We start from the raw sequence: 115343 nt of genomic DNA, 5'->3' as shown, positions 1-115343 counted from the left end.
GTCGAGGTCGCGTGATGGACTGCTGCTACCGAAGGTCAGGCCTGGCACTCGATCACACACTCTGCGGACATGCCCCACCCCCACACGAGCGCGTGCGCGGAAGGCTCCCCGAACCGCACCACCACCGAGGGGAATGTCTGTGAAAGTACGGCTGGGCATCGACGTGGCCTGTCGGGCCGCGCATCAGGCCGCGTGCGCGAACGAGGCCGGGGAGTTCGTCTTCTCTGGCCGTCGTTTCCGCACCACTGTGGAGGATCTGGAACGGCTGTGGGCGAGCCTGCCCGGCGATGCAGAGGAGGTGCTGGTGGTGATGGAGCCCACGCGCAACGCGTGGGTCCCGCTGGCCGCCTGGTTCGCCGCCAAAGGCGCCAAGATCGCCATGGTCACCCCGGAGCAGTCGTCCGACTTGCGCAAGTACTACCACAAGCACACCAAGAACGACCGGTTGGATGCCCGGATCCTGGCCCGGATCCCGCTGCTGCACCCCGAAGGGCTACGACTGCAAGGCGAGGCCGAGCTCGGCCCGGCTGACCCGCTGCGTCGCGCCACTCGCCGCCGTCGCAAACGCCGCACCGCGACCAGCCAGCGTATCGACGCGCTGCTGGAGATCTACGGCCCGCAGTGGGCCCGCGTGCTGGGTGAGGGCGACTACGCCAAGGCCGCTCTGACCGTGCTGGAGCGCACCGGCGCCGACCCCCGCGCCTTGAAGCGGCTCGGGCACAAGCGACTCACCGCGCTGCTGATCCGGGCCAGCCGTGGCGCCTGGCGCGACGAGCGCGCCGCCACCATCCTCCAGGCCGCCGAGGTCACGCAGGCCTTGTGGGCCGCGGGCGGGCTGGACTTCGCCGAGCTGGCCGAGGACCTGTCCGGGGAGGCCCGGCTGGCGCTGCAGCTGAACGAGGAGATCAAGGCCCTCGACTCCCGCATCGGCGTGCTCTATGACGAAGCCGACCCGGCGCAGATCATCGCCTCCGGGCCCGGTATGGCCGCCATCTCCGCCGCCGTCGTGCTCGGCGCGCTGGGCAATCCCGACCGTTTCGACAACCTGGCGGGGGTGCGTGCCTTCACCGGCCTGACCCCCAGCCTGGACGAATCGGGCACCAGCTCCCGGCACGGCCCGCCCACCAAGGCCGGCGACCCCGCGCTGCGCGAGGCCCTGTTCGGCGCCGCCGATCGCGCTCGCAAGATCGACCCGACGCTGGCCGCCCGCTATCAGCGCCTCGTCGTGACCGAGGGCAAGCACCACAACTCGGCCGTCTGCACCCTGGCCGCCATCTTGGTCACCCGGCTGGCCGCCTGCTGGCGCACCCGCACGCCTTACCAACTGCGTGACACCGACGGCACCGCGATCACCGTTGAGCACGGCCGGGCCATCAGCATCGAGCGCTACACCGTCACCGACGCCGACCGCGCCAAGAACCGGCCCAAGCGGGCCAGCAAGCGCCTCAAGGAAGGAAAGGGGACGAGCCGACGCGGTCAGGAGTCGTCTGACGACGCTCCGGCAGCCGGCCCGTCCTCCAACAAGGCTACCCGGCGCAAGGTGGCCTGACCGAACCCCGCTCACCCACGACCCAGCAACCAACGGCGGGACCGCCGAGTTCCGACGGCAGTTGCGCATGCCCTGATCCATCAGCCCTTGATCGGCTTGACTTCGGTTAGGAACTCAAATTGATGCCTCTTTCCGCTGGAATCAGCATTCCAGGATCAGACAGACACGCCGCGCCCCTTACGTTGTAGATCTCGCCCAGCCATTCGGGCCTCTTCGTTTGAACATGCCGGTTGACGACGGCCCGTGCACGGGTGGAGCCCACGGCAGCCTGCGGTAATGATGGGTATCGGACTGCCAGCAACTGACGGATCATCCGAGCAACGAATGAGCAACGAGAAGCAGAAAAGCCGTGATCACTCTCTTGTGATCACGGCCTCTGACCTGCTAAAACTCTGTCGGGACGGCGGGATTTGAACCCACGACCCCTTGACCCCCAGTCAAGTGCGCTGCCAAACTGCGCTACGTCCCGTCGCCCGGGCTGGCCGGGCTTCCATAACCTTAGCGCAGTTTCCGGCCGGGTGCGTACATCACGATCGTTCCTCCGACCTAAACTTCGATCATGGGAAGGAAACCGCGGATCGATCACGAGGAGCTCGCCCGGCTGGCCGCCGAAGGCTGGTCGAACGCGCGTCTGGCCGCGCATTTCGGTGTCACGGAGTCCGGCGTTCTCCAGGCGAAGCGGGCGGCGGGTCTGTCCAAGCCGATGACCGACCACAGCAGGGCCCTGCCTTGGAAGCTCCGCCGTGAGCACAGCCAGACCGGTCCGGCCACCAACCTGCGCAACCTGTCCGCGGCGGCCCAGGGCCGTACGGTCCCCAAGGACAAGCTCAACACGGCTCTCCGCTGGGCGAACCGGCTCGTCGACGGTGGTCTCGACATCGCCTACGACCCCGAACACGGCTTCCAGGAGGTGCCTGCGGAGGGCTCCTCCCACATCGGACGGGTGCTGGCGGAGGTCCAGGCCACCATCGGCGAGCCTCCGGGGGAAAGGCCATCGGGCGGGAACGCCCCGGAACAGAGCTGAGGCCTCCGCGGCCGGCCGATCAGTCGTCGTCCCGGCGGAGCGGTGTGGTGTCCTCCCGGATGTGCACGTGACGCCGCCCCGGGTGCGCGGTGGCGTGCGGTTCGTTTTCGTGCACATGAACGTGCTGCTCGGCCGGCGGGTCGACCGTGTACACCTCCGGCTCGACGATGTCGACCGTCTCCTCAGTCTTCGGGCGGCGGGTGTAGAAGCTGGTCAGCAGTGCGCCGACGACACCCACCCCCATCAGGATCCAGCCGATCATGTGTAAGTCGATCCCGGGTACGTCCCACTTCACGGCGAAGGCGAGAACGGCGCCGATCGCGATGAAGGCGAGGCTGGCTCCGAATCCCATGACTACCTCCTCTGCTGGTAAAGCACCCTCTACCCGTCAATCGACCGGTTACGCGACGCGTAAAGACGCGTAAATAGGGCCTCCGAGGGCAGTTGCGAAAGACCAGCGCACCACTCGCAACGTTTGGAGGCAGACATGAGCCCCGGAGCCTGGGCGGCAGTCGTCATCGTCGTGGTGCTGGCCCTGGTCGCGGTCGGCTACGCCCTGACGATCTGGAATCGCCGCCGGCATCTGCGGGACCGTTTCGGGCCCGAATACGACCGGACGGTACGGCACAGCGACAGCCGCAGGGCGGCCGAGAAGGAGTTGCTCTCCCGTGAGGAGCGTCACGCCGACCTGCACATCCGCCCGCTCGACCCGGAGACCAGGCATTCGTACGCGACGAAGTGGGCGGGGGTCCAGGAGCGGTTCGTCGACGCACCCGGTTTCGCCGTCACCGAGGCCGACGCTCTCGTCACCGCCGTGATGACCGAGCGCGGATATCCCACGGAGGGGTTCGAGCAGCGCCTGAGCGACCTGTCCGTCGCCCACGCCGCCACACTCGGCCACTACCGCAAGGCGCACGACATCAGCGGACGCGCCGCCAGGCAGGACGCCACGACTGAGGAACTGCGCCAGGCGATGGTCCATTATCGCGCGCTCTTCCATGAACTTCTCGGCGCCGGCGAGGACCACGCTAACGGCAGGCAGCCCGCCCGGGACGGCAGGGAGGCGAGCCGATGAGGCGCAACGACACGACGAGGACCGATCAGTCCCCGAGGAAGGAGCGGCAGATGATCGACGCCACGGACGAGACGAGAAACACCCGGGACATGACCAGCGCGCCGCCGGCACCCCACTCACAGGACACATCGGACACATTCGATGCTGCAGACACGAAGCATGCTCAAAATGTTGAACGCGCACAAAACGTACAGAGCGCGCAGGACATGCATCGCGACGAGCCGGACAGGAGCCACACTGGAGACGCGATTCTCGCGCAGAACGGGCTCGACGGCGGGCTCGAAACGCGCTGGCGGGAGATCAAGGCCGGCTTCGTGGACCATCCCCGGCAGTCGGTCGAGCAGGCCGACGAGCTGGTGGACGAGGCGCTGAGACAGATCACGACCCGTCACCGGAACCTGCTCGACCAGTGGAAGAGCGGCGACGAGAGCGACACGGAAACGCTGCGCCTCGCCCTGCGCGACTATCACGACCTGCTGCTCCAGTTAACCGGAAAGTGAGGTGACCGCCATGCTCGCCATCGCGGCGGCGGTCGTATTCGGGATCGCCTTTCTCCTCGACCTTCTCAACGCGAGCATCGGCATCGGCATGACAGCGCTGATCGCCCTCGGCCTGTGCCTGCTCGCACTGCACCAGGCCGGCGTCGGCACCGCCGGAGTGAGCTCCTGGCGCGGCGGCTGGCGCGGACGGGCCCGTCGCTGATCCGCGGTACGGCACCGGCCGGCGCTAAGCCCCCGATGCCGTACGACCCTGATCCTCCTGCGGCGGCGCGGCATGACGGTGGTACGACCGGGCCGCCGCACCGAACACCCCGGTCGGGAGAACCGGCCTCCTGCGCCGCCTCGCCCCGGCCGCGGCCCCCGAGCGCCGAACCCATGTGAGGCCATACGCGTGCCACGCCGTACGGCGTGACGCCGGACAACCGGAAAAGGCCGTCCGTGCCGGTCCCGGGAACCGATGAATCACCACCCGAAGCCGCTTGACAGTAAAGTTCGACTCTCTTTAACTGGGAGTGGTGTGCCGCAGGCATTTCAAAAGAAATGCCCGAGCACCGCGCCAATTACAGATGCGTCATGACACGGCTACGGTGAGAAATTGACGAGTGCGGCTGATGGTTGTGCGCGGACCATTATCGACCGGCTGCGCTTTTCTTCCACCACCGTTGACCTGCGGTCGGCTTCCGGCGCCGTCTCGTGGCTGCCGCCGGTCGGCGAAGACTCCGTGATCGCGGCACCGCGCGTGGTGCTCGCCGAGCGCGCCGGGTGCCGTGAGTTCGCCCTCCTGCAGGTCATGCTGCATCGGCTCGGGGTGCCGAGCGTACGGATCGACACCGAGAGCATGCCGACGCTGCGGATCCGCGCAACCATGGCCGACGGCTCACCGTCAGCGGGCGGTGTGGCGGTGGACGGTCGCCGCATCGAACCGACCGTCGTCTGGACGCGGCATCTCTCGCCGAGAGCGCTGCGGGGCGGTGACGATCCGGCGGCGGCGCTGGTCCGTGCCGACTCGTGGTGCGCGTTCCTCCACCAGATGTCCGCGCTCTCACCGGCCGGCCTGCCGGGCCGAGGCCCCGGCCGCCTCGAGCAGATCGTGGGTGCGGCCGGGGCCGGGGTACGCGTCCCGCGAACGGTCGTGACGACCGACCCCCGATCCGCCCGCGCCGAGATCTCGAGTGGCATGGTCGTGATCAAGGTGGTCGACGAGCATTTCGTCGAGCCGGCGCCGGGGCTCCTCGTCGGCGTGTTCCCCCAGATCGTGAGCCGCGACGACCTCGGCCGGCGGCCACCGCTGGACTTCCCCGTCATCGTGCAGGAACACGTCGAGCACGAAGCGGAGCTGCGTGTCTATCACCTGGCCGGCGCCGTACACGCGTTCGCCGTGGACAAGGCCGCGCCGGACGCCCTCTGGCGGGACGGCTCAGCCGTGTCGATCAGATCGGTGGCGCCGCCGCGGGCGGCGGTCGAGACCGTACGAAGGCTGGCGGACCTCTGGGAGCTGACCTATGGGGCCTTCGATCTCCTGATCGCCGGCGGAGACGTCGTGTTCCTGGAGGTCAACGTGGACGGCGACTGGCTCTGGTTCGAATCGAAGGCCGGCACGAGCGTGGTGTCGGCCGCCGCGGCCGGCATGGTCAGGGCCCTCCACCGTACGGCCCTCCACGGCACGGCCACGCCGGTGACGGACCCCCCGATCGACCTGCTCGATTTCCTCCTCCTCGGCTCCCGTACCGACCTCGACTCCCCCACCGATCTCGACTCCCGTACCGACCTCGACTCCCACACCGATCGCGGCTCGGTGCCGGCCTCCTGGGCTCCGATGCCGACCTCCCGGGCCGGTGAGCGTCGGCGGCCCGCACAGTGCGAAGACGAACACAAAGAAGACGACCACAAAGAAGACGACCACGACGAAGACGACCACGACGAGAACATCCAGAGCGAAAACATGCGGTGAAGAACATGGGGTGCGAAAACAGGGTGAGTGCATGGGTCACGCGGATTCGTCTCGCCTGAGCTGCTCGATTCTCGGTCCGCTCCAGGTCCGGGTGGACAATCGCGAAGCGATTATCGGCGCGCCGAAACAGCGATTGCTCCTGGCCATATTGTTGTGCCGCGTGAACACGGTCACCTCGTCCGCACAGTTACTGGACGCATTGTGGGGAGAAAAGCCGCCGCGGACGGCGCGCAAGAATCTCCAGGTGTACGTGTCCACCCTGCGCAAGATCGTCGGCGACCGGATCGACTTTCAGGGGTGGGGCTACCGGTTCCATGCGGAACGGGACGAGCTGGACCTCCTGAGGTTCCAGGAACTGGCCAGGATCGGACGTAGCGCGATCCGCAGCGGAGCCCTCTCCGTCGCCGCCGAGTCGCTGGGCACGGCCGTCGGCATGTGGCGTGACCAGCCGCTGGCCGAGTTCGCGCACGTGCCGGCGGTGGCCCGGGAGGTGGAGCGGTTCACCGAGCTCTTCCTGTCGGTCTATGAGGATTGGGTGGAGCTCGAGATCGAGCTGGGCCGCCACGTCGAGGCCCTGGCCGGTCTGGACGCCCTCGCCGTACGCTTTCCCACCCGGGAGCGGATCACCGCGGCGAGGATGACCGCACTTGCGCGGTGCGGCCGCGTCTACGAGGCGCTTTCCCACTTCGAGACCCTGCGCCAGCATCTGGCCGTCGAACTGGGCATCGACCCCAGTCCCGTGCTCAAAGAGCTCTACCAGCGGATCCTGAAGGGCTCGGACACCCGGCAGCGGAACGGCACGCGAGGACGGGGATGGGGCATCGGAACGGACCGGACGGCGTCTCCGCCGACCCTCGCCAAGGGTCTCGGCCCGGACATGAGCCCGGACATGAGCCCGGACATCGACGCGGACATCGACGCGGACATCGGTCTGGCACTCGGCGGAAGAAGCGGAAGAAGAGGCACCGACACGGCGGCGCAGGCTCCGGCCAACCAGCTCCCGCGTGACCTGGCCGATTTCGTCGGCCGTGAGGCGGAGGTGCGCCGCATCGTCGACGACCCCGCCCCCGTCACCCTCATCACCGGTGAGCTGGGCATCGGGAAGACCGCTCTCGCCGTACACGTCGCGCACATGCTCGCGCCCGATTTCACGGACGGCGCGCTGATGGTCACGCTCGGCCGGCGCGGCGGGCCCAGACAGATCGAGGACGTCCTGCGGGAACTCATGGAGGCCGCGGGGCTGAACGTCGCGGGGGTGCGCGACCGGGACGTGCTGGCCTCACTGTGGCGCTCGTGGCTGGCCAACCGGCGGGTCCTGCTCATCCTGGACGACGCTCCCGATGAGGCGAGCGCGCGGGCGCTGCTTCCCGGCACGACGGCGAGCAAGGTCCTGGCGACCAGCAGGAGCAGGCTGAGCGGCCTGGAGTCGGTGGTCCGGATCACGCTCGGGCAGCTGTCGGCGGACGAGGGCGTCGCCTTCCTGGGCAGGCTGATCGGCGACGAGAGGGTGCACGGCGATCTGCCGGCCGTGTCGGAGATCTTCGCCGGGTACGGCCTGTCCCCCCTGGTCCTGCGTCTGCTCGGGGCGAGGATCGCCGGGCTGTCGCATGTGCCCCTGCGGCGTCTCGCCGACCGTCTCGCCCGGGCGGAGAGCGTCCTCGACGAATTCGCGGCGGGCGACGTGCTGCTGCGGGAGCGGTTCGAGGGGTGTTACAACCGTCCGTCCTGGGCGCTTCGCCCCGCCTTCCTCACCCTGGGCGGCCTCGCCGGGCCGCCGTTCGGCCATGACGAGCTGGTCGAGGCCCTGCACGGCATCGGGCAGCCGGCCGAACGCGTCATCGAGTCGCTGATCGAGGCGAACGTGCTGACGGTTCCCGATGGGGAGGTGACCGCGCACTCCATGTGCTATGCCATGTCACCGCTCGCCCACCGCTTCGCGGCCGAGCTCCACGGCGCCGGACGCACCTGAACCCTCGTCGCTCGATCCAGAACCGGCGCCGCTCGATCCAGAACCGGCGACGGCCGACCCCGAACCACCGCCACCCGGCCCGGAATCCGTACCGCCCGGCCCAGGGTCCGTACCGCCCGGCCCAGAGTCCCTACCATCGGCGACGGCGCCGGTCAGGGCGTGCAACGCGGGACTTCCGGCGGCCAGCGCGCAGCACGCGGCCAGTCCGCCGCCGAGCAGGAGCAGCGCACCTGTGCTGCCGACGTACTCCGCGAGTACGCCGCCCAGCAGTGGTCCGAGCGGCGCCAGTCCCATGCTCGCCACCGTGATCAGTGAGGTCATCCGGCCCATCATCGCCTCGGGGACGAGCGTGGCGACCAGCACGCGCAGCACCACGTTGGCCGCCGGCGTCGCGACCATCGCCGAGAAGAGCGGGACGACCGGCCAGTACGGCCCCAGCGGGAGGGCGATGGCGCAGACGGCGAGCGCGAACAGCCCGACCACGGCGAGGATCAGCCGTCCCGGCGGCAGGAGCGCCCCGATCCTGGCGGACACGGCCGCGCCGAGCAGCCCGCCGAGGCCCATCCCGGCCAGCACGACGCCGGTGATCGCCGGGTCGCCGCCGCGGTCTCCGACCAGCACGATCACGGGCAGCAGCAGCGCGTTCGCCACCAGGTTCGCGATCAACGACAGGGCCAGGGCGGCGCGCAGCCCGCTCCGCCGCCACAGCCACCGGCCCGCCTCGGCGATGTCCGCCCCCATGCCGGACTTCCGCGACCGCGTGGAGTCCTCCGACCGGCGCGGCACCCTGGCCAGGGCGACGGCCACCAGCGAGATCAGGTAGGTGATCGCGTCGACGACGAACGGGAACACCCGGCCCAGGCCGAACAGCAGCCCGCCCAGCGGCGGACCGGCGAGTGAGGCGGCATGCCCGCGTGCCTCCTCCTGGGCGTACGCCAGCGACAGCTGCTCGGCGGGGACGACCGTGCGGATGGCCGTGTCGCGGGCCGGCCGGAAGAACGCGTCCGCCGTGCCGTTCGCCACCGCCACCGCCACGATGTGCCACAGCTCCACCCGGTCGGCGAAGACGACGACGGCGAGCGCGGCCATGCTCAGGCAGCGGACCGCCTCGCTGACCAGCATGATCCTGCGCCGGTCCCAGCGGTCGGCCCACACCCCGGCGGGCAGGGAGATCAGGAGGTTGGTCGCGATGCGGCAGGCGCCGACGAGCCCGGCGAGCGCGGCGGACCCGGTGACGGCGAGGATCAGCAACGGGAGTGCCAGCCAGGTCAGCGTCGATCCCAGTTCGGACGTCGCCGCACCGATCCACAGCATCTGGAAGCGGAAGTTGCGGCGCAGCGGCGGTGGCTCGCTCATGAGGCTTCTCCGTCGGTGTGTTTCGAAGATCCGTCCCGGATGGTTCAGGTCGCTTCCGTGTCCCCGGGTGCCGGTGTCTCCTCGTACGGCCCGGGCCGTACGAGGAGCTCCGCCAGGCCCCGGTTGAGGTGGTTGCCCTGCCAGCTCAGCCGGTCGAGCGGGGTCACCGGCGTCATGCGGGGGAAACGGCGGGCGATGCCGGTGAGCGCCACCGTCAGCTCCAGCCGGGCGAGCGGCGCGCCCAGGCAGTAGTGCGGGCCCATCCCGAACGTCAGGTGGCCCGCGGCCGTGTTCCGGTCGACGTCGAGCAGGTCGGGGCGGTCGTGCCGGGCGGGGTCGCGGTTCGCCGCCGAGATGGACAGCAGGACGCGGCTTCCCGCCGGAATGACCGTGCCGCCGACGCGCACGTCCTCGGTGGTCGTCCGTACGGTGCCGAAGGGCCCGGGTGTGTGGTAGCGGAGCAGTTCCTCCACGGCGCGCGGGGCCAGCGCGGGATCGGCGCGCAGCGCGGCCAGGATCTCGCGGTGCCGCAGCAGCTCGGCGACGGACATGCCGATCATCTGGGCGGTGCTCTCGTAGCCGGCCATCAGCAGCATCGCGCACAGCGAGACGACCTCGTCCCTGGCGACCTCCCCGCCGGGATCCCACGCGGCGACGATCGAGGACAGGACGTCGTCGCCCGGCTCGCCCGGCCCTCGCCCGACCACGTCCTGGAAATAGGCGTCGATGCGGTCGAGGGCGGTCGCTCTCGCCTCGCCGCGAGTGCGGTCGAACACCGTGGCGATCCAGTCGTACAGCTCGGGGCGGTCGGCGGCGGGCACCGCGAGAACCTCGCATATCACCTGGAAAGAGAACGGATAGGCGAAAGCCGACAGCAGCTCGACCTCGCCACGGCCGCCCAGCCGATCGAGCAGCTCCGCCGCGATCGCCCGGATGGCCGGTCGGTACGCCTCCAGGCGGCGGGGCGTCAACAACGGCGCGGCGAGCCGGCGGATCCGGGTGTGGTGCGGCGGGTCGTGATCGACCAGGGTGACGTTCAGCGCGCGCCGCTGCGGCCGCCTGGGGGTGGCCGTCCCCAGGGCGAGGCGGGGGTCGGTGAAGGCGGCCCGGACGTCCGCGTCCCTCGTGATCATCCACATCGGCCGGCCGGCCGGAGTCACCACGTGAGCGACCGGGCATTCCTCGCGATACCGGGCGAGGCTGGGGTGCGGGTCCGCGAGGAACGCCCGGTCGAACGGCGTGCGCGGCCGCACGTCTTCCTCTGTCATCGTCAGCCCTCCCTTGCGCCGACTGGATTCCGGGAGACCACCGAGGTCACGAAGTCGGCCGCGGCTCCGGCGCCACCCGACCGGTTCAGGCGCTCGCCGAGCCGCCGCGCCCGCTGCTTCAGCGGTTCGTCGTCGCACACCGCCTTGAGCAGGCCGGCGCCGTCACCCGCTCCGCCGCCGGCCACGCCGCCCATGCCGCCCTCACCGCCGGGGCCGGGGAACCGGACCGCCACGCCGGACCGCACGCACGCCTCGGCCAGCAGCGGCTGCTCGGAGCCGGCGGGGGCGACGGCCAGCGGCCTGCCCTGCCCGAGCGCGGCCAGCACCGGGGAGGAGGTGCCGTTGGTCAGCACCACCTCCGCCAACGCGATCAGCGGGCCCATCCAGGGCCGTTCGACGACGATCAGGTCGGCTCCGGCGGCGGCTCTCGGCTCGCCCGAGCGCGCCCGCTCCACCACGGCCTGGAACGGACCTCCGGTGAACGTCGCGTTCAGCCGGGGCCACAGGCTCTCCCCGCCGAACGTCCGCCCCAGATGCACGTAGACGACCGGTTTGCCGATCCGGGCCAGCCGCTCGGTCAACCGGCGCAGCTCGGCGGGGTCGGCCCCGGGCTCCCACGCGCACGGCCCGACGTGGTGGATCCCCTCGGGCAGGACCGCCCCCGGATACTCCAGCGCCGGGTCGCCGCGCAGGAGCAGCCCGGCCCCGATCAACGGCAGGTCCGGCCGCCGGTCGCGGCGGGCCCGCAGGCCCACCCGCTCCCGCGTGGCGTGATAGTGGCGCAGCAGCTCGCGCAGCCGCCACTCCCGCAGCACGACGTGCTCGGGCTCGCCCTCGCCGCCGTGCCGGTACGGCCACAGGTGCGCGGCGAACCCCAGCACCACGGCCGGCAGGTCGAGCGCCTCCGCCGCGAGCAGGGCGCCGTGGCAGAGCGCCGAGGTGACCAGCACGTCGGCGCCGATCTCACGAGCCGCGGCCGCCACCGCCCGATATTGCGCGGCGCCGGTCTCGCCCCAGCAGCCCACCGAGAACGCCCGGCCGCCGTGATATTCGCGCGCGTCCAGCATGGGCAGGCCCGCCTCGCCGATCACGACGGCGGCGCGGGGCCGGGCGAGGACGAGGACCCGGTGGCCGCGGCGGCGCAGCTCGATGCCGACGGCGAGGGCCGGATAGAGATAGCCGGGATCGCTGAACGGGCACAGCAGGACGTTCATACGGGACCGGCCGGATCGAGCCCGAGATGCCGGGCGAAGAAGGCGAGGACGTCGGCGAGCAGCCCGATCTTCTTCGACGCCGCCCGGAGCCCGTGGCCGGTGTCCCGTTCCAGCCGGAACAGGATCGGGCCCGCGCCGGCGGACGCGTGCTGCAGCAGGGCGCACATCTTCCGGGAGTGGGCCGGGTCGACCCGGGTGTCCGCGCCCGCGACGGCGAACAGCACCGGCGGGTACGGCACGCCTTCCCCGACCCGGTGATAGGGCGAGTAGGCCAGCAGGGTGCGGAACTCCTCGGGGTCGCGCACGCTGCCGTACTCCGCCCGCCAGCTGGGCCCCATGCCCAGGCGCTCGTAGGCGAGCATGTCCAGCAGCGGCGCGACGCAGACCGCGGCCGCGTACTTCTCCGGATGCCGGGTGAGCGCCGCGCCGACCAGCAGTCCGCCGTTGGACTCCCCCATCACGCCGAGCCGGTCGGGGCCGGTCCAGCCGTGCTCGACCAGGTGGTCGGTGGCGGCGTCGAAGTCGTCGAAGACGTTCTGCTTGCGTACGCCCATCCCGTCGCGGTGCCATCGCTCGCCCTCCTCGCCGCCGCCGCGCAGGCAGGCGATCGCGTAGATCCCACCCGCCCGGACCCAGGCCAGGGCCTGCGGCATGTAGCCGGGGGTCATCGACGCGCCGAATCCGCCGTATCCGGTCAGGATCGCCGGGCGTGGCCGGTCCGGCGCCCCGCTCGGGGAGAGGACGAACATCCGCACCCGGGTGCCGTCCTTGGACTCGAAGGTCACCTGCGAGGTCGCCACCGCGCCGTCCACCGGGCCGTCCACCGCGCCACCCGCCGGGCCGTTCGCCGTGCCGTACGGCCCGGGGCGCGACCACGGCCGGACCGTGCCGGAGCGCGCGTCGTACCGCAGGACCCGGGGCGGCGTCGTGTGGTCCCAGTAGCCGAACCAGGCCTCGTCACCCCCCTCGGGTGGCACGGCGAACCGCCCGACCGAGCCGATCTCCCCCGCCCGGCCCGTCCCCGAGCCGGACAGCGGCACCCGCGCCAGCTCGCGGCCGTCGGCCAGGTCGTGCAGGGTCATCTCGGACACGGCGTGCCGGCTCCACGACACCAGGGCGAGCGGGCGCGGAAGACCGGCGCCGGTCAGCGGCACGAAGTCGTCGAGCACGGCGTCGGGCCGTTCCGCGATCAGCGTCCGCCAGGTCCGCGGGGTCGGGTCCGCGGCGGTCGTCACGACGATCCGGCCGCGGGGCGCGTCCAGGTCGGTGCGCAGCCACAGCGGGTCGCGCGGGGTGGTGCCCGGGGCGATCGTGATGCGGCTGCGGGCCGGGACGTTCTCCTGCACCGGGCGCAGGCACGGCCGCTCCGCCGTACCCTCGTGCAGATCGGCGAGCCACAGGTCGGTGGCCGGGGCGGTGCCGACGGTCGAGGAGACGGTGAGCCAGCGGCCGTCCGGCGTGACGGCCACGGTGTAGAAGCAGGTCCTGTCCCGGCCGTCCCCGAAGATCAGGACGTCCTCGTCGGGGTCGGTTCCGACGCGATGGAGGTGGACCCGCCGGTGATACCGCTCCTCCCCCGGGTTGAGCTCGGGGGCGAGCCTTCGTACGTAGTAGAAGGCCCGGCCGCCCGGCAGCCAGGCGACCGGGGTTTTGCGCACCCGGTCGATCGGGCCGTCGACCACGGCCCCGGTCGCGACGTCGAGCACGCGCAGCAGGGAATCCTCGGTGCCTCCGGCGGAGAGCTGGACGGCGACCAGATCACCCTCGATCGACGGGTGCCACGCCTCCAGCACCGTGCGTCCGCTCGGGTCAAGCGCGAGCGGGTCCACCAGCGTCCGCTCCGCGCCGTACGCCGAGCCGTGCCCGGCGTCGCGCTCCGACACCACCAGCCGCGGATGGTCGGCGTCCGGCTCCCGGTGGGTGAAGAAGACGCGGTCCCCGCGCGGCCTGGGCAGCGAGGTCAGCGGCACCCGGGCGAGCCGGGACAGCGTGGCATGCCACCACGCCGTGTCCGGCCAGGTGGCCCGTTCCTCGGCGAACAGCGCCTCCTGGGCCGCCGTCCAGGCGATGGTCCGTTCGTCGCCGGGATCTTCGAGCCACCGGTAGAAGTCGGCGACGACCACGCCGTGGAACTCCTGCGCGGACTCCGTCCGGGGCGCGTGCGGATAGCGCGTGACACCGCCCCGTCTCATCGTCCGAGCCGCCCGGTCGAGCTGAGGTAGTCGAGGTGCGCCGCGTCCACGGCGTCGTGGAACCTGGTCAGCGCCGCGTGATCGTCGGCGTACCGGTACGACTCATCGCACGAGATCCACCGGTCCCTGGTCTGCTCGGCCGTCAGGTAGCCGTCGCGTACCGTGCCGACCTGCCAGCCGGCCTTGCCCGCCGTCTCCCAGCAGCTGTAGAGGGTGCCGTCGGCGTTCACGACCGCGCCGTACCGGCCGTCGCGGTGCGAGCACGCCTGGCAGGGCGTCTCCACCCCGGGCCGGGGCACGGCGAAGCCGAGGTCGACGGCCCGGCGCTGCCAGCGGATGAAGCGGGCCGCCGTGTCGTCGCCGAAGGACAGGTCGTTGCCGTAGCCGATGCCGACGTCGCCGACCCGGGCGAAGTAGATCGAGCATCGGGAGGGGTCGAGCGCGGCTGCCAGCCGCTCGACCAGCTCGTCGATCCCCCGATGGTTGTGGTGGGACACGTTGACCCGGATGACGCACCGGATCGAGGTGACCTCCTGGACCCGGGCCATGTTGCCGACGATGGCGTCGAAGGTGCCGCCTCCGCCGCGCCGTACCCGGATGGTGTCGTGCTCGGGCCGGTCGCCGTCGAAGGTCACCTGGACGTCGCGCAGGCCGAGATCGGCCAGTCGCCGGGCGAGCGACGGCGTCAGCAGCGTGCCGTTGGAGGTCATGCTCGCGCGGTGCAGCCCGTAGGGGGCGGCGCGTTCCAGCAGTTCCAGGCAGCCCCGGGGGTTCAGCAGCGGCTCTCCGCCGAAGAGCATGAGCACCAGGCGGTCCAGGCCGGCCTCGGCCTGCCGCCGTCCGGTGAACTCGAGGATCGAGGTGATGGTGTCGGAGGTGAGCCTGGAGTAGGCGATCCGGGGCGGCCGGTTGCCGCCGGTGTCGTCCTGGTCGATGTTCTGGAAGCAGTAGCCGCAGCCCAGATTGCAGCGGGTGCTCGTCAGCACGGTCAGGGAGTAGCTGCGATAGGGACGGGTCTTGAATAGGCCCTGCTCACGGAGCTTCCGTTCCGTGGCCGGGCGTAACTCGTGAGCCGGGGTGAGATGGCCGCCGTTGAGACGCGCGATCCCGCCGGGCCCAAGAAACCACCAGCCGTGCTCGCCCCGGAGCAGCCGCGGCCGCGACGTGGCCTCCCGGTGCCGGCCTCTGTTCATCGGTTCCTCCATGCCGCGTGACGACAGGTCCCGGTCTCCGTGGGGAGACCGGGAACCACGGGAGTCTCAGTTGACCTTCTCCTGGTGACCGACGCACCAGGGGGTCTCCTCGCCTTCGTCGTCGGAGTGCGCGACGACCTCGGGGGCCTCTTCTTCGGTGATCTCGGGCTCGGGGTTCAGGTCGTTCTGCTCGCTCATGAACTGCTCCTCACCTTCCGGCCGATGCCGTTCATCGGCGTGAGCCACACGGTAGGAACGACCAGTTTCGGAGCAGTATGGCGGCGGCATGGCGTCGCCATACTGGCGCGAAACCCGTCGTCACTAGCGTGTGGATCACCCGACGCGGCAGGCGCGACCAGGAGGTAGCCGATGACCAGCCCCGAGCCCGAAGCCCGGCCGTTCGACGCGTTGACCACCCTGCGCGCGGCGGGCCACCACGTCGACCTGCTCAGCGAGCGGCAGCGGCAGGTGTTCGCCGAGCTGAGCGAGCCCGAGGTGGAGCTGCTCATCTCCATCAAGACCCGCCTTGACGCGGTGACCGGTGAGGTCGAGGGTCACGACCTCAAGCTGGTATGAACTCCAGGGCCTCGCGCCCGGCGCGCCGCCACGTCGTCGTCGTCTTCATCGACCTCGTCGGCTCGACGGAGCTCGCGGAACGTCTCGATCCCGAGCTGCTGCGGCATGTGCTGGACCGGTACTACCAGGCGTGCACGTCGGGCATCGTCGAGCACGGCGGGGTGGTGGAGAAGTACATCGGCGACGCGATCATGGCGACCTTCGGCATCCCGATCAGCAAGGGCGACGACGCCATCCGGGCGGTCCGCGCCGCCCACGACGCCCTCGCCCGGGTCCGGGACCTGAGCGACGCGCTCGGGCACACGCACGGGATCCGGCTGGACGCGCACTGCGGCATCTCCGCCGGGGAGGCGGTCGTCATCGACCTGCCCGGGGCGGACCTGCGCGTCATCGGCGACACCGTCAACACCGCGAGCCGGCTGCAGTCGGCCGCGAGCGGCGGGGAGATCCTCGTCGGGGAGGACGTCGCCCGCATGGTCCGGTCGCAGGCCAGGGTGGAGCCGGTGCCGCCGCTCCGGTTGAAGGGCAAGAGCAGCCCGGTGCGGGCGTGGCGGCTGCTGTCGCCGGAGCCGGACGCCCGGCCGCGGGAGGATCCGACCCCGCTGATCGGCCGCGCCGCCGAGCTGGAACGGCTGCACGAGGCCCACCGCCGGGTGGTGCGGGAGCGCCGGTGCCATGTCGTGACCCTGCTCGGCGCGCCCGGCATCGGCAAGTCCCGGTTGGTCCGCGAGTTCCTGGGCGGCCTGCCCGAGGAGACGACCGTGCTCACGGGCCGGTGCCCTTCGTACGGCGTCGGCGTCACCTACCGTCCCATCACGGAGATGATCGGATCACTCAACGGGCGCTGGCCGTCGGCGGCCGCGCCGATGGAGGCGGCGAGCGTGTCGGCCCTGCGCGGTCTCACCGCCGGCGCCGGGCCGGGGCGTAGCGGGGACGGCGCGGGGGTGGAGGAGATCTCGCGAGCGGTCCGCGCCCTGTTCGAGTCGCTCGCGCGGCGGGGGCCGGTGGTGGCGGTCTGGGAGGACCTGCAGTGGGCGGAGACGACGCTCCTCGATCTCATCGAGGACCTCGCGGCCTGGCTTCCCGACGTGCCCGTCCTCCTCGTCTGCGCGGCCCGGCCCGAGCTCGCCGACATCCGGCCCGCGTGGTGCGGCGACCGGGAATGCGCGGTCCACCTGGAGCTCGGGCCGCTGGACAGGCCCGGGATGGAACGCCTGGTCGCCGCGCTGTACACCGGCCGGGCGGCGTCCGCCGAGGTGGTCGCCCATCGGGTCGACGACCTGTGCCCGCGCGTCGTCGACGGCTCCGACGGCAACCCGCTGTTCGCCGAACTGATGCTGGAGATGCTGCTGGAGGAGGGGGAGGACGCGCCGCTGCCCCCGACGATCCAGGCGCTTCTCGGCGCCCGCCTCGACCGGCTGGGCGACGGTGAGCGCGACGTGCTGGAGCGTGCCGCGACGATCGGCCACGTCTTCACGGCGGATCGGCTGAGGGTCGTGTTCCACGACGGCGAGGAACGCCGGCCGGGCCTGGACGAGCCGCTGGCACGGCTCGGGCGGCATCGCCTGATCCAGCATGGGCCGGCGCCGGGCTCGTACCAGTTCACGCAGACCCTGACCCGGGACACCGTCTACGCGATGACCCGCAAGGAGCTGCGGGCCGCCTGGCATCTGGCGCTCGCCGACCACCTGTCCGGGCAGGCCGAGCAGGACGATCTCGCCCACCACCTGGAGGCCGCCTGCCGCTTCACCCGGGAGGTCCGGCCGGACGATCCCGGGCTGCCGGCGCTCACCGAGCGGGCCGCCCGCGCCCTCATCGGGGAGGGCACGCACGCGCTGCACCGCAAGGACCTGCCGGCCGCCATCGCGCTGCTGGAACGGGGGCGCGAGCTGCTGCCGCCCGGCGACGCCGGGCACCGGCCGCTGGCCGTGCGCATCTGCGACGCGGGGCTGGCGCGCGGCGACCGCGACCGGGCGTTCGCCGCGCTGGACGCGGCGGAGCGGCTGCTGCCGGGCGACCGGCGCAACGCGACGACCTGCGCGGTCCAGCGCGAGATCCTGGCCGCCCGGTTCGGGACCCGCCCGCCGGAGCCAGGACCACTGCGCGAACTGCTCGCCGCCGACCCCGGCGACGACCTGAGCTGGTGCCGCCTGCACCAGCTGGAGGCGCTGGTCGACCTGGACGAGGGACGTTTCGGCGCCGCGGAGACGGCGCTGCGGGACGGCCTGGCCCGCGCCGCGTCCCTGGGCGACGGCTATGAGGAGAACCGCCTGCTCAGCGGGCTGTGCGAGCTGGCCCAATGGTCGCCGACGCCGATCGGGGAGAGCCTCGCGCTGTGCGCCGATCTGGCGGCCAGATTCGGTGGGGACCGGGCGCTGCTGGTGCCGGTTCTGATCACGCGGGGGCGGCTGCTCGCCCTTTCCGGCGACATCACGGCGGCCCGTGCCGTACTGGCCACGGCGGACCGGCACGTGCGCGATCTCCATCTCGATCTGGCGGCGGCCGCGGTCGTCCAGGTGCAGGGGCTGGTGGAATCCCTCGCCGGCCGCCACGCGACCGCCGAAGAGCTGTTCCGGCGGGGTGCGGCGGCGCTTCGCGCGGCGGGCCAGGTCGGCCCGGCGCTGACCCTGGAGGCCTACGAGGCGCGCGAGCTGCTGCGGCAGGGCCGCCTCCCGGAGGCGGGACGGGCGCTGGCCCGCCTTACGGCCGAGCCCGGCGGCCGCCACGCGCGCACCGAGCTGCTCCTCATCGCCCTGCGCGCCGGGGTCGAGGCCCGGCGAGGCGAGCACCGGGCGGCCGCCGCGCTCGCCGCGCTGGCGCTGGAGCGGCTCGGCCTGATCGACGATCCGTGCCTGCGCGGCGACGTGCTCGCCGAGATCGCCGACGTCCACCGCGCGGCCGGCCGTACGGCCGAATCGGCCGACGCCGCCGGACGGGCCCTGCGGGCGTACGCGGCCAAGGGCGCCGCGCTGCCGGCGGAACGGGTCCGGGTCCGGCTCGCTGCCGGGCCCGGCGGCGAGGAGGTGGAGCGGTGACCCCGCCACCGTGGCGCCGGGAGCGGCGTGAGCACTTCCCGGGCATGCCCGCCTGGGGACTGGCGACGTCCCGGCTCGAGCTGGAGGCGTTCCAGGTGAGCCGGCAGGAGGAGGTCACCAGGGACTGGGCGTGGGGCGGCGCCGACGGATCGGGCGTGCGCGTCTGCGTGGTCGACACCGGCGTCGAAGGCGGCCACCCGCTGGTCGGCGCCCTGGCGCGGTCCCTGGTGGTCGTCTCAGGGGACGGCGGGAGGCCGGTGCTGGCCGACTGCGACCCGGTCGACCCGGCGGGCCACGGCACGGCGTGCGCGAGCGTGATCCGATCGGTCGCCCCGGGGGTCTCGCTGACCTCCGTCCGGGTGCTGACCGACGGCAAGACCGGCACCGGCTCCGCCCTTCTGGCGGGCCTCCGCTGGGCCGTCGAGGCGGACTTCGACCTCGTCAACCTCAGCCTGTCGACCACGCGGAACGAGTTCCGGGCGGCACTGCACGAGCTGGCCGACCTCGCCTACTTCCGGCGCTGCCTCATCGTGGCCTCGGCGCACAACATGCCCGTGGTGAGCTTCCCCTGGGCGTTCTCCTCGGTCATCTCGGTGGCCAGCCACGACGAGCCCGACCCGTTGACCTACTACTACAACCCGGCGCCGCCGGCCGAGTTCTACGCGCGCGGTGTCAAGGTCCCGGTCGCCTGGCCGGGCGGCAGGCGGATCCACAGCACCGGAAACAGCTTCGCCGCGCCGCACATCACCGGCGTCTGCGCGCTCATCCTGAGCAAGCACGCGTGGATGACGCCGTTCCAGCTCAAGTCGGCGCTCTATCTGACCGCTCGCAACGTCGCCACAGACCACGGAGGCACGAATGTCCCTGTTTGACCCGCTGCCTTCCGGGAGCGCCGAGATCACCGAGCGGCGGCTCCTGCAGTCCATCGTGGAGGTTGCCCGGCACGTGTTCCGGTCCGCCGCCGCCTCGATCTTCCTGGTGGACGAGACCACCGGCGAGCTGGTCTTCGAGGCGGTCTCCGGCGAGGGCGAAAAGCACCTGCTGGGCACGCGGTTCCCGCCTGGTACGGGCATCGCCGGGTCGGTCGCGGCCAGCGGCCAGCCCATGATCGTCGACGACGTGGCGGAGACGGCGCAGTTCGCCCATGACGCGGCCGAGTCCACCGGCTACGTCCCGCGCAGCATCATGGCCGCGCCTCTCATCCGGTACGAGGAGTGCATCGGCGTGCTGGAGGTGCTGGACCGCACGCCCGGGCCGCCGGGCCAGAACGGCACAGGCGGCATGGCCGGCGCATTCGGCGCAGAGGGCGCTCAGGGCGCAAGAGGCTCATGGGGCGAACGGGACTCGTGGGGCGCACGGGACTCGCGGGGCGAGCTCGACGACGTCAGCCTGCTGGCGCTGCTCGCGACCCAGGCCGCCTGCGGGCTGGAGCTCCTGCTCCGGCTGCGGCACGCGACCTCCGCCGCCCGTCCCGGCGACACGGGCCGCCCCGGCGACATCCACCTGCTGCTGGAGGGGATGGCCGCGCGGATCCCCAGGGGAACCGCGACGACCAATCCCGCGGCCCTGAAGCTCCTCCTGGTCGCCGACGAGTTGCTCGGCTGAGCCGGGGATCTCGCGCTCACATGCGCGCGGCCAGGGTGAACTCCTCGCGGGGGTTCTGCACGGCCCCCAGCGAGACGATCTCCCTGGGGAAGAACAGGCCGAGCGTCCAGTCCGCCAGGATGCGGGACTTCTTGTTCAGCGTGGGCATCCGCATCAGGTGATAGGTCCGGTGCATGAACCACGCGGGATACCCGCGCAGCTCCCGGCCGTAGACCTGCGCCACGCCCTTGTAGAGCCCGAGGCTGGCCACCGATCCGGCCGACTTGTGCCGGTACGGCCGCAGGCCGCCACCGCGTAGCGCCGCCAGCAGGTTGTCGGCGAGCCGGCGGGCCTGCCGTACGGCATGCTGGGCGTTGGGCGGGCACATCTGCCCTGGACGGGTGAGGTCCGGCACGGCGGCGGCGTCCCCGGCCGTGAACGCGAAATCGGTGCCCTCGACCCGCAGGAAGGGGGTGGCCCTCACCCTGCCCTTCTCGTCCAGCGGCAGGTCGCCGGCGCGTACGAGCGGGTTCGGCTTCACCCCCGCGGTCCAGACGAGCGTGTCGGTGTCGAACGCATCGCCGTCGTCGAGGACGATGTGGCAGTTCTCCGCCGACTTCAGCAGCGTGCGCATCCTGACCTCGACGCCCCGCTCGCTCAGCTGGCGGGCGGTCCAGCGGCCCATGTCCGGCCCGACCTCGGGCAGGATGCGGTCGGTGGCCTCGACGAGGACCCAGCGCATGTCCGTCCTGCGGATCCCTTTGAAGAACCTGCAGGCGTAGGTGGCCATGTCCTCCAGCTCGGCGAGCGCCTCGACGCCGGCGAAGCCGCCACCGACGAACACGAAGGTCAGCGCCCGCCGGCGCACCTCCTCGTCGGTCGTCGAGGCGGCCACGTCCATCCGGCCGAGCACGTGGTTGCGCAGGTGGATGGCCTCCTCGACGGTCTTGAAGCCGATGCCGCTCTCGGCCAGACCGGGGATCGGGAGAAGCCGGGAGACCGAACCCGGCGCGAGGACGACGTAGTCGTAGTCGAGGGTCAGTTCCGGCCCCTCGTGTGGTTTGACCTCCGCCTTCCGGTCGGCCAGCCGGACCGAGGTGGCTCGTCCGCTGAAGATCCGGCACGACGAGAGGACCTGCCGGAGCGGGACCACGACATGCCGCGCCTCGATGCTCCCCGCCGCCGCCTCGGGCAGGAAGGGCTGGTACGTCATGTAGGAATCGTCGTCCACGACGGTGACCTGTGCCTCACCTCGGTGTAGCTTGCGCTGCAGGCGAAGCGCCGTGTACATGCCGACGTAACCGCCGCCGACGATCAGAATCCGTGGGACTGCCATGGGGGCCCCCTACCCGGTACGGACCGGGAAACGCATCGTTACGATCGTCCCGTCCGCCCCTGTTTCAACCTTCATGTCCTTGCTGAGCCGGCGCGCCACCCACAGGCCCATGCCGCTGGTCGCGTTCTCGGGCGGCGGGGTCTCCCCCGGAACGCCCTCCGGACGCCAGCCCCCGCCCTCGTCGCGCACGCCGACGACCAGGTCGGCGCCGTCCCGCCAGACGCTCAGCCGGGCCTTCGTGGAGCCGTGCGTCACCGCGTTGGTCGCGACCTCGTTCAGCGCGAGCAGGAAGTCGCCGACGGCGTCGTCCGGCATCCCGCGACGGCGTGCCTCCGCGGCGGCGAACTCCCGCACGTCCGGCAGGTCGGCCAGGGAGAAACCACGTTCCCCGGCCGACCGCGAGACGTGCGCGGAAGCGCCGTCATCCCTCACCCGGCATGCGCCTTTCGCGGGGCGTCGCGTGACGGTACGACATGGTGGACCTCATCGGTGATTCATTGACGATTCATGCGCGGCTCACGTCGCCCATGCGCTGCTCGTCCATGAGCTCCTTCATGGGCTCATCCCGCGACGAGCTCCGCACGGAGCAGGTCGAGCGTCTTGCGGAGGATCCTCGAAACGTGCATCTGGGAGATGTCGAACTCAGCGGCGATCTCGGCCTGGGTCAGGTTTCCGTAGAAACGCAGCAGGAGGATGTTCTTCTCCCGCTCGGGGAGCAGGTCGATGAGCGGCTTGACGGCCTCCCGGTCCACCAGGATGTCCAGGGCGTCGTCCTCGTCGGGAATCACGTCTCCCAGTGCCGCCGCGTCGTCGTCGGCGCCGATCGGCGCGTCCAGGGAGAGCGTGCTGTACGCCGCGGAGGCGTCCATCGTGAGCAGCATGTCCTCCTCTGAAATGTTCATCCTCTTGGCGAGCTCGGCGACCGTGGGGAACCGGCCGAGCTCCTGGGTCATCTCCGCGACCAGGCGGTTGAGCTCGGCCCGCCGCTCCTGATACAGGCGCGGCACCCGGACGGCCCAGGTGCGGTCGCGGAAGTGCCGCTTGACCTCTCCGGTCATGGTCACCATCGCGTAGCCGCGAAACCCGTGCCCGAGAGTCGGGTCGAACCCGTTGACGGCCTTCATCAGGCCGACGTAGGCCGCCTGGAGAAGGTCTTCCATCGGCTCGCCCCGGTGCAGGTAACGCCGGGCGATGTCCCTGGCCATCGGAAGGTGCATCTCCACGACCATCTCGCGGATCCGGTCCCGCCGCTCGGCGGGGAGATCCTCCCGGGCCAGCTCGGTCAGCAGTTCCTCGGCGGTCGGAGTGTCGTGGCTCGTCGTACGGCCCTCGGCAGACATCTGCGCAGGTCCCCTCGTAATCTTCGCGCGAGGGCGGCGCCTGTCCGGGATGGACCGCCTGGCAGATCCACACAGATCGTTCCATGCAGAAGGCGCGCCTCGCTACAGTGTCGAGACGAGGCCCTCTGCTGGACCTCTGAGGAACTATATTGCCAAAAATCCCGAAGTATCACCACCTGGTATCACCGCCCCTGTGGCACCAGTAATCTTCTCCGCAGAGGAGGCGCGAGGTGTCTAACAACGGGCTGCTGTCCCTGAGCTCCACCATGGCGGGCGGCATTGTGGTGATCCGCGTCAGCGGCGTCCTCGACGCCACGACGCGCGAACACTTCTCGGACTTCCTGGACGCGGCGGCGGACGACCACGGCCCGGACATGATCCTCGACCTGGGCGGAGTCACCTTCATGGACTCCCGGGCGCTGGGACTGATCGTCCATCACTGGCAGCGGGCGACCGGCGACGGCGGCAACTTCGCCCTGATCTCGGTGCAGTATCCCAACTCCAAGGTGATGTGGGTGACCGGGCTCTCGGAGCGTCTGCCGCTCTTCGACACCCTCGACGAGGCGCTCGCCGCATTCGCCGCCTCCTGACGACCCCCGGGACGTACGTCTCGGATCACTCGGGACGTACGTCTCGGACCACGCGTTCGCGTACCCGCCGTCAGGGCTCGCCGTTCCTCCGCCCGCCGGTCCTGGAAACGCCGCTCCCGGGGCCGCCGTCCTTGAGACCGCCGCTCCTGGCGCCGATGTGCCCCCGGCCCCGCTCCGACACCAGCATCCGGGCCAGGTCGGCGACCTTGACCTGGTGGTGCTGGGAGACCTGCCTGAGCTCCTCGAACGCCTCCTCGGCCGAGCAGCCGCTCGTCGACATCAAAATCCCCTTGGCCTGGTCGATGATCGAGCGTCCCTCCATGGCCTCCTGCATCTGGGCCGCGTCGGTCAGGACGTCGTCGAACTGCCGCACGTTGGCCAGCGCCACCGTCACCTGCTCCCTGAGCAGGGCCGGGAGCGAGCCGTCTCCGGTGAAGGCCGCCTGACCGAAGACGCCGGCGCGCACGCCGTACAGACCGATGATCACTACGCCGTCGTCCACCTCGATGGGCAGCGCGAACACCGAACGCACACCGTGCCGTACGGCCGTCGCGCAGTAGGCGGGCCAGCGGGGCTCGCACATCACGTCCGCCACCAGCACCGGCCTGCCGGTGGCCAGCGCCTCGCGGGAGGGCCCCTCGCGCAGCTCGCGCTCACCGTCGATCAGCGCGGTGAGCTCGCTGTGGGAGGCGGCGAGCAGCACCCGCCCGTCGGCCCACAGCTCGGCGGTGCCGCCGGCGCATCCCGGCACGCCACGCGCGGTGGCCTCCGCGATGCCACGCAGGACGCTCTCACAGGAGGCCCCCTCGGTCACCCTGCCGAGAGCGGCCAGGTCACGTACGAGGATGGACGTCGTCTCCATGATAGAAAGACCATTCCCATCGGTTCCGGATTAATCCAGGCTGGAACGATTAGACCCGGTCCTGGGCGTAGCGTCTACTCAGGTGAGGAAAGGAGGCCGCTTGCCCGCCAACTCCGAGCTTGAGCGTGCCCTTGGCGGTCTCGCCGACCGCATCGCGATCCTACGGGACGATTTCCGGCCGGAAGCGGCCCTGAGAGAGCTGGAGACCGCCGAGGACCTGCTCCGCGACGCCCTCACCGAGCTGGCCCGCGGCCACCGGCGCAGGGACGGCGGCAACCTGCGCGAGCACAAGCTGCTGCGCCAGGTCTTCCGCTCGCTTCCGGTCCCCGTGATCATCATGGACACCGGCGGCACGGTGCGGCGCATCAACAACGAGACCACCCGCCTGCTCGGCAGCCCGGCCGGCTACCTCATCGGCCGCGCCTTCCCGCTGCTCGTCGACGTGGCCGGCCGGGCCGCCTTCCGGTCGCATCTCACCGCCGTCCTGCGGGGCGAGGAGGTCTCCTCGCTGCGGACCCGGCTGGCCCATCAGGGCCGCGCCCATGTCGTACGGCTCGTGCTCAGCAGGCTGCGCATGCCCGGCGAGCCCCAGGAGATGATCGCGGCGGTCGTGCTGCCGACCGAGGTGCCGCCGACCCCGCCCCGGCTGCCCGAGATCTCCGGCCCGGCCTCGAAGCAGACCGTCACGGCCCGGGCGTCCGGAGCGGACGCCGGCCGGGCCCCGACCGGCGGGGAAGAGGCCGAAGCCGTGTCGGGGCGCCGCCCCCGGACGGACCCGGCCGTCCCCTCGCCGGATCTGATGGCCGCGGTCCGGCGGCACGAACTGCTCTCCCGGTTCGCCCGGCTGCTGCTCGACGAGGAGAGCCTGCGCGAGCCGGTGGCCCTGCTGCGCGCCGCACGCCTGCTGGCGGCCGAGACGGCCGACTGGGTCATCGCCGACGTGTTCCGGGACGGTGATCCGCGCGGCGCCGACGTTCACCGGGCCGACGTCCACCGCGCGACCGTCGTCGGCCCGGGCGACCAGCCGTCCGGCCGCCTTCAGCGGGTGATCGAGGAGACGTCCCCGGCCGAGGCGCCCATCGTCGAGCAGGTTCTGGTCACGCAGAGCGGGATCGTGCACGAGATGCTCGCCGACGACTCGCTCCTCGGCGGGACCGTGCTGAGCGACATGCGGGCCGGGTCGCTGCTGAGCGTGCCGATCCGCACCGACGACGAGGTGCACGGCGTGCTCACGCTGGTACGGCAGCGCGACCGGCGACCGTTCGGCCTGGCCGACCTCGGCCTGCTCGAGGAGATCGGCACGCACCTCGGCCTGGCCATGCGGGCCCAGCGCGGCTTCCAGCGCCGCGCCCAGGCGGCCGACACCCTCCAGACCGGCGTGCTCCCCCGCACGCTGCCGGAGATCCCCGGCTTCGAGAGCGCCGCGTTCTATCACCCGGGTTCCGGGCTGCGCGCGATCGGCGGCGAGTTCTACGACGTGTTCCGGGTGAAGAACGGCTGGGGGTTCGTCATCGGCAGCGCGGCGGGCCGGGGCGAGGAGGCGGCCGCGGTGACCGCCATGGTGCGCAACGGGCTGCGGGTGCTGAGCGTCTGGGAGGACGACCCGGGACAGGCCATGCGCAAGGTCAACGACGCGCTCGTGGTGCAGCGTACCGGCCTGTTCGTGATGGCCGCCGCCGGTTTCGTGCGCGGGCGCAAGGTGCGCCTCGCCTCGGCCGGGCACCATCCGGCCGCGCTGCTCCACCCCGGCGGCGGGGTCCGCTTCACCGAGGGCGGCGGCGTCCCGCTGGGATTCGAGGAGGGGTCGATCCCCGCCACCGAGGAGCTGGTGATCCCGGCGGGCGAGACGCTGCTGCTCTACTCCGACGGGCTGGTCGGCGCGCAGAGCACGGCCGGGGAGAACTACGGCGAGGCACGCCTGACCGAGTTGCTCGCCCGGTGTGTGGGCCAGCCGCCGGGCGCGGTGGTGAAGGCGGTCGAGGAGGACCACCGGGCCTTCTGCGGCAGCCACGCCACCGACGAGGTCACCGTGCTCGCACTGCGCAGATCCAGGTGAGGACGCACCCGGTCTCCCGATTTCCGGTCCGATCTGCGAATATGGTGTAATCCGCGCCGCCGGCGATGAGGAGAAGGCCGAGGGGAGCATCCGGGGACAGGCCCAGGAGGAGCCCGGGAAGCGCCGAAGGAGAACCGGGAAGCGGGGCGCCCGTCGGCGGCCGAGCGAAGATTTTTCTCGATTAGGCGTTTAGCGAGGATCAGAGTACGGTAATCAGGCACTTATCGTGCCTAAGACGCAGGCACACCTTCTAGACGCCTTCCTTGCCGTTGAGGTGTGCCATGGATATCGCCATCGTCTCTGCTCACGAACTCACACCGGACACTCCCGCGATCGCCCGCGAGCTCGCGCGCGGCCACCGGGTGACCATGTACACGCGATGCAACGCCCAGGGCGCCGCGATCGAGCACGTCCCGGCCGGGCCGGACGTGGAACTGTCGGAAAGCGACCTGCTCCCCTACATCCCGGACTTCAGCGCCGGGCTGCGGCAGCGGTGGCGGAAGAGCCGCCCCGACATCATCCACGCCTACTCCTGGACCAGCGGTCTGGCCGCCATCGCCGGGTCGGAGGGCCTGGGCGTGCCGGTCACCCAGACCTTCCACACCCATCACGACGACAGCAGGCCCGCGCCGGTACGCCGGCTGGAGTGCGCGATCGGCCGCCGCGCCAGGGCCGTGATCGCCGCCTGCGCCGACGAGGAGTCCGAGCTGATCCGGATGGGGGTCCCCCGCCGCAACATCTCGGTCGTGCCGCAGGGCATCGACGTGGAGCGCTTCCACCGCCAGGGCCCCGCCTGCCCGCGCGGCGACCGGCCGCGGCTCCTGCACGTGGGTCACGTGGGCGCGGCCAGCGCCGTGTCCGCGCTGATGTCGGTGCCCGACGCCGAGCTGGTCATCGCGGGCGGCGACGGACCCGCGGTGGAACGACTGCGCACGCTCGCCGCCGACCGCGGCCTGGCCGACCGGGTGGAGGCGCTCGGCACGGTCCCGCATGATTCGATGCCCCAGCTGATGCGCAGCGCGGACCTGGTGCTGTCGCTGTCCCCGTCCGTGCCGAACGGAACGGCGGCGCTGGAGGCGATGGCCTGCGGCGTCCCGGTGATCGCGTCGGCGGCCGGCGCCCACCTGGACGCGGTCGTGGACGGCGTGACCGGCTTCCTGGCCCGGCCCGACCGGCCCCTGGAGGTGGCCCAGCGGATCCGCAGGCTGCTGGGCGACGCCACGCTGCGCACGGCCATCGGATACGCCGCGGCCGACCGCGCCCGGTCCCGCTACTCGCTCGAGCGCATCAGCATGGAACTGCTGCGGGTCTACGAGAAGACCTGCGCCTGACCGTGCATCCCGTTCATGCCGACCCGCTCATCCCGCCGACCCGCTCATCCCGCCGACCCGCTCATGCCGCCGACCCGTTCATCCCGCCGGCCCGTTCATCCGCCTGACCGCCCGTCCCGGCCGGCCTGTGCCCGGTCGGGAGGCGGCCGGCGGATCAGCGCGGCGGCCTTGAGCGCCAGGTGGAGGAGCAGCCGGCTCTCCCCGTCTGCGAGGTCGAGCCCGGTGAGGCGCTCGGCCTTGCCCAGCCGGTAATAGAGCGTCTGACGGTGAACGCCCAGCGCGGCCGCGGTCTCCTGCACGTGCCCGGCATGGTCCAGGTACGTCTCAACCGTGTGGGCCAGGTCCCGCGACGCCGGCGCCGACAGCGCGGCGCACTCCGCGGCCAGATCCGCGAGCTCCCGGTGCGACAGCCGGACCAGCAGGCGGTAGACGCCCAGCCCCGGCCAGCTCGCCACCGGGCCGTGCCCGGCGACGTGCTCGGCCACCCGAAGCGCGAGAAGCGCCTCCTGCCAGCTCTCCCACGCCTCGTCGGGGTCCTCCCGGGAACCCCCGACACCGGCCGCCGATCCGTACGCGTCCCGCAGCCGGTCCGCGACCTCCCGCGCCTGCGCGGCGGGGGCCAGCACGGCCAGCAGCCCCTCGCCCGCGTCCTCGCCCGGCGGCCCGCCCGATCCGCCGTCCGGGTCGGCCAGCACGCCGCGCGGCAGCGGCGGCGGTTCGCCGCCCCCCTCCGGCGGGGTCCGTACGGCGAGGGCCGCCACCGGGCCCTCGACCTCGACGTCGGCGGCCGCCCGGACGGCGGGATCGGCGGAGAAGAAGTCACGCAGCCGGACCCGCCGTCCGCGGGCCTCCCGGGCCAGCCGCGCCGCGGCCCGGGCCACCAGCGGCGCCACGGCGGCCAGCCGCTCGTCGGTCAGCGCACCCTCTGATCCCCCGGAGAGAACCGGTCCCCCCGATGGCGCCGGTTCACCCGCGGGAGGGGCGTCCAGCAGCCAGAGGTAGCCGTAGTTCACTCCGCGATGCCGCAGCGGGACGCAGACCCGGCCGAGCAGTCCGGGCAGGCCGGGGATGCGCACCGGGCCGGTCGCCGTGGCGATGCCGTACGCCTCGAAATGGGCGCGCACCTCGGCGGAGGCCCGCCGGCGCAGGATCGACTCCTGCCGGACCCGGTCGATGTCCCCGCTCTGCTCGCCGTACGCGAGCAGCTTGAACGACCGGTCCTCGATCGTCACCGACGCGTCGAGCAGCCGCGCGATCTCATCGGCGATGTCCTGCATGGACTCCATTGTTGTGCATCTGTAGGAAAATCCTGTGGCGGATGTCCGTGGACCCCGTGACCTGGGACTTTTACCCTTTGGCCATGCTCGGATCTCTGCTTCTCGCGGCCTCGCGCAGCCCGCTGGCACGCCGGGCCGTGTCGAATCTGCGGGCCACCCGCGGCGTCGTCGACCGCTTCGTGGCCGGGGAGTCGACCGCCGACGCCGTCACGACGACCCGCCGCCTGACCGGCGCCGGGCTCGCGGTCACGATCGACCACCTCGGCGAGGAGGTCCGCGACAAGGAGACCGCGGTCGAGGCCGCCGATGCGTACGTCACGCTGCTGGGCGCGCTGCGTCCGCTCGGGCTCGGCGACCGGGCCGAGGTGTCGGTGAAGCTGTCGGCTGTCGGGCAGGCGCTCGACGGCGGCAAACCCGACGGCATCGCGCTGGAGAACGCCAGGCGGATCTGCTCGGCGGCACGCGACTGCGGCGCGGCCGTCACCCTGGACATGGAGGACCACACCACGGTCGACTCCACGCTGGAGATCCTGCGCGCGCTGCGCGCGGACTTCCCGGAGACCGGCGTGGCGATCCAGGCGTACCTGCTGCGCAGCGAGGCCGACTGCCGCGACCTCGCCGGCTCGCGGGTCCGCCTGGTCAAGGGCGCCTACCGCGAGCCCGCCTCCGTCGCCTACCAGGGCAGGGGCGAGGTGGACCGGGCCTACGTCCGGTGCCTGCGAGTGCTCATGGCGGGCGAGGGGTATCCCATGGTGGCCACGCACGACGACCGGCTGATCGCCGTCGCCGAGATGCTCGCCGGCCGGCATGGCCGCGACCGGGACGGTTACGAGTACCAGATGTTGTACGGCATCCGGACCGACAGGCAGCGCGACCTCGCCGCCGCCGGGCACCGGGTGCGCGTCTACGTTCCGTTCGGCGACGACTGGTACGGCTACTTCATGCGCCGTCTCGCCGAGCGCCCGGCCAACGTCGCCTTCTTCCTGCGCGCTCTGAAAGGCAAGTGAGCAATGGATGCGATCACCAACGTCCCCCTCCCGGTCAACGAGCCGGTGTACGGCTACGCCCCCGGCAGCGCCGAGCGCGCGGCCCTGGAGGCCAGGGTCAAGGAGCTCGGCGAGACGCGGCTCGATCTCACGATGACGATCGGCGGTGAGCGGCGGATGGCGGGCGGCGCCCCGATCGACGTCGTCCAGCCGCACAACCACGCCGCCGTGCTGGGCACCACGGCCGACGCGACCGCCGCCGACGTCCGCGCGGCGATCGACACGGCGCTGGCCGCCGCCCCCGCCTGGCGGGCCCTGCCGTTCGAGGAGCGGGCCGCGGTCTTCCTTAAGGCCGCCGATCTGCTGGCCGGCCCGTGGCGGGCCACGATCAACGCCTCGACGATGCTCGGCCAGTCCAAGTCGGTGCAGCAGGCCGAGATCGACGCGGCCTGCGAGCTGATCGACTTCTTCCGGTTCAACGTCTCCTTCGCCCGGCAGCTCCTGGCCGAGCAGCCGGCGTCGTCGCCGGGCGCGTGGAACCGCATGGAGTATCGCCCGCTGGAGGGCTTCGTCCTGGCGATCACGCCGTTCAACTTCACCTCGATCGCGGCGAACCTGCCGACCGCCCCCGCGCTGATGGGGAACGTCGTCGTCTGGAAGCCGTCGCCGACCCAGCAGTTCGCCGCGCACTTCACGATGCGGCTGCTGGAGGCCGCCGGGCTGCCGCCCGGTGTGATCAACATGGTGACCGGCAACGGCGCAGCCGTCTCGGAGGTGGCGCTGCCGCACCCCGAGCTGGCCGGGATCCACTTCACCGGGTCGACCGCGACCTTCCAGCACCTGTGGCGTACGGTCGGGGAGAACATCGCCGGCTACCGGGGTTATCCGAGGCTGGTCGGCGAGACCGGCGGCAAGGACTTCGTGATCGCCCACCCCTCCGCCTCGGCCGAGGTGCTGTCGACCGCGCTGATCCGCGGCGCCTTCGAGTACCAGGGGCAGAAGTGCTCGGCCGCCTCCCGGGCGTACGTGCCGCGGTCGCTGTGGTCGCGGATGCGGGACGACTTCGTGGCCACGGCCGAGTCGCTCACGGTCGGCGACGTGGCGAGCGACCTGTCGGCGTTCATGGGGGCCGTCATCGACGGCCGGGCGTTCGCCAAGCACCGGGCGGCCATCGACCGGGCCCGGGCGACGGACTCGATCGACGTGCTGACCGGGTCGTACGACGACTCGACCGGCTATTTCGTGAAGCCGACCGTGCTGGAGTGCGCCGACCCGGCGGACGAGGTGTTCGTCAAGGAGTACTTCGGCCCGATCCTCGCGGTGCACGTGTACGACGACGCGTCGTACGACGCGGTGCTGGACCAGATGGAGAGCGTCGCGCCGTACGCGCTGACCGGCGCGGTGATCGCGCAGGACCGGTACGCGATCGCGGCGGCCACCGAGCGGCTGCGCTTCGCCGCCGGCAACTTCTACGTCAACGACAAGCCCACCGGGGCGGTCGTCGGCCAGCAGCCGTTCGGCGGCGCGCGGGCATCGGGCACCAACGACAAGGCGGGGTCGATCTTCAACCTGATCCGCTGGGTGAACGCACGGACGGTCAAGGAGGCGTTCGTCCCCCCGTCCGACCACCGCTACCCCCACATGGGCTGACCCGCCCACGAAGTCCCGGGGCCGCGGAGATCGACCGGCCCCCGGACGCCCCTGCTCCTCGTCATCGGCCCACGCCCGTCCGGCCTGCTCCAGGACGTCGTCAGGCTCGGCGACGGGCGAAACGATCGGTCGCCGAGATCACCGCGGCGTTCGTCGCGCCATGCGCACCGTGCCCGGCCTCGTCGATCAGGATCAGCTCCGCGTCGGGCCAGGCCTGGGCGAGGCTCCAGGCGATGTCAGGTGGGCCGCTGATGTCCAGCCGGCCGTGGACGAGGACGCCGGGGATGCCCGCGAGTTCCCCCGCCTCGCGGAGCAGGATTCCGTCGTCGAGCCAGGCCGCGTGCCGCCAGTAGTGGGTGACCAGCCTGGCGAAGGTCATGCGGAACGCCGGGTCGTCGTAACGGGGGTCGGGCCGGTGGCCCGGATGGGTGGCGACGTGGGTGTCCTCCCATGTGCACCAGTCCCTGGCGGCCCGCTCCCGCACCGCGGGATCGGGATCATCGAGCAGCCGGGCGTACGCGTCCACCAGGCTGCCGCCCCGGTCGGCCTCCGGCACCCCATCACGGAAGCGCGCCCACTGCGCCGGGAAGAACCGCGCCATGTCCCGCGTGACCCACTCGACCTCGCGCCGGCTGGTGTTGGTGATGCTGAACAGCACCATTTCGGAGACCCGCTCGGGGAAGCGCTCGGCGTAGGCCAGGCCGAGGGTGGTGCCCCAGGATGCGCCGAGCACCAGCCAGCTCTCGATCCCCAGATGCCGCCGGAGGCGCTCGATGTCGCCGATGAGGTGATGGGTGGTGTTGGCGTGGAGGGTCCGCGCCGCGTTCGGGGTGCTCCGGCCGCAGCCGCGCTGGTCGAACAGCACGATGCGGTACGCCTCTGGATCGAGGTAACGACGCCATCCCGGTGTGCATCCCGATCCCGGCCCGCCGTGCAGCACCACCGCCGGTTTCCCGTACGGATCGCCGCACGTCTCCCAGTGGACGAGGTGGCCGTCGCCGACGTCGAGCATCCCGCTGTCGTACGGCTCGATCGGGGGATAGAGGTCCGGCACGACGCGCTCCCAGACGAGAGAACCATGGTCCTGATAACCGTGGAAATCTCAGCCAGCGTACCGAAACCGCCGGGCATGATCGATCGCGATCGTGAGTGGTCGACGCCGGTCGGGAGACGCTCTGACCCGGCATCTCGGCTGCGTCACCCGGCCGAGGCCGGTGACGACGCCGATGAGCCGGGGGTCAAACTGGAAGCATTCGGCTACCCCTACTACCGGGACGGATGACATGATCTTCATTACCGCGAAGTTCCGCGTACGGCCCGAGCACGCCGACCGGTGGCCCGAGATCGTCGCCGATTTCACCCGGGCGACCCGGGCCGAGCCCGGCTGCCTGTGGTTCGACTGGTCGCGCAGCCTGGCCGACCCGGCCGAGTACGTCCTGGTCGAGGCGTTCCGCGACGACGAGGCCGGCGCGGCCCACGTCCAGGCCGAGCATTTCAAGGAGGCGCAGCGGACACTGCCGCGGCACCTCGCCGAGACGCCGCGGATCGTCAACGTTAAGGTCCCGCAGGACGACTGGTCTCAACTCGGCGAGATGGCCGTCCCCGACCAGGGCTGACGCGCCGAGACGGTGTCCTCGGTCAACCGGCGACCGCGCGGGATATGCGAGATCACGACACGCGCCTGCGTGCGGCGGCGTCGAGGGCGGCGGCCTCCTCCGGGGTGGGGGCGGTGCCGCCGAGATGGGCGGGCTGCCACCACGCCCCGGGCGTGATCTCGGGGTAGGTGCGCTGCGCCTCGTCGAGCAGCTCCGACATCCGCCGCCGCAGTTCGGCGGTGAGCTTCACGATGTCGTCGTCGGGTCCGGGGTGCATGAGCTCGCCGACCAGGATCGTGATCGGGACGTGCCGCTGGAGGAGCCTGCGCGGCCGGCCCTTGGTCCACAGCCGCTGCCCGCCCCACAGCGCGACCGGGATGATCGGGACCCCGGCCCCGACGGCCATCCGGATCGGGCCGCTCTTGATGTCCTTGACGGTGAACGACCTGCTGATCGTCGCCTCGGCGAAGTTGCCGACGATCTCCCCGGCCCGCAGGGCCCGTACGGCCGCGTGGAACGCTCCGGCCCCGGCCGTACGGTCGACCGGGATGTGGTGCATGCCGCGCATCAGCGGACCCGACACCGGGTGGCTGAACACCTCCTGCTTGGCCATGAACCGGACGAGCCGCCGCGAGGGCCGGGCGGCCAGACCGGCGAAGACGAAGTCGAGGTAGCTGACATGGTTGCTGACCAGGACCGCGCCGCCGGATCGCGGCACGCGCTCGGCGCCCTCGACCCGGATCCGCAGGTCCAGCAGTTTGAAGGCGGTCAGCGCGGCGCGGATCACCGGGGGATACACGAGCTCGGTCATGTACGGAAAGGTAACCTACGCTTCAGTAGGTTCGGCACTCAGGGGACGGCCGCGTCGCGGGGCTGCGTCAATGGCCGCGGAATGCCTCCTCCAGCCACCAGGCCGGCAGCCCGGGGGTGACCTTCGCGTGGACGAGGAGCGGCCGGTCGCGCGGGCCCTTCAGCCATTCGGCGACCCCCGCCAGGTCCTCCTCGCGGCGTACGGAGACCGCCGCGCAGCCGAAGCCCCGGGCGATCTCGGCGAGGTCGGCCGGCGGGAACGTGACGTTGTCCAGCGGGAAGCCGTCGGGGCCGAAGTGGTGCACCTCCGCGCCGTAGGCGTCGTCGTCGTAGACCACGACGACCATCGGCAGCCCGAGCCGTACGACCGTTTCGAGCTCGGCGATGCCCATGAGCGCTCCGCCGTCGCCCAGCGCGGCGACGGGCAGGCGGTCGGGCCGGGCGATGGCGGCGCCGATGGCGGTGGCCAGGCCCAGGCCGATCGACTGGAACGCCTGGGTGAAGCAGAAAGCGCCGCCGTCCGGCACGGACAGGAACATCGACGGATAGCCCATGAAGTTCCCGGAGTCGACGGCCACGACCCGATCCGCGGGAAGCAGGTCGTCGAGTCCGATCGTCAGCGTCCTGGGGTCGATCCGGCCGTCGCCGCCCGTGTCGGCGTACGGCACGTCGCGCCAGCGCACCTCGCGGGCGATCCGGTCGGCGACCTGCTCGCTCCGGTAGCCTTCGCGGCCGTCACCGGGTCCGTCGCCCCTGACGCCCAGGAGGCCGGTCACCGCCCGCGCCGTCGCGCGTACGTCGCCGATCACGCCGAGGTCCACGGGACGGTTGACGCCGATGGCGTCGGCGTCGATGTCGACCTGGACGACGGTCGCGTCCGGGCCGATCAGCCTGCCGTGCCGGGTGGTCCACATGGTGAGCGAGCAGCCCCAGGCGACGACGAGATCGGCGCCGCCGACGAGCTCGGCCGCCAGCGGCGAGGCGAATCCGCCCATCACGTCCAGATCCCACGGACTGCCGTGGAAGTGGCCCTTCGCGACGGCCGAGGTGGCGAACAGCGCGCCCACCCGCTCGCCGAGCGTCTCGAGCTCCCGGCGCGCGCCCCGCGCCCCGCGACCGGCCACGAAGACCGGGCGCCGCGCCGTCTCCAGCAGCCCGGCGAGCCGCGCGATCGCGTCCGGCGTGTCCTCGTCCGGGGCCGCCGCCCCGGCCGCGTCCGCTGACTCGGCGCCGTCGTCGGCGACCGGCTCGCTGGGGAACGTGAGCCCCCACGGGGCCGGGACCCGGCTCGCGGCGGCCTGCCGCACCCCGCCGCCACCGGCCTGCAGCTCCTGTACGGCGCGTGCCGCCTCGTCCGGCAGCTCCTCGTCCTGCACGTCCAGCGGCAGGCGGAGCAGCACGGTGCGGCGGCCCAGCAGTGCGGCGAGGAAGGCCATGACGGTGTCGTCGACCACGGTCTCGGCCGAGGCCACCCTGGCGACGTGGGCGCCGACGGCGGAGGCGAGGGCGGCCTGGTCGATCCGGAAGTTGGAGCGCGGCGAGCTCACCTCGGGGGCGAGCACGAGCAGCGGCGTACGGCTCTTGGCCGCCTCCGTGACGCCGGTCAGCGCGTTGGTCAGGCCGGGCCCCTGGTGGACGGTGAGGACGGCGACCGTTCCGCTCATCCGGGCGTAGGCGTCCGCCATCGTGGCCGCGCCGCCCTCGTGGCGTGCCGCGACGTACCGCACGCCATGCCGTACGAGCGAGTTGGTGACGTGGAAGTTCCCGCTGCCGACGACGCCGAAGGCCGTGCGCACGCCGAGGGAGGCGAGGACGGCGCCGACGGCTTCCGCGACGTTCATCGCCGGACGCCTCATCTCTCCGCTCATCGCTCCACGTTTCTCTCCACCAGGGCCAGCACGCGCAGCGGGCTGCCGGACCCGCCCACGATCGGCAGCGGCCCGGCGATCACCACGGCGCCGGTGGGGGGCAGCCGGTCGAGGTTGCGCAGCTGCGTCAGGCCGTACTTGCCGGCCCCGAGCAGGAAGGAGTGGCATGGGAAGGCCGGATCGAACGAGTGCGCCGCCCCGGCGTCCGTACCGACGGTCTCGACGCCGAGACCGATGATCGGCGTCCGCTCCGCCAGGAAACGGGCGCACTCGACGGAGATGCCGGGCGTGTGCGACCCGGTCTCGTCCGCGTTGAGGAACCGGTCCGCGTCGTGTGCCCGGGCGTCCCATCCGGTGCGGTAGAGGAGCCAGCCGCCGTCGGGGAGCGGGCCGTGCCGCTTCTCCCACGCCTCGACGTGGTCGATCTCGAGGAGGAAGTCGGGGTCGGCGGCCGACTCGGCGGCGAAGTCCAGCACCACGGCGGGCGCGATCAGCTTGCCGACGGGCACCGCCGAGACGTCCTCGCCGTCGCGGGCGGTCACCCAGTGGTTGGGGGCGTCGAAGTGGGTGCCGGTGTGCTCCCCGGTGGTGAAGTTGTTCCAGTACCAGGCCGGGCCGCGGTCGTCGTACCGGCTGATCTCCTGGAGGCTGAACGTCGCCGTCTGGCCGAACTGCTCGGGCAGTCCCAGGATCGGGGTCTTCTCGGTCAGCGGCGCGGTCAGGTCGAGCACCTCGATCCCGCCGCCCCGGATGCCCTCCAGCAGATCCCGCAACACCGACATCACGCCTCCCCTAACTCACACGCGGGCAAATCCTCCTACACTCTCGCCCCTTCGCGCCAGCCACGGGCGGGCACCGGTCATCGGACGCGGGCGACCCGGCTACCACCGGAAGTAGACGAACAGTCGGCCGTGGTTCTTGGCGTCCTTGTCTATGCGGTGGTAGAGCGCCTTGATCTCCTTCTGCTCCAGGAAGCGGAGCACCTTCTTCTTGAGCTGGCCCGACCCCTTGCCGGGAATGATCTCCACCTGGGTGGCCTTCTTCCGGACCGCCTCCTCGATGACGCCGCGCAGCGCCCGGTCGATCTCGCTGCCCTTGTTGTAGATGTCGTGGAGATCGAGCTTGAGCTTCACACGGGTGATTGTAGAGGCCGGGCGGACGATCGGTCAGCCGTGGAGATAGCCGACCAACGCGTCCTTCTCCGTCTCCAGCTCCTCGATGGCGCTCTTGACGACGTCGCCGATGCTGACGATGCCCACCAGCCGTCCGTCCCGCACGACGGGGACGTGCCGCACGCGGTGGTCGGTCATGGTGCGGCGGAGCTCCTCCACGTTGGCGTCGGGCGTGCAGGTCCTGACCTCCGAGGTCATTATCGTGGAGACCGGCCGATCGAGGATGCCGGCGCCCCGCTCGTACAGGCGTCGTACGACGTCCCGTTCGGACACGATGCCCACGATGGTCTCGCCGTCCTCCGACACCACCACCGCGCCGATGTTGAACTCGGCCAGTCTGGCCAGGAGCTCTGCCACCGTCGCCCGCGGCGGGACGGTCACCACACGCGTCCCCTTACCCTGCAAGATCGTTCCAATGCGCATCGACGCCGCCTTTCCGGCCCGAGGGCCCGCCCACCTCCCGCACCTGCCGAGAGCGGGGGTCTCTGGACTGTTTCCCCAGGCAACAGCGGCGACGACATCGCGTCAAGAGCCGTGACTCCACCCTCTGGTAAATCTCCCCTTCCCTGCAGGGTTACCCGTGCCTGGCGATCATCGTGATCTTATGCTTGAAGTCATGGAAGACCCCCGCTGGCTCAGTCCGCAGGAGCAACGCGCCTGGCGTGCGCACCTCGCCGCGCACCGGCTGCTGTTCCACCAGCTCGATCGCGAGTTACAGGAGAAGGGCCTGTCGCTCAACGACTACGAGATCCTGGTGAACCTGTCGGAGAGCCCCGACCACCGCATGCGGATGAGCGAGCTGGCCGACGCCACCATCCAGTCCCGCAGCAGGCTCTCGCACCAGATCTCCCGGATGGAGGCCGCCGGGCTGGTGGTGCGGGCGAGCTGCGACGACGACAGGCGAGGCACCTTCGCCGTGCTCACCGACCTCGGCTGGGAGACCATCCAGCGGGCGGCCCCCGACCACGTCGCGGGCGTCCGCCGCCATCTGATCGATCTGCTGACGCCCGAGCAGGTGTCCGCGATCGAGGAGATATACGCCCCGATCGCCGACCGCCTCCAGTCGATCCGCACGGCCCGCTGACGCCAGCTACGATCCGCGTTGTGACGAGAATCCTCGGGCTGGTCGTGGCCGCCCTGCTGCTGGTGACCGCCTGCGAAGCGAACAGCGTGGCCGCGCTCCCCGACGGACCCGGCCTGCTGAAGAAGTCGGCCGCGGCGATGAAGACGGTGCGGACCGTCGTCTTCTCCATCGAGACCAGGGACCGGCCCGCCGTGCCGGTCAGGCACGCCGAGGGCACGCTGACCAGTGAAGGCGACGCCAAGGGCACCCTGCAGGTCGAGCTCGTCGGCCTGCAGGAGTTCGAGTTCGTGATCGCGGGCGACACCGTGCACTTCAAGGGCCCGACCGGCGGCTTCCAGACGATGACCCGGCAGCAGCTCGCCGCGATCTACGACCCGTCGGTGGTCCTGACCGGCGTGCCGGAGCTGCTGTCGTCGGCGCAGGACGCCAGGACCGAGGCCGCCGAGAAGGTCGGCGGCGCCGACGCCTACCGGATCGCGGCCACCCTGCCCCAGCGGTCCCTCGCCAAGCTGATCCCCGGCATCGCCCAGGGCGTGAAGGGGACCGTGTGGGTCGACAAGGCCACCGACCGGCTGCTCAAGATCGATCTTCCGCTCGGCGACGGCGGCGCGACCGTGACCCTCGGAGAGTACGACGCCCCCGTGACGATCACACCGCCCGCGTCGTGATCTCCCCCGCCCCGATCATGGCCCCCTCCCCGGCACGCGGCCGCCGTCTCGCGCTCGGCGTGGGCGGCGTGGCCGTGCTGCTCGCCGCGCTCGACGCCTACGTCGTCGTCACCGTCTTCGCGGACATCGCCCAGGAGGTCGGCGTCCCGCTGAACCGCCTGGAACGGGCGACGCCCATCGTGACCGGGTTCCTGCTCGGTTACGTCGCGGGGATGCCGCTGCTCGGCCGGCTGTCCGACCGGTACGGCAGGCGTCCGCTGGTCCACGCCTGCCTGGCCGGGTTCGCGGTGGGCTCGCTCGTCTGCGCGCTCGCCCAGGACGTCGCCACGCTCACGGCGGGCCGTACGCTCCAGGGCCTGGCCGGCGGCGCGCTGCTGCCGATCACGATGGCCCTCATCGGCGATCTGTGGGACGAGCGCGGCCGGCCGGTCGCGCTGGGCGCGGTGGGCGCGGCCCAGGAGCTCGGCAGCGTGCTCGGCCCCCTCTACGGCGCCGGGCTCGCCGCCCTCGTCGGCTGGCGCGGCATCTTCTGGGTCAACATCCCGCTGGCCCTGCTCGCCGCCCTGGCCGTACATCGCGGCCTGCCGCGGGAGCCGCGCCGCAGGACCTCCGGCGGGGTCGACGCGGCCGGCGGCGCACTGCTGGCGCTGGCGCTGGGCCTGCTGGTGGCCGGGCTCTACAACCCCTCGCCCGGCGAGGCGGTCCTGCCGCCGTGGGGCCTGCCGTGCCTGGCGGCCGGCGTGGTCGCGGCGGCGGCGTTCGTCGCCTGGGAGATCCGTTCACCGGTGCGGCTGCTGGATCTGAGCGGTGTGCCGAGACGACCGCTGTTCGCCACCCTGGCGGTGAGCCTGCTCTCGGGCGCCGCACTGCTGGTGACGCTGGTGGACGTCCAGCTCGCCGCGCAGACGCTGCTGGGCGAGGACGCCGTGGGCGGTGCGCTGGTGCTGACCCGTTTCCTCGCCGCGCTCGCGGTCGCGGCGTTCCTGGGCGGGATGCTGACCCGCCGTTTCGGGGAGCGGTGGGTGGCCGTCGCCGGTATGGCGGTCGCCACCGTCGGCTACCTGATGATGTCGCGCTGGCCCGCCGACCTCGCCTCGGCCGGCGTCCGGCTGGACGTCGATCTGGCCGTCGCCGGGTTCGGCCTCGGTGTGGTCGTCGCCCCGGTCTCCTCCGCGGTGCTGCGCGCCGTGCCGGCCGTGCAGCACGGCGTGGCCTCGGCGGCGGTCGTGGTGGCCCGCATGATGGGGATGCTGCTCGGCGTGGCGGCGCTGTCGGCGTGGGGGTTCCACCGGTTCCAGTCGCTGACCGCGCACCTCGACACGCCGCTCCCGATCGGCGGCGCCGGCGCGGACTACCTCGCCGAGCTGGCGGAGTACCAGACCAAGGTGAAGGCCGCGCTGCATGTGGAGTACACGGAGATCTTCCTGATCACCGCGGGACTGTGCCTGCTGGGCACAGCGGCCGCGCTGGCCCTGCCCGCCGCCGCCGGAGGCCGGGGTCAGGAGCGCAGGTAGGCCAGCACGGCGAGGACGCGGCGGTGCTGGTCGCCGTCGTCGGCGTGCAGGCCCAGCTTCATGAAGATGCTCCGGATGTGCTTTTCGACCGCGCCGTCGGTGACGACGAGACGGCGGCCGATGGCGGGGTTGGACCTGCCCTCGGCCATCAGCGCGAGCACCTCCCGCTCGCGCGGCGTCAGCGAGGCGAGCGGGTCGCCGCGCCGCCGCCGCACCATGAGCTGGGCGACGACCTGCGGGTCGAAGACGGTCCCGCCGCCCGCGACCCGGCGCAGCCCGTCCATGAACTCCTCGACGTCGACCACGCGGTCCTTCAGCAGGTAACCGACCCCGCCCCGGGCATCGGCCAGCAGATCGTCCGCGTAGGACACCTCGACGTACTGGGAGAGGATCAGCATCGGCGCGGCCGGAACCCTCTCCCGGGCCTCGACCGCCGCCTTCAGCCCCTCGTCGGTGAACGTGGGCGGCATCCGCACGTCCACCACCGAGACGTCGGGCCGGTGCGCCACGACGGCCTCGACCAGTTCCTCCCCCGTGCCGACCGCCGCCACGACCTCGCAGCCGAACTCCTCGAGCAGGCGCACGAGGCCCTCCCTGATGAGAACGGCGTCGTCGGCCACCACTACCCGCACGGCACCTCCGCCATGATCGTCGTCGGCCCGCCGACCGGCGACCGTACGGACAGCTCGCCCTCGACCGCCCGCAGCCGGTCGGCCAGCCCGGCCAGGCCGTGCCCCTTGGCGACGTGCGCGCCGCCGACCCCATCGTCTCCAATCGTCAGCAGCAGCGTGTCGCCGATCCTCGCCAGCGTGACCGAGCAGGAGGTCGCCCTGCTGTGCTTGGCCACGTTGGTCAGCGCCTCCGCCGTCACGAAGTACACGGTGTTCTCGATCAGCGCCGGGAACCGCTCGGTGACCTGCACGTCGAGCTCCACGGGGACCGTGCAGCGCCCGGCGAGCGCGGCCAGCGCCGGGGCCAGGCCGCGGTCGGCCAGGATGGGCGGCGCGATGCCGCGGGACAGCGCGCGCAGCTCGTCGAGCGTCTCCCGGGTCGCGGTGATCGCCTTTCCGATCGTGGCCTCGGCCGCCATGGCGTCCTTCTTCAGCTCGCGCTGCGCCCGCGACAGCTCCATCGCCAGATGGACCAGCCGCTGCTGCGGCCCGTCGTGGATGTCCCGCTCCAGCCTGCGCAGCGCGTTCGCCTCGGCGTGCGCGGCGGCCTGACGCCCCTCGGTCAGGTCCTCGATGCGCTCGCGCAGCTCGGCGACGCCGGTCAGCAGCACCTTGCCCAGCGAGGCCTGCAGTACGGCACAGCCGCGTACGACCGGGTAGAGCGTGGCGGCGGCGACCACGCCCACCGCGAGGTAGAAGACGCTGTCGACGACGTAACCCGTGCCGAGGCCGAGCAGTTCGGGAAGCTGGTGGTTGTCGGGGATGTTGGAGGTGATCCACCCGTAGAGCGGATAGGTCAGCGCGAAGAGGGTCACCCCCCACCAGGTGATCACCACGCCGAACGTCACGGTGGCCACGGGGAACACCGCCAGCGCGTGCAGCACGTCGAGCCACGGCTGCCCGCCCGACAGCGGCGTCCACAGCCGGCGGAGCAGGCCGGCCTCGGCCGGGGGCCGCGGATAGCGGGGGCGGGCCAGCTCGGTGCCGAGCACCCTGCTGATCCGCAGCCGCTCCACGTCGCCCATCCCCCGGGCGACGAGCATGGTCAGGGCGAGGATCGGCAACCCGATCCATACGATCCACAGGCCGACCCCCGCCACGACGCCGGTCAGGACCAGGCAGAGCGATATCGTCGCGAGGGGAAACCCGATCAGCACATATACGGAGTCACCGGTCAGCCGGGAAAGAAATCGTCTCATGGCCTTCACGGTATGACCGGGAACCGTCGATGATCGATCCCGCGGTCCGCAGTTCCGATGGTAGGGAGAACCCTACCTTCGGCGGTCGGGCGGGAGTCGGCGGTACGGCGGTCACCCGTGATTCTTCTGCCGCTTCTCCCTGATCTTCATCGTGATCTCGATCGGGGAGCCGGCGAAGCCGAACTCCTCACGGATGCGGCGCTCGATGAACCGGCGGTAGGTCTCCTCCAGGAACGCCGAGGTGAACAGCACGAACCTCGGCGGCTCGGTCGTCGCCTGCGTGGCGAACAGGATCTTGGCCTGCCTGCCCCCGCGCGCCGGCGGCGGTGTGGCCTGCACCAGCTCGGTGACGAACTGGTTGAGCCGGGCCGTCGGCACCCGCGTCCCCCACGACTCCAGGGCCTGTTCGATCGCCGGGGCGAGCCGCTGAACGTGCCGGCCGGTCTTGGCGGAGATGTTGACCCGCAGCGCCCAGGGCACCCGGACGAGCTGTCGGTCGATCTCCTTCTCCAGGTAGTAGCGCCGGTCCTCGTCGACCAGGTCCCACTTGTTGAACGCGACCACCATGGCCCGGCCCGACTCGATGACCATGCCGATGATCCGCAGATCCTGCTCGGTCAGCACCTGGGACGCGTCGATCAGCACGACCGCGACCTCCGACCGCTCCAGCGCGGCCCGGGTCCGCATCGCCGCGTAGAAGTCGGCGCCCTTCAGCTCCCGGTCGCGGCGGCGGATGCCGGCGGTGTCCACGAAGCGGTAGGTCTCGCCGTTCAGCTCGATCAGCTCGTCCACCGGATCGCGGGTGGTGCCCGCCACGGGGTCGACCAGCACCCGTTCCTCGCCGGCCAGCCGGTTCAGCAGCGACGACTTGCCCACGTTGGGCTTGCCCAGCAGCGCGATCCGGCGCGGGCCGCGTCGCTCGCCGAACGTCTGCGGCGGCGCCTCCGGCAGCACGTCGAGCACGATGTCGAGCAGGTCGCCGCTGGCCCGGCCGTGCAGCGCGGAGACCGGATGCGGCTCGCCGAGGCCCAGCGACCACAGCCCGGCCGCCTCGAGCTCCAGCTGCTGGTTGTCGACCTTGTTGGCGGCCAGCACGACGGGCTTGCCCGAGCGGCGCAGCACCCCGCCGACGGCCTCGTCGGAGTCGGTCACGCCGACGCTCGCGTCCACCACGAACAAGATCACATCGGCCAGCTCGGCCGCGATCTGGGCCTGCTCGGCGATCCGCAGCGCCATGCCGGTGGCGTCGGGGTCCCAGCCGCCGGTGTCGACCAGCGTGAACCGGCGGCCGCGCCAGGTCGCCTCGTACGTCACCCGGTCCCGGGTCACGCCGGGCACGTCCTCCACGACCGCCTCACGCCGGCCGATGATGCGGTTGACCAGCGTCGACTTGCCCACGTTGGGGCGGCCGACCACGGCGACGACCGGCAGGGGGCCGGTGTCGGCCTCCCGCGGGTCCTCGCCCACGGAGGCGGCGAGTCCGGCCTCGGTCCAGCCGTCCTCGTCGTAGTCGTACTCCCCCGTCACGTCCATTTCCTGCCTCATCGGCCGCTTCCTCCCCGATCCACCGGGATCAGGCTCAATGTGCCCCCTGCGCTGATGGGGCTCAGGTGGTCCGCTCCTTGACGAGCCGCAGTACCTCTGCGATCACCTCGTCGAGGTCGAGCGGGGTGGTGTCCAGTTCCACCGCATCGGCCGCCATCGCCAGGGGGTCGGCCTTGCGGGTGGAGTCGAGCGCGTCCCGCCGGGCCATCTCGGCCCGCTGCTCCTCGGTGGAGGTCCCGGTCAGCTCCGCCGTACGGCGGCGTGCGCGGGCGTCGGCGCTCGCGGTGAGATAGATCTTGAGCGGGGCGTCCGGGGCCACGACCGTGCCGATGTCGCGGCCCTCGACCACGATGTCGCCGGTCCCGATGATCTGCCGCTGCAGGTCCACCAGCCGCCTGCGCACCTCGGGCACCGCGCTCACGGCCGAGACGGCCCGGGTGACCTCCTGGGTCCTGATCGGCCCGCTGACGTCGGTCCCGTCCACGCCGATGCCGGGGGCGTCCGGGTCCGTGCCGATCTCCAGCACGGGTTCGTGGCACCGGGCCGCGACGGCGGCCGGATCCGCGAGATCCACCCCGTGTTCGAGCATCCACCAGGTGACCGCCCGATACATGGCCCCCGTGTCCAGGTAGCGCAGCCCGAGGGCGCGGGCGACCCCACGCGACGCGCTCGACTTCCCCGAGCCGGACGGCCCGTCCATCGCGACGACCAGACCCGACACGCTCGCTCCTCTTCTCCAGCCCTGCCCGGCACCTCGTGCCCGGCGATCCACGGCCCGAAACTCACGGCCCGACGGGCTTGCCGGCAGGCCGTGCCGCGGCTTTACCCGACCCCCGAGCGTACCGGGACTCCCGGCGCCATCGCGCCATCGACGCCATCCGCGCGACCCGCCGGGGCGGGCTCCCCCCGCCCCGTCAGGGCACGTGCCAGCCGCGCTCGCGCAGCCCCTCGGCGAGCGCCTCGGCCGCCTCCGGCTGGACGTACAGGTCCGCCGCGCCGAGCGGCAGCCCGGGCGCGTGCTCCAGCCGGACGTCCTCGATGTTGATCCCCGTCTCCCCCGCCGCGCGGAAGAGCCGGGCCAGCTCGCCGGGGCGGTCCCCGACCAGCACCTGGACGACCGCGTACGCGCGCGCCGGGGCACCGTGCTTGCCGGGGATCCGGCCGGTCCCGCGCACTCCGCGCTCCAGCAGTTCCGTGACGTCGGCGACGGCCGCGCCGTCGACGGCCAGCGTGCGCAACGACCGCGCCGCGGCCACCAGGTCGGCGGCGACGGCCTCCAGCACCTCCGCGACCGGTACGGCGTTGCCGGACAGTATGCCGGTCCACAGCGCGGGATCGCCGGCGGCGATCCGGGTGACGTCGCGCACGCCCTGCCCGGACAGGCCGAGCGCGGTGTCGGACGCCTCGGCGAGCCGCGCCGCCACCGCGGCGGCCGTGACGTGCGGCGCGTGCGAGACCACCGCCACCGCCCGGTCGTGCTCGGCGGCGTCGACCCGTACGGCGTTGCCCCCGCACAGGTCGATCAGTTCCAGGACAGCGGCGACGGCGGGACCGGTCGCCTCGGGCGTCGGGCACAGCGCCCAGGGGCGGCCGAGGAACAGGTCGGCCCTGGCCGCCGCCGGTCCGGAACGCTCCCGGCCGGCCAGCGGATGCCCCGCGACGAACGTGGACAGGTCGCAGCCGAGCTGCGCCGCCTGCGCGATCGGCAGCGCCTTGACGCTGGCCACGTCGGTGTAGGCCCGGGCGGCCTCGTTCTTCTGCAGGTCCAGCAGCCACTGCGCGACGAACGGCGGCGGCACCGCGATGACCGCCAGATCGACGGTCCGGTCGGCCCGCCAGTCCTCTCCCCCGCCGAGCTCCCGCGCCAGCCGTACGGCTCCCGCGTCGCGATCGGCGAGGAAGACCCGGACGCCGCGCTGACGCAGCGCGAGCGCGATCGAGGTGCCGATCAGTCCCGTGCCGACGACGACGACGCTGCCGATCGAGGCAGCGCCCTTCTCCGCCACGGTCCCCTCGACGGGGGTGCCCTCCATGGGATCCATCCTGCTCGTCCTGTGCCCGGTCCCGCCGGGCGGCTATTGTGCGATGTCCACGCGGAGCGCGACCGCGCCCCGCAGGTATACGTGCTGGATCTCCTGACGCGGCCGGTCCGTGTCGATGTGGGCCATCAGGCGGACCACGCGCGGCAGCGCCCCCGGCACGTCGATCTCGGTGGAGCACAGCAGCGGGACCTCGTGGAATCCCAGCTTGCGTGCGGCCAGCGCGGGGAACTCCGCGGTGAGATCGGGTGTCGCCGTGAAGATCACGCTGATGACGTCGTCGGTGGTGAGGTTGTTCCGCGTCATGACCTCGGTCACCAACTCGGTCGTGCCTGCGATGATCGACTCCCGGTCGTCGGCGTCGACCTGGATGGCTCCACGAACCGCCCGCACCATCGTCGTTCCCCTCTCGCGCTCACCGCCGTGGGCCCAAGCCGCCACCCAGTCCACGGGGCTTTATCCAATATTGTCCCGTCTTGCGAACCGGGGCCCGGCAAGGCTACATGCCAACGGCGGCGTAAAGCTCGCCAACCTCCTGCACGGTCAGCGAACGGAGGGTGCCGGGCTTGAGCCGGCCCAGTTTGACCGGTCCGAACTCGATGCGCGCGAGGTCGATCACCCGGTGGCCCACGGCCTCCAGCATCCGCCTGACGATGTGCTTGCGCCCCTCGTGCAGGACGATCTCGACCAGCGCCTGCTGTCCGTGCTCCTGCACGATGCGGAACTCGTCGGCCCTGGCCGTACCGTCCTCCAGCGCCACGCCCTCGCGCAGCACCCGGTGCAGGTTACGCGGCACCGGACCGGGCACCTTGGCCCAGTACTTCTTGGCCACGCCATAGCTGGGATGGGTCAGCCGATGCGCCAGCTCACCGTCGTTGGTGAACAGCAGCAGCCCCTCGGTCTCGGTGTCGAGCCGCCCGACGTGGAACAGCCGCGGAGCCAGGTCCTGCACGTAGTCGTGCAGGCACGGCCTGCCCTCCGGGTCGTCCATCGTGCTCACGACGCCGATCGGCTTGTTGAGCGCGTAGTAGACCAGGTCGGTCGAGGTCGGCACCCGCCTGCCGTCGACGTGGATGACCTGCTTGGCGGGGTCGACGCGGGCGCCGAAGCGGCGCACCACCTGGCCGTCGACCGTCACACGGCCGTCGCCGATCATCTCCTCGCAGGCGCGGCGGCTGGCCACCCCGGCCTGGGCGAGGACCTTCTGCAGCCGCTCGCCGTCCGGCACCTCCGTCGTGTCGCGCTCGTCGGCGTAGTCGTCGTCGTAGAAGTCCGGGTCGCGCAGTGGCTGCCGGGAGGTCTTGAACGGGTTCTCCGCACCGCCCTCCCGGCGCATCCCGCCGCCGGCCTCCCGCGTCCGGTCTTCGCCCGATCGGTTCTCCCTCGACCGGTCTTCTCGCGACCGGTCCTCTCGCGACCGGTCTTCTCGCGACCGGGGCCGGGACTCCGCGCCGCGCTCGGACCTGTCGCGGCCGTAGCGCGCCCGCAGTCCCCCGTTCTCGCCGCCGATGGTCTGCACACCGTCGCGGGACCGGGCGCCGCCCCTGGCGGCGCGGAAGCCCGCACGCTCGCCCTGGCCGTACTCACGCCGCCGATCCTCGCGCTGCCCGTACTCACGCGGGCGGTCCTCACGCCGGCCGTACTCGCGCGACCCGTCACGGTTCGCACGCTCGCCGCGCCCCTCCTTGAAGGTACGGCCGTCACGGCCTGCGCGGCCCTCCCGGTTGGCGCGGTCGCCCTGGAAGGAACGGTCGCCCCGATAGGCCCGATCCTCCCGGGAGGGTCGCCCGTCCCGGCGGGAGCGGTCATCCCCGCGAGCACGGTCTTCACCGCGAGCACGGCCTTCGCCGTAGGTGCGACGCTCACCGTAGGTGCGGCCTTCGCCGTAGGTGCGACGCTCACCGTAGGTGCGGCCTTCGCCGTAGCCGCGACGCTCGCCATAGGTACGGCCTTCGCCGTAGGCGCGGCCCTCCCCGCGGTCGCGCTGGTCCCGGTGACCGCGTTCCGGACGCCTGCCGCCGGAGCCCCGGCTACCGCCGGGCGCCCGGTCGTCGCGATATCTGCCTCCGGGGGCCCGGTCGTCGCGGTAGGCGGACGAGCGGTCGCGGTTTCCCGGCCGCTCCCGGTCCCGGTCCGTGTAACGGCCCCCCTCACCGGACGGCCTGCCGTACCCGCCGCGCGAGCCGCCCCGGTCGTCCCGGTAGCCGTTGTCTCGCACGCCTCGGTTGTCCCGTCCCGTCCGGTCGTCCCGGCCGTCTCGGCCGGTGCGGTCTCGATCCGTACGGCCGCCGCTGAAGGGCCTGCCCCGCTGACCGGTGCTCCGGCTCCGACCGCGTCCCTCACCGGACGGGGTACCACGCCTGCTGTTCACTGCTTCTCCTCAAGGATTTCCACGTCGTCTGGGAGGAATGGGGCGAGCTCGGGAAGCTCGTCGAGGCTACGCAACCCCAGCCTCTCCAGGAAGTAACTCGTCGTCCGGTAGAGCACGGCCTGGCTCTCCGGGTCCGTTCCGGCCTCCTCGACCAGGCCTCGTGCGGTGAGCGTCCGGATGACGCCATCGCTGTTCACACCGCGGATCGCCGCCACCCGGGCCCGGCTGACCGGCTGCCGGTAGGCGACCACGGCGAGGGTCTCCAACGCGGCCTGTGTCAGCCGCGCCGTCTGGCCGTCCCTGACGAAACGCTCCACGAGCGGTGCGCACTCCGCCCGGGTGTAGAAACGCCAGCCTCCGGCCACCTCCCGAAGGTCGAAACCCCGTCCGGCCGCGGTGTATTCCGCGGACAGCTCGCGCAGGGCGACGCCGACCTCCCCCGTCGGCCGCTCCAGGACCTGGGCGAGGGTCACCTCGGCGACCGGCTCGTCCACGACCATCAAGATCGCCTCAAGCGCCGGTTTGAGGTCCGGAGGGGCCTGCGAGATCCCGGCCTCGGCCGCGTCACTGCCTTCCATGGTCCTCTCCCTAGCCGGCGTCGGGGTCGCCGTCGCTTCGCGACGTGTCGTAGTCGTCACCGACCAGCACGTCGCCGTCCGCCGCGCCCGTCCATGTGACGTACAGCTCGCCGAGCGGCTCGACCTGATCGAAGGAGACGGCGGCCTCCCTGAACAGCTCCAGGACGGCCAGGAACCGGGCGACGATCTCGAAGGTGCCCGCGCAGTCGGCGGTCAGCGCCCGGAAGGTGGCCCGTCCGGCCCGCCGCAGCCGCTCGACAAGGATAGCGGCTTGTTCACGGACGCTGGCGAGCGGTTGATAGATGTGGGAGACCGAGACGGTCGGCGGCGCCTTCGGCGTGAACGCCCTCGCGGCGATCTTGGCCAGTTGTTCCGGGCCGATGCCGAGGACGAGCTCCGGCAGCAGGTCGGCGAACCGCTTCTCCATCGGCACCGAGCGGGGGAAGCGCAGCGCCTCCTCGGCGAGGCGGCCGTTGAAGATCTTCGCGACCTCCTTGTACGCGCGATATTGCAGGAGCCGCGCGAACAGCAGGTCGCGGGCCTCCAGCAGGGCGAGGTCCTCCTCGTCCTCGACCTCGCCGGTGGGCAGCAGACGGGCCGCCTTCAGGTCCAGCAGGGTGGCGGCGACCAGCAGGAAGTGGCTCGTCTGGTCGAGGTCCCACTCGGGTCCGCGGGAGCGGATGTACGCGATGAACTCGTCGGTGACCTTGTGCAGGGAGACCTCGGTGATGTCCAGCTTGTGCTTGGAGATCAACCCGAGGAGCAGATCGAACGGCCCCTCGAAGACGTCCAGGTGCACCCGGAACCCGGACGGGGTCTCCTCCCCGCTCTCCGGATCCGCCACCTGCTCGGTCATGCCTCCCATTGTCCGCCACTCCCCGGGATCAGGGGATCACGCATGGGCGCCCGGGATCACGCGCGGGCTTGGGCGGGCCAGCGGGCGAGCAACTCGCGGGCGAGATCGCGGTAGGCGGCCGCCCCCATCGATCCGGGGTCGAACTGCGTGATCGGCTCGCCGGCCAGCGTGGCGTCGGGGAAGCGGACGGTCCGGTTGATCACCGTGTGGAAGACCTTGTCGCCGAAACCCTGCATGATCGTCTGAAGGACCTCGCGTGCGTGCAGCGTCCGGGGGTCGTACATCGTGGCGAGCAGGCCGTCTATCTCCAGACTCCGGTTGAGCCGCTCCTGGACCTTGCCGATCGACTCCATGAGCAGCGCGACGCCGCGCAGCGCGAAGAACTCGCACTCCAGCGGGATCATCACACTGTGCGCGCAGGTGAGCGCGTTGACCGTGAGCAGGCCGAGCGACGGCTGGCAGTCGATCAGGCAGATGTCGTAGTGCGGCAGCAGGGGCTCCAGCGCCCGCTGCAGGGCGTACTCCCTGGCCACCTCGTTGACGAGCCTGATCTCCGCGCCGGACAGGAAGATGTTGCTGGGCAGCAGTTCCATGCCGTCGACGCTGGTGTCGAGCAGGACGTCCTCGACGGTGACGTCCGGCTCCTCCATGATGAGATCGTAGATCGTCGCCTCGAGCGGCCTTGGGTCGATGCCGAGCCCGACCGACAGCGCCCCCTGGGGATCGAAGTCCACCAGCAGGACCCGCTGACCCACCTCGGCCAGCGCGGCGCCGAGGTTGATCGTGGTGGTCGTCTTGCCGACGCCGCCCTTCTGATTCACCATCGCGACGATCCGCGCCGGTCCGTGCGTCTCCGGCGGTGTCGGCTCGGGGAACACCGGGCGCGGACGGCCGGTAGGCCCGATCGCACCGCCGGGGATCCCCGCGTTCCACGTCGCCTCAGTGGTCGCAGTCACCTGTTGGTCCTCCCTGACGGCCTCGAACCTGATCGAATCTAAAGGGTTCGCATCAATGCGGCAAGGCGGCGCGCCCAACGAGTGCCAAGCGTCCTTCAGGTATCGGCCAGGTCTCGGCGTGCTCGAGGTCTGGCGTTCTTCAGTTCAGGGCGCGGGGGTGGGCCGCCGCATAGACCTCCCGGAGCCTGTCGACCGTCACCAGTGTGTACACCTGCGTGGTGGTCACCGAGGCGTGCCCGAGCAGTTCTTGCACAACTCTAACGTCGGCGCCGCCGTCGAGGAGGTGGGTTGCGAAGGAATGTCGCAACATGTGCGGAGAAACACCGGAAAGTCCTGCTCGCTCCGCCGCGGCCTGCAGCACCTCCCAGGCGCCCTGCCGGGTCAGCCGGCCGCCCCGCGCGTTGAGGAACAGCGCGGGCGTCCCCCGGCCATGCGCCGCGATCGCCGGCCTCGCCCTGACCAGGTAGGCGTCGAGCGCCCTGCGGGCGTACCTGCCCAGCGGCACGAGCCTCATCCGCCCGCCCTTGCCGCGCAGCCGCACCTGGTCCTGCCCGGGGTCGTGGGACACGTCGTCGACGGCCAGCCCGACCGCCTCGGAGATGCGGGCGCCCGTGCCGTACAGAACCTCCAGGAGCGCGCGGTTGCGCAGGGCCAGCGGAGACTCCTCGGGCCCGCACGCGGCCAGGAGGCGCTCCACCTCGGCGACGCTGATCGCCTTGGGCAGGCGCCGCAGCTGACGCGGCGGGCGTACGTCGTGCGCGGGATCGTGACCGGAGACGCCCTCGCGCAGCGCGAACCGATGCAGGCCGCGCACCGCGGACACGGCGCGCGCCGCCGAGCTGGCCACCAGCGCCGGATGTTGGTCGTCCCCCTCCCGCAGCGCGGACAGGAACGCGACCACGTCCGCCTCCTTGACGTCCGCCAGCGTGGCGAGGCCGCGTGCCCTCAGATGGTCCAGGTAGCGGCGCAGGTCCCGCCGGTACGACGCGAGCGTGTTGGCAGACAGCCCCCGCTCCACCGCCAGATGGGCGAGATAGCTGGACAGCACCGCCTCGGGCTCGCTCAGGACGTCCCCCTACGGACTCATGCCTCCGGCGCGTCGGCGGGACGAAGTCCCTTGAAGCCGTCGGCGGAAGCTGCGTATGCGGCGAGGATACCGGCGACGGCCGGAGAATTGTGGATCATTCCGGTCAGCGCCGTGTCGACCGCCTCGGCCAGCGGAATCCACACCGCCGGCATGTCGGTCTCCTCGTGCCGGCGGACGAAGGTGTTCTCCTCCTCGGGGATCGGCTCCACGTCGCGGGCCAGGAACACCCGGATGCGCTCGTCGGTCATTCCCGGCGAGGTGTAGAGGTCGACCAGCGTGTGCCAGATGCGCGCGCGATATCCGGCCTCCTCGGCCAGTTCACGTGCGGCGCAGTCCACGAGAGGCTCGCCGGGGACGTCGCGAAGCCCCGCCGGAAGCTCCCACAGCAGGCGCCGCACCGGATGGCGGTACTGGCGGATCAGCAGCACGCGGTCGGCGTCGTCCAGGGCGAGCACCGCGACCGAGCCGGGGTGGACGGCGTAGTCCCGGTCGGCCGTCACCCCGCCGGGCATCGCCACGGTGTCGGTCCGCACCGAGATGACATGCCCGGCGAACCGGTCGACGGAGGCGGACACCTCCCACGACTCCGCGACGTCCCGCACCTCGGGGTGCGCGTCCGGCCCGCCCGCGTTCCGCGGGTCCACCCGCGACGCCGGCCCGTTCTGCTCGGGCATGTTCCGCTCGGGCATGTTCCGCTCGGGCCCGTTCTGCTCGGGCACGCTCACTTGGTACGGCCCGCCTTCACCGCGGCCTGGTTCAGTGCCTGGTCGACGGTCTGGTGCACCGTCTGACTCCCCGCCTGGTTCGAGGTCTGGTTGGAGGTCTGGCTCGCACCGGTCCGGCGGGTCTCCGCGTACTCGAGGGCGGCCTCCACCAGCCCCTTGAACAGCGGATGCGGCCTCGTCGGCCGGGAGCGGAACTCCGGGTGCGCCTGGGTGCCGACGAAGAACGGATGCCGGTCGGGGGCGAGCTCGGCGTACTCCACGAGCCTGCCGTCCGGAGACAGACCGGAGAACACCATGCCGATCTTCTCCAGCGGCTCCCGGAACGAGTTGTTCACCTCGTAGCGGTGCCGGTGCCGCTCCTCCGCCCGGGCCTTGCCGTACAGGCGGCGGACGAGCGACCCCTCGGTGAGCTTCGCGGGGTAGAGGCCGAGCCGCATGGTGCCGCCCATGTCGCGTTCTCCCGCGACGACGTCCTCCTGGTCGGCCATGGTCGAGATGACCGGGCTCGGCGTCTTCTGGTCGAACTCGGTGCTGTCGGCCTCGGCGATCCCGGCGAGGTTGCGCGCCGCCTCGATGACCATGCACTGCATGCCGAGGCAGATGCCGAGCAGGGGGATCTTCCGCTCGCGGGCATGCCGTACCGCGCCGACCTTCCCCTCGATGCCGCGCACGCCGAACCCGCCGGGGATCAGCACGCCGTCGACGCCGTCGAGCTCACGGGCCGCGCCCTCGGTGGTCTCGCACTCATCGCTCTTGACCCAGCGGATGTTGACCCTGATGTCGGCGGCGAACCCGCCGGCGCGCAGCGCCTCGGTGACGGACAGGTAGGCGTCGGGCAGGTCGATGTACTTGCCGACCAGGCCGATCGTCACCTCCTTGGCGGGCCGGTGCACGCGGCGCAGGAGCTGGTCCCACTCGGTCCAGTCCACATCGCGGAACGGCAGGCCGAGCCGCCGCACGACGTACGCGTCCAGCCCCTCGGAGTGCAGGACCTTCGGGATGTCGTAGATCGAGGCGGCGTCGACGGCGGAGACGACCGCGTCCTCGTCCACGTCGCACATCAGGCTGATCTTGCGCTTGAGCGAGGTGGTGATCGGCCGATCGGACCGGCACACGATGGCGTCCGGCTGGATGCCGATGCTGCGCAGGGCGGCGACCGAGTGCTGGGTCGGCTTCGTCTTCAGCTCCCCGCTCGGTCCTATGTACGGCAGCAGCGAGACGTGCAGGAAGAACACGTTGTCACGGCCGACCTCATGGCGGACCTGCCGTACGGCCTCGAGGAACGGCAGCGACTCGATGTCGCCCACCGTCCCGCCGACCTCGGTGATCACCACGTCGACGTCGGGGCCGGCCATCCCGCGGATGCGGTCCTTGATCTCGTTGGTGATGTGCGGGATGACCTGCACGGTGTCGCCCAGGTACTCCCCGCGGCGCTCCTTGGCGATCACGTTGGAGTAGACCTGGCCGGTGGTCACGTTGGCCGAGCCGTGCAGCTCGGTGTCGAGGAAGCGCTCGTAGTGGCCGACGTCGAGGTCGGTCTCCGCTCCGTCGTCGGTCACGAACACCTCGCCGTGCTGGAACGGGTTCATCGTCCCGGGGTCGACGTTGAGGTAGGGATCGAGCTTCTGCATCGTGACCCGCAGGCCGCGCAACTTGAGGAGGCGCCCCAGGCTCGAGGCGGTGAGCCCCTTGCCGAGACTGGAGGCGACGCCACCGGTGACGAAGAGATGCTTGGTCAGGGTTTGCTTGGCCCGTGCTGGCCTCGGGCTGGACAGTGTTTCCCCGGTCTGGGCGGCGCTGCGCAAGAATGGCTCCCGTGGTCGTCGTCTATCCCGACCGCCCGCTCGGCGGCCGCGATGCCCACGGGCTCTCAGATTATCAAACGCTTCCCGTTATCGGCCCACCTACGTGCGCGAACCCGATATGGCCGATAAGCCGACCAGCGGGTAACTTGTCCGGTTATGTCGATCGTGAAGCGCGCCGTGGGCCGACTCGTCCACCGCGGATGGGCCTACTTGCGCGAGGCGGCCGCGCTCAGCCCCGGTTCCACCGGCGGTTACCGGTTCCGCCGCCTCGGCGACGGGGCGTTCATCGCCTTCCCCGTCGGCGCGATCTTCGGGGAGGAATGGATAGAGATCGGCGACCACACGCTCATCGGCGAGCGCGTCTCCCTCTCCGCCGGCATGGGCCCGGGGGTCGACCTCGGCCCCGGCTCGATCGTGCGGATCGGCCGCGGCTGCTCCATCGGCAGGGGCAGCCATATCGTCGGCCACCAGTCCATCGACATCGGCGAGGACGTCTTCACCGGCCCCTACGTCTACATCACCGACCAGAACCACGTGTACGACGACCCGGAGACGCCCATCGGGCGGCAGTGGCCGCGCAACAAGCCCGTCGTCATCGGGTCGGGCTCCTGGCTGGGCACGGGGGCGATCATCCTGCCGGGGACCCGGATCGGCCGGCAGTCGGTCGTCGCCGGCGGCGCGGTCGTACGGGGCGAGTTCCCCGACCACTCGGTGATCGCCGGAGTGCCCGCCAGGATCGTCCGACGGTACGTCCCCGGCGAGGGCTGGAGCACAGGTTCCCCGGTCTCATCGACAGAGCCGGGCGGCGGCCGCGGCGTGCCCCGCCCGGTCGGTCGATGCCCTGATCAGGTCTCCTTGGGGAACACCAGCGGTACGGTGTCCAGGCCGACCACGCCCGACGGCCAGGTGATCCGCGGGGTGTAGCCGGGGGCGAGCCGGTACGACGGTAGGCGGCGGTGCCACTCTTCCAGAACCACGGCGAACTCCATCCGCGCCAGATGGATGCCGACGCACCGATGAGGCCCGCCGCCGAAGGTCAGATGGTTGTAGGCGCGCTCGACATCGAAGATGTCCGGATCGTCGAGCTCGGCGGGGTCGCGGTTGGCGGCGCCCAGGGCGACACCCACGTTCGAGCCGGCCGGGATGTGCTGGCCGTACAGTTCCACGTCACGCGTGGCCACGCGCGGCAGGACACAGTTCGCGGGATCGATCCGAAGCATCTCCTCGGTCACGGCCGGGATGATCGATGGATCTTTGGCGACCCGGGACTGGAGACCGGGGTCCGCGGCCAGCTTGGCGAACATCAGGCTGAGCGCCGAGGTGACGCTGCCGATGCCCGCGATGATGAACAGGAAGCACAGCCCCAGCGCTTCGGTGTCGCTGAGCGGGTCGTCCTCGGTGTCGGCGAACACCTCGGCGAGCAACCCGCTTCCGTCGCCACTCCGGCAGGCGGCGACGTGGGCCGCGACGTACTCGAAGAGCTGCTGTGCCGACTCCATCACCTGCGGAGGGGGCTCGGCGGAGCCGGACAGATCGGCGAAATCGACGATCGCGTCCTTCCAGGCCAGGAGACGCTCCCGATCCTCCAGCGGCAGGCCGAAGAGCATCAGGAACACATCGGCGGGAAAGGGCCTGGCAAGCTCGGCGACCACCTCGCACGAGTCCCTGCCGGCAATGCGATCGATGAGCGAGTTGACCTGCTCACGGGACGATCGCTCCAGGCGGGCGGCCGTCCGCGGTGTGAAGAACGGCTGCAGAATCCGCCGATAGCGGGTGTGAGCGGGTGGATCGGAAGCGATCGGCAGCAACGGAACAGGGCTGCCCAATGTGGCGAATGCCTGCTCGGAGGAGAAGATCTCGGGATTGCGTAGTACGTGATCCGCGCCCTCCCGAGTGGTGACGACGAATCCACCGTTCTTGAGACGTACGACGGGACCGGCGTCTCGGAGCATGGCGTACGGAGCCGTCCGGTCCTCTTCCATCGGTAACTCTTCGAGGCTCAGCGATCCGGACAGAGGGGTGTGATGCGCATCGCTGCTCATGTTCCTCCTACCTGCTTGATCAAGGCAGGAAGATCATACGATCCGAAAGATCATAAAGATAGGCCCGTCATTCGACCCCGGCCTCGCGCATGTCGCGAACCTCGCGCTTGAGTTCCTTGATCTCATCGCGGAGCCGGGCCGCGACCTCGAACTGGAGATCGGCCGCCGCGGTGTGCATCTGCTCGGTGAGCGATTCGATCAGTGCTTCGAGCTGTGCCCTCGGCATCTCGCCCACAATGGCCTTCGCGTGCCGGCCGGCCTGCTTGGAGGCGAGACCGGGGACCGGAGCCTTGCCGCGTGACTGCTGACGACCGGCGCCGCCGAGCATTTGTGCGGTGTCCGCGTCCTCCCTGGCGAGACTGTCGAGAATGTCGGCGATCTTCTTGCGCAGCGGCTTCGGGTCGATGCCGTTGACCTCGTTGTAGGCGACCTGCTTGGCCCGGCGCCGGTTGGTCTCCTCGATCGCCCGTTCCATGCTCGGCGTGATCTTGTCCGCGTACATGTGCACCTGGCCGGACACGTTACGGGCCGCCCGGCCGATGGTCTGGATCAGCGATGTCTCGGACCGCAGGAAGCCCTCCTTGTCGGCGTCCAAGATGGACACAAGGGACACCTCCGGCAGGTCGAGGCCCTCGCGGAGCAGGTTGATGCCGACGAGCACGTCGAACTCGCCCAGGCGCAGCTCACGCAGCAACTCGATGCGGCGCAGCGTGTCCACCTCGCTGTGCAGATAGCGGACCCGGATGCCGTTCTCGAGGAGGTAGTCGGTCAGATCCTCGGCCATCTTCTTGGTCAGCGTCGTAACCAGGACCCGCTCGTCTCGCTCGGCCCGTGCCCTGATCTCCTCCATGAGGTCGTCGATCTGGCCCTTCGTGGGCTTGACCACGACCTCGGGGTCGACCAGGCCGGTGGGCCGGATGACCTGTTCGACCACATCGCCCTTGCTGCGCCCCAGCTCGTACGGTCCGGGCGTGGCCGACAGATAGACGGTCTGGTCGATCCGCTCCAGGAACTCCTCCCACTTCAGCGGACGGTTGTCCATCGCGGACGGCAGACGGAAGCCGTGCTCGACGAGTGTCCGCTTACGCGAGGCGTCGCCCTCGTACATGGCACCGATCTGGGGAACGGTCTGGTGCGACTCGTCGAGGACGAGCAGGAAGTCCTCCGGGAAGAAGTCCAGCAGCGTGTGCGGCGGACTTCCCTGCTCCCGCCCGTCGATGTGACGGGAATAGTTCTCGATGCCGGCGCAGGTGCCGATCTGGCGCATCATCTCGATGTCATAGGTGGTCCGCATGCGCAGCCGCTGGGCCTCCAACAGCTTGCCCTGCCGCTCCAGATCCGCGAGCCGTTCGGCGAGCTCGGCCTCGATGCCGTTGATCGCGCGCTCCATCCGCTCCGGTCCGGCCACATAGTGCGACGCGGGGAAGATGTGCAGTTCCTCGTCCTCTCCGACGACCTCACCGGTCAGCGGGTGGAGGGTGGACAGCCTCTCGATCTCGTCGCCGAACATCTCGATGCGGACGGCGAGTTCCTGGTAGACCGGAATGACCTCGACGGTGTCCCCTCGCACCCGGAAAGTGCCGCGGGTGAAGGCCAGATCGTTCCGGGTGTACTGCATATCGACGAGCCTGCGCAGCAGGTGATCTCTCTCGATCTGCTGGCCGACCTTCAGGCCGACCATCCGCTCGACGTACTCCTGGGGGGTGCCCAGACCGTAGATGCAGGAGACCGAGGCGACCACGACCACGTCACGCCGCGACACCAGCGACCACGTCGCCGAGTGCCGCAGCCGCTCCACCTCCTCGTTGATCGAGGAGTCCTTCTCGATGTAGGTGTCGCTCTGGGGAACGTACGCCTCGGGCTGGTAGTAGTCGTAATACGAGACGAAGTACTCGACCGCGTTGTTCGGCAGCATCTCGCGAAGCTCGTTGGCGAACTGCGCGGCGAGCGTCTTGTTCGGCTGCATGACCAGCGTGGGGCGCTGAAGCCGCTCCACCAGCCAGGCCACGGTGGCGGTCTTGCCGGTGCCCGTCGCGCCCAGCAGGACCGTGTCCTTCTCTCCCGCCCGGACCCGGCGCTCCAGTTCGGCGATGGCCGTCGGCTGGTCGCCGGACGGCGTCATCTCGGTGACGACCTCGAAGGGCGCCGCCTTGCGCTGCAGGTCGATCAGAGACTTCATCGCTCGCTCACCACTCCACTCTTGCCCGGCACGCCCGGCCCCTGGCACGCCCGCCCCCGGCGCCGTACGCTCACGTCTCCATAACCTACGTGGCGCGACCGACAATTCCGGTACGGTTCCCCAGCTCCCGCCCTTGATTCCGACGGCCATGGGTTCTGACACACCCTGCTGACCTCCTGATCTCGGACCGCATATGGGCAGGACGTAGGCCATCAGAAAGGAGGAAGATCGCGATCGATCAGGAGCCGACCTCCGAAGATGTCCTCTTCTTCGGGTCTTTCTTCTTCTACTGCTTCTGGCCATACCCGGCTCGGTCCCGATCCCATGGCAGCATGCCCCGCCGCTTCCGGCCTTGATGCCGAGCCTTCGGCCGGGGTTTCATCGGCCATGATCGGCTCGGTGTCCTGAGGCAGGCGGTCGGGTGGCGCCTTGGGCCAGTTTCGCGGCTGCGGATCGGGCAGGGGGACCATGACCGGAGGGAGCCGGACCGGGTAGACGTGCCCGAGCGGGCTGGTCCAGACGGTGAGACCCGGCTCGGGCCTGGTCACCCGCCAGCCGCCCTCATGCTTGGCGCGATGGTCGTGCCGGCAGGCCAACTCCAGATTGTCCGCACAGGTGGGGCCGGCCAAGGACCAGTCGACGATATGGTCCTGGTCGGTCTTGGTGGCGGGCACGCGGCAGCCGGGCCAAGAACACACCCGGCCACGGATTTGGACATAACGCCGCAAGACGGCATCAGCCCTTCGGCGACCGGTCCCACCACCCGGATCACCGCGACCAGCCCCACCGCGACCAGCCCCACCGCGACCAGCCCCACCGTGCTCTGGATCACCACGACCGGCCCCACCACGATCTGGATCGTCATGACCGGCCTCGCCCCGTCCTGGATCACCACGTCGTGGATCACGGTGAGTGATCTCATCGCGATCGGGATCACCCTCAGTGGCTTCCCCACCGTCAAGCCCGCAGCCATCTCCATGATCGGGACCACAGTCACAGTCACAGCCACAGCCACAGCCACAGCCACAGCCACAGCCACAGCCACAGCCACAGCCACAGCCACAGCCACGATCATGGTCATGGTCATTCCCAGGATCAAGGCCACGATCGCGGTCACGGTCAAGACCGGGACCGGGATTGGGATTGGGATCGGGACCGCCGTCACGCTCGGATTCAGGACACGAACCGTGAACCCCACAGCAATCGGGGCCGGGCTTGGAATCGGGGCCGGAGGCGGGGGCGGGAGCGGAGCCAGGATGCCCGCCGTGATCACCGGCGGGTGTGAGGCCCGCGCCATGGTCGTGTCCATCGTGGTCCAGGTGGCGGCGGGTCTGCCGGAGCAGATCGGCCAGAAGGTTCGACCAGTCGCCCGCGCCGGCGGGCCGGCGCGTCAGTTCGTACAGGTGAGTCCAGGAGATCTGCAGTTCGACGATCCCACCCCGGCGCCTGTCACGGGCCGGGGGCACATCCCTGGCCGGGCGGGCGTCTGCTGCCGGGTGGGCCTGACCCGCTGAGGAGGTGACCGGTCGCGCGCGGTGGCGGGTGATCCCGGCATGCAACAGCCGGCCGTCGTCGCCGCACACGGCAAACCGCCACTCCCCCGGCAGCATCCGGGCCACGATCCAACGGGCCAGGTCCGCATGCACGAACCCCCAGCCGGGCACGTGAGCGGGATGCTCATCACGTCCCAGCAGAGTCATCACCCCGACACGGATCTCACCGAGCGCCCACCCCCGGCCCGCCCGCGCCGGCTCCTCCCCGGCCGGATCGGCCCCCGCGGTGAGTCCGGCCCTGCCCAGCGCGCCCCGGCCGTGACCGCTGCTGCCATCGCGACCGTCACGATCAGCGCCATCACCGTCAAGGCCGCCCCCCATACCGTCCCCACCATCAAAACCATGGCGCTCATCGCCGGCACCAGGACCAGGACCGGGAAGGCGATCACCGCCAGCACCAGCACCGGCACCAGCACCAGCACCAGCACCAGCACCGGCATCAGAACCGGGACCAGCACCGGAATCGGAGCAGGAATCAGGACAAGCACCAGGACCGGCATCAGCACCAGAATCAGCGCCAGGACCGCGATCAGGTCCGGAAACAGGGCCACGACCGGCACCGGCACCGGGGCCGGGGTCGGAATCGGGGCCACGACCGGGAACGGGAACAGCTCCAAGACCAGGACCGGGGCCGGGACCGGAATCGGGTCCGGGGTCGGAGTCGGGGCTGGGACCGGAATCGGGTCCGGGGTCGGGGTCGGGGTCGATGAAGGGATGCGCGAGGACGTGAACGATGATCTCTTCATCGCTCAACCTCTCAAACGAGCCGTCCAGCGATCCCAAGAACAGATCCGCCCGAATGTGATCGATCGGCCGTCGATCTCCCGCACGCTTGCACGCCCGTGCCAGCACATCGATCCGCTCACACCCGGCCGCGGCCCGATCCAGCGGCAGGTCCAGCCCCGACACACTCGCCGTGCCGTCGCCGTTGCGCACCCCCGCCACCCGGCGCCGCCGGACCGCCTCGGCATACCGCTTCTGCGCCCACAACGGATCGATCGCCAGCACCATCCGCTGAATCCGCTCGATCAGCTCCCCGACCGTCCAGCCCGGCGCCTGCCCCACCAGCCGCGCGCACACCTGCCCGGCCTGCTCATCGGTCAGCCCCGCCGTCCAGCGCACGAACGCCATCGCCCGCGGCTCGTCCAGCACCCCCGCCAGCATCGCCTCCCCCAGCACCGGCAACCGCCGATGCACATTCCACGCCAGCTCAAAAGCGTTATCGGAACGACGGCGCGACCACACCAGCGCCGCCCGCGCCTCATCGGGAGCGAACTCATCGGGCACCTGCACCCGGCACACCTCCTGGCCCGACCCCTGCTCGCGCAGCCCCACCTCCAGCAACACCGCCAAAAACCAGGCCCGGGTATGACACACCTGCCGGTAGGCCGCCTTCAACACCTCCACCGTGTCGAACCCCGACACCCGCCGCACATCCACCCCGGCCAGCACCACCGCCAGCTCCGCCCCCGGCACCGCCCCGGCCATCCCCTCCGGCAGCGGCACCGGCACCCCGCCCCCACCATCCAGCCACCCCGCCCAAACCCCACTCCCGACCCCGCCATCCCCCACACCATCGCCACCAGAACCGCAACCACCACCCGGACCACGACCGCCGCCAAAACCCTGACCGTCACAAGCGCCACCAGAATCGGCAGCGGCATCAGAACCGGGATCGGCATCAGGACCGGGATCGGCATCGGGACCGGAAGGGCCACCGTCCCCATCCACGCACAGCTCATCCACACCCCGCGCGCCCACACCGGCAGTGTTACGACCGCAAGAACCGACACCGGTGACACCCCCACCGACCCCGCCCTCACCACGACCGGCACCGGCACCAGCACCGGCAGCCGCAACAGCAACAGCAGAAACAGGAGCAGGAGCAGAAACAGGAGCAGGAGCAGGAGCAGGAGCAGGAGCAGGCACCGGGGCGTCCCCCACCGGCACGACCGAAAGACACGGCACCGGCGACTCACCGGGCGAGACCGGCTCACACAACGGAACGGCCACCACGGACACCCCCTCACCGAGACGAAAGCAACAACCACCCCGATCACACGACCGGGACTCCCCATGACAGGAAACGGCTACCTCAGCACTCGGCGAATGGCCCCACAACGGCCCGCCAGCAAAACTCACCCTCAACGTCTGCCCCAAGCCTACCTCGAACACATCATCGAACACAACCCATTACACTCCTCAATCACCCCTGCTAAGGCGTGTATCGCAAGTAGATGTTGGATTGCAACGATCTTTGGTTTATGGCACGTGAGACCTGACCGACGCATAGTGGACCTGGCTCGAGCCGCAGTTGCCTAAGGCAAGAGCGATGTATCCGGCAGCGGCGCAGGCTCCGGTTGAAAGCGGCGTTGCTCGGACGCTCCAGGGGCGGGCAGACCAGCAAGATCCACCTCGCTGCCGACCGCAGGTGCCACCCGCTGGCGTTCGTCGTGACCGCGGGGCAGGCGGCCGACAGTCCGCAGTTCATCCCCGTGCTCAAGAGGATACGGGTCCGGGGGCCCGTCGGTCGTCCCCGCACCCGGCCTGGCGCGATTGCCGGGGACAAGGTCCTACTCCTCCCACGGCAACCGCGCCTACCTCCGCATTCGCCGTATCAAGGCAGTCATTCCGGAGAAGAAGGACCAAGCCGCCAGCCGGAAGAAGTCGAAGGGCAGCAAGGGCGGCCGGCCCGTTAGCCACGACGCCGACCTGTACAAGGGCGGAACACCGTCGAGCGCCTGATCAACAAGCTGAAGGCCTGGCGAGGCATCGCCATCCGCTACGACAAGACCCCTGCGAGTTACCTCGCCGGCCTCCACCTCCGCGCAGCGGTGATCTGGATCAGAGATCGCCCGGACCACCTTGATCACAACTGAGTACGCGCCCTAGGTCTAAAACTGACGGAGGTTGTTGACATCTCGGGTCTCCGATCACTACGGAGACTTCCATGCCCCCATCAGCCGAACAGCGGCTTGATCGCCGGGCCCGGCACCGCCTGGCGATCATCCGTCAAGCCGAAGAGGTCACCGGCAACGTCGCGCAGACCTGCCGGTACTACGGAATCAGCCGCAACGCCTACTACATCTGGTACCGCCGCTATCAAGCCGAAGGCATCGACGGCCTGCGCGACCGCTCCAGCAGGCCCAAGACCAGCCCGAACCATCTGGATTCCGTTGATCGGCGACCAAGGTGGCATCGAGGCCCAGCAGTCGTTCCACCTCCTGCTCACGCGAGGTCTCAGGGCGCGAACACAGATGGATCCGGTTCTTGATCTTCTTAGCCTCACATGCGGGCAGCCCTGCAAGTACGTATCGCCGGGCTAGGAGCGGCGCGGGTCATAGTTCTGGAACTCGACCAGGCGGATGTCGCTCTGCGGCAGCAGGGGCACCCCGCTGCTGGAGTCCAGCACCACCCGACGGCCCAGGGGCTCGCGCAGCGTGACGGTGATCCGGTCCGTCTTCCCCATATCGTTGCAGACCTCCACGTTGTCGTCGCGCCGGACGTCGACGTCCACGACCACTGCCGAGGGCGTCTCGTGGACGCGCGAGCCGTACGTCGTGTCGCACGTGCCGTGCACGTAACTCAGCTGGAGCTCAGTCGGCGTGCGCACCTCGTAGGTGTGCACCTCCTGGATCCCGTCGTCCAGGGGCCGGGGCGGTCCGCCCATCGCGGCCGGGTCCACCGCCACCCGCCGGAACGGTTCCGGTACGCCCTTCACGGTGAAGTCCCACGTCGGTACCTGCACGTCCCCCCGACTACTGGGCATCGTGGCCTCTCCCCGCGCCACCGCGACCACGCGCAGTGGTCGGCACCCCTTGGCCGGGCACTTATCGTCGACGAAGGACCTGGGCTTGCCGAGCCCGGCGTAGGCGGCTGCCGCCGTCAGCACGGGCACGCTTAGCGTGCTCTCATCGGCCCAGCGCAGCTTGGCCGGGGCGGGCACCTCGACCGGGAGCTCGGTCTCCAGCTTCCAGGCGCTGTTGATCATGCTCCGCCCGACCCAGCGGGGCATGCGTCCCCAATCGGGCTCCAAGGTCAGGTTCCGTAGCGGGACGAACCCAACGATCCACGGCTCTCTCTCCGCCGAACTCTGCCAGCGTTCTGCGACCTCATGGGCGAGGTCCGTGAACTCGTCGGCAGTGACCGGTGCTCGGGTGGAACCGCAGGCCGTCGCGAGCACGATGAGCAGTGCGGCCGGAAGCATCCTCATGATCGATAGACGTGCCGGCGGGCGGCGCGGTTCGCTCCCGGTCGGGAGCCGCAGGCTCGCCGGCCCACGATCACCTTCGACGGTGAAGAGACGGCCGGCCCGGCGGGTTCACAGCCGGAGATCAGAGCCGGCCGAAAAGGTGGACGAGCACCGGCGGCTCGCCGTCATCCCCGTCGCCGTACCCGGGTCGTGGTTCCGCGGCGAAACCGTGCTACGGGCACCCCTCGGTCACGCGCCCGGGGCGTACGCCGCCGCTCGGGCGACGAGCTCGTCCCAGACCTCGGCGACCCGCTTCTCGAGGGCGTCCAGCGAACCCTCGTTGTCGATCACGATGTCGGCCACCTTGAGGCGGTCCTCACGGGAGGCCTGGACCGCGATCCGGGCCCGTGCGTCCTCCTCGGCCATGCCCCGGAACTCCCGCAACCGGCGGACGCGTACGTCATCGGAGGCGTCCACGACGATCACTACGTCGTACATCGGGGCGAGGCCGTTCTCGGCGAGCAGCGGCACGTCGTAGACGACGATCGCCCCGGCGGGAGCGGCCTGCTGGAGCTCCTCGACCCTGGCGCCGACCCTCGGGTGGACGATCCCGTTGAGCACCTTCAGCTTGCCGGAGTCGGCGAACACGATCGAGCCGAGCCGTTCCCGGTCGAGCGTCCCGTCGGGGCGCAGCACACCGGCGCCGAACGTCTCGACGATCTCGGCGAGCCCGGGCGTTCCCGGCTCGACCACCTCACGTGCGATCTTGTCCGCGTCGATGACGACCGCGCCACGCTCCGCGAGCCGCCGTGACACCTCGCTCTTGCCCGAGCCGATGCCGCCCGTGAGTCCCACCCTGAACACGTCCCGCAGCCTATCGGGCTTCCGTACGGCACGGCCCGCCGGGCAGGCGGTGCCGTACGCCGTGCAGTACGCGTGCTGGGCGAGGCGCGGACGGACGAACGGTTGATGCGGCCGTCAGCGGCTGAGACGTAGATGCACCAGGGTCAGGTGATCCTGCACGCGCTCGCGGCGGGTCTCGCGGTAGCCGAGGCGCCGGTACAGCCGCAGGTTGCCCTCGGAAAGGTGGCCGGTGAACAGGTCGAACGCGGTGGCCTCCGGCACGGCCTCGTGCAGCGCGGCGAGCAGCCCACCGCCGATGCCCTGTCCCTGCCGATCGGGCGCGACGATCAGACGGGCGACCAGGCACGTCGAGCCGGACAACTGACCGCGGACGGATCCGACCAGCCGGGCGCCCTCCGTCGCCTTGAGCACGACGCCGCCGTCGATCACCTTCCGCACCTGCTCGACCGTCTCGACGAGCGGGGGCAGGAACGGGTCGCCGTAGAGCTGCGCCTCGGTCACGTAGGCGGCCCGCTGGAGGGTGAGGATCTCCCCGGCGTCGCCGGGCGCGGCCCGTTCGATGTCAACCACGCCGTCACCTTATCGGGGGTGGATGAGCTCATCGGTGACGGGAGTGCCCGGACACGCGGAAGGCCCCGCCGAAGCGGGGCCTCCGTGCCGTTCTCTGAACCGGTGCTCTCTGATCCGGTGCTCTTTAAAGCTGCGCTCTTTGAACCGGCGCTCTCGAACCGGTCGCCCGGGTCAGCTCTGGCCGCCGGCCAGCTTCTCGCGCAGGGCCGCGAGAGCCTCGTCGGAGGCGAGGGCGCCGCCGCTCGACTGGCTCTGCGACGAGGTCTCGCCGCCGTAGGACGAAGAGGCCGCCTGGCTGGCCGCCGCCTCCTCCTGCCGGGCCTTCTCGATCTGCGACTTGTGCGCCTCGAAGCGGGCCTGGGCCTCGGCGTACTGCCGCTCCCACTCCTCGCGCTGCTTGTCGAAGCCCTCCAGCCACTCGCCGGTCTCGGCGTCGAAGCCCTCGGGGTAGATGTAGTTGCCCTGGTCGTCGTACGTCGCCGCCATGCCGTACAGGGTGGGGTCGAACTCGACCTCGGCGCCGACGCCCTCGTTGGCCTGCTTGAGCGACAGGGAGATCCTGCGGCGGTCGAGGTCGATGTCGATGATCTTGACGAAGATCTCCTCGCCGACCGTCACGACCTGCTCCGGGATCTCCACGTGGCGCTCGGCCAGCTCGGAGATGTGCACCAGGCCCTCGATGCCCTCCTCGACGCGAACGAACGCGCCGAACGGCACCAGCTTGGTGACGCGACCGGGCACGACCTGGCCGATCTGATGGGTCCGGGCGAACTGCTGCCACGGGTCCTCCTGCGTCGCCTTGAGCGACAGCGAGACCCGCTCGCGCTCCATGTCGACGTCCAGGACCTCGACCGTGACCTCCTGGCCGACCTCGACGACCTCGGAGGGGTGATCGATGTGCTTCCAGGACAGCTCGGAGACGTGCACCAGTCCGTCGACGCCGCCGAGGTCCACGAACGCACCGAAGTTGACGATCGAGGAGACGACGCCCTTGCGGACCTGGCCCTTCTGCAGAGTGTTGAGGAACGTCTGGCGCACCTCGGACTGCGTCTGCTCGAGCCAGGCACGGCGGGACAGCACCACGTTGTTGCGGTTCTTGTCCAGCTCGATGATCTTGGCCTCGAGTTCGCGGCCGACATACGGCTGCAGGTCGCGGACGCGGCGCATCTCGACCAGGGACGCCGGCAGGAAGCCCCGCAGGCCGATGTCCAGGATGAGACCACCCTTGACGACCTCGATGACGGTGCCGGTGACGATGCCGTCCTCGTCCTTGATCTTCTCGATCGTGCCCCACGCCCGCTCGTACTGGGCGCGCTTCTTGGACAGGATCAGGCGGCCTTCCTTGTCCTCCTTCTGGAGGACCAGCGCCTCGACGTGCTCCCCGACCTCGACGACCTCGGCGGGGTCGACGTCATGCTTGATGGAGAGCTCGCGGGACGGGATCACGCCCTCGGTCTTGTAGCCGATGTCGAGCAAGACCTCGTCTCGATCGACCTTGACAACGGTGCCTTCAACGATGTCGCCGTCGTTGAAGTACTTGATGGTCTCGTCGATCGCGGCGAGGAAGGCCTCCTCGGAACCGATGTCGTTGACCGCTACCTGCGGGGTGCTCGAGGTGGCCTCAGTGCTGCTCGTCATGTGTGGAATTGCTCCGAACCGGACAGATGTCGTTGTGACGGAAGCGCGGCGGGCTTGTTTTCGTTCATCGGAGGCTGTTCAGCGATCGCAGCGACAGATGACCGAGCGCGAGCCCGCTCCGTCCGAGACGCGCGCGAGCCCACAACGCAGCGATCAGCATATGAGACATGACGGGCGGGGTCAATCCGAGGCAAGGGAACACGCCGCTAGTAGACGACGATCTTCCCTGCTCGCTTTGAGGCTACCGTGTCGCGGAGTTTGCGGGGGATCGACACCCTCTTGGGATCCCCATCGGACGTATACCGCTTCTTGGGGTGCTCGTCCAACCAGTCGAGCCAATAGGCCGTGCACCAGCGGCTGCATTCCCCGTGTTTTCCGTTGGACTGGATCCTCGGGATCGCGTAGCGCTCGAACTTTTTCGCGAAGGGCGAAACAGCGGGCTCGGCCCCGGCCAGGAACACGCCATCGAAGTCGTATTTCGTGCCGTCCCACTTCCCGTCGTGCGCCACGCTCAGCTTCCTGGGCCGGGAGCCGTACGGCAGGGCGAGCGTGGTGGACGGCCCCGTGCCGAGTTTGGCGAGCAGCCGCTCCTGCCGCACGATCTGCTCGCTCACCCGCTTCGTCGGCAGACTGCGCAGGTCCGGGTGATCATAGGTGTGGTTGGCCACCTCGAAACCCCGCTCGACGAGCCACTGCACGGCCCGGGTCTGCTCGGCCCGATCGTTCAGACCGAACGGGGTCCGGTTGATCCAGAACGTGGCGACCGGCCGGAATTTCGGATATTTGGCGGCGACCTCGTAGATGATGCCGACGGCCGTGTCGCGCTTCGGCACCCCCTGGGCGTCCAGGGCGAAGTGGCTGGGGTGGCCGTCGTCGAAGGTGAGGACGACGGGGTGGGAGCCCGCGGGGATGTCGATCTCGCCGGACACGAACTCGGCGGCCGTGATCGGCACGTAGTTCTTCCTGGCCAGCCGCTCCAGTTCCGTGCGGAACTGGCGGGGGGTGCGGTCGATGGAGGCGATCCGCTTGGGCAGCAGCCGGTGATACATGATCACCGGAACCAGCCCGGCCTCGTTGGCCTTCACCTTCTTCGCGGACTCCGGCGTCGCGGTCACCGGCGCCCGCTCGCCGGACGGCACTCCGGCGGACGCCGTCGCCGACGCCGACACCGACGGCCGCGCCACCACCGCCGTCCGGGGGCCGTCGCCCCCCGAACTCCACCGGGGCAGCAGCGTGAGCACGACGAGGCCCACCACGACCACCACGACGTTGGCCAGCACCGTGACTCGAGTAACGTCCCGCACGATCATCCGACCATAATGCCCAAATTTTACCCAAATCACATGGAACGGTGACCGGGCTCGAGACCGTGATCAAATGGCGGGCAGGCAAAAACGAGGGCAAGAACGGCTGCCGGCGATCAGTGCGGGATGCCGATCCGCACCGGAGCCGAGCAGCTTGCAGCCGATCCCGAAGTCGATCGATCCTGGATGCCGATCACCCTGGAGTCGATCCCCGAAGTCGATCGATCCTGGAGTCCATCAATCCTGGCGCCCATCGATCCTGGAGCCGATCGATCCTGGAGTCGATCAGCGCCGGGGTCGCCGGGAACCGGGCGGGGGGCGGGCGGGGAACGGCCCGCCCGGAGCGATCAGTGTCCGGCGTCCTCCCACGTCTCGCCGACGCCGACGGAGACGTCCAGCGGCACCCGCAGGTCGTAGGCCGCGCCCATCTGCTCGCGCACGAGCGCGGTCAGCTCCTCCAGCTCCCCTGGCGCGACTTCGAACACCAGCTCGTCGTGCACCTGGAGCAGCATCCGCGAGCGCATGCCCGTCATCGCCTGCCGCACGTTGAGCATGGCGACCTTGATGATGTCGGCCGCTGAGCCCTGGATGGGCGCGTTGAGCGCCATCCGCTCCGCCATCTCGCGCCGCTGCCGGTTGTCGCTGGTGAGGTCGGGCAGGTAACGGCGGCGACCGAGGATCGTCTCGGTGTAGCCGTCCGTGCGGGCCTGCGCCACGACGGCCTCGAGGTAGTCGTGGACGCCGCCGAACTCCTCGAAGTACTCCTCCTTGAGCGCCCTGGCCTCCTGGACGGAGATGCCGAGCTGACCGGACAGCCCGAAGTCGGACAGCCCGTAGGCCAGTCCGTAGTTCATCGCCTTGATGCGGGCCCGCAGATCGGCGGTCACCTCCTCGGGCGGCAGGTCGAAGACCCGGGCGGCGGTCGCCTGGTGGAAGTCGTGACCCGACTCGAACGCGGCGATCAGCGCCTCGTCCCCCGACAGGTGCGCCATGATCCGCAGCTCGATCTGGCTGTAGTCCGCCGTCAGCAGCGTCTCGTAGCCCTCGCCCACCGTGAAACCCTTGCGGATGCGGCGGCCCTCGACGGTCCTGATCGGGATGTTCTGCAGGTTCGGCTTCTCACTCGACAGCCGCCCGGTCGCCGCGACGATCTGGTTGAACGTCGTGTGGATGCGCCCGTCGTCGGCGATCTCCTTGATCAGCCCCTCGACCGTGGTCCGCAGCTTGGTCTGGTCGCGGTGCCTGAGCAGGATCGTCGGCAGCTCGTTGTCGGTCTGCAGCGCCAGCCAGGCCAGCGCGTCGGCGTCCGTCGTGTACCCCGTCTTGATCTTCTTGGTCTTCGGCAGGCCCAGCTTGCCGAAGAGGATCTCCTGGAGCTGCTTGGGCGAGCTCAGGTTGAACTGCTCGCCCACGACCTGATGCGCGGCCTCGACGGCCTGCTTCACCGCGGCGCCGAACTCCGCTTCCAGCGCGGCGAAATACTGCCTGTCGGCACCGATCCCGGCCCGCTCCATCTCGGCCAGCACCCGCACCAGCGGCAGCTCCACCTCGGTGATCAGCCGAGTGCCGCCGCGCCGCGACAGGTGCTCCTCCAGCGCGTCGGCCAGCTCCCGTACGGCGTGGGCCCGCAGGGCGAGGTCACGCGCCTCGCCCGCGTCGACGTCGTCGAACAGCGAGGTCTGGCCGTTCGACGCGGTCTCCGCACGCAACTCACGGCGCAGGTAGCGCAGCACCAGGTCGTCGAGCGGGAACGACCGCTGCCCCGGCAGCGCCAGATAGGCCGCCAGGGCGGTGTCGCAGGTGAGGCCGCGCAGGTCCTGTCCGTACGCCCACAGGGCGAGCAGCGGCCCCTTGGCGTCGTGTACGGCCTTGGGCCGCGACTCGTCGGCCAGCCACTCGCCGAGGGCCGCCTCGTCCTCGGGGGTGAGCCGCGTGGGGTCCACGTAGGCGGCGCCGGCCGCCGTGGCGATGGCGATGCCGTCCAACCGGCCGGTGCCGCTGCCGTACACACCGCGGAACGCGAGCCCGGCCCGGCCCCCATCCTGCCCGGACGGCTCGGGCAGGCCGGACAGCCACCCGGCCACCTGGCCCGGCTCCAGCACGGTCACCTCGAGCTCGAAGCCCTCCTCCGCCTCGGGCTCGGCGGCACCGGCGGCGCCGAGGGTCTTGAAGAGCCGTTCGCGCAGCTCGCCCCGGATCTGCAGGGCGTCGAGCAGCCTGTTGACCTCCTCGCGGTCCCACTGGCCCATCGTCAGGTCGGCCACGCCGCTCTCGACGGCGACGTCGCGCCGCAGCTCGGTCAGCATCCGGTTGTGGATCACCTGGCCGAGGTGCTCGCGCAGCCGCTCGCCCGCCTTGCCCTTCACCTCGTCGGCCCGCCTGACCAGCTCGTCGAGGGATCCGTACTCGACGATCCACTTGGTGGCGGTCTTCTCGCCCACACCGGGGATGTTGGGCAGGTTGTCGCTGGGATCGCCGCGCAGCGCGGCGAAGTCCGGGTACTGCGCCGGGGTGAGCCCGTACTTCTCCGCGACCGCCTCAGGGGTGAAGCGCGTCATGTCGCTGATGCCGCGTCTGGTCATCAGCACGGTGATCCGCTCGTCGACGAGCTGGAGCGCGTCGCGGTCCCCGGTGACGATCAGCACGTTCATGTCCTCGGCGGCCGCGCGGGTGGCCAGCGTCGCGATCAGGTCGTCGGCCTCGAATCCGGCCAGCGACAGCCGGGGAACGCGCAGGGCGTCGAGCAGTTCGAAGATGAGCTGCATCTGGCCGCGGAAGTCCTCCGGCGTCTCCGCCCGGTTCGCCTTGTATCCGTCGTACGCCTCGTGCCTGAAGGTCGGCTCGCTGCGGTCGAAGCAGACCGCCACGTGGCTCGGGCGTTCGTCGCGCAGGACGTTGGACAGCATGGAGGTGAAACCGTAGACCGCCTCCGTGTGCTGGCCGTCGGTCGTCATGAGATTGGCGTCCTTGAGCGCGTAGAAGGCGCGGTACGCAAGGGAATGCCCGTCCAGGAGCAGCAGACACGGACGGTCGGGGGTCGCTTCACTCTTCGGCACATCCGCAGCCTAGTCTCCCTGTACGACATAAAACCCGGGCTCTTCCCAGAGGAGGTCTCCCCTTGACCCTCATCGACCCCGAAGAGTTCCTCGCCGCCGTCAATCAGGCCGGCGAGGGCCACCTGCACGAGCGCATGGGCATCGAGGTCCTGGAGGCGAGTGCCGAGCGGATGGTCGGCCGCATGCCCGTCGCGGGCAACACCCAGCCGTACGGCCTGCTCCACGGCGGCGCCTCCTGCGTGCTCGCCGAGACGCTGGGATCCTTCGGCGCCACGCTGCACGCGGGTCCCGGGCGGATCGCGATGGGGATCGAGATCAGCGCGACGCACCACCGGTCGGCCACATCCGGCCACATCACCGCGATCGCCACCCTCGTGCACGGCGGCCGCACGCTCGCGACGTACGACATCGAGATCAACGACGACGGCGGGCGGCGGGTGTGCACCGCGCGCCTGACCTGCATGCTCCGCGACGCCGAGTGATCCTCGCGCCCTACCATCGCGGCCGGACCGAGAGAAGCAGACATTCCGCCCATTGACTCCATAACAGAACGACCTTGCGGCTTTCTTTGCACACCTGCCCCTCAGGTCGCTACCGTGGTGCCCCCAGAGCCCGTGGGGACCGAGTAGACAACGTGCGGAGCCGGGGAAGCTGTGTACGGACCCAAAGGTCCCGCGGGCTCGCCATACTTTCTCAGCGCCTCGTCCACCGTTTTCGCGTCTTCGAAGAACCCGGCGCAGCGGTCGCGGTGAGCACGGCCTGCTCCGCCGCCGTCCGGGCGAGAAGCCGGCGAAGGTGACAGGCCGCCGGACGCGGAAGGCCGGCCGGGAACTCCTTCCCGGCCGGCCTCTCCTTCGTCGCGACGCGAACGTCGCCACGCGAACGGGTCCGTCAGTCGGACGGGTCCGTCAGTGCTGTCCCAGGGCGCCGCCCAGGTAGGCCTCCCGGACCTGCGGGTCGTTGAGCAGGTCCGCCGCCGGAGCGGACTTCACGACCCTGCCGGTCTCCAGGACGTACGCCCGATGGGCGATCTGGAGCGCCTGCTGGGCGTTCTGCTCGACGAGCAGGACCGTGGTCCCCCGGTTGTTGATCTCCTTGATGATCGAGAAGATCTGGGACACGAGCTTGGGCGCCAGGCCCATCGACGGCTCGTCCAGCAGCAGCACCTTGGGCTTGCTCATCAGCGCCCTGCCGATGGCCACCATCTGCTGCTCGCCGCCGGACATGGTGCCGCCCTGCTGGTTCTTGCGCTCGGCCAGCCGCGGGAACAGGTCGAAGACCTCGGCCAGGTCCTTGGAGAAGTCGCCGGACCGGGTGTAGGCGCCCATGAGCAGGTTCTCCATCACCGACATGCCCGGGAAGACGCCCCGGCCCTCCGGCGACTGGCCGATGCCGACCAGCACCCGCTTGTGGCCAGGCAGCCTGCTGATGTCCTTGCCGTCGAAGGCGATGCTGCCCGACGTCAGCGAACGCAGACCCGAGATCGTCTTGAGCGTGGTGGTCTTGCCCGCGCCGTTCGCGCCGATGAGGGTGACGATCTCCCCCTCGCCGACGTCGAGCGAGACCCCCTTGAGCGCCTCGATCTTGCCGTAGTGGACGTGGATGTCCCTGATCTCAAGAAGCATCTGCGGGTGCCCCCAAGTACGCCTCGATGACCCTCGGATCGCTCTGCACCTCTGCCGGGAGACCCTCGGCGATCTTCTGGCCGAAGTCCAGTACGGCGATGCGGTCGCTGATGCCCATGACCAGTGACATGTCGTGCTCGATCAGGAGGATCGTGCGGCCCGCGTCGCGGATCTTCTTGATCAGCCCCTGGAGTTCGATCTTCTCCGCCGGGTTCATGCCGGCGGCCGGCTCGTCGAGCAGCAGGAGCTTGGGGTCGGTCGCCAGGGCTCGCACGATCTCCAGCCGGCGCTGGTCGCCGTACGGCAGGTTCTTGGCCGTCTCGTCGGCCCGGTGCATGATGCCGGCGAACTCCAGCAGCTCCATCGCATGCTCCCGCCCGCGTCGCTCCGCGTGGCGGTGCCACGGCAGGCCGAGCGCCGCGCCGACCGCGCCGGTGCGGTTGTGCGCGTCGAAGCCGACCAGAACGTTCTCCAGAGCCGACATGCTGTGGAACAGCCGGATGTTCTGGAAGGTGCGGGCGACGCCGCGTTTGGTGATCGTGAACCGCTTCAGACCGCTGATCTTCTCGCCGTTGAAGCGCACCTCGCCTGAGGTCGGCCGGTAGACGCCGGTGATCGCGTTGAACACCGTGGTCTTGCCCGCGCCGTTCGGGCCGATCAGCGCGAAGATCTCCCCCTCCCTGATGGTGAGGTCGACCCCGCCGAGCGCCTGCACGCCGCCGAAGCGCATCGTGACGGCGCGGAGTTCGAGCAACGCCTTGGGCTCGCTCACTTGGCCACCTCCTTGTCCCCCGCGTCCCCTGATGCCGTCGTGCCGCCGGACTCCGTGGCGGCAGCGCCCGCGTCGTTCTCGCCGTTGCCCAGGACGTTGCGGCGGCGGCGCGCCGGCAGCAGCCCCTCCGGACGCAGCGCCATCATCAGCACGAGGGCCGCGCCGAAGATGAGGATGCGGTAGTCGGCGAAGCCGCGGAACCGCTCGGGCAGCCAGGCGACCAGGAACGCACCGATCACGACGCCGGGCAGGTTGCCGGAACCCCCCAGCACCACGGCGGCCAGGATGGTGGCCGACAGGATGAACGGGAAGTTCGGCGGCTGGATCGCGATGACCTTGCTGGCCCAGATGGCGCCGGTCAGGCCGCCGATCATGGCGCCGACGAAGAAGGCCAGCAGCTTGAACCGGAAGGTGGGCACGCCCATCAGCTCTGCGGCGTCCTCATCCTCCCGGATGGCCTCCCAGGCGCGGCCGACCCGGCTACGCTCCAGCCGCTTGGCGACGATCACCACCAGCACGACCGCCGCCACCAGCAGGTAGTAGTACGGCAGCGGATCGAGGGCGAACTCCACCCCGAACAGCGTCGGCGGATGGGGGATGTTGGTGATGCCGCGCGCGCCGCCGATGTAGTCGGTGTTCTGCGCGGTGATCCGGACGATCTCCCCGAAGCCCAGCGTGACGATCGCCAGATAGTCTCCGCGCAGCCGCAGGGTGGGTGAACCGAGGACGATGCCCGAGATCGCGGTCATGAAGATCGCGATGATCAGCACGCCCCAGAAGTTCCAGCCGTACTTGGTGCCGAAGACCGCCATGGTGTACGCGCCGATGGCGTAGAAGGCGACGAAGCCGAGGTCGAGCAGCCCCGCCTGGCCGACCACCACGTTCAGGCCCACCGCCAGCAGCACGAACGTGCCGATCGGGCTGAACAGCAACGACGGCCAGTGCGAGTCCGGGGCCATGAACGATCCGATGGCCGGATGCGGGGCGATGACCGCCAGGGCGATCAGCAGGGCGTATCCGGTCCAGCGCGCCCAGCCGGGCGCCGCCGCCCACCGGTCGCGCACCCCGTCGCTGAGGCCGCCGACCGCGCGTCGGAACGACGTGAGCGGGTTTCCGCTGTGAGTCTTGGAGTTTGCGTTCATGCGCGCGCTCGCTGGAGGGATTCACCGAGGATGCCGGTGGGACGGAACAGGAGGACGAGGACGAGGATGGTGAAGGCGATGACGTCCTTCCATTCTGAGCCGAAGAAGATCGCTCCCCAGTTCTCGATGAGGCCGAGGGCGAGCCCGCCGAGGAGCGCGCCGCGCAGGTTGCCGATGCCGCCGAGCACCGCGGCGGTGAACGCCTTGACGCCGAGCAGGAAGCCGACGTTGTAACGGAGGTTCTCGAGCTCCATGGCGTACAGCAGCGCGGCCACCCCGGCCATCGCGCCACCGACGAGGAAGGTCGTACGGATCACCCTGTCGATGTTCACGCCCATGAGCGTGGCGGTCTCGGGGTCCTGAGAGGTGGCCCGGATGCCTCGCCCGATCTTCGTGCGGTTCACGAAGACGTCGAGCAGGACCATCATGATCACCGCCGAGACGATGATGATCACGTGATCGTTCCTGATCTCCGTGTTCCCGATCGTGAGCAGCGTCTCACGATCGAGGAGCCGCGGCACCGGGACCTGGATGCGTCCCTGGGACGGGCGGTCGAAGACCTCGGGGATGATCACCAGGGCGAAGAGCTCCTGGAGGAAGATGGAGGCGCCGATCGCGGAGATGAGCGCGGCGAGCCGCCCTGCGCCGTGCCTGCGCAGCGGCCGGTAGGCCACCTGTTCCAGCACGACGGCCGCGCCACCGGAGGCCGCCATGGCCACCAGCATCAGCAGGAGCAGCATGCCGACCAGCGCGATTCCGGTGAGCGGGCCGGTGATCCCGATCTTCATGATCACGAAGAGCGCCGCGAAGGCGCCGATCATGAAGATCTCCGAGTGGGCGAAGTTGATGAGGCGCAGGACGCCGTACACCATCGTGTAACCGAGGGCGATCAGCGCGTAGATGGCGCCGATGGACAGGCCGCCCACGGTGGAGGGCCCGACCTGATTGATGAAGTCGTTGAGCACGGTGGTCGCTTTCGAACCGGGGCGACGGTAGTCGCCGGGCAGGAAGGAGCGGGAGCAGCGGTTTGCTCCCGCTCCCCAGCGTTCTCAGATCGAACTGGACGCGTCAGCCGAGCTGAGCCTGCGTGGTGTCGCCCAGCCAGTCGAGGTTGCCATCCTTGATCTGGTAGACGTGAATGATGTTCGCGGCGATGTCACCGTTCGGGCCGAACTTGATCTGCTTGGAGACGCCCTTGAAGTCGACGGTCGCGAGGAAGTCGTTGATCTTCTCCGGGGTGGTGTTGCCGGCCTCGATCGCCTTCAGGATGGCGGTCGCCGCGTCGTAGCCCTCGGAGGCGTAGATCAGCGGGTCGCTGCCGAACTTCGCCTTGTAGTTCTCACTGAACGTCTTCAGCTCCGGCACATCGGAGCCGAACGGGATGAGGCAGGGGCAGCCGAGCACGGCGCCCTCGGCGGCCTCCTTGCCCGCGGCCTCGACGAGCTTGATGTCGACCGCGCCGTCGCCGGAGACCACGGTCGCGGTCACGCCGCCGTCACGCAGCTGCTTGAGCAGCCGGCCGAGCTGAGCGTAGTAGCCGCCGTAGTAGATGACGTCGGGCTTGGCGGCATTCACCTTGGTGACGGTCGAGGAGTAGTCGGAGCCGTTCGGGTCGATCTTGTCACGCTCGACCGCGACGCTCTGCTTCTCGAACTCCTGGGCCACCGCGTCGGCGAGGCCGACGCCGTACTCCTGCGCGTCGTCGATGACGAACGCCTTCTTCGGCGACTTGGCCTTGACCAGGAAGTCCGCGATGGCGGGGCCCTGGATGGCGTCGTTGGCCACGACGCGGTGCCAGTACTTCCAGCCGTTCTCGGCCAGCGCCGGGTTGGTCGCCGAGCCCGTGACGCTCGGGATCTTGCCCTGCTCCAGGACCGGGCCGACGTTGCGGGACTCACCCGAGAAGCCCGGGCCCACCATTGCCACAATCTTGTCTTCGGTGACGGCCTTCTGGGCCAGCGGGACAGCCTGGTCGGGGTTGCCCTGGCTGTCGTACTTCACCAGTTCGACCTTGACGCCGGTCGACTTGGCGTTGAACTCGTCCACCGCGAGCTGCGCGCCCTGAGATGGCGGGATCATGAGCGCCGAGTTCTCACCGGTCAGGTCGCCCATGAAGCCGATCTTGAGAGTGGTGGCGCCCCCACCATCACTCTGACCACCGGACGACGAGGCGTCGTCGGTGCCACTTCCACACGCCGCGAGGCCGAGGGTCAGCGCTGTACCGACCGCGACAATGCCGCCAAGGCGAGCGATCTTGGATCGCAAGGTTGCCTTCCTTTCGCTGGATCCCCTTACGGGGATCGGATACGCATCCGCCCCATCCAGCGGTCAGCCGAGGGGTCGTGACCGGTAGTACAACCACGGGAAGTCACAGGTCGGTACAGAGGTCATCACGGTTATGGCTTTGTTATGCAGATCCTCTTCGTTTAGTAATCAACGTGTAACGGAATTGGGAAATATCCCTTTAATCCTGGTCAGAGACCCCGTGCATCGGCTTACTATGTTTTTTCGGCCTGATCACGTGATCACGACTGGGGACTCGTGATCATGGCTGGGGGCTCTCCGGCGTGGGCGGCGCGCTCTCCTCCGGCCGGGGGCCCTCCTTCGCGGCCTCGGCCACCACGATCTGGGCCACCTGCCGCATGCTCATGCGGCGGTCCATGGACGCCTTCTGGATCCACCGGAACGCCTGCGGCTCGGTCCACCCGTGCTGGGTCATCAGCAGGCCCTTGGCCCGGTCCACGAGCTTCCTCGTCTCCAGCCGGCCGGAGAGGGTGGAGACCTCCTTCTCCAGCGCCGTGATCTCCTCGTGCCGGCTGATCGCCATCTCGATCGCCGGGACCAGGTCGCCCTTGGTGAACGGCTTGACCAGGTACGCCATCGCTCCCGCGTCCCTGGCCCGCTCGACCAGGTCGCGCTGGGAGAACGCGGTCAGGATGAGGCAGGGTGCGATCCGCTCGGCGACGATCCGCTCGGCGGCCGAGATCCCGTCGAGGACCGGCATCTTCACGTCCAGGACCACCAGGTCGGGGCGCAGCTCCGTGGCCAGCTGGACCACGGTCTCCCCGTCGCCGGCCTCCCCCACGACGGCGTAGCCGTCCTCTTCGAGCATCTCCTTCAGGTCGAGGCGGATCAGTGCCTCATCTTCCGCGATCACCACTCGTCGCTGCGTACTCACGCACAAGAGGTTACCGATGTCCGCTACATTGGGACCACGCAAGGGGTCACGCGGACGATCATCGATCCGCTAGGCTCCGAGCGACGGGATCCGGACGACCATATAGAGTCCGGATTGAAGCCCCGGTACCCCAATTGGCATGAGGGAGCGGATTCAAAACCCGTACAGTGTGGGTTCGAGTCCCACCCGGGGCACTTTCACCGGCCGGATCGGGTCGGTGGGTCGTCGGACGCCTGGCCGGTCGGCGCCCCCTCATCTGAAGACGACTGTCCGGTCGCCGTTGAGCGGCACGCGGTGCTCGACGCACCACTGCACGGCACGCGCCGGCGCCAAGCATTCCACCTCGCGACCCGCGGCGGCGAGGCCCTCGGGGTCGAGCGTGTGACCGACCCGGGTCACCTCCTGTTCGGTGATCGGACCCTCGTCGAGTTCGGGCGTCACGTAGTGCACCGTCGCGCCGATGAGCTTCACGCCGCGGTCGAACGCCTGATGGTACGGCCTGGCCCCTTTGAAGCTGGGCAAGAAGGAATGGTGGATGTTGATCGCCCGCCCGGCCGGCTTGCCGCACAGCTCATCGGAGAGGATCTGCATGTACCGGGCCAGAACCACCAGATCTACCCGGTCCTCCTCGGTGATCTCCAGCAGGCGCCGCTCCTGAGCGGTCGCCGTACTGGCGATTTTCAACGACGTCGCATCCGTGTTCGACGAGGAACCCTGACACCGCGTGCACTGCAACAGGGTGAGGGGCCCGGCAGGGACAGTCAAGACATCAGGCCGAAAATCGGAGATTCGACAGTCAAGTCTGTTGCGCTACACAGGACAAGGCGCATAATCAGCAACATGCTCGGGGGGAGCGGGAAGGTCTGCTCGGAGGGCCGGCCGTCAGGGTCCGTCGGCGGACCCTGATCCCGCAACGTCGACGACTCCTGGAGGTCGCCCCCGTGTCCAAAACCTCACCCACATCCATCGACCGACCCCTGTTCCTGATCTCCGCGGGCCTGGCGGCCGCGTTCGTCGCCTGGGGCGTGTTCGCCACCGACAACCTGGCGACGGTCGCCGGGACGGCCAAGGACTTCGTCATCGAAGGATTCGGTTGGGTTTTCATCCTCACCTCCGCGGGGTTCGTCTTCCTCGCGGTGGCCCTCGCGATCAGCCGCTACGGCCGGATCCGCTTGGGAAAGGACTCCGACCGCCCCGAGTTCCGCACCTCGTCATGGGTGGCCATGATGTTCAGCGCGGGCATGGGCATCGGGCTCATGTTCTATGGCGTCGCCGAGCCGCTCAACCACCTCGCCACACCACCGCTGGGCCTGGCCGAGCCGGGATCGAAGGAGGCGGCCCGGCTCGCGACGGAATACTCCTACTTCCACTGGGCGATCCACCCGTGGGCGATGTACGCCGTCGTCGGCCTGGCCCTGGCCTACTCCGCCTTCAGGAAAGGACGGGCCAGCCTGATCAGCTCGGCATTCTTCCCGTTGCTCGGTGACCGGACGCGCGGCGGCGCCGGCAGGGCGGCCGACATCTTCGCCATCATCGCGACGCTCTTCGGATCCGCGACCTCGCTCGGCCTCGGCGCGCTCCAGATCAACAGCGGCCTGACCCAGCTGTGGGGCTTCCCCAAGTCGACACCGCTGGCCATCGGCATCATCGCCGCTCTCACCACGGCCTTCGTCATATCGGCGGTGACCGGGGTGCGCCGCGGCATCCAGTGGCTGTCCAACACCAACATGGTGCTCGCGATCCTGCTGCTCGCCTTCCTGTTCGTCGTCGGGCCGACCGTGTTCGTGCTCAACACGTTCACCGAGTCGGTCGGCGGATACCTCGGCGACCTGCTGCCGATGAGCTTCCGATCCGGAGCCTTCGGCGGAGCGGACTGGCTGTCCGCCTGGACGATCTTCTACTGGGCCTGGTGGATCTCCTGGACGCCCTTCGTGGGCATGTTCATCGCGCGCATCTCCAAGGGCAGGACCATCCGGGAGTTCGTCGTCGGCGTCATCCTCATCCCGAGCCTGGTCAGCTTCGTGTGGTTCGCGATCCTCGGTGGCTCGGCGCTGCACGTCGAACTGTCGGGGAAAGCCGATCTCGCGGCCGCCGCGGCGGAGGGCCCCGAGTTCGCGCTGTTCGGCCTGCTGCGGGAGTACCCGATGTTCGCGGTCATGGCGGTTCTCGTGATGGTGCTCGTCGCGCTCTTCTTCGTCAGCGGGGCCGATGCGGCGTCCGTCGTCATGGGCACGCTGTCATCGCGCGGCGTGCTGGAGCCGGGCCGGGGCGTCGTCATCCTGTGGGGCACCGCCACCGGAATGGTCGCCGCGGTCCTGCTGCTCGCCGGCGGGTTGGACGCGCTGCAGACCCTGTGCATCCTCGCCGCCGCGCCGTTCCTACTCGTGATCTGCGGCATGTGCGCCGGCCTGATCAAGGATTTACGGCAGGAGCCGAAAGCCGCCGCTGCGGAGCCTGCGTCCCCCGGGCGCGCCCCGGAGTCTCCGGCTGAGACGCAGACCCTGCCGGTCTAGATTCCGGGTGATGTTCCGAATGTGAGCTCCGGCGGGTGGCCGAGCGGCATCAACGATGGCGGCCACGAGCCAGACGATGCCGCTCGGCCACCTCAATCGCGGGCGAGGCTGTCCAGCCAGGCCTGGTGCAGGCGGGCGAATCTGCCGGAGCGGGCGATGAGACGCTCCGGCGGCCCGTCCTCGACGATCCGGCCGCCCTCCATCACGAGCACCCGGTCGGCGATCTCCACGGTCGACAGCCGATGCGCGATGATAACCGCGGTCCGGTCGGCCAGGATCGTGCGCAGCGCACGCTGCACGAGCCGTTCACTCGGTACGTCGAGGCTGGAGGTGGCCTCGTCGAGGATCAGCACGGCTGGATCGGCGAGGAAGGCACGGGCGAACGCGACGAGCTGCCGCTGCCCCGCCGACATCCGGCCGCCGCGCTTGCCGACCTGCGTGCCGTAGCCCTCGGGCAGCGCGGAGACGAACGTGTGCGCGCCGATCGCCTCGGCCGCCTCGACGACGGCGGCCGTCGGCGCGTCCGGCCGGCCGAACCTGATGTTGTCGGCGATCGTGCCGGTGAACAGGAAGTTCTCCTGGGTCACCATGACGACGTGGCGGCGCAGCTCGGCCTCGTCGAGGTCACGCAGATCCACGCCGTCGAGCAGGACCCGCCCGGCCACGGGATCGTAGAACCTGGCCATCAGCTTGGCCAGCGTGGTCTTGCCCGCACCGGTCGTGCCGACCACGGCGACGGTCTGCCCCGCGGGGATCTCCAGATCCAGCCGGGGCAGTACGGCCCGGCCGCCGTCGTAGCCGAACTCCACGGCCTCGAACCGCAGCCCGCCGCGCGCTCCGTCACTCCCCCTGCCTGGCGCCCCACCCGGCACCTCGCCGCGCGACCCGTCGAGCGGCACCGGCCGGCGCGGCTCGGCGACGTCGGGCCGCTCCTCCAGCACGCCGGACAGCTTCTCCAGCGCGGCGCCGGCCGACTGCAGCGCGTTGTAGAACTGGCTGATCTCCTGCATCGGCTCGTAGAACTGCCGCAGGTAGAGCAGGAAGGCGGCGAGCACGCCGACCGTCACCGTGCCGTTCAGGGCGAGCCATCCGCCGTACAGCAACACGGCCGCGACCGTGACGTTGCCGATGAGCTTGATGCCCGGCATGAACACGGCGACCAGGCGGGTGCTGCGCATGTTGGCGTCACGGTAGTCGGCGTTGAGCCGTTCGAAGATCTCCTGGTTGCGCGGCTCCCTGCGGAACGCCTGTACGGCGCGGATGCCGGTCATCGACTCGACGAAGTGGACGATGACCAGCGCGACCGCCTGACGGCTCCGGCGGTAGGCGACGCTCGACTCCCTCCGGAACCACCGGGTGAACAGCAGCAGGACCGGCAGCGGCAGCAGCGCCGCCAGCCCGAGGCGGACGTCGAGCACGAGCAGCATGATCGCGGTGCCGCACAGGGTCAGCACCGCCGTGACGAGGCCGTCGAAGCCGGAGTCCAGCAGCTCGCCGATCGCCTCGACGTCGGAGGTGAGCCGGGAGATCACCCGGCCGGAGGTGTACTTCTCGTGGAACGACAGCGACAGCCTCTGGAAATGGTCGAAGACCCGGCGGCGGAGTTCGAGCAGGATGTCCTGCCCGATCCGGCCGGACATCTGAAGGAACACCATCCGGGTGAGCGCCTGGACGAGCGTGGCCGCGACGACCAGGGCGATGATCGTCAGGAGCGTTCCCGGCCCACCGCCCGCCAGCATCGGCGGGATGCCGTCGTCGATGCCGGCCTTCACCAGGTAGGGCAGGGCCAGGCCGGCCGCACTGGACAGCACGATGACGGCGGTCAGCAGCGCGATCCGCCGGCGATGCGGCCGCAGCAGATCGGCGAGCAGCCGGCGCGAGCGGGTGCGCAGCAGCAGGGAGACGCTCTCGGACACCTGGTCCTGGTCCTCGGCCGCGACGCCCCGCCAGGAGTCGTTCACCGCAGGGCCCGCTCTGGATCGAGATCGGCGTCCTGCGCCAGCAGCGCGCGGTATTCCGGCACCGACGACAGCAGGTCGGCGTGCCGCCCGACGCCCGCGATGGAGCCGTGGCTGAGCAGCGCCACCCGGTCGGCGAGCAGCACGGTCGAGGCCCGGTGGGCGACGATGAGGCCGGTCGCGTCGGCGAGGACCCTGCGCAGCGCCTCCTCGACCAGGGCCTCGGTCTCCACGTCGAGCGCGGACAGGGTGTCGTCGAGCACGAGGACGCGGGGCCTGCCGAGGATCGCCCGGGCCAGCGCGAGGCGCTGCCGCTGACCGCCGGACAGCGACATGCCCTGCTCGCCGATCCGGGTGTCCAGCGCCCAGGGCAGGTCGAAGACGAACGTGGCCTGGGCTATCTCCAGTGCCTCCCGGATCTCCCGGTCGGTGGCGTCGGCCCGGCCCAGCGTGACGTTCTCCCGCACGCTCATCGAGAACAGCGTGGGCTCCTCGAACGCGGTGGCGACCATCGAACGCAGCGACGGGAGCGAAAGGTCCCGCACGTCGCGTCCGTCGATCGTGACCCGGCCGCCGGTCACGTCGCGGAGCCTGGGCACCAGCGACGTCAGCGTCGTCTTGCCCGAGCCGGTGGCCCCGACGATCGCGACGGTCTCACCCGGCCGCACGTCGAGCCGGACGTCCCGCAGCACGGACCGGTCGGCGCCGGGGAACCGGAACTCCACCCCCTCGAACCGCAGATGTCCCCGCCCGCCCGGCCGTCTGCCGGTGGCGCGCCGCCCGTCCTCGATCTCCGTCCCGGTCTCGTTCTCTCCACCGGTCCCGTTTTCTTTGCCGGCCCCGTTTTCTTTGCCGGTCGAGGTTTCCGCGCCGGCCGAGACTCCCGTACCGGCCGAGATCTCCGTGCCGGTCTCGTTCTGCGCGCCCGTGATGTCGGGTACGGTGTCCAGCACCTCGGTGACCCGGTCAGCAGCGGTCATCGCCTCCTGGCCCATGGCGAGGATGTAGCCCAGCGAGGCGACCGGCCACACGAGCTGCAGGACGAGGGTCGTGAACGCGACCAGTGTGCCGAGCGTCAGCGCGCCGGCGCCCACGGCGACCGCGCCGAGCAGCAGGACCATGGCCAGCGTGAGGTTCGGGATCACCTCGAGGAACGTGAAGAAGCGCGACGACAGCCGGACCTTGCCCAGTGCCGTACGGCGCAGCCCGCTCGCGGCCTCGTCGAACACCCCGTAGAGGTGACGGCGCCGGCCGAACGCCTTGATCGTGCGGATGCCGAGCGCCGCCTCCTCGACGAGCGTGGCCAGATCGCCCTGCTGGTCCTGCACCTGGCGCGAGACGCGGATGTACCGCTTCTCGAACCGCAGCGACAGCGCCACGACCGGTACGGCCGACGCCGTGACGAGCAGGCCGAGCGGCCAGTACGTCCGCAGGAGCACGATGACGACCGCGGTGAGCTGGAGGATGTTCATGATCAGGAACAGCACTCCGAAGCCCAGGAAGCGACGGATCGTGGACAGGTCGGTCGTCGCGCGCGACAGGAGCTGCCCGGACTGCCACTCGTCGTGGAAGCTCATCGGCAGCCGCTGCAGGTGCCGGTAGAGATCGTCGCGGATCGTCGTCTCCAGGCCGAGCACCGGCCCCGCCTGCGACCACCTGCGTACGAAGGTGAGCACGGCCTCGGCGACGCCGAGGCCGAGGGCGAGCAGCCCGAGCGGGAGCAGCGCGGCGCGGTCGCCCTGGGCCACCGGACCGTCGATGATCTCCTTGCCGACGAGCGGGATGACCGTGCCCGCGGCGATGCCGAGGAAGGCGGCGACCCAGGACACGATCATGATCCGCGTGTACGGCCGCAGATAGGACCGCAGCCGCCACAGCGAGTGCCATAAGGGGCGGCGGGTGTCGGGCCCGGATCCGGGCCGCTCGCGCATCGTCTCCGTGGCGCTCCCCCCGGTGCATGGACAGGATCAGACGGCTCGCACTGCCATGCTTTACCAGGAGTCGGCGGTCATCAAGGGGGTTTCCCCGACCGCCCGGTGTTCCAGATGTCCCGTGCCCGGGTGTCCGACGCCCCCGCTGTCCCGGCTGTCCCGGGCGTCCCAGTGGGCCGGGTGATCACCCGGGGTGGGCGACCGCCGAGCCGATGGTGTGGACCCGCAGGGCGTTGGTGGACCCGTGCGTGCCGGGCGGGGAGCCGGCGACGATCACCACCTTGTCGCCCTTCTCACACCGGCCGAGCGACAGCAGCGACGCCTCGACCTGACGGACCATGTCGTCGGTGTGGTGGACGAACGGGACCTCGAAGGTCTCCACCCCCCACGTCAGCGCGAGCTGGCCGCACACCTGCGGGTTGGAGGTCAGCGCGAGCAGCGGGATCGGCGAGCGGTAGCGGGCCAGGCGACGGGCGGTCTCACCGGACATCGTGAACGCCACGAGGGCCTTGGCCTTGACGATCGCGCCCACCTCCGCCGCCGCGCGGGCGATGGCGCCACCGGTGGTCTCCGGCAGGCGATCCAGGGTGTGCGTGGCCTCCAGGCTCGTGCTCTCCGCCGCGATGGCGATGCGGTGCATGGTGGCGACAGAATCGACCGGATAGTTGCCGACCGAGGTCTCACCCGACAGCATCACCGCGTCGGCGCCGTCCATGACGGCGTAGGCGACGTCGGAGGCCTCGGCGCGGGTCGGGCGCGGGGCGTTCATCATCGAGTCGAGCATCTGGGTGGCCACGATGACCGGGTGGGCCTTTTCGCGGCACAGCTCGATGATCCGGCGCTGGACGATCGGCACCTGCTCCAGCGGAAGCTCCACGCCGAGGTCGCCGCGCGCGACCATCACGCCGTCGAACGCGTCGACGATCTCTTCGAGGTGCTCGACGGCCTGCGGCTTCTCGATCTTGGCGAGGAGGGGCAGATGGACGCCCTCCTCATCCATGATCTTCTTGACCAGCAGCGCGTCGTCCGGCGACCGGACGAACGACAGGGCGATCAGGTCGAACCCGGTGCGCAGCGCCCAGCGCAGGTCCCTCTCGTCCTTCTCGGTGAGCGCGGGCGCGCTCACGGCGACCCCGGGCAGGTTGAGGCCCTTGTTGTCGGAGATCATGCCGCCGACGATCACGCGGGTGACCACGCGTGGCCCGTCCACGGCGGTCACCTCAAGGTTGAGACGGCCGTCGTCGACCAGCACGGTGTCGCCCGGACTGACGTCACCGGGCAGTCCCTCGTACGTCGTGGAGACCATCTCTCGGTCCCCCGGGACGTCCTCCGTCGTGATCGTGAAGACGTCGCCGTAGCCGAGCCGTACGGGACCGGAGGCGAAGCGGCCGACGCGGATCTTGGGGCCCTGCAGGTCGGCGAGGACGCCGACGGGACGTCCCAACTCCTCCGCGGCGGCCCTGACCCGGTCCAGGATCTCCCTGTGCAGCTCGTGGCTGCCGTGGGAAAGGTTGAATCGGGCCACGTTCATGCCGGCGAGGATGAGCTCGCGCAGACGTTCGGGCGATGAGGAGGCGGGACCCAGGGTGCAGACGATCTTAGCTCGACGACTCACAAGTACTACCCTAATTGGTACAGACCACTTCATGTGACGGCAGGCACATGCGTCGCCGAGTATTCACGGTCTCTCACCAGGGAGTTCACCCATCCGGCCCGATGGCGGCACGGCGTCATCACATCTTGCTCTGACCACGCTACTCCTCGCGGCCCGCTTCCACCGGGCTTTCCACCCCGTCAGCCCGGTCACTGCGCGATGGTGGCGGCGCGGGCGGCGTTGACCACGCCGCGGCCGAAGAAGCCGTTCCTGGCCGCGTCGCCCTCGCAGACCTGGGTGTCGTCCGGGCCGTACTTGTAGGCGCGGGACGCGGGGCAGGCCTTCTGCACGGCGGAGGCGTACAGCAGCTTCTCGACCTGCGCCGGGTCCATGTGGACCCCGCCCTTGCCCGGCTTGCCGAACCTGCCGATGATGATCGCGGCGACCCCGGTCGCGTGCGGGGCGGCCATCGAGGTGCCCTCCAGATACTGGTAGTAGGAGCATGTGCCGCCCCGGCAGTCGCGGATCACCGAGGCGTCCTTCGGGCGGCCGTCCTTGCCGATCGAGCCCTTCGCCCGCAGCACGCTCTCCGGGGCGGCGGCCAGGATCTCCCGCCGCGCGCCCTTGAGCTCGGTCCCGCCGTCGAACAGGTCGCCGCCGGGCGCCGCGATGTCGGCCTGCTCGATCCCGTAGTCGGAGAAGGCGGACTTGCGCCCGCTCGGCCCGACCGCCGTGACCGAGATCACGCCGTCGAGCTCGGCCGGGACGTTGAGGCAGGTGTTGTCGATCTTACGGTCGCGCTGCTTGTCCAGCGGGTAGTTGGGGCTGGTCGTGTCCTTCTTCGGCCGGCCGAGGTCGGTGCCGCTGTTGCCGATCGCGGTGATCAGTGTCACGCCTCGCTCGCGGGCGTAGGCGAGCGCCCGGCGCATGCCCTCGACGACGCCCTTCTGGTCCAGGCGCTCGACCGGCGAGTCCTGCGGGTTGGCGGTGCAGTTGAACGCCCACGGGTCGACGTAGAAGCTCATGTTGACGACGTCGACGCCCACGTCCCCGGCGTACGCCAGGGCGTCCATCGTCGGCTTGAGGAAGAAGTAACCCGAGTCGGTGCCCGCCCGCAGGTTGACCAGCGACACGTCGGGGGCCACGCCGCCGATGCCGATGCCGTTGAGCGGCGAGCCGATGGTGCTGGCGACGTGCGTGCCGTGCCCGTCGTCGTCCACGTCGGCCGGGTCCTTGCAGCTCTGATGCTCGCACGGGCCGTCGAGCTTCTTGCCGTTCGGGTCGTTCGGCTCGTCCACGACGAAGTTGCGGCTGAGCTCGCGGTTGAAGTTGGGGGCGATGTCGGGATGCCTCCCGTCGACGCCGGTGTCGATGATGCCCACCAGGACCTTGCGGCTCCCCCTGGCCTTGCCGTACGACCCGTCCGGAGTGGCGCCGATCATCTTCATGTCCCACTGGCGGTCCGCCAGCGGCTCCTCCTGCGTCGCCCGCCGCCCGTGCGCGGTCGTCCGTACGGCCGACGGCCCCCGTGAGCCCGACCGCGCGTACGGCGGGGCCGCCGCCGGAACGGCGGAGACCCTGCCGACGGGCCGGTCGAGGGAGACGCCGACGACGGCCCGATCCGCCCCGATCCGCTCGGGCGCGTCGGTGCGCACCATCAGGTAGCCGAGCCGGTCGTCACCGCCGATCACGGCGCCGCCGGCGGCCGTCACGGCACGGGTCGCCGCGTCCTTGCCCCCGTCGGCGTAGAACACCAGATATCGGCCGGCCCGGACGGCCGGTTCCGACTCGGAGGCACTGGAGGAGGGCTGGGCGGCGCCCGCCGCGTGATCGGCCGGGTCGGGCCCGGCACAGGCCGTCGCGCCGATCGCGCCCACCAGCGTCATCGAGACGGCCATCGCGGCGAGACGTCCGCGTGCGTTCACCGATCCCCCCCGTTTCGGCTCCTGCACTCTTCAGGCAGCCGGACGCTTCCGACTGCCTGAATCTGAATATGTCCTATTTTCTACAGCTAAACCAACGGACGTGCGGTGGGCGGGATCGGAGCGGGCAGCGCCGTCCCTCCGCTGAGCCGCCGATCCACGGCGGCCGCGGCCGATCGGCCCTCCGCGATCGCCCAGACGATCAGCGACTGCCCGCGGCCCATGTCACCGGCCACGAAGACGCCGTCGACCGCCGTCTCGTAGGAGGCGTTCCTCGCCACGTTGCCCCTCGCGTCGAAGAAGTCTCCCGGCGCGAGCGCCGCCAGATCGGTGAGCAGCGGTCCCTTCTCCGGGCCGAGGAAGCCCATGGCGAGCGTGACCAGCTCGGCGGGGATCTCCCGCTCGGTGCCGGGGATCGGCCGGAACCCGGTGGCCGGGCCCTCGACGTCGACCAGCCGCAGCGCCCTGACCCTGCCCTCGGCGTCGCCGACGAACTCGGTGGTGGACACAGCGTAGACCCGCTCGCCGCCCCGGGCCGCCAGCTCCTCGTGGGCGCTCTCCATCTTGAACAGGATCGGGAACGTCGGCCACGGCTGCCCGGCCGTACGGGCCGCCGGAGGCATCGGCATGATCTCGAGCTGGGTGACCGAGGCCGCTCCCTGGCGGATCGCCGTGCCGACGCAGTCGGCTCCGGTGTCCCCGCCGCCGATCACCACGACGTGCCTGCCGCGTGCGGAGATCGGCGAGGCGTCCAGGTCGCGGTTGGCCGGCGGGAGGTACTCCATCGCCTGGTGGATCCCGCCGAGCCCGCGTCCGGGCACCGGCAGGTCACGCCAGGCCGTGGCGCCGCCCGCGAGCACGACCGCGTCGTACTCCTCCCGCAGCCGGGCCGCGGTGACGTCCACGCCCACGTTCACCGAGGTGCGGAACTCTGTGCCCTCGGCCGCCATCTGCGCGAGACGGCGGTCGAGGTGGCGCTTTTCCATCTTGAACTCGGGGATGCCGTAGCGGAGCAGGCCGCCGACGCGGTCGGCCCGCTCGAACACCACCACGTCGTGCCCCGCCCGGGTGAGCTGCTGGGCAGCGGCCAGGCCGGCCGGGCCGGAGCCCACCACGGCCACCCGGCGGCCGGTCTTCACGGCCGGCGGCAGCGGAGCGACCCAGCCCTCGGCGAAGGCCCGCTCGACGATCTCGACCTCGACCCGCTTGATCGTGACCGGGTCGGAGTTGATGCCGAGGACGCAGGCCGTCTCGCACGGGGCCGGGCACAGCCGGCCGGTGAACTCCGGGAAGTTGTTGGTGGCGTGCAGCCGCTCGGCCGCCTCTCTCCAGTCGTCGCGGTAGACGAGGTCGTTCCACTCGGGGATGAGGTTCCCGAGCGGGCAGCCGTTGTGGCAGAACGGGATGCCGCAGTCCATGCATCGGGACGCCTGCAGGGACAGCGCGGCCGGGGGAAAGTCCTCGTAGACCTCACGCCAGTCGCGGATGCGGACGTCGACAGGGCGGCGGGCCGGCAGCTCGCGCCCGTGCGCCAGGAAACCCTTCGGGTCGGCCATCGGTTGTTGCCCCCTTATCCGTGCGCCGCGGCCATGACGGCCTGGTCGACGTCCCTGCCCTCGGCCTCGGCCGCGGCCCGGGCCCGCAGGACGCGCCGGTAGTCCGACGGCATGATCTTTCCTACTCTGGTGAGTGCCGCGTCCCAGTCGGCGAGCAGCGCGGACGCGACCGCGGACCCGGTCTCCGCCAGGTGCCTGCCGACGATCTCGCGCAGGAACTCCGCGTCCGCCTCGTCCAGCGGCTCGACCTCGACCATCTCGCGGTTGACCCGCCCGGGCTCGAGATCGAGCACGTACGCGATGCCGCCGGACATGCCGGCCGCGAAGTTGCGGCCGGTCGGCCCGAGCACGACGACCCGGCCGCCGGTCATGTACTCGCAGCCGTGGTCGCCCACGCCCTCGACGACGGCGGTGGCGCCGGAGTTGCGCACGCAGAACCGCTCGCCCGCGACGCCGCGGACGAACACCTCTCCGGAGGTGGCGCCGTACAGGCCGACGTTCCCGGCGATGACCTGCGTCTCCGCGGCGAACGGCGCGGCGGGGTGCGGCCGGACGACCAGGCGGCCGCCCGACAGGCCCTTGCCGAGGTAGTCGTTGGCGTCGCCGACGAGCCGCAGCGTGACACCGCGGGGCACGAACGCGCCGAAGGAGTTGCCCGCCGACCCGGTGAACGTCACGTCGATCGTGTCGTCGGGCAGCCCGCCGGCGCCGTACCGTCTGGTCACCTCGTGACCCAGCATGGTGCCGACCGTGCGGTTGACGTTGCGGATGGGCAGCTCGAGCGTGACCCGGTCGCCGCCGGCCAGCGCGCCCTCGGCGAGCTGGATCAGCGTGTTGTCCAGGGCCTTGTCGAGCCCGTGGTCCTGCTCGGCCACCCTGCGCAGAGGGATGCCCTCCGGAAGGTCGGGCCGGTGCAGGATGGGCGACACGTCCAGGCCCGCGGCCTTCCAGTGGTCGACGGCGGCGGCGGTGTCGAGCAGGTCGGACCGGCCGATGACCTCGTCCAGCGACCGGTGGCCGAGCAGGGCGAGGTATTCGCGCACCTCCTGCGCGATGAACTCGAAGAAGTTCACCACGAACTCGGGCCTTCCGCTGAACCGCCTGCGCAGCTCGGGGTTCTGCGTGGCCACTCCCACCGGGCAGGTGTCGAGGTGGCAGACCCGCATCATCACGCAGCCGGAGACCACCAGCGGCGCGGTGGCGAAGCCGTACTCCTCGGCGCCGAGCAGCGCGGCGACGATCACGTCGCGGCCGGTCTTGAGCTGGCCGTCCGTCTGGACGACGATGCGGTCGCGCAGGCCGTTGAGCAGCAGCGTCTGCTGGGCCTCGGCCAGGCCGAGCTCCCAGGGGGCGCCCGCGTGCTTGATCGACGTCAGCGGCGAGGCGCCGGTGCCGCCGTCGTGGCCGGAGATGAGCACGACGTCGGCGTGCGCCTTGCTGACCCCGGCGGCGACCGTGCCGACCCCGACCTCGGCGACCAGCTTCACGTGGACGCGGGCCCGCGGGTTGGCGTTCTTGAGGTCGTGGATGAGCTGGGCCAGGTCCTCGATGGAGTAGATGTCGTGGTGCGGCGGCGGCGAGATGAGGCCGACGCCGGGGGTGGAGTGCCTGGTCCTGGCGATCCACGGGTACACCTTGTGGCCGGGCAGCTGGCCGCCCTCGCCGGGCTTGGCCCCCTGGGCCATCTTGATCTGCAGATCCTCGGCGTTGACCAGGTATTCACTGGTCACGCCGAACCGGCCGGAGGCCACCTGCTTGATCGCCGACCGGCGCTCGGGGTCGTACAGCCGCTCGGGCTCCTCGCCGCCCTCGCCGGTGTTCGACTTCGCGCCGAGCCGGTTCATCGCGATCGCCAGCGTCTCGTGCGCCTCCCGCGAGATCGAGCCGTACGACATCGCGCCGGTGGAGAACCGCCGCACGATCGACTCGACCGGCTCGACCTCGTCGATCGGCACGGGCTCGGCCGCCGGCCGCAGCTTGAACAGCCCGCGCAGCGTCATCAGCCGTTCTGACCGCCCGTCGACGAGCGAGGTGTACTCCTTGAAGATCTCGTACCGCCGGGTCCGGGTGGAGTGCTGCAGCTTGAAGACCGTCTCGGGGTCGAACAGGTGCGGCTCGCCCTCGCGCCGCCACTGGTACTCCCCGCCGACGTCCAGTCGCCGGTGCGCGTTCTCCGCGCGCGGGTAGGCGCGGGCGTGCCGCTCCAGCGCCTCCCTGGCCAGTACGTCGAAGCCGACGCCGCCGAGACGCGAGGTCGTGCCGGTGAAACACTCGTCGACGACCTCGGCGCCGAGGCCGAGCGCCTCGAAGATCTGCGCCCCCGTGTAGGAGGCGACCGTGGAGACGCCCATCTTGGACATGATCTTCAGGACGCCCTTGCCGTACGCCTTGATCAGGTTGCGTACGGCCCTGGCCGGGTCGAGGCCGTGCCCGCCGGTGGCGGAGCCGCCCTCCATCGCCATGGCCTCGACGGTCTCGATGGCGAGGTAGGGGTTGACCGCGCTCGCGCCGTACCCGATGAGCAGGGCCATGTGGTGGCACTCGCGGGCATCGCCGGTCTCGACGACCAGGCCGACCCTGGTGCGTGTCTTCTCCCGGATGAGGTGGTGGTGCACCGCGCCGGTGAGCAGCAGCGACGGGATCGGCACGCGATCGCGGGAGGAACCGCGGTCGGTCAGCACGATGATCCGCGCGCCGTCGGCGATCGCCGCCGAGACCTCGGCGCGGATCTCCGCCAGCCTGTCGACCAGGGCCCGTCCGCCACCCGCCGCGTCGAACAGGCCGGACACGACGTACGGCTGGAAGCCCGGCAGCGCGCCCTCGTCGTTGATGTGCACGATCTTCGCGAGCTCGTCGTTGTCGATCACGGGGTACGGCAGCACCAGGCGGCGGCAGGAGACCGGGCCGGGCTCCAGCAGGTTGCCCTCGGGGCCGATCGTGGACTGCAGGGAGGTGACGAGCTCCTCGCGGATCGCGTCCAGCGGGGGGTTGGTGACCTGCGCGAAGAGCTGGCTGAAGTAGTCGAACAGCAGCCTGGGCCGCTCGCTGAGCACGGCGAGCGGGGTGTCGGTGCCCATCGAGCCGATCGGCTCGGCGCCGGTCCTGGCCATCGGCGCCAGCAGGACGCGCAGCTCCTCCTCGGTGTAGCCGAAGGTCTGCTGCCGCTTGACCAGCGCCTCGTGGGTGGGGTGCTCGTGCTCGCGCTCGGGCAGCTCCTCGAAGCGGACCAGGCCCGCGTGCAGCCAGTCGCCATACGGCTCGGCCGCGGCGAGCTCGGCCTTGATCTCGTCGTCCTCGACGATCCGGCCGCGTGCGGTGTCGACGAGGAACATCCGGCCCGGCTGGAGCCGGCCCTTGCGCACGACCCTGTCCTGGGGGATGTCGGCGAGCACGCCCGCCTCGGAGGCGAGCACGACCAGGCCGTCCTCGGTCACCCAGAACCGGCCGGGCCGCAGGCCGTTGCGGTCGAGCACCGCGCCGACCAGTGTGCCGTCGGAGAACGTGATCGACGCAGGTCCGTCCCAGGCCTCCATCAGCGTTGAGTGGAACTCGTAGAAGGCGCGGCGGGCCGGATCCATTTCCGCGTGGTTCTCCCACGCCTCGGGGATCATCATGAGCACGGCGTGCGGGAGCGACCGGCCGCCCAGGTGGAGCAGCTCCAGCGTCTCGTCGAACGACGCGGTGTCCGAGCCGTCCGGGTCGCAGATCGGGAACAGCCGTCGCAGGTCGCCGGGGATGAGGCCGGTGGCGAGCATCGCCTCCCTCGCGCGCATCCAGTTGCGGTTGCCCCTGACCGTGTTGATCTCGCCGTTGTGCGCGATGTAGCGGTAGGGGTGGGCGAGCGGCCAGGAGGGGAAGGTGTTGGTGGAGAAGCGCGAATGGACCAGCGCGATCGCCGTGACGTACCGCTCGTCGGACAGGTCGGGGAAGAAGGGCTCGACCTGGGGAGAGGTCAGCATGCCCTTGTAGACGATGGTCCTGCTGGACAGCGAGGCGAAGTAGACGTCGGCCTCGTGCTCGGCCCGCTTGCGCAGGGGATAGACGGCGCGGTCCAGATCGAGGCCGGTCTCACCGCCCGGTGCGCTGACGAAGAGCTGGCGGAAGAACGGCATGACCGCCCGCGCCCCGGCCCCGGGGAGCGAGGCGTCGACCGGAAGGTCGCGCCAGCCGAGGACGGTGAGACCCTCCTCGGCCGCGATCTCCTCGATCAGCCGGACCGCCGTCTCGCGTGCCCGCTCGTCGACCGGTAGGAACGCCGTACCGGCGGCGTACGCGCCCTCGGGCGGCAGCTCGCTGTGCCACCCCAGATCGGCGAGGATCTCACGGAAGAACGCGTCGGGGATCTGGGTGAGGATGCCCGCACCGTCGCCGGTGTCGGGCTCGCTTCCGCTGGCTCCTCGGTGATCGAGGTTGCGCAGTGCGGTCAGCGCGTTGGCGATGATGTCGTAGCTGCGGCGGCCGGTCACGTCGGCCACCATGGCGACGCCACAGGCGTCGTGTTCGTTCGCCGGGTCGTAGAGTCCCTGTGGCTTCGGGAAGCCGCGGCGAGCAGCAGGCATGGAGTTCCTCCCGTCGTCTGCTTCTGCTGGAACAGAGGGACGACGTTGGCCCTGCTGCGGTTGTGGAGTGGGTTGAGGGTACCGCACGGTCTCCCGGCGGCTCTCTCAGGGTTACGTGACTTGATAGTTCCTTTCAGACTGGTTCGCGAAACTTCGATCGGCCGATGTCCCGGATACAGTTGCCGCATGTCCGGACTCGATGCGCTCGACGACCTGATGACCAAGGCGGGCGTGGACGGCCGCCGCCTGCGCAGGGCCGTCGCACTGCTGAGCGACGGACGCTGGTGGAGCCTGGCCGATCTGGTCCGGGAGACCGCGACCTCGCGGCGTACGGTCGAGGCGCTGCTGCGTGCGCTCCCCCTTGAGCACAGCGGCGACCGCTTCCGCATCCCGACCGATCAGATAAATACCCTTAAAGCGTATCATCAAGGCGCTAATGACAACATTTCGGACTATTGGCACATTAGTCCCCGGCAAGGACGGTACGTCGAGGTCCTGCGGCGACTGGAGACCCTGATCGACGAGGCGCCCCGGGGACGTCACGCGCTCGATCATGTCTCCGCCACGGCGGAGACCGTGCTGCGCCGGGCCCTCCTGCTCGGCGAGCGGTTCTGGCTGCCCGGCGCCCGCCTGCTGTGCGTGGGCGACCACGACCTGACCTGCCTGGCCGTACGGATGATCCACCCCGAGGTGGAGGTCGCGGTGGCCGACATCGACGACCGGATCCTCGCCTACATCGACCGGCAGGATCTCGGTGTGCGCACCCGGTGGACCGATCTGCGGCTGGGCCTGCCGCCGTCACTGCGCGGCCGAGCCGACCTCGCGATCACCGATCCGCCCTACACGCCCGAGGGCATCGGACTGTTCGCCGCGCGGGCCGCCGAGGGCCTGCGCGACCGGGAGCAGGGCCGGATCCTGGTCGCCTACGGCGCGTCCGAACGCACACCGGCACTCGCCCTCAAAGTACAGAAAGCCTTACTTGCCCTTAATTTGCTAAACGAGGCAATATTTCCGGATTTCAACCGATATCACGGGGCAGAGGCCATCGGCAGCGCGGCGGATCTCTACGTCCTTCGGCCGACCACCAAGACCTGGCCCGCCGTGGCCGCACTGACCGACCGGGCCGGCGATCACACCACCACCGCGATCTACACCCAGGGACCCCAGGCCGTCGAGTCGGCGTCCGCCCAGGCGGCAGCGGCCGCGGACGGGGTCGTGAACGAGATCCTGGACGGCTTCGAACCCGGCCTGCTCGCCGGGGACTGGCCGCGCGGACCGCTGCCCGCCACCCCCCGGACGAGGCTCGCCACACTGCTGGCCAAGCCGTACGCCGCCGATCCCGAGCGGGTGGCGATCGCCGTACCGTCCGGGCTGGAGGCGGCGCTGCCCCGTCTGCTGCTCGCGACCAGGGCGCGGCACGTGCGGGTGCTGCTCACCCGGCCGCCCGGCGACGCGCTCGCCGCGCTGCTCGCCCCCGTCTACGACATCGCCGTACGCCGCCTCGGCGGCGACGCGCACCTGCTCGACGCCGTACGGCTCCCGCCACCGGCGGACGGCGCCGACGCGATCGTCCGGCGGATCATGGACAGCGCGCACGGCAAGATCGTCAACGTCTGGCGGGAGGCGCTGACCGGGCGGACCGGATCGACCAAGAAGCAGGCCAGGGCCGCGATCGAGGAGGCGGCCCCGTGGGCGGGCGACCTCACCCTCCTGGAGGCGCCGCTCCACCGCCTCGCCACCCTTTCCGCCGCCGTCTCGCGCACTCTGCCGGCCGCCGCCGAACTCACGTAGCAGGCGGCTCTCCCGGCCCACCGACGGGGACGACACCCGGCCCGCCACTGCGAGATCACGAACGGCCGCACCGCGGGTGAATCCCGCCTGCTGCGAGTTTCCGCAAGATCACGGAAGCGATCAGTGCAGGTCAGCCGCACCCGCTGCGAGCAATCGCAAGATCACGGGGTGAGTGAGGGGTCGGTGGGGGTGGGCTCGGGCGGCTGGGGCCTGTCGTCGGCCGATCCCGGGTCGGGCGCCACGGACGGCAGCCCCGCGACGGCGACGATCCGGCGGTAGAGCCCCTTCTCGACGTCGCGGACGGCCAGGCCGAGCATGACGAAGTCGTCGCGCTCCCCCGGCTCGGCGCCGTCGGCCCGGGCGACCCACACCAGACCGGCGTAGTGTCCCATCGCGTGACCGCTCGCCTCGCTGTATCCCTGGAAGGCCGCCCTGCCCTGCTCGAGCGGCAGCGTCCAGCCGCCCAGGTACGTCGACTTCAGGTCGTCGACCACGCCGTTGGCGGCCCGGACGTCGGCGAGGTCGAACAGCGTGTACTGAGCCACGTAGGCGCCGTCCGCGCTCCGGTAGAGACCCCGCAGCGCCTGCCTGCACCCGGCCTTGGCCAGCAGGTCGCGCAGGCCGCTCCCCCAGACGGCTCCCGAACAGCCGGGGTCCGCCTGGGTCGCGATCCGCTTCAAGGTGATCTTCCCGGCGGTGACCGCACGCGCGCCGAAGACCTCTCGCAGGGTCAGCGGCGCACTGTCGGCCTTCCGGTCCGCGATCGGCTTGAACTCCCTGGGCGACGGCCACGCCTGGTAGGTCTCCGGCCGCCCCTCCCCCAGGACGCTCCCGGCTCCCCTGGCCGGTGTCTCCTCCCCGCCGGCGACCTTGTCGATCAGCAGCGTGAGCAGCAGAGCCGCCAGCAGGACGCCCAGGACGGAACCACCCCAGACCACCATCCGCTGCTGTCCGGCGGTGAGTCCGAGCTCCGCGAGGAAGCCCCACCGCTCGACCGGCGCGGACGGCCGGCGCTTGCGCCTCGTCATAGTGCGGCGGCTCCGATGAGCGTGCCGAGTCCCCAGGTCAGGGTCGCAGCCGCGGCGCCGACGACGAGCTGGCGCAGCCCGCTCCACCACCAGCTCCGCGCGGTCACCAGGGAGACCAGCGCCCCGGCGCCGAACAGCGCCGTCATCGAGATGACCGCCGGGATCCACAGTCCGCCGACGCCCAGCAGGTACGGCAGGAGCGGGATCAGCGCACCCACGGCGAACGCCAGGAACGAGGAGCCGGCGGCGAGCACCGGTGAGGGCAGGTCGTGGGGATCGACGCCCAGCTCGGCCCGGGCGTGCACGGCCAGCGCCTGCTCCGGGTCGCGCGAGATCTGCCTGGCGACCTCCCTGGCCGTCTCCGGCTCGACGCCGCGCGCCTCGTAACGCAGCGCGAGCTCGTCCTCCTCGGCCTCAGGGTGGCGCTCCAGCTCCCGGCGTTCGACCTCCAGCTCGGCCAGCGCCAACTCCCGCTGGCTGGCGACCGACACGTATTCGCCGCCGGCCATGGAGAACGCGCCGGCGGCCAGACCGGCCACACCCGCCAGTGCGATGATCTTGGGGTCGGCGGTGCCGCCCGCCACACCCGCGATGAGGGCGAAGTTGGAGACCAGGCCGTCCATCGCGCCGAACACCGCCGGACGTAACCAGCCTCCGGTCACGTCACGGTGTCTGTGGTGCACCTCGGCCCGCGCCCCCACGCCGGCTCCGGACGTCATCGCTTACCGGCCTCGCCGTCCGCCGTCGTGGAGATTCCGCCGGTGGCGTCGTCCTCCCGATCGGACGTGCCCGCGTCGGACGTGCCCGCGTCGAATGTGCCCGTGTCGGATGCGGCCGGACCATTGCCTTCGGTACCGCCCTCCGACGTACCGCCCTCTGCCGTACCGCCGTCGTCCGGGTCGTCGGCGGATGCCGTCGTGCCCAGTGGCTCGGCGCCGCTCCTGCCCCGGGCCAGCCAGAAGTACGCGATGGCCGCGACGAAGATGACCACCGAGGTCCACTGGTTCAGCCGCAGGCCGAGGATCTCGTGCGCGGGGTCCACCCGCAGGCCCTCGATCCAGAATCGGCCCAGCGTGTAACCGGCGACGTACAGCGCGAAGAGGCGGCCATGGCGCAGGGTGAACCGTCTGCCGGCCAGCACGAGCAGCCCGGCGAGCGCGAGGTTCCACAGCAGCTCGTAGAGGAACGTGGGGTGGTAGGTGTCGACGCCGGGCACGGTGCCGGGGCGGCCCGGATCGATCTGGAGTCCCCAGGGCAGGTCGGTCGGCCCGCCGAACAGTTCCTGGTTGAAGTAGTTGCCCAGCCGGCCGATGGCCTGGGCGACGGCGATGCCGGGGGCGACGGTGTCGGCGACCGCGGAGAACGAGATGCCGCGACGGCGGCAGGCGATCCAGACGCCGAGCCCGCCGAGGGCGATCGCGCCCCAGATGCCGAGACCGCCCTCCCAGATGAACAGCGCGTCGATCGGCCGCTTGGGCGCCTCCGATCCGAAGTAGATCTGCCAGTCGGTGATGACGTGGTAGAGCCGGCCTCCGACGAGACCGAACGGCACGGCCCAGACGGCGAGGTCGGTGATGGCACCGGGCTCGCCACCCCGGGCGCGCCACCGACGCTCCCCGATCCAGACGGCGGCGACGACGCCGAGCACGATGCACAGCGCATAGGCCCTGATCGGGATGGGGCCGATATTCCAGACCCCTTGCGACGGGCTGGGAATCGAGGCGAGGAGGGGCATGTCAGGTGACGTTACCGTAAGAGGGAGCCGATTCGTCGCGTACCGCGGCACTCATGTGGATCAGCCCTTGGCCGCGTTGACGATGGCGTCCCGCAGGGCGCTCGGCACGAACGCGGTGTTGGAGTCGAGCGGCTTGCCGTTGACCATCACGGTGGGCGTTCCCGTGATCTTCTGCGCGCTCAGGATCTTGTTGCTGTACTCCTGGTGCTCGGCGGTCTTCTGCTGACCGCGCACACAGCTCTCGAACCCCGAGTCTGTGACGCCGACCTCCTTGCCCCACTTCACGAGATCGTCGAGCGTGAAGCCGTTCACCGACTCGGACGGCTGGTTCTTGTAGAGCTTCTCGTGGTAGGCGAGCCACTTGTCGCCGTCCGCGATGCACCGGGCGGCCGACGAGGCGCGCAGCGAGTTGCCCTTGGTCGGCTCCTGGCCGAAGATCGTGATCATGTGGTAGACGACCTTGGCCTTGCCCTCCGTGGCGAGGTTCTTCAGCGTCGCGCCGCTGGTCTCCTCCATCTGCCGGCAGGCCGGGCACTGGTAGTCCTCGTAGACGTCGACCACCGGGGCGGTGACCCCGGGCTTGGCCATCACGACGGTGCCGTCCGACTGCACCGTGACCGGCGACAGATCCCCGGCGAGCTCCTCCGACCTGCTCTGCGCGACCGACCACCACCCGATCCCGACGGCGACGACGGCGACCACCGCCACCGTCACGACCATGGTGATCCGCCTGCGCTGCTCCTGCTTGCGGTAGGCCTCACGCTGTGCCGCGATGCGTGCCCTGGCCGCCTCGCTCGTCCGCTTGCTCACGAAGTCTCTCCCTGACTGCCGTTCTCACTACTGGGATCGCCCGCGTCATCGGGACCGTCGTTCTCCTCGTCCGGCTTCGGAGAACCCGTCAGGCCGAGCACGGAGTCCAACGCGAGACGGCCCGGCGGCCTGGCCACGATCCAGGCGGCACACGCCAGCAGCCCGAAGTCCCGCAGGAGTTCCCAGAGATAGTTCGGATCCTGTCCGTCGGCGAGTTGCCCGCCGCCGCCGAAGCAGCCGCAGTCGATCCGCAGTCCGCGGGCCCAGGCCGAGGCGATCCCGACGACGAAAGCGGCCATCACCAGGCCGGAGATCACCGCGGACACCCGGGTGAGCAGCCCGACGATCAGCAGCGCTCCGATGACGATCTCGACCACCGGCAGGCCGTAGCCCACGATCTGGACGAGGGACTCGGGCAGCAGCTCGTAGGCGCGGACCGCCTGCACCGACGTCGCCGGCGCACCGATCTTGAGCGCGCCCGCGACGAGGAGCACGCCGCCCAGCACGAGCCGGGCCGCCGTCGTCACCCACGACAACACCAGATGCACGGAACGTGACCGATCGGACACGCGTGAGCCGGATGCCAGCTGAACCATTGTCTCCTCGCCCGGTTAGGCAACCCCACTGAACAGTACCGGGAGCCAAGCCCACCATGTGCTGGATAAGCGCGTGGTAAGCAGGGCCTTTCCCTGACGGCGAAAGCCGTTCCCGATCAGGAATGCCGGCCCGATCGGGAACGCCGGCCCGGTCAGCGACGCGCGCTCAGCGCCGTACGCCTCCGGCGAGCTCGCGGGCGAGCTCGCGGAGCGCGGCGAGGCCGGACGCCTCGTCCGGGGCGTCGAGGAGGCGGCGGATGAAGGCGGAGCCCACGATCACGCCGTCGGCGTAGGCGGCCACCTCGGCGGCCTGGGCGCCGGTGCCGACGCCGAGGCCGACGCAGACGGGCAGTTCCGTGTGCGAGCGGGTCCGCTTGACCAGTCCCTCCGCCGCGGCGCTGACCGACTCCCTGGCGCCGGTCACCCCCATCAGCGAGGCGGCGTAGACGAAGCCGGTGCAGCACGCGGCGACCTTGGCGATCCGATCGTCCGTCGAGCTGGGCGCGACGAGGAAGACCGTGTCGATCCCGGCCGCTCCGCTCGCCTCGATCCACGCCCCGGCCTCCTCCGGGGTGAGGTCGGGGGTGATCGTGCCCGCGCCGCCCGCCGAGGCGAGGTCACGCGCGAAACGCTCGGCGCCGTAGCGGTCGACCGGGTTCCAGTACGTCATGACGAGTGTGGCCGCGCCGGTCCTGGCCACGCCCTCGACGGTGCGGAGCACGTCGGCGATGCGGGTGCCGTTGGTCAGCGACCGGTGCACCGCGTCCTGGATCGTCGGGCCGTCCATGAGCGGATCGGAGTACGGCAGGCCGATCTCGATCACGTCGCAGCCCGCCTCGACCATCGCCGTCGCGGCGGCGATCGCGCCGTCCTTGGTGGGGAACCCGGCCGGCAGATAGCCGACCAGGGCCGCCCGGTCCTCGGCCCGCGCCTTCTCGAACACCGCCTGGAGAGTCGTCATCGCAAACGCCTTTGTCGGTACTGATCGCTCAGAGGTTGAAATACTTCATCGCGGTGCCCATGTCCTTGTCGCCGCGGCCGGACAGGTTGACCAGGATGGTCGCCTCCGGGCCGAGCTCACGGCCGAGCCGCAGCGCGCCCGCGAGCGCGTGCGACGACTCAAGGGCCGGGATGATGCCCTCGGTGCGGGCGAGCAGCGCGAACGCCTCCATCGCCTCGTCGTCGGTGACACCGTGGTAGGTGGCCCGGCCGGAGTCCTTGAGCCACGCGTGCTCGGGGCCGACGCCGGGGTAGTCCAGGCCCGCGGAGATCGAGTGCGACTCGATCGTCTGGCCCTCGTCGTCCTGCAGGACGTACGTGCGCGAACCGTGCAGCACGCCGATGCTGCCCGTGGTCAGGGTCAGGGCGTGCTCTTCTGTGTCCGCGCCGCGTCCACCGGCCTCGTACCCGTGGAGCTGGACGCCCTCGTCCTCGATGAAGGCGTGGAAGATGCCGATGGCGTTGGAACCGCCGCCGACCGCGGCGGCGACCGCGTCGGGCAGCCCGCCGGTGAGCTCCTGGATCTGGCGGCGCGCCTCGACGCCGATGATCCGGGCGAAGTCTCGGACGATCTCGGGGAACGGGTGCGGGCCGGCGACCGTGCCGAACAGGTAGTGCGTCCGGTCGACGTTGGTGACCCAGTCGCGGAACGCCTCGTTGATGGCGTCCTTGAGGGTCTGGCTGCCGTTGGTGACGGGGACGACGGTGGCGCCCAGGAGCTTCATCCTGGCGACGTTGAGCGCCTGCCGCTCGCAGTCGACGGCGCCCATGTAGATGACGCATTCCAGGCCCATCAGGGCGGCGGCGGTGGCCGTGGCCACGCCGTGCTGACCGGCGCCGGTCTCCGCGACCACCCGCGTCTTGCCGAGGCGCTTGGTGAGCAGCGCCTGGCCCAGCACATTGTTGATCTTGTGGGCGCCGGTGTGCGTCAGGTCCTCGCGCTTGAGCACGATCCGCGCGCCGCCCGCGTGTTCGGCGAACCGCGGCACCTCGGTCAGCGTGGTCGGGCGGCCGGCGTAGGTGCGCAGCAGGCCGTCGAACTCGCTGATGAAGGCGGGGTCGTTCCGCGCCTTCTCGTACTCGGCGGCCACCTCGTCCAATGCCGGGATGAGCGCCTCGGGCACGAATCGGCCGCCGAAGACGCCGAACTTGCCCCGGGCGTCCGGATCATCGCCGCGGGCCCCGCCTGCCGCCAGATCGGCGGAGGTGAGCAGGGTGTCTTCCGTCGCGGTCACATGGCCTCCTTGCCTGTGCGTCTTCGTCTGACGCGGCCGCTCCGCCCGGTGCCGTTCGGACGGGCGCGGCGCTCTCGTCACGCCTGCTTCTCGTGCCCGCTGTCCTGGCGGGAGGCCGGGTGGGCGCCGGCGGTCACCAGATCGTTCACGGCGGCCCTGGGATCCCTGCCGGTGACCAGGCTCTCACCGACGAGCACCGCGTCGGCGCCGGCGCGCGCGTACGCCAGCAGGTCGTGCGGGCCGCGCACCCCCGACTCGGCGATCTTGATGATCCCGTCCGGGATCTTGGGTGCGAGCTTGGCGAACACGTCGCGGTCCACCTCAAGGGTCTTGAGGTTGCGGGCGTTGACACCGATGATCTTGGCCCCGGCGGCGACCGCCCGGTCCAGTTCCTCCTCGGTGTGGACCTCGACCAGCGGGGCCAGGCCGATCGACTCGGCCCGCTCGATCAGCGAGACCAGCGCCTGCTGCTCGAGGGCCGCCACGATCAGCAGGGCGAGATCGGCGCCGTGGGCCCGGGCCTCCCAGAGCTGGTAGGACGTGACGATGAAGTCCTTGCGCAGGATCGGCACGTCGACGACGGCCCGTACGGCCGCCAGGTCGCTCAGCGTGCCCGCGAACCTGCGCCGCTCGGTCAGCACGCTGATGACGTGGGCGCCGCCCGCCTCGTAGTCGGCCGCCAGCGCCGCCGGGTCGGCGATCGCGGCGAGCGCGCCCTTCGACGGGCTCGACCGCTTCACCTCGGCGATCACCGAGACCCGGTCGCCGCCCAGCGCGGCGTACGCGTCACGGGGCTGCGGAGCACGCGCCGCTCGCTCCTTGAGCTCGTCGAGCGGCACTGTCTTCTGCCGGTCTTCGAGATCCTCCCGGACGCCCAGGATGATGTCCTCGAGAACGCTCACGGCGTAAGGGTCCCTCCGGTCGGCTGCTCTATCCTGCCCTGCGATGGTATCGGTCTGCGGCCCGCCGCTCGGCCACCGGGTCGCGTCAGGCCCCTGCAAAGAAGCCTCAGGGAGCGAGGAATCGCCCGAAAGGTAGATTCCGCACCACCCAGTACACGATCACGGCGGCCAGGAACGCCCACAGGTACGCGGGATGCGCGAGGCTTGTCCGCGCGGGCCGTCCCTGCCATGATCGTAACGTCCAACGGGCCCACCAGAAAACGAGGAACGGCAGCGTGGCGACCGCCAGCGGATTCAATCCGATCGCGGCGACGACGTCGGCGTGTCCCAGCGCGTGCATCGCGCGCAGCGTGCCGCAGCCCGGGCAGTAGAGCCCGGTGAGGAAGAGCAGCGGGCAGGTGGGGTAGTGCCCCGGCTGGTTCGGATCCACGGCCGAGACGTAGGCGAACGCCGCCGCGGTGACCGCGGCCACGCCGAACGGCGCGAGCACGGACCGCACCCGGTCCACGCCGCGCCGCTCGGAGACGTCCGCCATCACTCGAACGAGGCGGAGGTGCTGAAGCTGATCGTCCCGAGTACGACGACGAGGAGGAACCACAGCACGACCAGCACGATCATAGTGATCATGGAGGCCAGCCACCACTTCTTGGCCGACTCCGACGCGGCCATGGCGCCCTGGTAGTCGCCTGCCGCCCACTTCGAGTTGACCTGTGTCGCGTACACGATGGACACGACGCCCAGCGGAAGGCAGCACAGGACCGTGGTCACGATCGCCATGACCAGGTGGTTGTTCGGGGGCGGCGGCCCCATGGGACCTCCGGGCGGAGGCGGAGGGTAGCCGCCGGGATAGCCCGGGTCGCTGCCGTATGCCATTACGGAACTCCTGTTCTAGGGGAATGATCGGGCGCAAACCCGGGTCACACCTGGTGTCGGCGGCCGCCCGGAGCGTGACAGCCACGAGGTGGTAGCGGGAAGCATAGCGACACGAAGGCGCAATCCTAAACAAAAGCTCTTTGTGCGGACAATCTGTGACCTAGATGTTGGAGAATTCCAATGGCGTAGCTCACATGAATTTCAGGATGCCACTTCTGAGCTGTGTTTTTTCCATTCGATGACTTCACAACCTACGTAAAAGTCAAAAGGCGCGAAAAGTCAGGATCTCATGAAGACGTGGGGTCGACGCCCTCGTCGAGGGCGTCCCACATGGCCCGCTCGCCGGTCCGTTCACCGCCGCCCGGCCCGCCCGGCGTACGGCCCCCGCCGCCGGGACGGTCGTACTTTCCGGACATTCCGGGCCAGTGCCCGGCTCTGATCGCCGCCGTCACTCCCCCGGCCAGCAGGATGAGCCCGCCGGCCGCGGCGGCCCCCGGCCAGACCTGCGACGCGGTGGTGGCGAAACCGGAGGACGACACCACGGCCGTCGTGATGTGCTCGCGGGCCGCGGCGGCGATCGTCGGCGCCCGCGTGCCGTCCCACGCCCCGGCGATGATCGCGACGCCGAACAGGGCGATCACCACGCCGATCATCCGCCGTACGACGCCCCTGGCGGCCAGCACCGCCGCCAGGGCAGCGAGCGCGGCCAGCGCGGCGGGTGTGAGCCAGGCCACGAGATCGCCGCCGGTGAGGTCGACCCGGCCCGCGCCGATCCGGCCCTGCTCCGGGCCGAAGGCCGCCGTGGCCCAGGTGCGGCCGGCCGCCAGCAGCACGAGACCGGCGCCCGCCGCGCAGGCGGCGAGCCAGATGATCAGCGAACGCCGGGCCGTACGGACCGTCGCCGGGTCGGAAGCCGTCACCGGCCCGGGTCCGGATCGGCCGCGTTCACCGCGGGCGAGGTCAAGTCGAGCACATCGGCATCGAAGCACGTGCGGTCGCCGGTGTGGCAGGCGGCCCCCACCTGATCGACCTTCAGCAGGATCGTGTCGCCGTCGCAGTCGAGCGCCACGTGCCTGACCCACTGCACGTGCCCCGAGGTGTCGCCCTTCACCCAGTACTCCCCGCGGCTGCGCGACCAGTAGGTCGCCCGGCCCGTGGTGAGCGTACGGTGCAGCGCCTCGTCGTCCATCCAGGCGAGCATCAGGACCTCGCCGGTGTCGTGCTGCTGGACGATGGCGGGCACCAGCCCGTCGGGTGTGCGCTTGAGCCGTTCGGCGATCTTCGGGTCGAGGGCCATAGGCCAATTCTGCCGCAGCCTGCATGCCCCTCACGTGACCGCCCACAGGTAGGGCACCACCGGTCGTACCGGAAAGCCCCTGCCCCCCAGGAACGGTGACCTCTATCAGCTTCTGATCAGACGACAGGTATGAGCTGCGTGGTCGCCAACTCCCGATAAAGCTCGTCACTGGCCATGAGTTCCTGATGGTTGCCGGCCCCGCGAACACGGCCGCTCTCCATGACGATGATCCGATCCGCTCCGATGACCGTCGACAATCGGTGCGCAACGACCAATACAGTCGTATCTCGCGCCACCTCAGCGATCACCTCACGCAATCGCATCTCGTTGACGGCATCCAGCTGCGAGGTCGCTTCGTCGAGCAGGAGTAGGCGAGGCTTGCGCAGCAGCGCCCGAGCGATGGCGATCCTCTGTCGCTCACCGCCCGAGAGCATGACGCCTCGATTGCCAACCGGGGTCTCGAGACCTTGTGGCAGCCTATCGACCACATCATTGAGACGGGTTTTGGTCAGCACCTGCTGAATATCGTCATCGGTAGCCTCAGGATTAGCGTAGGTGAGATTCTCCCGAAATGTGCCTTCTAGGACCGGCGAATCCTGCTCCACATAGCCGAGCGAGGCTCGCAATTCCCCCAAGCACCAATCACGAATGTTTCGCCCTCCGATGGTGATCACACCTGCCTGAGGCTCATAGAACCTCTCGACCAATGAGAAGACAGTGGATTTCCCTACCCCTGACGGTCCCACTAGAGCGGTCATGCCACCCGCAGGAGCCACGAAGCTCACACCGTCATGAACAAGTGTCCGATTATCCGCATAGCGGAAGGTCACATTATCGAAGATCACACCTAGCGGTTCGCCATCCACTCCGGGGAAATCCATCGACGACTCGGACGGTAACCGTCTAATTTCGTCGATTCTCGCCACCGCGGCCAGCCCCTGCTGCATTAAAGTGTAGCTTGATATTAGTTGACCTATGGGTGAAACGAGATAGAAAAGGTACAGCAGAAATGCGATCAATGCGGAGACCGTCATCGAACCATCAGCCACTCGGGCTCCACCCACCCCGAGAACAGCGAGAAATGCGAGTTGAATCAGTGTCCAAGCACCGATGCCGGCCGTCGACTTCCACGCGATGGCCGCGACCCCCTGGTTGCGTGCATCGCTCGCGGCCGTGCTCACGATGGCGATCTCCCGACCTTCCGCCCCGCTGGCTTTGACCGTGCGAAGTGCCTGCAAGACCCGCTCCAGCGTAGAGTTCATCCGTCCTAGTGCCACCTGAGCCCGCAGGCTTGCCCGTCGGATCTTCGGGCCGACCAGAGCGACCATCAGTCCGACCAGGACGACCACTCCCAGAGTGACCAGCAGAAGTGGCGCATCCGTGATCGCCATCATCGCCAAAGCACCCAGGAACATGAAAACGGCGCTTGCTGTCCCTGCGAATGCCTCGGTACAGACGGAACGTAGCAGCGTGGTGTCGGAGCTCACCCGTGTGAGCAGGTCACCCGCCTTAAACTGATCCACATCGCGAACCCGCAAGCGCATGATGCGATTCACCAGGTCGATGCGGGAGGTCAGCACGACGCCTTCTCCCATTCGTTCCAACAGGAACCGACCTGCTGCGGACATCAGTGCCCCGATCACCACAGCGGCGGACAGCCACAAAATCGGGCCACCGGAAGCACCCCCCTGTCCGAACAGATCGATCGTCGATTTCGTCAGCATCGGCATCGCCAGACCGGCGAAGCTTCCCATTAGGGTGAGGGCGCTTCCTAGCACCAGCATCCCTTTATACGGGACCACCTGACCCACCAGCGACCGCCACGACCCTCGTCTGCCCTGGTCGGCTTCAGTGATCTCCGATTCCCGGCCTCGCTCTTTATGCTCCCGCTCCAGAGGAGCCACTTCTACAGTGGTCACTGATGCCTCGCACTTTCCAGGTGAGAAAGTTCCTGCTCCGCACGATTCTGCCATTTACGCACAAGGGCTTGCCATGCTTCGGTCCCCACCCCTCCCGTTGCGCCTATCCGGCCACGCTCTATGTGACAGAAGTAGGGAGTGGCCCTCTTCGGGTTATACGCCAGCCGCAATGGGTGATCACTTGAAGCGATGAACGTATCGGCCTTTATCTCAAACTCCTCCAGCATCCGCTCGACTTTCTGACGTGTCCCCGCACCCTGATCGAAGACCACCACCGCGAGATCGCCTCCGACCTGGCGTGCAAGCAAATGAAGCCGACCGAGAAAAGGAAGATAGATTCGACAGGTCGAGCAGCTTGGTGACACGAAGACTAACGTGATAAATCGATCGGCGAACTCCGTCAGCGAAAGCGTTTTACCTGTCAAAGTTTGCGCGGAAAATACCGGAGCCGGTTGACCGACAGCAGGGAGCGGGACCGGAGGAGGTGCAGCGAAGGGGTCGAGCAAGAACCTCAGCTTGCTGGTCAGCCGCAGCGTCAGAATCAGATTAGCCGCCACGATCAACCAGAGTAAGGCGAACATTGCGGTGCTGATCATCAGCGATCTCCAGGTGTGGAAGGAGTGCTTGTACCGGGCATAGGCTGAGCGAGTAGCACGATCTCCCGTAGATGCAGCAGAAGCGTCACGAAGATCGCGGCGATAGTCGATGCGATGACTCCTTCCAGAATGCCCCCTCCAGAACCACTCCCAAGGGAGAGAAGAAAGGTACCGAGCAGGGCACAGCCGAGGACGCCTACGTTTCGTATCACGTCATAGAAGGAAATCGACCGGCTATGGCTTCCAAAACAACCACAACTGACCCGTCGCTTCTGAAGAAGCGCCATGATCAGGGCAATCGTAAACGCCAGAAGCAACGTCGAAGCAAGACCGAATCCCAGCGACAGCAGGAGAGTGTTACCAAACATCAGTGCCGCGGCAGCACTCTCGCCCGCCATGACTACCAATGCGACGAGCCGGCTGTACCTCGACGGCAGTCGTATCAACTCGACCATGGCGTTCTCGAAGGCGGAAAGGTCCCTCGCCTTGGCCAAAACCGCCATTCCGAAAATGATCCCCACGACCACTCGGCTGAATAGCAGGCCATAGACCTCTATTGGTTCCCACATCACTCCTCCGCTCCGGAGATCGTGGCGGCCGACCTTTCCTCAATACCCCAGACACGTTTGGGCATCCGGCCCTCGAGAGAGTTAAGCGACACCCCGACCAATGTCAGTTCAGCACAAAATCCCTGACTGTTGGCGATGATCTTCATTACCTGCCCATCCTCATCCAGGTCCCCCTTGAGCCATCGGTGCAGGGAGTGCAGACAGCGCCACATCAATTGCTCTTCTCGAAGAGATGGAACCACCACATTCAGCCCAAGTTTTTGAGCTTCGGCAGGCGTGATGACATGGGTATGACTGTCATAACCATCTACAAGGTGATCGACTAGTCGACCCCTTTCATCTGCAGAGAGGTCCGAGCGGTGGTAGGCGATGAGCTCTCGTCCCACGTTTCGAATATTTCGGTGGGCGCGGAAGAAGGAGCTGAGAGTGGTCGGAAAGATCCGTTGACTCATCATTTCGAGCGCATGCCTCCCCGCCGCCTGCCCATCGAGGCCGAACCAGGTGCGCGCCATTTCAGTGAGTGCCCGGACGTCTTCGGCGGAAATACGATTAGGACCACCGGGCGCATGCGAGTCAGAAGCCGTAATATAGGGGTCGATGGGACCGAGACGTGCCATCGTGCCAAGAACAAGCTCGTGCGCCCCTAGACACAACAGGGTTCCTGCCGATTGAGCGTGGTCGGGAACGAGGATCCGCAGCTCCTCGCAGTATTCATGGAGCAGGAGTGCAATATGGCGAGCAGCATCCACATTTCCGCCGCCGGCATAAAGAATCAGGTTGAGACTCTCGACACGCCCCAAGGCTCGAAGACACTCGTACACGATGCCCACATCGGTGACCTCGATCTTGTCCACAATGTAAGCCATCGTGGGACTGCCACTGAGCTGTTGGAGTTCCACCAGAGCGGGAAGGATGTCATGTTCATTCACGGCCGTCAGATCCTCTAATCAAGCAAGTGGCGAGCGCCTCAGTCATTCGCAGCGCCGGCACGCGCTGCTCTATGAACATGAATTGACCTACGGGATTGTTTTCGAGGAAAACGTAACGACCGTCCGGAGTAACGATCAGATCCATCGCACCATAGGTCAGGCCGTAACTATGGACTAACTCCAGACAGCGCCTCTCGACGTCCCATGGAAGGCAGGCTTTTCGGTAGGGGATGTCGATTTCGTACTTCCGGAAATCTATCTTCGTCTCATCCCGAACCTGTGAGTGGATCTCTGCTGCGAAAACCTCGTCACCAATGACGGTGACCCGCAGCTCCAGGTCCTTCTCAACGTACTCCTGGAATAGGCAAGGCGTCAGGCCGACATTGTCGATCCTCTCCAGTTCAGACTCCTCGATAAGGGTGGTGTGGAAATCTAGAATCATGGGCGTCCCGACCCATTGCGCAGAGATATCAGTGAATGCCGATGGGCCGGCCATACTCTTGTAAATAATCCGTCTGCCGGAGCCCGCATGAAACTCACGGACTGCTTCCGTATCAGTCGTGATCAGAGTGCGAGGAACATCGAATCCCAGTCGGGCGGCCCGCTGCAATTGCTCACCCTTCCAGCAAGCAGCCCGGATCGCACTGGGCCGGCTCATCCAGAAGCAGTCTAGAGAGCCCCACAATCCAGCCATCGCATGTTGAATCTCCGCAAACGCGAACTGGTGTTCAGGTTGCCCTAGCTCAACTCCAAAATTGTACGACAAGGGCCGCCTCACCCATACAGATTTCACCTCCTCCAGATGCATGCGGCGACCATTGGTGCGCAACCGGATACCCCCTTTCCAGCCACCTTCTGTAAGCGAGAAATCCAGATAGGCATTTGCGGGTAGATCGTCTGTATTCAGGCGAAAGGGTTCGTGTCCCCAACCGTTAAGGGTCCTGATCAAGGCGTCGGCATGCTCGTCGCGAGAATTAGTGAAGATGACTATTTGGTTTCCGGCCACGTCTTGTCCCTGTCCGTCAGATGCTCGGCGAATGACAGCTAGATGCTTTGTGATTCGATAACGCGTTGGTGTGGGCACGACTCTTGCCGTGCCCACACCACTGCTCGGGAACCGCTATATCTCTGGCCTGATTCGCCAAAGGATCAGACGGATGCAGAAGAACCGCATACTAAGACCAGAATCCGGCCGTCCGACGCGTTGAACTCAGCCAAAAACGCAGGGAGGCCCCATGTCGATGATTCGGTCGTAACTGATCTCGATGGGTCCGACGCCGATGGAGACACCCGAGCAGCCGGGGGTGCCGGCCGTCACGTTGGGCCCGCCGACCCACACCTGCTCGTCCGCGTTGTAGGAACCGGCGGTCTCACCGTCGAGCCGACCCTTGTCACCCTGGTCATCGCGACGCGCTACCGTCATGCCAAACGGAGTTTCCATTTCTTTCTCCTTTCCGATTTCTTTCTCGTGCCTTGATGGTTGCACCCTCGATGCAGGCGCCGCGAGTCCCATAAAAAGGGGACTTCCGCCCTTCGGTGTTGGGGACCGCCCCTGACCCGTATCGGTCCCACCACCGAGGTCCTGCCCGGCACGGCCGCGTGCGAGCGGTGGAGTACGTCGATGAACTGCGCCTGGTGGCTGCCGGGCACGCCGCGCATCCCTCGCGGGCCGAAGTTGGTGGCGATGATGGAGTACTTCCACCCGGTTTTCTTCTCCAACGCCGTTAGGTTGGCCTTGTGCCTCCTTGAGGGTTTGACCCGGCGGACCAGCAGGCGCACCTTCCAGTCGGCGGCGGGCGTTGACGCCGGTCAGCTCGGCGACGCCGGCGTGGGGGTGCACGGTGCCGTCCTGGCGTAGCGCCGCCTCCCAGGCGTCGGCGGGCAGGGCCGCGATCGCCGTCTCATCGACATCGGTGATCGTCCATCCGACGGTGAAGCGGACCGTCCGCCGCGTGGTGTTCAGCTTCTGCAACCGTTCCAGCAACTCGTGGGTGGCGCCCGCGCCGTCGATGCGGATCAGCAGCTTGGTCCGCCACCGGGCAGGATCTGCTCGATCGCCGCGGCCAGCACCTCCAGGTGATCTGCGGCCGTGTTCGACCCGGCCGACCCCGTCCGCAGCAGCATCGCCAGCGATTCCTCGGTATTGGCACACCAGGCCCCCAGCGGAGTAGAAGTGGCCGCCGCGCCTTCCTTGGGCGAATGCGCGGTGATGAGCGTGGCGTCGATGTCGATGACCACCCACCCACTCAGCACTTTCCCCGCCACGGCCAGCCAGGGGAAACCTGTCTCGGTGGCCTCGATCAACGCCCAGACGTGCTTGCGGACCTTCGCCCGCGCCCGTGCGATCCGCCTGGCCGGCACCGCATCGGCTCCGATCGGCTCCAGGGTCCGGCGCACCGTCGAGTCCGACGGCGGCGCCCCGAACACCTCGGCCTGATGGGCCGGCACGCTGACCTGCCGCATGCTCGTCGCCCCCAGCACGATCGCCACCGCGAGCTGGACCAGCACCACACCCCGGTCCCACAGCGGAGGATAAAACCCGCCGCCGCATCCTGAAGATCAGCGCCACCTGGCCCTGGAAGGACGCCTTCCTGACTCGCAGGCAGCGGCTGTGCGCCCTGCCCGCCCTGACGTGACCAGAGAAGACGCGTCCCGCCGACACGGGAAGGAGTGACCGCACCACCCCGCGGACTCATGGAAGCCTCCGCCCACCCGAGTGCCTCGGGCGGTACCCCACGCCGCGCAGATGAATGAACAGGACGATCAGATAGAAATCTCCGGCCGGCGGAGAGCTTCACAGCGCCCGGCCAACCGCTGAGTCATAGAGGTCAAGGTCCGGAAGCCGCCGTGATGGCGGATGCGAGCACCGCCGCTCGGGTCAACTCCGCCTTATTGCCGACCGCTAATTTGGACCGTATCCGCTTTACATACGTGTCGACCGTATGTTTGCTGATATCCAACGCGCGGGCAACCTGGCCGTGCGTGAGTCCGAGTGAAACCTGGCGGAGTATCTGCAGCTCACGCGGGGATAGGCCCGATATGCCGACAGTGCGCGGGGGTTCGGACACAACTCCCTCACGGGAGAACCGGCCCCCCTGCGCGACGACGCTGACCGCTTCCACCAAGGCGTCGATCGTCGCGCTCCACTCGATGACACCGTCAACGGTTACGCCCAGCAGCCGGCGAGCCTCGTCACACAGACCGCCGCCGGCAGTCACGAACAAGACCACGGAACCGCGTGCGGCTATGGCAGCGGACAGATCCTTTATGGTAACTGCGTTGGTCGGACTGAATTCCAGCAGGAATATGTCCGCTCGCGAGTGCTGAAGGGCTGCTTTTCCTAGTGCATCGGCACCACCGGCGTAGACCGTGTCATAGCCGTGATCCGAAAGGACATCGACTAACCCGTGCACGAAGACCAGACCTTCCCCGATAACACATATCTTGGTCACACTGAAGACCTTTTCGCTTGTTTTTGATCGGCCTTTCTTGTCATCATGCGACGCTCTCCACACTGCCAGTCGGACGACCTGTCGCTGTTACTTCGGGGCAGTCGCCGTTCCCTCTCCTCATCTCCTCCGGTTTCCGTGAGGAATAGGACGGCAGCGCAGCTGCATCGCCTCAGATGGCGACTGTCACTGCCATCCGGTTGAGTTGCTGGTGGACATCGGCCTGGCAGTACCGTCGTGGGTCGATGCGGCGGCCAGGATGGAGCCGGTAGCCGTTGCCAGGGTGCCGCCCACGGCTGCCAGAGCACGGACCCCCAGGACTGCGAAGACGGCGAGAATCGTAATCACCATGAGCTGGGTGATATCCCGAGAGACAGCAGACACGACGCGATCCTCCTGTTCAAAAGAACTTGATGTGGCCGACGAGAAGCTTTCAATTATGAAAACCCGATGCTTCGTTCTACCTCCTGCGACGCTTCGGGTTCTCCAATTCCTGAACTCGCCGATAAATCCAGTCTCATACTGAATGGAGATTGTGTCAGCTCTCTTCGGTGTCCTGATACGGCAGTGGCATAGACCGTCCATCGCCGTCCCGGGAACCGAGCAGGCCATCGAAGTACGCCCCTACTATGGCGCCCGAGCAGCTGGTTATCCGGCTGCTCGAAAGGACCGGCTCACGTAGCACCGCACGCCGTACAACGGCAAGCGCGACCGCTTCAGCCGCGATCAGCGAATCAGCGGCCACGAACAGACCGATGGTCAGCGAGGGCGCGTCGCTCCTGTGGATGCTGATGTGCTCTACCTGCTCGCCTTCTATGGCGTGCGTCAGGAGTTGCACATTCAGGTCGTCCGGTGGCTGGAAACCATCCGGTGTCCGCAGACGTACATGGACTAGATGCATCCCTTGAGCCTTGATGAGCGAGGGGGAGGCATCAAGCCGAGGGTCAGGACGGTTTGTGCAGCGACCGGAAGAGGTCACGCGGCCACTCGATGGCCACGCCGTCACCCCCCGGCACAGATGTTCACGTTTAGAGGAATATATGTTCTAATATTTCACATAGACTCGCAGGGGGAGCGTATGGGGTTGACAGCGTTAGGATTGGATGAGATCAGTGAATCCGTCTATCGAGCCCTACTTGCCCAGTCACAAGCACGGTTGAGTGACCTACGCGAAATGCTGAGGTTATCCGAAGTCGAACTACGCCGTGCGCTCGATAGGCTCAGCGAACTGGCGCTGGTCAGGACATCGTTTGATGAACCGGCCTGCTTCCGAGCCGTAGATCCAGAAGTGGGCATCCAAGCTCTTATCGCGCGGCAGCAGGAACGTCTCGCCGCTGAGCAACAGCGCGTCGAGCAGATCCGGCTCGCCGGCGCTCAGTTGACGGCTGAGTTCAGCGCGGCCAGGCCTCGACACGCCATCGACGGCATCGAAAGCCTCCAGGGCATCGAGGAGATACGTGACAGGATCCGGGGCCTTGTCAGGGGCATCCGCAAGGAGGTGATGGCCCTGGCCCCGGATGGCAGCCAGACCGATGAGAATATGAAAGCCGCCAAGCCGCAGGATCGCGACCTACTTGAGCGTGGCGTGCGAATGCGAACCCTCTATCTCGACAGCGTCCGCAACAGTCCCAGTACCCTCAGCTATGCGAAGTGGCTGGCTGAACTCGGCGGGGAGGTGCGCACAGCGCCTTCGCTGCCCATCCGGCTCATCATCATGGACCGGAAGATCGCCGTGGTGCCGATAGACAGCGAGGACAGCAGCGCCGGAGCCCTGGTTCTCAGCGCCAGCGGCACCCTGGCGGCGCTATGTGCTCTCTTCGACACCATCTGGGACAACTCCGTGCCGTTGTGGAACCTCGGTCACGATCGCGATGAGCGAGGCCTCAGCAGGCAAGAGGCAGAGGTGCTGCGGCTACTCGGCCGGGGCTTGACCGATGAGACCGTGGCCAAAAGGCTGGGAGTATCCCCACGTACAGCGCGCCGAATCGCCGCCGATTTGATGGAATTACT

The 115343-nt window shown here is 69.8% G+C and carries 103 protein-coding genes, 2 tRNA genes and 4 pseudogenes; 31 read left to right on the top strand and 78 right to left on the bottom strand.

Going from position 1 to position 115343, the window contains the following annotated elements; all coding sequences use genetic code 11:
- The first annotated feature begins 139 nt into the window (after positions 1-139).
- On the top strand, positions 140-1549 hold the full coding sequence (locus AP234_RS29320; protein ID WP_200926773.1) for an IS110 family transposase: 1410 nt from the start codon (positions 140-142) through the stop codon (positions 1547-1549).
- 395 nt (positions 1550-1944) lie between these two features.
- Here AP234_RS29320 and AP234_RS29315 read toward each other — a convergent pair.
- A tRNA-Pro gene (locus AP234_RS29315) sits at positions 1945-2018 on the bottom strand.
- Positions 2019-2108: 90 nt separating this feature from the next.
- Here AP234_RS29315 and AP234_RS29310 point away from each other — a divergent pair.
- Positions 2109-2573, top strand: coding sequence for a hypothetical protein (locus AP234_RS29310; RefSeq protein WP_055482985.1), 465 nt, complete (start codon positions 2109-2111; stop codon positions 2571-2573).
- A 19-nt stretch (positions 2574-2592) separates the two neighbouring features.
- Here the strand turns inward: AP234_RS29310 and AP234_RS29305 are convergent, their stop codons facing one another.
- Positions 2593-2925 (bottom strand): DUF6458 family protein, encoded by a 333-nt coding sequence (locus AP234_RS29305; RefSeq protein ID WP_055482984.1) that lies wholly within the window; start codon positions 2923-2925, stop codon positions 2593-2595.
- A 135-nt stretch (positions 2926-3060) separates the two neighbouring features.
- On the opposite strand from AP234_RS29305, the gene AP234_RS29300 reads away from it, so the two are divergent.
- From AP234_RS29300 to AP234_RS29280, 5 genes are all read left to right on the top strand, one after another.
- The gene (locus AP234_RS29300; protein ID WP_055482983.1) at positions 3061-3648 is read left to right on the top strand and encodes a hypothetical protein; all 588 of its coding nucleotides are present in this window, start codon (positions 3061-3063) and stop codon (positions 3646-3648) included.
- Between the two features lie 50 nt (positions 3649-3698).
- On the top strand, positions 3699-4148 hold the full coding sequence (locus AP234_RS29295; protein WP_162492449.1) for a hypothetical protein: 450 nt from the start codon (positions 3699-3701) through the stop codon (positions 4146-4148).
- Positions 4149-4158: 10 nt separating this feature from the next.
- Positions 4159-4350, top strand: coding sequence for a hypothetical protein (locus AP234_RS29290; RefSeq protein ID WP_055483009.1), 192 nt, complete (start codon positions 4159-4161; stop codon positions 4348-4350).
- Positions 4351-4743: 393 nt separating this feature from the next.
- Complete coding sequence (locus AP234_RS29285; RefSeq protein ID WP_152990673.1) at positions 4744-6099, top strand: hypothetical protein; 1356 nt, start codon at positions 4744-4746, stop codon at positions 6097-6099.
- Positions 6100-6130: 31 nt separating this feature from the next.
- Positions 6131-8068, top strand: a complete 1938-nt coding sequence (locus tag AP234_RS29280; protein ID WP_083502539.1) for a BTAD domain-containing putative transcriptional regulator — start codon at positions 6131-6133, stop codon at positions 8066-8068.
- Here AP234_RS29280 and AP234_RS29275 read toward each other — a convergent pair.
- From AP234_RS29275 to AP234_RS39295, 6 genes are all read right to left on the bottom strand, one after another.
- Positions 8015-9424: an MFS transporter gene (locus tag AP234_RS29275; protein WP_063843130.1), complete on the bottom strand. Its 1410-nt coding sequence runs from the start codon at positions 9422-9424 to the stop codon at positions 8015-8017. The genes AP234_RS29280 and AP234_RS29275 overlap by 54 nt on opposite strands.
- A 44-nt stretch (positions 9425-9468) precedes the next feature.
- Positions 9469-10692, bottom strand: coding sequence for a cytochrome P450 family protein (locus AP234_RS29270; protein WP_055482979.1), 1224 nt, complete (start codon positions 10690-10692; stop codon positions 9469-9471).
- Positions 10693-10694: 2 nt separating this feature from the next.
- Entirely contained in the window at positions 10695-11906 is a 1212-nt protein-coding gene (locus AP234_RS29265) for a glycosyltransferase (RefSeq protein ID WP_055482978.1), read from the bottom strand.
- Positions 11903-14098 (bottom strand): prolyl oligopeptidase family serine peptidase, encoded by a 2196-nt coding sequence (locus AP234_RS29260; RefSeq protein WP_055482977.1) that lies wholly within the window; start codon positions 14096-14098, stop codon positions 11903-11905. Before AP234_RS29260 ends, AP234_RS29265 begins: the two co-directional genes overlap by 4 nt.
- Complete coding sequence (locus AP234_RS29255; protein ID WP_055483008.1) at positions 14095-15291, bottom strand: radical SAM protein; 1197 nt, start codon at positions 15289-15291, stop codon at positions 14095-14097. Before AP234_RS29255 ends, AP234_RS29260 begins: the two co-directional genes overlap by 4 nt.
- Before the next feature lie 66 nt (positions 15292-15357).
- A complete protein-coding gene (locus tag AP234_RS39295; RefSeq protein ID WP_268778091.1) occupies positions 15358-15489 on the bottom strand; it encodes a hypothetical protein in 132 nt (43 codons plus the stop codon).
- A gap of 171 nt (positions 15490-15660) precedes the next feature.
- Here AP234_RS39295 and AP234_RS29245 point away from each other — a divergent pair, with 171 nt between their 5' ends.
- Genes AP234_RS29245 through AP234_RS35475 form a run of 4 tightly spaced genes read left to right on the top strand, consistent with a single transcriptional unit; the run spans position 15661 to position 20507 of the window.
- Positions 15661-15867 (top strand): aroma-sacti cluster domain-containing protein, encoded by a 207-nt coding sequence (locus AP234_RS29245; protein WP_055482975.1) that lies wholly within the window; start codon positions 15661-15663, stop codon positions 15865-15867.
- The gene (locus tag AP234_RS29240; RefSeq protein WP_055482974.1) at positions 15864-18902 is read left to right on the top strand and encodes an AAA family ATPase; all 3039 of its coding nucleotides are present in this window, start codon (positions 15864-15866) and stop codon (positions 18900-18902) included. Before AP234_RS29245 ends, AP234_RS29240 begins: the two co-directional genes overlap by 4 nt.
- Positions 18899-19774: a S8 family serine peptidase gene (locus AP234_RS29235; RefSeq protein ID WP_055482973.1), complete on the top strand. Its 876-nt coding sequence runs from the start codon at positions 18899-18901 to the stop codon at positions 19772-19774. Before AP234_RS29240 ends, AP234_RS29235 begins: the two co-directional genes overlap by 4 nt.
- Positions 19761-20507, top strand: a complete 747-nt coding sequence (locus tag AP234_RS35475) for a GAF domain-containing protein (protein WP_055482972.1) — start codon at positions 19761-19763, stop codon at positions 20505-20507. The genes AP234_RS29235 and AP234_RS35475 overlap by 14 nt, the downstream gene beginning before the upstream one ends.
- A 16-nt stretch (positions 20508-20523) precedes the next feature.
- On the opposite strand, the gene AP234_RS29225 is transcribed toward AP234_RS35475, so the two are convergent.
- The 3 genes from AP234_RS29225 to AP234_RS29215 all read right to left on the bottom strand — a co-directional run bounded on the left by AP234_RS29225 (position 20524) and on the right by AP234_RS29215 (position 23162).
- Positions 20524-21822 carry an NAD(P)/FAD-dependent oxidoreductase gene (locus AP234_RS29225; RefSeq protein WP_055482971.1) on the bottom strand — a complete coding sequence of 433 codons (1299 nt, stop codon included), beginning with the start codon at positions 21820-21822 and terminating at the stop codon, positions 20524-20526.
- A 9-nt stretch (positions 21823-21831) separates the two neighbouring features.
- Positions 21832-22254, bottom strand: coding sequence for an ATP-binding protein (locus AP234_RS29220; protein ID WP_055482970.1), 423 nt, complete (start codon positions 22252-22254; stop codon positions 21832-21834).
- A 128-nt stretch (positions 22255-22382) separates the two neighbouring features.
- Positions 22383-23162, bottom strand: a complete 780-nt coding sequence (locus AP234_RS29215) for a SigB/SigF/SigG family RNA polymerase sigma factor (RefSeq protein WP_055482969.1) — start codon at positions 23160-23162, stop codon at positions 22383-22385.
- A 230-nt stretch (positions 23163-23392) separates the two neighbouring features.
- Here AP234_RS29215 and AP234_RS29210 point away from each other — a divergent pair, with 230 nt between their 5' ends.
- Positions 23393-23752: an STAS domain-containing protein gene (locus AP234_RS29210; RefSeq protein ID WP_235558436.1), complete on the top strand. Its 360-nt coding sequence runs from the start codon at positions 23393-23395 to the stop codon at positions 23750-23752.
- A gap of 70 nt (positions 23753-23822) precedes the next feature.
- Here the strand turns inward: AP234_RS29210 and AP234_RS29205 are convergent, their stop codons facing one another.
- Entirely contained in the window at positions 23823-24614 is a 792-nt protein-coding gene (locus AP234_RS29205; protein ID WP_063843129.1) for an ANTAR domain-containing protein, read from the bottom strand.
- A gap of 100 nt (positions 24615-24714) precedes the next feature.
- On the opposite strand from AP234_RS29205, the gene AP234_RS29200 reads away from it, so the two are divergent.
- Both AP234_RS29200 and AP234_RS29195 read left to right on the top strand, forming a co-directional pair.
- On the top strand, positions 24715-26670 hold the full coding sequence (locus AP234_RS29200) for a SpoIIE family protein phosphatase (RefSeq protein ID WP_055482968.1): 1956 nt from the start codon (positions 24715-24717) through the stop codon (positions 26668-26670).
- Between the two features lie 281 nt (positions 26671-26951).
- Positions 26952-28001, top strand: coding sequence for a glycosyltransferase (locus AP234_RS29195; protein ID WP_055482967.1), 1050 nt, complete (start codon positions 26952-26954; stop codon positions 27999-28001).
- Positions 28002-28096: 95 nt separating this feature from the next.
- Here the strand turns inward: AP234_RS29195 and AP234_RS29190 are convergent, their stop codons facing one another.
- A complete protein-coding gene (locus AP234_RS29190) occupies positions 28097-29278 on the bottom strand; it encodes a PucR family transcriptional regulator (RefSeq protein WP_200926772.1) in 1182 nt (393 codons plus the stop codon).
- An 83-nt stretch (positions 29279-29361) separates the two neighbouring features.
- Here AP234_RS29190 and AP234_RS29185 point away from each other — a divergent pair, with 83 nt between their 5' ends.
- On the top strand, positions 29362-30285 hold the full coding sequence (locus AP234_RS29185; protein ID WP_055483006.1) for a proline dehydrogenase family protein: 924 nt from the start codon (positions 29362-29364) through the stop codon (positions 30283-30285).
- 3 nt (positions 30286-30288) lie between these two features.
- Complete coding sequence (gene pruA, locus AP234_RS29180) at positions 30289-31914, top strand: L-glutamate gamma-semialdehyde dehydrogenase (protein ID WP_055482965.1); 1626 nt, start codon at positions 30289-30291, stop codon at positions 31912-31914.
- A gap of 100 nt (positions 31915-32014) precedes the next feature.
- Here pruA and pip read toward each other — a convergent pair whose 3' ends face one another.
- Positions 32015-32968, bottom strand: coding sequence for a prolyl aminopeptidase (gene pip, locus AP234_RS29175; protein ID WP_083502538.1), 954 nt, complete (start codon positions 32966-32968; stop codon positions 32015-32017).
- Between the two features lie 75 nt (positions 32969-33043).
- Between pip and AP234_RS37430 the strand changes: the two genes are divergently transcribed.
- Together AP234_RS37430 and AP234_RS29170 are read left to right on the top strand one after the other, a co-directional pair.
- Complete coding sequence (locus AP234_RS37430; protein ID WP_160330508.1) at positions 33044-33196, top strand: hypothetical protein; 153 nt, start codon at positions 33044-33046, stop codon at positions 33194-33196.
- Position 33197: 1 nt separating this feature from the next.
- Positions 33198-33530: a putative quinol monooxygenase gene (locus tag AP234_RS29170; RefSeq protein WP_055482964.1), complete on the top strand. Its 333-nt coding sequence runs from the start codon at positions 33198-33200 to the stop codon at positions 33528-33530.
- Between the two features lie 52 nt (positions 33531-33582).
- Here AP234_RS29170 and AP234_RS29165 read toward each other — a convergent pair whose 3' ends face one another.
- The 5 genes from AP234_RS29165 to AP234_RS29145 all read right to left on the bottom strand — a co-directional run bounded on the left by AP234_RS29165 (position 33583) and on the right by AP234_RS29145 (position 37782).
- Positions 33583-34320, bottom strand: coding sequence for a lysophospholipid acyltransferase family protein (locus tag AP234_RS29165; RefSeq protein WP_055482963.1), 738 nt, complete (start codon positions 34318-34320; stop codon positions 33583-33585).
- Positions 34321-34387: 67 nt separating this feature from the next.
- Positions 34388-36160: a thiamine pyrophosphate-binding protein gene (locus AP234_RS29160; protein WP_055482962.1), complete on the bottom strand. Its 1773-nt coding sequence runs from the start codon at positions 36158-36160 to the stop codon at positions 34388-34390.
- Between the two features lie 23 nt (positions 36161-36183).
- On the bottom strand, positions 36184-36969 hold the full coding sequence (locus tag AP234_RS29155; protein ID WP_055482961.1) for a cyclase family protein: 786 nt from the start codon (positions 36967-36969) through the stop codon (positions 36184-36186).
- A gap of 99 nt (positions 36970-37068) precedes the next feature.
- Positions 37069-37320, bottom strand: coding sequence for a Smr/MutS family protein (locus AP234_RS29150; RefSeq protein WP_055482960.1), 252 nt, complete (start codon positions 37318-37320; stop codon positions 37069-37071).
- 33 nt (positions 37321-37353) lie between these two features.
- Positions 37354-37782: a CBS domain-containing protein gene (locus tag AP234_RS29145; protein WP_055482959.1), complete on the bottom strand. Its 429-nt coding sequence runs from the start codon at positions 37780-37782 to the stop codon at positions 37354-37356.
- A gap of 193 nt (positions 37783-37975) precedes the next feature.
- Here AP234_RS29145 and AP234_RS29140 point away from each other — a divergent pair, with 193 nt between their 5' ends.
- From AP234_RS29140 to AP234_RS29130, 3 genes are read left to right on the top strand one after another with little or no spacing between them, the layout of a single operon-like run.
- Positions 37976-38443, top strand: coding sequence for a MarR family transcriptional regulator (locus AP234_RS29140; RefSeq protein WP_063843128.1), 468 nt, complete (start codon positions 37976-37978; stop codon positions 38441-38443).
- 20 nt (positions 38444-38463) lie between these two features.
- Positions 38464-39111: an LppX_LprAFG lipoprotein gene (locus AP234_RS29135; protein ID WP_083502537.1), complete on the top strand. Its 648-nt coding sequence runs from the start codon at positions 38464-38466 to the stop codon at positions 39109-39111.
- Positions 39108-40625, top strand: coding sequence for an MFS transporter (locus AP234_RS29130; RefSeq protein WP_431999118.1), 1518 nt, complete (start codon positions 39108-39110; stop codon positions 40623-40625). Before AP234_RS29135 ends, AP234_RS29130 begins: the two co-directional genes overlap by 4 nt.
- Here AP234_RS29130 and AP234_RS29125 read toward each other — a convergent pair.
- The 13 genes from AP234_RS29125 to AP234_RS29065 all read right to left on the bottom strand — a co-directional run bounded on the left by AP234_RS29125 (position 40610) and on the right by AP234_RS29065 (position 54427).
- Positions 40610-41257 carry a response regulator gene (locus AP234_RS29125; protein ID WP_055482956.1) on the bottom strand — a complete coding sequence of 216 codons (648 nt, stop codon included), beginning with the start codon at positions 41255-41257 and terminating at the stop codon, positions 40610-40612. The genes AP234_RS29130 and AP234_RS29125 overlap by 16 nt on opposite strands.
- Positions 41248-42495 (bottom strand): sensor histidine kinase, encoded by a 1248-nt coding sequence (locus AP234_RS29120; protein WP_055482955.1) that lies wholly within the window; start codon positions 42493-42495, stop codon positions 41248-41250. Before AP234_RS29120 ends, AP234_RS29125 begins: the two co-directional genes overlap by 10 nt.
- Positions 42496-42606: 111 nt before the next feature.
- Entirely contained in the window at positions 42607-44040 is a 1434-nt protein-coding gene (gene der / locus AP234_RS29115) for a ribosome biogenesis GTPase Der (RefSeq protein ID WP_083502536.1), read from the bottom strand.
- A 61-nt stretch (positions 44041-44101) separates the two neighbouring features.
- Complete coding sequence (gene cmk / locus AP234_RS29110; RefSeq protein WP_055483002.1) at positions 44102-44740, bottom strand: (d)CMP kinase; 639 nt, start codon at positions 44738-44740, stop codon at positions 44102-44104.
- A 214-nt stretch (positions 44741-44954) separates the two neighbouring features.
- Positions 44955-46073: a prephenate dehydrogenase gene (locus AP234_RS29105; RefSeq protein ID WP_055482954.1), complete on the bottom strand. Its 1119-nt coding sequence runs from the start codon at positions 46071-46073 to the stop codon at positions 44955-44957.
- A 42-nt stretch (positions 46074-46115) separates the two neighbouring features.
- On the bottom strand, positions 46116-46475 hold the full coding sequence (gene aroH / locus AP234_RS29100; RefSeq protein WP_055483001.1) for a chorismate mutase: 360 nt from the start codon (positions 46473-46475) through the stop codon (positions 46116-46118).
- Between the two features lie 103 nt (positions 46476-46578).
- Positions 46579-48450 carry a pseudouridine synthase gene (locus AP234_RS35470; RefSeq protein ID WP_083502535.1) on the bottom strand — a complete coding sequence of 624 codons (1872 nt, stop codon included), beginning with the start codon at positions 48448-48450 and terminating at the stop codon, positions 46579-46581.
- A complete protein-coding gene (gene scpB / locus AP234_RS29090; RefSeq protein WP_055482953.1) occupies positions 48447-49028 on the bottom strand; it encodes an SMC-Scp complex subunit ScpB in 582 nt (193 codons plus the stop codon). Before scpB ends, AP234_RS35470 begins: the two co-directional genes overlap by 4 nt.
- A 10-nt stretch (positions 49029-49038) precedes the next feature.
- On the bottom strand, positions 49039-49884 hold the full coding sequence (locus AP234_RS29085; protein ID WP_055482952.1) for a segregation/condensation protein A: 846 nt from the start codon (positions 49882-49884) through the stop codon (positions 49039-49041).
- A gap of 56 nt (positions 49885-49940) precedes the next feature.
- Complete coding sequence (locus AP234_RS29080) at positions 49941-50840, bottom strand: AAA family ATPase (RefSeq protein ID WP_055482951.1); 900 nt, start codon at positions 50838-50840, stop codon at positions 49941-49943.
- Between the two features lie 139 nt (positions 50841-50979).
- The gene (xerD, locus tag AP234_RS29075) at positions 50980-51888 is read right to left on the bottom strand and encodes a site-specific tyrosine recombinase XerD (protein WP_235558435.1); all 909 of its coding nucleotides are present in this window, start codon (positions 51886-51888) and stop codon (positions 50980-50982) included.
- A 35-nt stretch (positions 51889-51923) separates the two neighbouring features.
- The gene (locus AP234_RS29070) at positions 51924-52646 is read right to left on the bottom strand and encodes an NUDIX domain-containing protein (RefSeq protein ID WP_235558433.1); all 723 of its coding nucleotides are present in this window, start codon (positions 52644-52646) and stop codon (positions 51924-51926) included.
- Between the two features lie 2 nt (positions 52647-52648).
- A complete protein-coding gene (locus tag AP234_RS29065; RefSeq protein WP_431999120.1) occupies positions 52649-54427 on the bottom strand; it encodes a CTP synthase in 1779 nt (592 codons plus the stop codon).
- Positions 54428-54613: 186 nt separating this feature from the next.
- Here AP234_RS29065 and AP234_RS29060 point away from each other — a divergent pair, with 186 nt between their 5' ends.
- Positions 54614-55381: a DapH/DapD/GlmU-related protein gene (locus AP234_RS29060; RefSeq protein ID WP_055482949.1), complete on the top strand. Its 768-nt coding sequence runs from the start codon at positions 54614-54616 to the stop codon at positions 55379-55381.
- Here the strand turns inward: AP234_RS29060 and AP234_RS29055 are convergent.
- The 4 genes from AP234_RS29055 to AP234_RS38965 all read right to left on the bottom strand — a co-directional run bounded on the left by AP234_RS29055 (position 55303) and on the right by AP234_RS38965 (position 59795).
- Complete coding sequence (locus tag AP234_RS29055; protein WP_160330507.1) at positions 55303-56439, bottom strand: cytochrome P450; 1137 nt, start codon at positions 56437-56439, stop codon at positions 55303-55305. The genes AP234_RS29060 and AP234_RS29055 overlap by 79 nt on opposite strands.
- Before the next feature lie 127 nt (positions 56440-56566).
- On the bottom strand, positions 56567-58678 hold the full coding sequence (gene uvrB / locus AP234_RS29050; RefSeq protein WP_055482947.1) for an excinuclease ABC subunit UvrB: 2112 nt from the start codon (positions 58676-58678) through the stop codon (positions 56567-56569).
- A 212-nt stretch (positions 58679-58890) separates the two neighbouring features.
- The gene (locus AP234_RS38970) at positions 58891-59067 is read right to left on the bottom strand and encodes a hypothetical protein (protein ID WP_235558432.1); all 177 of its coding nucleotides are present in this window, start codon (positions 59065-59067) and stop codon (positions 58891-58893) included.
- A gap of 155 nt (positions 59068-59222) precedes the next feature.
- Positions 59223-59795: a hypothetical protein gene (locus tag AP234_RS38965; RefSeq protein ID WP_235558431.1), complete on the bottom strand. Its 573-nt coding sequence runs from the start codon at positions 59793-59795 to the stop codon at positions 59223-59225.
- A 139-nt stretch (positions 59796-59934) separates the two neighbouring features.
- Here AP234_RS38965 and AP234_RS38960 point away from each other — a divergent pair, with 139 nt between their 5' ends.
- Positions 59935-60192, top strand: coding sequence for a hypothetical protein (locus AP234_RS38960; protein ID WP_055482945.1), 258 nt, complete (start codon positions 59935-59937; stop codon positions 60190-60192).
- A 185-nt stretch (positions 60193-60377) separates the two neighbouring features.
- Here AP234_RS38960 and AP234_RS38955 read toward each other — a convergent pair whose 3' ends face one another.
- Together AP234_RS38955 and AP234_RS39700 are read right to left on the bottom strand one after the other, a co-directional pair.
- Positions 60378-60848 (bottom strand): hypothetical protein, encoded by a 471-nt coding sequence (locus AP234_RS38955; RefSeq protein WP_235558429.1) that lies wholly within the window; start codon positions 60846-60848, stop codon positions 60378-60380.
- Positions 60849-61032: 184 nt separating this feature from the next.
- A pseudogene (locus tag AP234_RS39700) lies at positions 61033-61719 on the bottom strand (DUF222 domain-containing protein); the annotation flags it as partial.
- A gap of 836 nt (positions 61720-62555) precedes the next feature.
- Between AP234_RS39700 and AP234_RS35455 the strand changes: the two are divergent.
- Positions 62556-63110: pseudogene (locus AP234_RS35455) on the top strand (IS5 family transposase); the annotation flags it as partial.
- Positions 63111-63181: 71 nt separating this feature from the next.
- Positions 63182-63400: pseudogene (locus tag AP234_RS38945) on the top strand (helix-turn-helix domain-containing protein); the annotation flags it as partial.
- Between the two features lie 153 nt (positions 63401-63553).
- On the opposite strand, the gene AP234_RS29025 reads toward AP234_RS38945, so the two are convergent.
- The 6 genes from AP234_RS29025 to polA form a co-directional block, all read right to left on the bottom strand.
- Positions 63554-64444, bottom strand: a complete 891-nt coding sequence (locus AP234_RS29025) for a hypothetical protein (protein ID WP_152990670.1) — start codon at positions 64442-64444, stop codon at positions 63554-63556.
- A 228-nt stretch (positions 64445-64672) separates the two neighbouring features.
- Positions 64673-65287, bottom strand: coding sequence for a dephospho-CoA kinase (gene coaE / locus AP234_RS29020; RefSeq protein ID WP_055482942.1), 615 nt, complete (start codon positions 65285-65287; stop codon positions 64673-64675).
- A gap of 114 nt (positions 65288-65401) precedes the next feature.
- Positions 65402-65857: a GNAT family N-acetyltransferase gene (locus AP234_RS29015; protein WP_055482941.1), complete on the bottom strand. Its 456-nt coding sequence runs from the start codon at positions 65855-65857 to the stop codon at positions 65402-65404.
- Between the two features lie 171 nt (positions 65858-66028).
- Complete coding sequence (gene rpsA / locus AP234_RS29010; protein ID WP_055482940.1) at positions 66029-67495, bottom strand: 30S ribosomal protein S1; 1467 nt, start codon at positions 67493-67495, stop codon at positions 66029-66031.
- A 206-nt stretch (positions 67496-67701) separates the two neighbouring features.
- Positions 67702-68805, bottom strand: a complete 1104-nt coding sequence (locus AP234_RS29005) for a polysaccharide deacetylase family protein (protein WP_055482939.1) — start codon at positions 68803-68805, stop codon at positions 67702-67704.
- Between the two features lie 341 nt (positions 68806-69146).
- Positions 69147-71855: a DNA polymerase I gene (gene polA, locus AP234_RS29000; RefSeq protein ID WP_055482938.1), complete on the bottom strand. Its 2709-nt coding sequence runs from the start codon at positions 71853-71855 to the stop codon at positions 69147-69149.
- A 134-nt stretch (positions 71856-71989) separates the two neighbouring features.
- Here polA and AP234_RS28995 point away from each other — a divergent pair, with 134 nt between their 5' ends.
- The gene (locus tag AP234_RS28995; protein WP_152990682.1) at positions 71990-72337 is read left to right on the top strand and encodes a PaaI family thioesterase; all 348 of its coding nucleotides are present in this window, start codon (positions 71990-71992) and stop codon (positions 72335-72337) included.
- A gap of 426 nt (positions 72338-72763) precedes the next feature.
- On the opposite strand, the gene AP234_RS28990 is transcribed toward AP234_RS28995, so the two are convergent.
- The 6 genes from AP234_RS28990 to AP234_RS28965 all read right to left on the bottom strand — a co-directional run bounded on the left by AP234_RS28990 (position 72764) and on the right by AP234_RS28965 (position 78572).
- The gene (locus AP234_RS28990) at positions 72764-73480 is read right to left on the bottom strand and encodes an ABC transporter ATP-binding protein (protein ID WP_055482936.1); all 717 of its coding nucleotides are present in this window, start codon (positions 73478-73480) and stop codon (positions 72764-72766) included.
- Positions 73470-74210, bottom strand: coding sequence for an ABC transporter ATP-binding protein (locus AP234_RS28985; RefSeq protein ID WP_152990681.1), 741 nt, complete (start codon positions 74208-74210; stop codon positions 73470-73472). Before AP234_RS28985 ends, AP234_RS28990 begins: the two co-directional genes overlap by 11 nt.
- A gap of 38 nt (positions 74211-74248) precedes the next feature.
- A complete protein-coding gene (locus tag AP234_RS28980; protein ID WP_083502533.1) occupies positions 74249-75394 on the bottom strand; it encodes a branched-chain amino acid ABC transporter permease in 1146 nt (381 codons plus the stop codon).
- The gene (locus AP234_RS28975) at positions 75391-76359 is read right to left on the bottom strand and encodes a branched-chain amino acid ABC transporter permease (RefSeq protein ID WP_055482934.1); all 969 of its coding nucleotides are present in this window, start codon (positions 76357-76359) and stop codon (positions 75391-75393) included. The genes AP234_RS28980 and AP234_RS28975 overlap by 4 nt, the downstream gene beginning before the upstream one ends.
- 103 nt (positions 76360-76462) lie before the next feature.
- Positions 76463-77659: a branched-chain amino acid ABC transporter substrate-binding protein gene (locus AP234_RS28970; protein WP_055482933.1), complete on the bottom strand. Its 1197-nt coding sequence runs from the start codon at positions 77657-77659 to the stop codon at positions 76463-76465.
- Between the two features lie 280 nt (positions 77660-77939).
- Positions 77940-78572: a response regulator gene (locus AP234_RS28965; RefSeq protein ID WP_268778090.1), complete on the bottom strand. Its 633-nt coding sequence runs from the start codon at positions 78570-78572 to the stop codon at positions 77940-77942.
- Between the two features lie 119 nt (positions 78573-78691).
- On the opposite strand from AP234_RS28965, the gene AP234_RS28960 reads away from it, so the two are divergent.
- Positions 78692-78766, top strand: a tRNA-Leu gene (locus AP234_RS28960).
- Between the two features lie 58 nt (positions 78767-78824).
- Here the strand turns inward: AP234_RS28960 and AP234_RS28955 are convergent.
- Positions 78825-79247: pseudogene (locus tag AP234_RS28955) on the bottom strand (formyltransferase family protein); the annotation flags it as partial.
- Between the two features lie 266 nt (positions 79248-79513).
- Here AP234_RS28955 and AP234_RS28950 point away from each other — a divergent pair.
- The gene (locus AP234_RS28950; RefSeq protein WP_055482931.1) at positions 79514-81085 is read left to right on the top strand and encodes a BCCT family transporter; all 1572 of its coding nucleotides are present in this window, start codon (positions 79514-79516) and stop codon (positions 81083-81085) included.
- A gap of 92 nt (positions 81086-81177) precedes the next feature.
- On the opposite strand, the gene AP234_RS28945 is transcribed toward AP234_RS28950, so the two are convergent.
- The 6 genes from AP234_RS28945 to gltB form a co-directional block, all read right to left on the bottom strand.
- Positions 81178-83046 (bottom strand): ABC transporter ATP-binding protein, encoded by a 1869-nt coding sequence (locus AP234_RS28945; RefSeq protein ID WP_055482930.1) that lies wholly within the window; start codon positions 83044-83046, stop codon positions 81178-81180.
- Positions 83043-84974 carry an ABC transporter ATP-binding protein gene (locus tag AP234_RS38935; RefSeq protein WP_055482929.1) on the bottom strand — a complete coding sequence of 644 codons (1932 nt, stop codon included), beginning with the start codon at positions 84972-84974 and terminating at the stop codon, positions 83043-83045. The genes AP234_RS28945 and AP234_RS38935 overlap by 4 nt, the downstream gene beginning before the upstream one ends.
- A gap of 184 nt (positions 84975-85158) precedes the next feature.
- Positions 85159-86589 (bottom strand): pyruvate kinase, encoded by a 1431-nt coding sequence (gene pyk / locus AP234_RS28935; protein WP_055482928.1) that lies wholly within the window; start codon positions 86587-86589, stop codon positions 85159-85161.
- A gap of 188 nt (positions 86590-86777) precedes the next feature.
- Positions 86778-88493 carry a S8 family serine peptidase gene (locus AP234_RS28930; RefSeq protein ID WP_235558428.1) on the bottom strand — a complete coding sequence of 572 codons (1716 nt, stop codon included), beginning with the start codon at positions 88491-88493 and terminating at the stop codon, positions 86778-86780.
- An 86-nt stretch (positions 88494-88579) separates the two neighbouring features.
- Positions 88580-90046 (bottom strand): glutamate synthase subunit beta, encoded by a 1467-nt coding sequence (locus AP234_RS28925; protein ID WP_055482927.1) that lies wholly within the window; start codon positions 90044-90046, stop codon positions 88580-88582.
- A 14-nt stretch (positions 90047-90060) separates the two neighbouring features.
- The gene (gene gltB, locus AP234_RS28920) at positions 90061-94605 is read right to left on the bottom strand and encodes a glutamate synthase large subunit (protein WP_083502530.1); all 4545 of its coding nucleotides are present in this window, start codon (positions 94603-94605) and stop codon (positions 90061-90063) included.
- 186 nt (positions 94606-94791) lie between these two features.
- Here gltB and AP234_RS28915 point away from each other — a divergent pair, with 186 nt between their 5' ends.
- Positions 94792-96396, top strand: coding sequence for a bis-aminopropyl spermidine synthase family protein (locus AP234_RS28915; RefSeq protein ID WP_055482925.1), 1605 nt, complete (start codon positions 94792-94794; stop codon positions 96394-96396).
- A 161-nt stretch (positions 96397-96557) separates the two neighbouring features.
- On the opposite strand, the gene AP234_RS28910 is transcribed toward AP234_RS28915, so the two are convergent.
- The 18 genes from AP234_RS28910 to AP234_RS28825 form a co-directional block, all read right to left on the bottom strand.
- On the bottom strand, positions 96558-97424 hold the full coding sequence (locus AP234_RS28910) for a hypothetical protein (RefSeq protein ID WP_055482924.1): 867 nt from the start codon (positions 97422-97424) through the stop codon (positions 96558-96560).
- Positions 97421-98143, bottom strand: coding sequence for a VIT1/CCC1 transporter family protein (locus tag AP234_RS28905; RefSeq protein WP_055482923.1), 723 nt, complete (start codon positions 98141-98143; stop codon positions 97421-97423). Before AP234_RS28905 ends, AP234_RS28910 begins: the two co-directional genes overlap by 4 nt.
- Positions 98140-99159, bottom strand: coding sequence for a prolipoprotein diacylglyceryl transferase (gene lgt / locus AP234_RS28900; RefSeq protein WP_055482922.1), 1020 nt, complete (start codon positions 99157-99159; stop codon positions 98140-98142). The genes AP234_RS28905 and lgt overlap by 4 nt, the downstream gene beginning before the upstream one ends.
- Positions 99160-99219: 60 nt before the next feature.
- On the bottom strand, positions 99220-99969 hold the full coding sequence (locus AP234_RS28895; RefSeq protein WP_055482921.1) for a thioredoxin domain-containing protein: 750 nt from the start codon (positions 99967-99969) through the stop codon (positions 99220-99222).
- Positions 99966-100517: a MauE/DoxX family redox-associated membrane protein gene (locus tag AP234_RS28890; protein WP_235558427.1), complete on the bottom strand. Its 552-nt coding sequence runs from the start codon at positions 100515-100517 to the stop codon at positions 99966-99968. Before AP234_RS28890 ends, AP234_RS28895 begins: the two co-directional genes overlap by 4 nt.
- A gap of 214 nt (positions 100518-100731) precedes the next feature.
- Positions 100732-101526 carry a tryptophan synthase subunit alpha gene (gene trpA, locus AP234_RS28885; RefSeq protein ID WP_055482919.1) on the bottom strand — a complete coding sequence of 265 codons (795 nt, stop codon included), beginning with the start codon at positions 101524-101526 and terminating at the stop codon, positions 100732-100734.
- A gap of 28 nt (positions 101527-101554) precedes the next feature.
- Positions 101555-102760, bottom strand: a complete 1206-nt coding sequence (gene trpB, locus AP234_RS28880; RefSeq protein ID WP_200926775.1) for a tryptophan synthase subunit beta — start codon at positions 102758-102760, stop codon at positions 101555-101557.
- Positions 102761-102876: 116 nt separating this feature from the next.
- Positions 102877-103701, bottom strand: a complete 825-nt coding sequence (gene trpC, locus AP234_RS28875; RefSeq protein ID WP_055482917.1) for an indole-3-glycerol phosphate synthase TrpC — start codon at positions 103699-103701, stop codon at positions 102877-102879.
- A 106-nt stretch (positions 103702-103807) separates the two neighbouring features.
- Positions 103808-104236: a DUF2752 domain-containing protein gene (locus AP234_RS28870; protein WP_055482916.1), complete on the bottom strand. Its 429-nt coding sequence runs from the start codon at positions 104234-104236 to the stop codon at positions 103808-103810.
- Positions 104236-104574 carry a CD225/dispanin family protein gene (locus AP234_RS28865; protein ID WP_063843126.1) on the bottom strand — a complete coding sequence of 113 codons (339 nt, stop codon included), beginning with the start codon at positions 104572-104574 and terminating at the stop codon, positions 104236-104238. The genes AP234_RS28870 and AP234_RS28865 overlap by 1 nt, the downstream gene beginning before the upstream one ends.
- Positions 104575-104861: 287 nt before the next feature.
- A complete protein-coding gene (locus AP234_RS28860) occupies positions 104862-105494 on the bottom strand; it encodes a Trp biosynthesis-associated membrane protein (protein ID WP_055482914.1) in 633 nt (210 codons plus the stop codon).
- Positions 105491-105871 carry a phosphoribosyl-AMP cyclohydrolase gene (hisI, locus tag AP234_RS28855; protein ID WP_055482913.1) on the bottom strand — a complete coding sequence of 127 codons (381 nt, stop codon included), beginning with the start codon at positions 105869-105871 and terminating at the stop codon, positions 105491-105493. Before hisI ends, AP234_RS28860 begins: the two co-directional genes overlap by 4 nt.
- Positions 105872-105987: 116 nt before the next feature.
- Positions 105988-107682: an ABC transporter ATP-binding protein gene (locus AP234_RS28850; protein WP_235558426.1), complete on the bottom strand. Its 1695-nt coding sequence runs from the start codon at positions 107680-107682 to the stop codon at positions 105988-105990.
- 104 nt (positions 107683-107786) lie between these two features.
- Positions 107787-108386, bottom strand: a complete 600-nt coding sequence (locus AP234_RS36715; protein WP_152990668.1) for a TlpA family protein disulfide reductase — start codon at positions 108384-108386, stop codon at positions 107787-107789.
- Complete coding sequence (locus AP234_RS28845) at positions 108386-108955, bottom strand: MauE/DoxX family redox-associated membrane protein (RefSeq protein WP_152990667.1); 570 nt, start codon at positions 108953-108955, stop codon at positions 108386-108388. Before AP234_RS28845 ends, AP234_RS36715 begins: the two co-directional genes overlap by 1 nt.
- The gene (locus AP234_RS35435) at positions 108955-109884 is read right to left on the bottom strand and encodes an SDH family Clp fold serine proteinase (protein ID WP_152990666.1); all 930 of its coding nucleotides are present in this window, start codon (positions 109882-109884) and stop codon (positions 108955-108957) included. Before AP234_RS35435 ends, AP234_RS28845 begins: the two co-directional genes overlap by 1 nt.
- The gene (locus AP234_RS36710; RefSeq protein WP_063843125.1) at positions 109877-110890 is read right to left on the bottom strand and encodes an MvdC/MvdD family ATP grasp protein; all 1014 of its coding nucleotides are present in this window, start codon (positions 110888-110890) and stop codon (positions 109877-109879) included. The genes AP234_RS35435 and AP234_RS36710 overlap by 8 nt, the downstream gene beginning before the upstream one ends.
- A gap of 204 nt (positions 110891-111094) precedes the next feature.
- A complete protein-coding gene (locus tag AP234_RS28825; protein WP_162492448.1) occupies positions 111095-111325 on the bottom strand; it encodes a hypothetical protein in 231 nt (76 codons plus the stop codon).
- A gap of 180 nt (positions 111326-111505) precedes the next feature.
- Between AP234_RS28825 and AP234_RS38930 the strand changes: the two genes are divergently transcribed.
- Complete coding sequence (locus tag AP234_RS38930; protein ID WP_055482906.1) at positions 111506-111742, top strand: hypothetical protein; 237 nt, start codon at positions 111506-111508, stop codon at positions 111740-111742.
- Between the two features lie 158 nt (positions 111743-111900).
- Here AP234_RS38930 and AP234_RS38925 read toward each other — a convergent pair whose 3' ends face one another.
- The 3 genes from AP234_RS38925 to AP234_RS36705 all read right to left on the bottom strand — a co-directional run bounded on the left by AP234_RS38925 (position 111901) and on the right by AP234_RS36705 (position 114234).
- Positions 111901-112395 carry a transposase gene (locus AP234_RS38925; RefSeq protein ID WP_055482905.1) on the bottom strand — a complete coding sequence of 165 codons (495 nt, stop codon included), beginning with the start codon at positions 112393-112395 and terminating at the stop codon, positions 111901-111903.
- Positions 112396-112712: 317 nt separating this feature from the next.
- On the bottom strand, positions 112713-113336 hold the full coding sequence (locus tag AP234_RS35420) for a LuxR C-terminal-related transcriptional regulator (protein ID WP_083502527.1): 624 nt from the start codon (positions 113334-113336) through the stop codon (positions 112713-112715).
- A 535-nt stretch (positions 113337-113871) separates the two neighbouring features.
- On the bottom strand, positions 113872-114234 hold the full coding sequence (locus AP234_RS36705; RefSeq protein WP_152990665.1) for a hypothetical protein: 363 nt from the start codon (positions 114232-114234) through the stop codon (positions 113872-113874).
- On the opposite strand from AP234_RS36705, the gene AP234_RS28800 reads away from it, so the two are divergent.
- Positions 114229-115343, top strand: a 1115-nt coding sequence (locus tag AP234_RS28800) for a helix-turn-helix domain-containing protein (protein WP_431999117.1), incomplete at its 3' end; no start/stop codon positions are given. The genes AP234_RS36705 and AP234_RS28800 overlap by 6 nt on opposite strands.

Source organism: Sphaerimonospora mesophila, from assembly GCF_001417795.1.
GTDB lineage: Bacteria > Actinomycetota > Actinomycetes > Streptosporangiales > Streptosporangiaceae > Sphaerimonospora > Sphaerimonospora mesophila.
This window is presented reverse-complemented; position numbering and strand designations above follow the sequence as displayed.

What these genes read in the sequence shown, in the direction of transcription:
- AP234_RS29265 (WP_055482978.1), bottom strand. Translation starts at nt 11,906, where the DNA reads ATGAACGTCCTGCTGTGCCCGTTCAGCGATCCCGGCTATCTCTATCCG.
- AP234_RS28910 (WP_055482924.1), bottom strand. Translation starts at nt 97,424, where the DNA reads ATGACGAGGCGCAAGCGCCGGCCGTCCGCGCCGGTCGAGCGGTGGGGC.
- AP234_RS35475 (WP_055482972.1), top strand. Translation starts at nt 19,761, where the DNA reads ATGTCCCTGTTTGACCCGCTGCCTTCCGGGAGCGCCGAGATCACCGAG.
- AP234_RS29300 (WP_055482983.1), top strand. Translation starts at nt 3,061, where the DNA reads ATGAGCCCCGGAGCCTGGGCGGCAGTCGTCATCGTCGTGGTGCTGGCC.
- AP234_RS29245 (WP_055482975.1), top strand. Translation starts at nt 15,661, where the DNA reads ATGACCAGCCCCGAGCCCGAAGCCCGGCCGTTCGACGCGTTGACCACC.
- AP234_RS38960 (WP_055482945.1), top strand. Translation starts at nt 59,935, where the DNA reads ATGCCCGCCGTGATCACCGGCGGGTGTGAGGCCCGCGCCATGGTCGTG.
- AP234_RS28870 (WP_055482916.1), bottom strand. Translation starts at nt 104,236, where the DNA reads ATGGCGGACGTCTCCGAGCGGCGCGGCGTGGACCGGGTGCGGTCCGTG.
- AP234_RS28990 (WP_055482936.1), bottom strand. Translation starts at nt 73,480, where the DNA reads ATGCTTCTTGAGATCAGGGACATCCACGTCCACTACGGCAAGATCGAG.
- cmk (WP_055483002.1), bottom strand. Translation starts at nt 44,740, where the DNA reads ATGGACGGGCCGTCCGGCTCGGGGAAGTCGAGCGCGTCGCGTGGGGTC.
- uvrB (WP_055482947.1), bottom strand. Translation starts at nt 58,678, where the DNA reads ATGAAGTCTCTGATCGACCTGCAGCGCAAGGCGGCGCCCTTCGAGGTC.
- trpA (WP_055482919.1), bottom strand. Translation starts at nt 101,526, where the DNA reads ATGACGACTCTCCAGGCGGTGTTCGAGAAGGCGCGGGCCGAGGACCGG.
- AP234_RS29145 (WP_055482959.1), bottom strand. Translation starts at nt 37,782, where the DNA reads ATGCGCATTGGAACGATCTTGCAGGGTAAGGGGACGCGTGTGGTGACC.
- AP234_RS29270 (WP_055482979.1), bottom strand. Translation starts at nt 10,692, where the DNA reads ATGACAGAGGAAGACGTGCGGCCGCGCACGCCGTTCGACCGGGCGTTC.
- AP234_RS28905 (WP_055482923.1), bottom strand. Translation starts at nt 98,143, where the DNA reads ATGACGTCCGGAGCCGGCGTGGGGGCGCGGGCCGAGGTGCACCACAGA.
- AP234_RS28915 (WP_055482925.1), top strand. Translation starts at nt 94,792, where the DNA reads ATGTCCGGACTCGATGCGCTCGACGACCTGATGACCAAGGCGGGCGTG.
- pruA (WP_055482965.1), top strand. Translation starts at nt 30,289, where the DNA reads ATGGATGCGATCACCAACGTCCCCCTCCCGGTCAACGAGCCGGTGTAC.
- AP234_RS29225 (WP_055482971.1), bottom strand. Translation starts at nt 21,822, where the DNA reads ATGGCAGTCCCACGGATTCTGATCGTCGGCGGCGGTTACGTCGGCATG.
- AP234_RS29295 (WP_162492449.1), top strand. Translation starts at nt 3,699, where the DNA reads ATGATCGACGCCACGGACGAGACGAGAAACACCCGGGACATGACCAGC.
- AP234_RS38930 (WP_055482906.1), top strand. Translation starts at nt 111,506, where the DNA reads ATGAACTGCGCCTGGTGGCTGCCGGGCACGCCGCGCATCCCTCGCGGG.
- AP234_RS28925 (WP_055482927.1), bottom strand. Translation starts at nt 90,046, where the DNA reads ATGGCCGACCCGAAGGGTTTCCTGGCGCACGGGCGCGAGCTGCCGGCC.
- aroH (WP_055483001.1), bottom strand. Translation starts at nt 46,475, where the DNA reads ATGGTGCGGGCGGTTCGTGGAGCCATCCAGGTCGACGCCGACGACCGG.
- AP234_RS37430 (WP_160330508.1), top strand. Translation starts at nt 33,044, where the DNA reads ATGATCGATCGCGATCGTGAGTGGTCGACGCCGGTCGGGAGACGCTCT.
- AP234_RS39295 (WP_268778091.1), bottom strand. Translation starts at nt 15,489, where the DNA reads ATGAGCGAGCAGAACGACCTGAACCCCGAGCCCGAGATCACCGAAGAA.
- rpsA (WP_055482940.1), bottom strand. Translation starts at nt 67,495, where the DNA reads ATGACGAGCAGCACTGAGGCCACCTCGAGCACCCCGCAGGTAGCGGTC.
- AP234_RS29290 (WP_055483009.1), top strand. Translation starts at nt 4,159, where the DNA reads ATGCTCGCCATCGCGGCGGCGGTCGTATTCGGGATCGCCTTTCTCCTC.
- AP234_RS29160 (WP_055482962.1), bottom strand. Translation starts at nt 36,160, where the DNA reads ATGAACGTCGCGGAAGCCGTCGGCGCCGTCCTCGCCTCCCTCGGCGTG.
- AP234_RS29170 (WP_055482964.1), top strand. Translation starts at nt 33,198, where the DNA reads ATGATCTTCATTACCGCGAAGTTCCGCGTACGGCCCGAGCACGCCGAC.
- AP234_RS28980 (WP_083502533.1), bottom strand. Translation starts at nt 75,394, where the DNA reads ATGAACGCAAACTCCAAGACTCACAGCGGAAACCCGCTCACGTCGTTC.
- AP234_RS29085 (WP_055482952.1), bottom strand. Translation starts at nt 49,884, where the DNA reads ATGACCGAGCAGGTGGCGGATCCGGAGAGCGGGGAGGAGACCCCGTCC.
- AP234_RS29215 (WP_055482969.1), bottom strand. Translation starts at nt 23,162, where the DNA reads ATGTCTGCCGAGGGCCGTACGACGAGCCACGACACTCCGACCGCCGAG.
- AP234_RS28865 (WP_063843126.1), bottom strand. Translation starts at nt 104,574, where the DNA reads ATGGCATACGGCAGCGACCCGGGCTATCCCGGCGGCTACCCTCCGCCT.
- AP234_RS36705 (WP_152990665.1), bottom strand. Translation starts at nt 114,234, where the DNA reads ATGCATCTAGTCCATGTACGTCTGCGGACACCGGATGGTTTCCAGCCA.
- AP234_RS29060 (WP_055482949.1), top strand. Translation starts at nt 54,614, where the DNA reads ATGTCGATCGTGAAGCGCGCCGTGGGCCGACTCGTCCACCGCGGATGG.
- AP234_RS29205 (WP_063843129.1), bottom strand. Translation starts at nt 24,614, where the DNA reads ATGGAGACGACGTCCATCCTCGTACGTGACCTGGCCGCTCTCGGCAGG.
- AP234_RS29195 (WP_055482967.1), top strand. Translation starts at nt 26,952, where the DNA reads ATGGATATCGCCATCGTCTCTGCTCACGAACTCACACCGGACACTCCC.
- AP234_RS29190 (WP_200926772.1), bottom strand. Translation starts at nt 29,278, where the DNA reads ATGCAGGACATCGCCGATGAGATCGCGCGGCTGCTCGACGCGTCGGTG.
- AP234_RS29305 (WP_055482984.1), bottom strand. Translation starts at nt 2,925, where the DNA reads ATGGGATTCGGAGCCAGCCTCGCCTTCATCGCGATCGGCGCCGTTCTC.
- AP234_RS29275 (WP_063843130.1), bottom strand. Translation starts at nt 9,424, where the DNA reads ATGAGCGAGCCACCGCCGCTGCGCCGCAACTTCCGCTTCCAGATGCTG.
- AP234_RS36715 (WP_152990668.1), bottom strand. Translation starts at nt 108,386, where the DNA reads ATGATCAGCACCGCAATGTTCGCCTTACTCTGGTTGATCGTGGCGGCT.
- AP234_RS28995 (WP_152990682.1), top strand. Translation starts at nt 71,990, where the DNA reads ATGGGCATCGAGGTCCTGGAGGCGAGTGCCGAGCGGATGGTCGGCCGC.
- scpB (WP_055482953.1), bottom strand. Translation starts at nt 49,028, where the DNA reads ATGGAAGGCAGTGACGCGGCCGAGGCCGGGATCTCGCAGGCCCCTCCG.
- AP234_RS29240 (WP_055482974.1), top strand. Translation starts at nt 15,864, where the DNA reads ATGAACTCCAGGGCCTCGCGCCCGGCGCGCCGCCACGTCGTCGTCGTC.
- AP234_RS29140 (WP_063843128.1), top strand. Translation starts at nt 37,976, where the DNA reads ATGGAAGACCCCCGCTGGCTCAGTCCGCAGGAGCAACGCGCCTGGCGT.
- AP234_RS29255 (WP_055483008.1), bottom strand. Translation starts at nt 15,291, where the DNA reads ATGAACAGAGGCCGGCACCGGGAGGCCACGTCGCGGCCGCGGCTGCTC.
- hisI (WP_055482913.1), bottom strand. Translation starts at nt 105,871, where the DNA reads ATGGCCCTCGACCCGAAGATCGCCGAACGGCTCAAGCGCACACCCGAC.
- AP234_RS38970 (WP_235558432.1), bottom strand. Translation starts at nt 59,067, where the DNA reads ATGGCCGATGAAACCCCGGCCGAAGGCTCGGCATCAAGGCCGGAAGCG.
- AP234_RS28845 (WP_152990667.1), bottom strand. Translation starts at nt 108,955, where the DNA reads ATGTGGGAACCAATAGAGGTCTATGGCCTGCTATTCAGCCGAGTGGTC.
- AP234_RS29025 (WP_152990670.1), bottom strand. Translation starts at nt 64,444, where the DNA reads ATGAGGATGCTTCCGGCCGCACTGCTCATCGTGCTCGCGACGGCCTGC.
- AP234_RS29260 (WP_055482977.1), bottom strand. Translation starts at nt 14,098, where the DNA reads ATGAGACGGGGCGGTGTCACGCGCTATCCGCACGCGCCCCGGACGGAG.
- AP234_RS29185 (WP_055483006.1), top strand. Translation starts at nt 29,362, where the DNA reads ATGCTCGGATCTCTGCTTCTCGCGGCCTCGCGCAGCCCGCTGGCACGC.
- AP234_RS29310 (WP_055482985.1), top strand. Translation starts at nt 2,109, where the DNA reads ATGGGAAGGAAACCGCGGATCGATCACGAGGAGCTCGCCCGGCTGGCC.
- lgt (WP_055482922.1), bottom strand. Translation starts at nt 99,159, where the DNA reads ATGCCCCTCCTCGCCTCGATTCCCAGCCCGTCGCAAGGGGTCTGGAAT.
- AP234_RS29165 (WP_055482963.1), bottom strand. Translation starts at nt 34,320, where the DNA reads ATGACCGAGCTCGTGTATCCCCCGGTGATCCGCGCCGCGCTGACCGCC.
- AP234_RS38935 (WP_055482929.1), bottom strand. Translation starts at nt 84,974, where the DNA reads ATGCGCGAGCGGCCCGGATCCGGGCCCGACACCCGCCGCCCCTTATGG.
- AP234_RS29280 (WP_083502539.1), top strand. Translation starts at nt 6,131, where the DNA reads ATGGGTCACGCGGATTCGTCTCGCCTGAGCTGCTCGATTCTCGGTCCG.
- AP234_RS29055 (WP_160330507.1), bottom strand. Translation starts at nt 56,439, where the DNA reads ATGGAAGAGGACCGGACGGCTCCGTACGCCATGCTCCGAGACGCCGGT.
- AP234_RS29005 (WP_055482939.1), bottom strand. Translation starts at nt 68,805, where the DNA reads ATGATCGTGCGGGACGTTACTCGAGTCACGGTGCTGGCCAACGTCGTG.
- AP234_RS28825 (WP_162492448.1), bottom strand. Translation starts at nt 111,325, where the DNA reads ATGGAAACTCCGTTTGGCATGACGGTAGCGCGTCGCGATGACCAGGGT.
- AP234_RS29155 (WP_055482961.1), bottom strand. Translation starts at nt 36,969, where the DNA reads ATGTCGGTGTTGCGGGATCTGCTGGAGGGCATCCGGGGCGGCGGGATC.
- gltB (WP_083502530.1), bottom strand. Translation starts at nt 94,605, where the DNA reads ATGCCTGCTGCTCGCCGCGGCTTCCCGAAGCCACAGGGACTCTACGAC.
- der (WP_083502536.1), bottom strand. Translation starts at nt 44,040, where the DNA reads ATGAGGCAGGAAATGGACGTGACGGGGGAGTACGACTACGACGAGGAC.
- AP234_RS29105 (WP_055482954.1), bottom strand. Translation starts at nt 46,073, where the DNA reads ATGGAGGGCACCCCCGTCGAGGGGACCGTGGCGGAGAAGGGCGCTGCC.
- AP234_RS29120 (WP_055482955.1), bottom strand. Translation starts at nt 42,495, where the DNA reads ATGAGACGATTTCTTTCCCGGCTGACCGGTGACTCCGTATATGTGCTG.
- AP234_RS28985 (WP_152990681.1), bottom strand. Translation starts at nt 74,210, where the DNA reads ATGCGCTTCGGCGGCGTGCAGGCGCTCGGCGGGGTCGACCTCACCATC.